Origin of the sequence: Povalibacter uvarum (genome assembly GCF_014202975.1) — a bacterium.
Classification (GTDB): domain Bacteria; phylum Pseudomonadota; class Gammaproteobacteria; order Steroidobacterales; family Steroidobacteraceae; genus Steroidobacter; species Steroidobacter uvarum.
On sequence record NZ_JACHHZ010000002.1, the window covers coordinates 1 to 115,343 of the forward strand.

Consider the following 115,343-nt stretch of genomic DNA (forward strand, 5'->3'; position numbering starts at 1 on the left):
CCGTCGCCTCAATGAAAGGCCACGACAAACCTTAGGCTTCGAGACTCCAGCAGATACACTGGCTCGCAGTGTTGCATCGACCGTTTGACTCCGGTGAAGCCGGACCCACAACAAGAGACGCCCAAGCAAGGCCACGCTGTCACTGCCCGCTCGCCGAAACCTCAACCGCACTGCTGCGGCGTGTGCTCGGAGGCTGCGTTTCCCAGCGCCGCCAGACCCGCCGCAGGTGATGGGCAGAGCTGAAGCCCGCACGCTCGGCAACTCGCTCGATGTCGAGGCGGCTGTTCGCGAGCAGATCGCGCGCCAGCGCCACTCGCATGCGCTGCACGAAATCCAAAGGCGAGCATGCGGCATGCTCGGCGAAAAGCCTCGCGAGATTGCGCTCACTCATGCACGCAATCGACGCAAGGCGCTGCGACGACCAGTCGGCCGAGGGATCTTTCATCACGGCGTCCTGAACGCGATGAACGCCCGGATGAATGTGATTCCGGTGCATGAGCCAGGGCGACAGCTGCGGATCGTTGCCCGATCTGCGCATGTAGACCACGAGTTTGCGAGCGACCGTTGCCGCGGCCTGGTGCCCCAGGTGCTCGCCGATGACATGGAGCGCGAGATCCGTGCCGGCAGTGACACCAGCACTCGTCATCACGCGTCCGTCCTGGACGAAGATCCGGTTCGAATGGACGATAGCCGTCGGCTCGATGGCCGAGAGCTCCTCGATGTGCTCGTGATGGCTCGTGCACTCCCGACCCTGCAGCAATCCCGCCTTCGCGGCGATGACGCTGCCGGCGCAAACGCACATCAGTGTGACGGTCTCATTCTTCGCAACGAGCTTGAGCCAACGCATGAGCCGCTGGATCGGAAGACTGTCGAACCTCACTTCATTGCCGACGATGCCGGTGACCACGACGATGGAATCATCCGCAACCGCGTCGGGCAGCGACGGCAGCTTGTGGAGCTCGAGGCCCACGCCCGTCTTCAGATGCTCCACCGGCGCCACGAATTTCAGATCGTAGGTGTCGGGTACCAGACGGTTCGCCGATCGAAACGCTTCCGCTGCCCCTGCGACGTCCAGCAGGACCAGATCCGGAAGCATTGCGAAGTAGACCGTCCTCATGGGCGAACCGCGTCGGCCTTTACCACTTTGGCGAAGCGCCCGGCGAGGACCAACTGCGTCCGTTCGGCGATTTCCTCCGCCGAGAATATGCGGCCTGATTCCGCCACCATCGGAAACGTCAGCGTGGCATCGATCGCATAGGTCACGGAGTAACCCAGGTCCGATGCGTGGCGGGTGGTCGTCTCACAGCACTGCTCCGTGCGGATGCCCGTGATCACGAGTTGTTCGATGCCCTGCTCGCGCAGCCAATCATCCAGGGTCTGCCCGGCGCCATTGACGCCGAACATCGCTGAGTGGACAGCCTTCTGGAATGTGTCGGTCGGCTCGACATTCACGCCGGGCAGCGTGGAAATGTGGCCGGACGCCAGGGAGAAAGGATCGCTCGCATCCGTGCTGTCGACATGGAACACCTGCAGGACCGGCTGCCCGGCCGCGTGGAACCGGTCGATCAGTGACTGCACGCGCTGGCGGAAGGCAGGGACGCCGGCTTCGGTCCAGTACGGCCGATGCATGAAGGACTGCTGGACATCGATGACAATCAGGGCGGACTTCATGGCGCACCTCGGGGTTCGGATGCGCCATCTTCGCCCTGGGACCTAAGGCGTCACAAGGGGCCGGATCGTCACTGAGCGGTCAAAAACGGACAGGCCTTGCTTGCGGCTGTCAGGGCTTCGGCTGGGCTGCGAACTCCGTGTGCGCTCCCCCTTCCCATGCCGGCCAGTCGTCGAAGAAATCGACCACACCGGTCTGAAGCGAATACTCGGCACCGACCACGACGAGCCCGTCCCGCTTGATCAGGTCCTCGATCATTTCCGAGCCGTGGCGCAGGTGAGCAGCCGAGGCGCGGATATTTGCGCGCACTGCGTGATGCAGCAGCGCGTGCGGGTCGTTGCGCAGCGGAGTGTCGAGCAACTCTTCGACAGAGGGACGCACGCGGTCGACGATGGAACGCAGATGCGGCGATCGACCGCCCGAAGGCCGCTCGAGCTCCTCCAACGTGGCCTGGATCGCACCGCATTTCGAGTGACCGAGAACGACGACGAGCCGCGTGCCGAAGCGCTCAGCTGCGAATTCGACGCTGCCGATCTGCGACGGAGCCACGATGTTGCCGGCGACCCGGATGACGAACAGATCGCCAAGCCCCTGATCGAAGACGATCTCGGCGGGCACGCGGGAATCGGAACAGCCGAGAATGATCGCGAACGGTTCCTGCCCCGTCGCAAGCTCGTGGCGACGCGTCGTACTGGGCAAGGTCTGCGTGCTCCAGTCCTCGGAGACGAAACGGCGATTTCCTTCGCGCAGACGTTCAAGGGCTTCCCGGGCAGGGATCATCGGGGGTATGGCCTCCAGCAATTCGATGCGCCGCGATGATACTAGGAGGAAGCGGATGGCGGATAGCGGATGGCGGAGGGGCTGGACAAGAAGGAAACACGACTACAATCCGCCCCCCAGGATCAGGAAGGACGTTCCCATGACGATTCGACGTATCGAGTGTGGCCGGCGCATGAGCCAGGCGGTTGTGTTCAATGGCCTCGTGTATCTGGCCGGACAGGTCGCGTCGGAGGAAGCCAACGAGACCACGGTGGCGGGACAGACGCGCCTTGCGCTGGCGGAGATCGATCGCTTGCTCGCGGCCGCGGGCAGCAGCAAAGCCCACATCCTGTCAGCGTCCATCTGGCTCGCCAACATCGACACATTCAGCGAAATGAATTCGGTATGGGACGCGTGGGTAGCGCCGGGCGCGGCGCCGGCAAGAGCGACGGTGGAAGCGCGACTCGCCGGCCCGGAGTATCTCGTCGAAATCGCTGTGGTCGCGGCCGTGAGCGCCTGAGCGCGCTCACCACTCGAATCGGAAGCCGAGGTTGCCCTGCAGCGAGCGACTGTCGGTGTCGCCCAGGCCATCGCTCGAGGTGACACTCAGGTGCAGGCTGGAGCGCTCGCTCAGCTTGAGCGCAGCTCCCGCGGACACGTCGAGCCATTCACCCTCGAACAGCGTATCGAAGGTCGTTGAAGCGGAGTTCCCGGAGACCAGCGTCGTGCTTGCGTCGCCGACGAGTTCGCTCCAGTAGTTCGTCCTCAGCCACAGGTTGAGCGTCGAGGGGAGAATCTCCGCTTCCAGAGTAAGCCCTGCGCGCCCCGCAACGATGTCGCTCTCGTCGAAGCGGATTTCTGCGCCGACCGCCTGGGTGTCCGATTGCCGGATGTGCTGGGCGACGATCTGCAGCTGCGGCTGCAGCGACAGGCGCGATCCCATTGCGATTCGCCCTCCGCCCTCGATCGACGCGGCGAGAGACCACGCGTTCGTCACGGCGCCGTTGTCCTCGCTGGGCTGCAGTTCGAAGCCGGTCATGTATGTCCCCGCGAGCGCGGAGTCGACGTACCAGCGATCGTCCCGGTGCGTCCAGTAGGCGGCGAGGCTGTAAGCCCGCGCTTCGACCTGGCCTGCGCTGACGAAGTCGTCGCGCTGCGCGTCGGCACTCACCCGTCCGGCATTGAAAAAGACACCTGCGCGATCGTCGCTGTCCCGACTGTCCGAAAGGTGAATGTCCGTGCCCACCTGCAGACCCGTGTAGTCATAGTCGAAATTGGCGCCGTTCATCGCCGTCCCGCCGCCGTTGCGTTCGCCAGAGCGGTACCAGACGCGACCCCACTGACAACCAGACGCTGCGGTCCCGTCGCACGACTCGCGCAGATCTGCCCCATCGCGTTCCTGCAGCGAACTCATGAGCGACAGGCCATAGCCGTAAGTCATCGGTACGAGTGTCGTCGACAGTGACGCCATGTCACGGACCGGCGCGAGCGAACGCAGATACCAGCCCTGCGGATCGGTGTCATCCGCATCGCCGTGGAAGAGATCGTATCGATATGCACCGGCCATCACCGGCGCATCGAGCGTGAATGCATCGTCAGTCGTCGTCGCACCGTTGACCGTCTCGATCAACTGAATGCCGCTGCCCGTCGTTCTTGCGCCGAGGCCGCCCTCGTTGATGACTCGGATACGGGTCGTACCGGTCGCGCTGCCTCCGTCGATTTCGACGACGTCACTCTGTGAACTGTCGTCGCCCAGCGCGACGCGCATGTCGATGCGGCCGTTGTTGCCGACATAGTCGCCGCGAATTGCCAGGCGACCGAACGATGCTGCATTCACGCCCATGACACCGGCATTGCTGACATTGCCGATGACCTCATTGCCGTAGAACGCAGCGGCTGGCGCGATGGCGAGCACCTGTGTCGTGAGACGGTTCGCGAGCAACGTGCCGCTGTCGACATTGACGCCCATGGCAAACGCAGCATCCCCGCTCAGGGTTGCCGTGCCGCTGCCAAGCTTCATCAGAGTTTCGAAATCGACGACGCGAGTCGTGTCGAAGACCATGGCGTCCGCATTGTCGAGCACGATCGTGTCGCCGAGCGCGAGCTCATCGCCGCCATCGATCACCGCATCCAGCACCGCGCCGTCGCGCAGCCTGAGAAGATCGCTGCCGGCGCCCAGGCTGATACTGCCGTTCCCCGCGACAGTGCCGCTGATCGTCATCGAATCCGGACTGTCGCTGCCGAAGAAACTTCCGTCGACGTTGAGAATGGCGCCGCGATCCACCGACGTCGTTCTTGTATTCGCGGCACTGCCTGTCGAAGCGATACTCAACGTACCGGCGCTGACCGCCACCGTCGTAAAGCTCGAGACATCCGCGCCAAGGATGTTCAGCGTGCCGGCGCCTGTCTTGCTGAGCGTCTGGAATCCGGTGACGGCGCCCAGATCGGCGCTCGTCGCAATATTCGTATTGAACGTGTTGGTGCCGGCACCGCCTGCAACCGTGCCCACAATGCGCGTGTCGTCGTGAATCGTCAGTGTGTCGTCGCCGTCGCCGAGGTCGAACACACCAGTGCCGAGATCCAGCGTGCCGACTACGTCGAGCACGTCCGCGCCCTGCCCCAGATCGATCAGGCCAGTGCTGAGCGCGGTGCCCACCACGGTGAACAGATCGCCGGTCGCGCTGCCCCTGAACTCGCCCTCGATGCGCAGCGTTGCATCGGCCGCGACCGTCGTCGTCTGAACACCGCCGATCGAACCGCCCGCGCCGATACGCAATGCTCCCGCGTCGACAGCAACGCTGGAGAAGCTCGAAGGATCTATGCCCAGGATATCGAGCGTTCCGGCTCCGCTCTTGACGAGTGTCTGGAATCCCGTGATCGCGCCGAGCGTTGCCGTCCCCGCGATGTTCGTATTGAAAGCGTTGTTGCCTCCACCGCCGGCAACCGTGCCCTGAATGCTGGTGCCGTCGTGGATCATCAGTGTGTCGTCGCCGTCACCCAGGTCGAGCAGGGTCGTCTCGAGTGTGCCCGCGACATCGAGCAGATCGGCGCCATCGCCGAGGCTGCCCCCGGCTCGAAGCGTCGCGCCCGAGCCGACGACGATCGTGTTCGCACCGGCGCTGCCGGACACGATCGCCTGTGATCCCGAGGTGCCCTGCAGAAGTCCTCGAACGTCGAGCGTCGTCGCGTTCGACAGCGTGGCACGCGCAGTCTCGGTGATACCGCCAATCGAAAGTTCGCCCGCGGCAACACCGATGTCGACATAGTTGTGCGCGCCGCTGAGCGTCAGGGTTCCGGTGCTGCGCTTGTCGAGCGCTTCGAAGCCCGAGAGCGACGATCCATCGACCGCTCCGCCAGTCAAGTTCACGATCAGCGTGTCAGCGACGGCCTGCGCGCCACCATCGATGCGACCGACGATGCTGCTGCCATCTTCGAGCGTCACACTGTCATCGCCGCCACCGAGGCTCAGGACGCCTGCGCCCGTTCGCAACGTGCCGGCGATCGACACTGCGTCAGCGCCGTCCGCGAGATCGCCCGTTGCGCTCAGCATTGCACCATTCGCAATCGACATGGCATTCGCGCCCGCGCTGCCGGTGATCGTAGTTGTCGTCGAACCTGAAAGACCTTCGAGCGTCCCGGTGATCCGCAGGATGCCGCCATCGAGAATCGTGTTCGCTGCACCGACTTGCCCCCCAACAGCCAGCACGCCGGACACGAGCGAAAGGCTGTCGTAGGACTGCGCCCCCGTCAGCGCTGCGGACCCTGCGCCCTGCTTGATGAGGCGTTCGAAACCCGACAGCGTGGCACCGTCGAAACTCAGCGACGCGGCACTGTCGAGCACGACCGCATCTCCGGCGCTCTGTGCTCCGCCATCGATGGCTGCGGTAATCGCGGCTCCCTCACGAATCGTCAGCACATCGTCGCCCGCACCGAGATCGACGAGTCCGGCGCCGGAAACCGTGCCTTCGATCACCATCGAGTCATCGCCCGCGGTGCCGAGATAGCTTCCGTCGACATGCAGCGTACCGGCACTCTCGATGAGGGTCGTCGAAGGGTCGATCGTTGCCGCCACGGCGACATTCACGCGCCCCGTGCTCACCGTCACCGTGTTGAACACCGATGTACCCGGCCCGTTGATGTTCAGCGTTCCCGTTCCCGTCTTGATCAACGACTGAAATCCAGTCAGTGCATCCAGGTCGGCGATCCCGTTGATCGTTGTGTTCAATGTATTCGTGCCACTGCCGCCGGAGACCGTCCCGACGATCCGCGTGCCGTCCCGGGTCGTCAGCGTGTCGTCGCCGTCGCCGAGATCGAACGTGCCGCTGCCGAGATCGATCGACCCCACGACATCGAGCAGGTCATCACCCGCGCCCAGATCCAGCATGCCTGAGCCCGTCAGCGCGCCGGAGACCACGAATCGATCGTCGCCGCCGCTGCCGAAGAAGCTGCCGTCGACATTCAGCACTGCGAGCGAGTCGATCGTCGTGTCGGACACTCCGCTCAGGACTCCCGCAGCGGCGATGTTCACGGTGCCCTCGAGGCCCGTGAGCGTCGTGAAGACCGACGTTCCCGGCCCATTGATGTTGAGAGTGCCTGTACCGGTCTTCAGCAACGTCTGAAAGCCGGTGACTGTGGAGAGATCGGCCACCGTGTTGATGTTCGTATTGAAGGTATTGGTACCCGACCCGCCCACGACCGAACCCATGATGCTGCCGCCGTCGTCCAGGATCAGCGTGTCATCGCCATCACCCAGCGTGAGCGTCGCGGCACCTGTATCGAGTGTGCCCGCGAGCCGCAGAGTGTCCGTGCCATCGCCCGTGTCGCCGCCGGCCCGCAGCAATCCGCCGCCCGCCACTGTGATGAGATTCGCGCCAGCGCTTCCCGCGATCGACGTCGCGCTTCCGCCAGCCCGTACCGTGCCGAGCACTTCAAGCGTTGCGCCATCACTCAACGCGATGTTGGAAGAATCCAGCGATCCAGCGACCGACAATGTTCCCGCGTCGACTCTCGTAGTGCCGTAAGCGTGTACGCCGGCAAGTGTTGCCGTTCCGGCATTGATCTTGTCGAGCGCCTCGAAGCCGGTCAGTCGTGAGCCCGAGAGCGTCAAAGCGGCTGAGTTGTTCAGGACGACCCGGTCGACCGTTCCCTGCGAGCCGCCATCGATGCTCGAGGAAAGCACTGCGCCATCGTTCAACGTCAGTACGTCATCGCCCGCCGCGAGACCGATCGTACCGGACCCCGAGACCGTGCCGCCGATGCTCCACGAGTCGGCACCGCCGCTTCCCGAATAGGCGCCCGACACGTTGAGCGTCGCCCCGTTGCCGATCGATGCGTTGACCACGCCAGTGATGTTGCCTGTCGCGGCAACATTCAGCGTTCCTGTCTGGACATCCACAGCGGTGAACGCTGAAGTCGCCAGCCCATTGATATTGAGCACGCCACCACCGGTCTTGAGCAGCGTCTGGAATCCGGTGACCGCACCGAGATCCGCGGTCGTCGTGATGTCGGTGTTGAAAGTGTTGACACCTGTACCGCCCGTGACGGTGCCGAGGATGTTTGCGCTGTCGCGAACGGTAAGCGTGTCGTCACCATCGCCGAGATCGAACACGGCGGCGCCAAGATTCAGCGTACCCGCGACGTCGAGCAGATCGCTGCCGGCACCCAGCCCTCCGGTTGCGCGAAGCGTTCCGCCCGCTTCGATGACGACGGAGTTCGTTCCCGCGCTGCCTGTGATTGCGATTCCCGTCGTCGGTGACGCCTGTGTCGATCCCGAAACGCGTACCGTCGTATCGTTGGCCATCGTGAGCGTCGGCGCGGTGAGTGAGCCGCCGACGCTCAGCGTGCCTGCATTGAGGGTCGCGCCGGACGTAAACGTGTGCGCCCCGGTCAGGGTCGCGTTGCCGGTGTTCTGTTTGATGAGGCGCTCGAACGCCGTGATCGACGCCGCGTCGAGAGAAAGTGCCGCTGCGTTGTTCAGCGTCACGAGGTCGCCTGTGGAAGTATGAGCGCCGCCACTGATCCGGCCTGTGATGCCAGCTCCATCACTGAGCGTCAGCGTGTCGATGCCGCTGCCCAGATCGATCGTGCCCGCTCCAGACACCGTTCCCGCAACGGCGAACGTGTCGTTGCCGGTCGTGCCGGAGTATGTACCTGCGACATTCAGCGTCGCCCCGCTGCCGACCGTGCTGGTGACGACGCCCGTGATACTCGCCCCTGCGTTCACATTGAGCGTGCCGACGCTGGTGTTGACGCTGGTGAATCCGGTCGTCGCGCCAGTGACATTCAGCGCTCCCGCGCCGGTCTTGAGCAGCGTCTGGAACCCCGTAGCACTGCCCAGCGTCGCGGACGTCAGGATGTCGGTGTTGAACGTGTTGGTGCCGGTGCCGCCATTCACGGTGCCGACGATCGTTGCGCCCTCTCGCAGGGTGAACGTGTCATTGCCCGCGCCCAGCGTCAGCGTGCCTGCTCCAGTGTTCAGTGTGCCCGCAACATCGAGCACGTCATCACCGGAGTTCAGGTCGCCGGTCGCACGCAGCGTGGCGCCGCTCGCGATGCGCACAGTGTTTACGCCGGTCGTGGCACTGATCGTGCTGGTCGCTCCGGCAGCCGCGCCGGCAGTGCCCAGCACATCCAGTGTCGTGCCGTTGCTGAGCGCAATGGTCGGCGTCGTCAGAGTACCGCTCGCACGCAACGTTCCCGCAGTGATCGTCGTCGCGTTCGCGCTGACGGTGCCGTCGAGTTGCGTGGTCCCCGATCCGGCCTGGTTGATCGTGCCTGTCCCGTTGATGTTGCTGGTGACCGCAAGCGCATCCGAGCGCATGAAGCTCAGCGTGCCATTGTTCGTAACTGCGCCCGTGCCGAGGGTGCCCGATGTCCCGCCGTTGCCGATCTGCAGAGTCCCCGCGCTGATCGTCGTTGTGCCTGAGTAGGCATTGTTGCCAGCGAGAATCCAGCGGCCTGCGCCGCTCTTCGTCAGGCTGAGCGCACCGGTTCCGTTGTCGACCAATGCGCCGGCGAAGATGTTGCCGCTGAATGTACCCGTGAGCGTCAGCGCCCGAGCCTGATCCGCAAGATCGTAGGAAGCAGTTCCGTTCCAGGTCAGTGCGGCCGTTCCGCTGCCTTCGAGGATCGCGCCGCCGTCTTCGATGATGAAATTCCTGTCGGTACTGCGCGCAGCGCCTGTATAGCGCAACGTGCCGCCATCGAAGTTCAGGTTCCCGGCCGCATTGCTGGATGCGCCGATGTTGCTGGTGATACCACCGTTCTGAAGATTGCTCACGGCGAACACGCCGGCATTGAGCTCGAGCGCGCCAGTGAACGAGTTCGTGCCGCTCGCCGTCGTAACGCCCGCCCCGTCATGGCTCACGACGCCGGTTCCCGCGATCACGTTCGCCAGTGTCACTGCGTTGCTGCGATTGAGACTGAGCGCCGCGTTGTTCGTGATCGTCCCGGTGCCGGCGCTGCCGGTCGTTCCGCCGTTGCCGACTCGCAGCGTTCCGGCATTGACGATCGTGCCGCCGGTGTACGTGTTGTTGGCCGTCAGCGTCGTTGCACCCGCGCCGTTCTGGCGGACGCTGCCGGTGCCGCTGATCAGCTGGCCGAGCGAAAGCGCATCACTGCGATCGATCGCGAGCGTGCCGTTGTTCGTCACAGCACCGGTACCGAGCGTGCCGCTCGTACCGCCGCTGCCGACCTGCAGCGTGCCTGCGGCGATGGCAGTAGCGCCGTATGCGTTGGTCGCGGTCAGGATGGTCGTGCCGGTACCGGCTTGACGAAGCGTGCCGGTGCCGCTGACGACCTGGTTGAGCGCGTACGCGTCGCTGCGATTGATGGCGAACGTTGCGTTGTTCGTAATGTTGCCCGTGCCCGCATCACCCGTCGTACCGCCGTTGCCGATCTGCAGCGTGCCTGCCGTGACTACAGTACCGCCGGTGTAGGTGTTGCTAGCCGCGAGAGCGGTCGTTCCCGTACCGACTTGCCGCACGACACCGTTGCCGCTGATGGCGTTCGACACGATCGTCGTGTTCGTGCGATTCACCGCGAGCGTTGCGTTATTGATGACCGCACCGGTGCCCAGCGTTCCTGTCGTTCCGGCGGCGCCGATCTGCAGCGTGCCCGCATTGATCAGGGTGTCGCCGGCGTAGGTGTTCGCGCCGGTGAGCGACGTCGTGCCCGCTCCGTCCTGGCGGAGCGAACCGGTGCCGACGATGACGTTTGCCAGCGTCACCGCGTTGCTGCGATTCACTGCGAGCGTCGAATTGTTCGTGACGGCGCCTGTCCCGATCGCGCCAGTCGTGCCGCCGTTGCCGATCTGCAGTGTGCCGCTATTGACCTGCGTGCCGCCGCTGTACGTGTTGGCCGCTGTCAGTACGGTCGTACCCGAACCGTTCAGACGCACACTTCCGGTACCGCTGATCAACTGCCCGAGCGTGAGTGAGTCACTTCGATTGATCGCGAGTGCTGCGTTGTTCGTTACGGCACCGGTGCCCAGTGTGCCTGTCGCGCCGCCGTTGCCGACTTGCAGGACGCCTGCGCTGATCGTCGTAGCACCCGTGTAAGTGTTGTTGTTGGTCAATGCGAGCGTTCCGGTACCGGCCTTCGTGAGACCGCCTCCGGTGCCAGAGAGAACACCGCTCAACATTGCATCGATTGCCGCGGTGCCATCGTTGACAGTCACCGTGCGACTCGCTGCTCCCAGCGCAATGCCGTTGCGGAAGTCGACCATGCTGTCAGAGGCCGCGTGGCCGAAGATCAGCGATTGCGCGTTAGGCACGAAGCCCGCCGCTGTCCACGTCAGCGCTGCACCCGCGCCGCCGATATCGACGACCCGGTCGCCGCCGAATGCCGCGAATCCGCCGCCGGTCTGCCAGCGCACCCCATTGAGGAACTGCGTCGTGCCGATCGAGCGGGTGAAATCGCCGCTTGCACTCGTCAGTCCGAGCACGCCGCCGTTGAACACGAGCAGACTGCCCGGGCTCGCTGCACCCGACCCGAGTCCGCCGTAGAGCGCATTCGCGTCGTTGATCGCCAGGACGCCCGCGTCGATGCGCGTATCACCGCTGTAGAGATTGAGGCCGGACAGCGCCCAGACCCCGGTACCCGCCTTGATCACGCTGGTCCGTGCGCTCGCGGGATTGAAATCGGTCAGCGCGCCGGCGAACACATTGGCACCTGTGTTCGTACCGCCGAGAGTCAGCGTCGCTGCTCCGGTTGGCGTCATGGTGCCGGCCCAGGTGAGTGCGCCGGTGCCGCTCGATTCGATGCGCGGTGCCGTCGTGCCGGTGAAGTTTCGATCCGTACTCGCGGGATCGGCGCCGACGTAACGCAGTCCGCTATTGTTGAGGATCAGGTTCGACGCGGCGTTCGTGCTGGCACCGATGCCGCTAGCCAGTCCGCCATTCGCCAGCGACGTGACTTCGAGGGTGCCACCGGTAACGGAAGTCACTCCCGTATACGTATTCGCTGCCGTGAGCCGCCACAGGCCCGCATCAGCTTTCGTCAGAGCGAGCGTGCCGCCGTCGTTCTCGAGAAGACCATTGAAGATGTTTGCCGCGGTGTTCGTACCGCGCAGGACCAGCGTTCTAGCTCCACTGGCGATGTCAGCTGTGCCGTTCCAAACGAGCGCGCCCGTGCCGCTCGAAGCAATGTGAGCCTGGGTGGCCGCGCCGAAAGAGAAATTCCGCTCCGTGCTCTCGCCCGTTCCTGCGTAAGTGAGGATCGAGCTGTTCGCGTTGAATACAAGGTTCGATGCATCGCTCGATGCGGCGCCGAGACCGCCAGCAACACCGCCGTTGCCGATGGTATTCACGCGCACCACCGGCCCGTTGAGCGTCGTCACCCCCGCGTACGTATTGATGCCGCTCGCGAGAACGGTGCCAGCACCCGAGTAGGTCAGCGAGCCGTTGCTGATGGGTCCGCCCAGAATCACATCCGTGGCCGCGGATCCATTGTTGATCTGCAGTGTCCGCACATCGCCGTTCAGGTCGATCGGATTGCGCCAGTCGAGCGTCGCCGTGGAACCGGCCGAAGAAAGGATGAGTGTCTGGCCGTTGCCGAGAAATCCCGGCGTACCGCTCCAGATGAGCGTGTCGCCCACGCCGCCAAGGTTGACGATGCGTGTCGCACCAAGGGCTCCGAAGCCCGCGCTGCCTGTCCACTGCACCTCGTTCACACCCGTGCCCACGGCCCGGGTGAAATCGCCGGCATTCAACTCGACGATCGCACTGCCCGAGATCGCAAGATTGCTGTTCACGGACAGCGCATCGATGTTGCTCAGTCGCAGGGTCCCGGCGGTGATCGCCGTCAGACCGCTGTAGGTGTTGACGCCAGCGAGGATGAGCAGGCCCGTGCCGGTCTTGCGAAGTCCAGCGCTGCCATCGATGACCGCATTGATCGTCGCAGTCGTCGTGTTGACTGCGATCGTCGGGGTCACGCCCGCGAGAGTGAGAGCGCTTCCGGTGAGTGCGTAGTTGTTCGCACTGAAGGTGACGTTGTGAACGGTGATCGGCGTACCGATCGTCACGGTGCCGGCTGTGCCGCCGAACACGGCATCGCTCAGGGCGCCGTTGTTCCAGATGACGTGCGTCGTGCCGTTGAACCAGCGCGCGTCCGTCGTGTTCCAGACGTTGTTCGCGGGCGTCGCGCTATTGCCGGTGCCCGCGGTGGCGCCGTTGACGTCCCACGTCAGCGACTGCGCGTGCGCATAGGATCCGAGCGCAACTGCGCTCAGCGTCAGTGTCCATACCAGCGTGCGATGCGTCCGGGGCCCCCGCGTTGGGGTTGGGCAGTCCACCGACTCTGACAACAAAATGAACCCGCTCTCGCGCTGCTATGGATTGACATAGTCTGGCCCGTACGGGAAACCCGCATGCGAAGAGCGGTCACGTTTTCGACGTGGAAATATCAACAGATCCGGTGATTTGCGCCCGCCAAATGCGGCAATGGGTCACATCTGTAGGGAGTTTGCGGCCCGTGTCACGGTTTAGGGGGAATGATGCAGTGCGGCTAGGGCCAAGGGGCCATGAGCCGCGAGCTGTGAGCGACGAGCCAGAAGCAGATGTGTGTTCCGGCTCTGGCTCGCAGCTCATCGCTCACCGCTCGTAGCCTTCTTTAGAACAGCTCCCCGCCCCGCCCCTTCAACATCTGCGTCCGCACGAGCGGCACCGGCGGCCCGCCGTACGACAGGAACTGGTCGTGAAACTGCTTGATCGACTTGCCAGGATTCTCCGCCTGCCAGTCGCTGCGCAGTTTGCGGATCATGAGTTTGCCCATCGTGTAGTTGAGATAGGCCGGATCGTAGGTACCGCGAGCAGCCTGCTGTCTTGCGTTGCCCGCATCCTTGTACGCCTTCTCGACGAACATCTTTTCGCAGTCGGCAACGGTCATGCCCTGCGTGTGCAAGCCGATGGCGCAGACGTAGCGGACGTTACGCAGCAACGCGTTGAGCAGTTGGCCGATGTGTCGCTCCGGATCGTCCTTGGCAAGTCCTTCTTCGATCATCATCTCTTCGGTGTAGTGCGCCCAGCCTTCTGCGAAGGCATAACCCACCATCAGCTGGCCGAATCGCCATGAAGAGCGGTTCGAGTGCAGGAACTGCAGGAAGTGACCCGGCCACACCTCGTGAACCGAAGTGAAGAGCAGGTTTGCGTTGCCCGGGATGTACGCTTCCTGCTCGGCTTTCGTCCATTTCGGATCTGCCGGAGCGATGTAGTACACCGACGGCATGTTCTTTTCGTACGGCCCCGGAATGTTGATGTACGCGGCGTTCTGGGCGTTGTACGCAGGCGCCTCCTCGACCTTAGCTTCCTCGGTGCCGGGAATCGAGACGATGTCGTGATCGACGAGGAATTGCCGCAGCATCGGCAGCTGCGTGCGCGCTCCCGCGACGGCGCCACCTTCGGGCTTGTTGGCTTCCTGCTTTTGCACGCACGCCTTGATCGACGCATTCGGCAGATATTGCTTGCACGCATCCGCGAGCGCCGCGAGATTGCGTTCGAGATCGGCACGGCCGATCGCCTCGAGTCGATCGACAGGTGTCGTGACCCCTTCCGTCATACGCAGCATCGCCGCGAAGCGCTCGGGACCGAGAACGAAATCCTCTGTCGCCTGCGCGCGTTGGGATTCGAGCCAGCTCGCCATGTCGGCCATGGCCTTCGCGGCCGGCTCGAGAACCTGCTTCAACTCCGCCTGAAGCGATTCATCCTTCACGTCGGCGAAAACGGTCGGGATGTCCTTGCGATAGAAGTCGGCGAAGCCATTGAACCCGGCGACGCCGTAACCGATGAAGGTTCGCGGCATCGGTGTTTTCAGGTTCGCGCGAATCTGCGCGAGCGCACCGGGAATCGCCTTCGCGTAAGCATTGAACGCGCGCAGTCGTTGATCGAGCGGCGCATAGGGCACGGTCACGTACGTCGAAGGATCGAGACCATGATCGAAGTAATACGTGACATTGGTAAACGGGGATCGCGCGTCGCGGGTCCAGAACAGCTCCTTGTCGATGTACGCGATGACGTAATCGCGCTGGAACCGCTGATCGTGCGACAGCGACTCGTCGCTGAATCCGTCGGCCTCGGTGCGTGCCTTCTCGAGCCAGGCGACCGTCTTCTGGATGCCTTCAGCGCTCCAGTCCGGCAGCTGGCCATCGAACTCGTGCCTGCCCGACACGACGGCAAATGGCGGACTGCGCGTAAACGATTCTTCGATGAACTGATCGACGAAGCTCGGCCAGCTCGCCTGCTTCGATGCTTCCGCCGCCGGCGGTTGCGTTGCGGGCGCGGTCGGGCGATCGCAAGCGGACAGGCCGCCGAGCGCGAGCATGGAGAGACCGAACGGGAGCAGCGTTCGGCGGAATGCGTGAGTCATTGCGAAGCCTCTGATCCGATGACGAGAGGCGCATGATACTCACGACTCTGCAGCAGCAGAATCCTTGAATGCGGTGAGCCGAGATCGAAGAGCGATCGGCCACTCGCAGTAGCGAGTGGCCGATCGTGTCGTACAGGCTTCTAGAAGCCCAGGTGGAAGGACAGACCGTACGTGCGCGGCATGTTGGTCAGGTAACCGACACGCGCGCTGCGGCCGCGTTCGCGATCGAGCGCCAGGTACGCCTGCTCATCCCAGAGGTTGTTGACGAAGGCCGCCAGCTCCCACTGATCCTTGCGGACGCCGAAACGCAGATTGCCCAGGTCGTACGCGGGCAATTCGGCCCCGAACCGGATGAGCGAGGTGTTCGGCGCACCGTACGGAATCAGCCGCGCCGATCCTGGGAAGCCCGTCTGGCTGGTGATCACACCGAAGTTGTCGGTGTTGTCACCGAACTGCGAGAACGACGAGCCGACGTACTGCAGCGTCAGGTTGGCGAAGCCTTCCATGTCGCTGCTGAAGTCCACCGAGTAGCCGACGCTCGCAACCGCCTGCAGCTCCGGTGCAGTCGGCAACTGCTTGCCTTCCGCCAGGCCGCTGACGACGACAGTCTGCCCGCCGCTCGTCGAGGTCACGCTGGACTTGAGCTCCGCGTTCACCCATGTCGCTGCCAGACCGAAGTCCCAGTTGTCGTTCGGACGGGCGAACAGCTCCGCCTCGACACCGACGCTGCGGGCCTTCGGCACGTTGAACACGATGCGCGATGAGCACGTACCCGCATCCGTCGTCGCCTGCAGGTCTTCGATGTCGCTGTAGAACGCAGCCACGTTGAACGTCACGCGACGATCCGCGAACTGCATCTTCGCGCCCAGTTCGTAGTTCCAGACGGTCTCGTCCCCGAACGTCTGCTGGTTGCCGAAGATCAGCACGTCTTCCGGCGAGCACAGCGGCAGGTTGATCGGATCGTTGATGCCGCCGAGACGGAAGCCGCGCGAGACCTGAGCAGTGAGCTGCACGTCGTCGCTCGGATTGAAGGCCAGGATGGCACGCGGCGAGAATCCGTCGGAGCTCGTCGAACCGGGCAGATCCACGGTCGGATCGGCGAATGCACCGCCGAAGTTCAGGATGCGGTCTTCGTCGAAGTCGTAGTAGCGCACACCGGCGGTCAACGCCCACATGTCGCTGAAGTGCCACGTCGCTTCACCGAACAGCGCGAACTGCTTGAACTGGTAATCGAGACCCGAGAAGAACGGCGAGTCGGTCACGGCGTTCAGCGTCGAGTTGTCGATGCCCGTCGCGTCATCCCAGCCCGGCGTCGGCAGATACTGCGAGTAGTCGCGGTCGACGTCCTGGTAGAACGCACCGATCAGCCACTCGATCGGACCATCCGACGACGACGTCAGCCGGAATTCCTGGCTGAACGCCTTGAGCTTGGTTGTGTCGACGAGCGCCGAATCGAGCCGGACGATGTCGGGGAATCCGATATCGAAGCTCACGCTTCCGGTCAGCGACGTCGCATCGCGAGTGACGATCACTTCGCGATCGGTGTACGAACTGACAGAGGTCAGCGCCACGCGGCCGAAGTCGAACTCCATCTTGAGGTCGGCCAGCATGAAGTCGTCCTCGAGCCCTTCCTCGAGCTGCACGTACTGCTGACGATCGCCGATCGTGACGGCCGGCTGCGTCGTCGTGTACGGATTCGCGAGGATGTTGAACTCGTCGATGCGCGGGAAGCCATCAGTGTCGAGCTTCTGATACACGATGCGCGGCGTGATCGTGATGCTGTCGTTCGGCTGGATCGTGAGCGCGATGCGCCCGCCGGTCTTACTGCCGGTATCGACATCTTCGTCCACGACCTCGTTGTTGAGGCCCTTCACGTCCATGAAACCCTGCAGTTCGTTGTAGTAGCCAACGATGCGCAGTGCCGCGATCTCGCCCATCGGCAGATTGATTGCGCCTTTGACGGCGCCGCCAAAGCTCGTGTCGGAGCCATCCGCCGCCGACAACTCCACCGAGCCACCGAACTCACCGAGCTTCGGCTGTGCAGTGATGTAACGCAGCGTGCCCGAAAGCGATCCGGCGCCGAACAGCGTGCCCTGCGGGCCGCGCAGCACTTCGAATCGCTCGAGATCGAAGAAATCAAGATCCGGCGTGAACAGCGCGATCGAGATCGGCGATTCGTCCAGGTAGATGCCCACCTGCTCTTTCACGCCCGGCTGGTCGCGGATGACCTGTCCGGCGCTGATGCCGCGAATGGCGACCTGGCTCTGACCGGGGCCGAGATCCGCAATCGTGAGGCTCGCGAAGTTGCGCGCGAGATCGACGACGTTGGTGGCTCCGGAATCGCGAATCTGTTGTTCGCTCGCTGCCGCAACCGAGAACGGCACATCCTGCAACGCCGTTTCGCGCTTCTGCGCGGTGACGATGATCTCGTCGATGATGCTGCCTTCCTGGGCAAGAACGAGTGTCGGCGCCAGCAGCCCTGCAATCAGAATGCTCTTCTTGTGCATATCCATCCCCCTGCGCTTTTTGTGAGAGTCCAATCGATCTAAGGAAAATACCTCGCAATGAAAACGTAGACGGAGGATGGCATGCCGCCATCCTCCGTCAGGGAAGAACGACCTACCTCAGAAGCGGTAGATGGCCTTCGCATTCCAGAACTGACCGCGCGGATTGTGCTGGCTCTGCACATAGCCGTACAAGTCGTCATCACCGTTGCCCACTGCGAACGGCGGCCGCTCGTCGAAGGCGTTATCGAGGCCGAGCAGCAACTGCAGGTTATCGATACCCGTGTAACGGAACTGAAGATTCACTGTCGTGAACGAGCCTACGCTGCGCGTGGTTTCCGTGTCGTAGTCCAGCGTACCGTCGAAGTCCGCGTCCGGCATGTCCTGGAACGATCCGATGTAGTTCACGCTGGCATAGATGCCCCACGTGTCGTTGCCGAAATCGCCCCACAGCATGGCGCGATCTTCCGGATATTCGTATTCGCCCGCGAGCGAGCGGGTGACGAAATCCGTGCCGGCGGCGTTCAGCTCCACGCGATCGAAGTCCAGCAGATGCGTGTAGTTGAGGCCGAGACTCATCGTGCCGGGACCGACGTCGGTCGCGAAGCTCGCGCCGAGATCGAGGCCGCTGGTCGACTGCTCGTTGATGTTGACGAACGTGGTGTGGATTCTCTGCAGCGGGCCCAGCGTATCGCCGGCCAGCGGCGCACCGCGTTCGCAAACCTCGCTGACCTGGACGCCGCAGAACTCGGTGTACAGGAAGCCGAACGGCACCTGGTCGATCTTCTTTTCCTGCTTGATGTCCCAGTAGTCGAGCGAGAGGTTGATGTCCGCGGTCGGCTGCCATGCGACACCGACATTGAACGTCTCCGACTCTTCGGCCTCGAGGTTCGGGTTGCCCGCGAACACGAGGTTGTAGTCGGTCGATGCGCAATAGACGGGGTTATCGGCGCAACCGTAGGTATCGATGAAGAACTGCGACGACTCGGAGGGTCCGAGGCCGATCTGTGCGAGCGACGGCGCGCGGAAGCCGGTGCCCCACGAGGCGCGGAACGCGAGCTGGTCGATCGGTGCCCAACGGACAGCGAGCTTCGGGTTGGTCGTATTGCCGAAGTCACTGTAGTCGTCGTAACGCGCAGCCAGCGACAGCTCGAGGCTCTCCAGCACGGGCACGGAGAACTCGACGAACATCGCCCAGCTGTCGCGCGCCGCAGCGGCAGAAACCGCTTCGGTACCGAAGATCAGGCCGCGCTGGAACTGATCATCGGGAATGTCCGACACGCTCTCTTCGCGATACTCGGCGCCGGCAGCCATCTTCACGGGGCCGGCGGGAAGATCGAAGAGATCGCCTGTGATGCTGGCGTCGGCCATCGTGAGATCGGACTTGCCGCGACGAACGAGGTTGGTCGTGATCGCATCAATCACATCCTGCGGGTTCTGCACGCCGCCGAACGGGTTGTAGCGACCCGCGTTGATCTCGGTCTGGAGGAAGTCCGTGCGGACCCAGCCCATCGAACGATCGCCGCTCTGTTCCGACTTGCCGCGAGCGCGCTGGCCAGCGACTTCCCAGTCCCAGTCGCCGAAGCTGCCGCGCAGACCGAGGACGGCGCGCAGGTTGTCGCTTTCGATGTCCCACTGACGCGCACCGGCGTCGACCGTGCGATAGCGACCGATCTGAATCGTCGTTGCCGTCGGGAACGGGTTGTCCGGATGCGTGATCGGCACGGTGAGACCGGCGGTTTCATCCAGCGGCGTGGGAGCGCCCTGCGCGATGGAGTTGTTGTGCTGCACACCGACTTCCGTGAAGAGCTCGACGCCGCCGAAGTCCTGGTGCGCCAGCAGCAGCAGGCCGGTGCGCTCTGCTTCCGGAATCAGCAGGTTCCATGGACCGAAGTCGTAAAGGCAGGTCTGGCCTGCAACGCTGCCGGCGGGACACGCCGGATCGATCGTGGTTGTGCCGTTCACGATGAAGCGGCCCGGATAGCCGCGCGAAGAACGGAAGTCCTGGCCGCCCCGAGGTGTCTGATTCGCGGTACCGAAGTAGCCGCGTTCCGAGTTCGAGAGCGTGGTGTTCTTGAAGTAGTCGAAGATCAGGGTGACGTTGGAATCGTCATCGCCCATGCCCCACACGGCGGACATCGTCTTCTCGTCGTAGCTGCCTTCGGTGACCGCACCGTAGCCGCCGGAGATTTCGAGACCTTCGAAATCCTTGCGCAGGATGACGTTGACCACACCAGCGACCGCGTCGGAGCCATACACAGCGGACGAACCGTCCTTCAGCACTTCGACGCGCTCGATCGCCGCGACGGGGATCGAGTTGATGTCGACGAAATTCGTCGTCACGTTCTCCGCGAACGAGGAGATGGCAACGCGCCGGCCATTGACCAGCACGAGCGTCGCATCCGCACCGAGGCCACGAAGGCTGATCGATGACGTGCCGTTGGCGCTCGAGTCCTGGTTGTTGCCGCGGGTCGAGAAGGCGCCGTTGCCGTTGGCGGGCAGCTTCTCCATCAACTGCTGCAGGTTGCTGTAGCCGGATTTTTCGATGCTTGCGCGATCAACGGTGATCACCGGCGAAGGGTTCTCGAAATCCGATCCGCGTGCGATGCGCGAACCTGTCACGACGACTTCCTCGACGTCGGAAGAGTCGGCTGCATGTATACATGTTGCTGGAATCAGACAGAGCGAAGCCACGATCGCGCGATGGTTGGCGATGGCGCTGCGAATCGAGTTCGATGATTTCATTGTTGCGTGCTCCCCAAAGAAGTCGCGGACGCTAGCACTTATGTCGAGCGGCGCCAACTACGGATTTTTCATGGACGCACGAGCGCAAGCCGGACCTTGCGCGACCGACTGTGGCAGATATGCGACGAGCTGCGAGCTGCTTCGATCTAGAACAGGGAATGCAGCAGCTGGCGATAGGAGCCGGGAGAGATCAGAGCGACAAACAACAATCCCGTGATCGCGCCGCCGAGATGCGCATCGTGATTGATGCGGCCGTGCGGATGCTTCGACGAGTAGATCGTGTAGGCGAGATAACCGACCGCGAAGAGCGGCGCGGGGATCGGGACGGGAATCGGAATGATGTAGAGCGATTGATCGGGAAAGAAGACGATCGCGGCGAACAGCACGGCGGAAATTGCGCCCGACGCACCGAGAGATGCGTACTCGGGATGGTTGCGATGCTTGTACCAGGTCCCGGCATGACTCACGAGCAGGCCCGCGCTGTAGAGGATGACGAACCAGAAAGTGCCGATATAACGCTCCAGCGGAAACGCGAAGAAGTAGAACGTCATCATGTTGAAGATGAGATGCATCAGGTCGGCGTGCGTGAAGCCGCTGGCGACGACCGTCGCATATTGCTTACGCCGCAGCAGCCAGTACGGGCGGAAGAGACTCCAGTCGAGCAATCGCGGCGACTGATAGAGCGCGATGAGGCTGATGGCGATCGTGGCAAAGAAAATGGTGGTTGCTGCGGGACTGCCGGTGAAATTCACGGTGCTTGCCTTTGATCCTTGCTGAAACTTCGCGCTGACAGCGCAAGAATAGCGGAACTGGCGGCAGCACCTGCCAGCCAATAGCCGGCCAGCTGGCTATCGGCTGGCCTCCATCGCGTAGACCTTCCCATTGAGATCCACCGCATACACCACCCCATCCGCGATCAGCGGCGAAGCGCCGAAGCCCCACCCCTTGTTCCCGTCGATGATCTCTTTCGTCGGTGGCTCGAGATGGAGCCAGCGTGTCTCGCCGGTCTTGCGATCGATTGCCACGAGCGCGCCGCTGCGCGATCCGGGATATGCGCCGACACCTGCCGTGCCTGCGATCACGAGTTCGTCGCTCACAGCGGTCCGTGACCATGCCCATCCCGGCACGGGAGTTTTCCAGCGCAAGCTGCCATCCCTGATGTCGATCGCATAGACATTCGTTGCGTCGGAGGACCCGGTGTAAACGATGCCGTCGCGAACGACCGGTGGTGATTCGATCCATGAGAACCAGTAGTAGTGCTTCCATTGCTCCTTGCCGGTTGCGGCATCGAGCGCGATGAGCTCGTACGTGCGGCTGCCGACGAGGACGCGATCCCTGTCGACCACCACGTCGCCTCCGACAGGCAGCTTCGCGTCGTACATCCAGCGTTCCTTGCCATCACCGGCGGATACCGCACGAACTTTGCCGGCGAAGTCCGCGAATACGATCAGGTCGCGATACAGCGCGGGCGTAGCCGTCATCATGTCATCGGCGGTGAACTTCCATATCTGTCGGCCGCCCTCGACATCGAGCGCATACAGATTCTTGTCGCGGCTCGCGACATACACCCGTTTGCCGTCGGCGACGACGCTGGAACCGTAGCGATCCCAGCGCGAATTCTCTTCGGAAGCGGGAATGCGCGGAGGACTTCCGTCATCGATCCGTGCGCGCCACAGCTCGCGACCGCTGCGCTTGTCGAGTTTGTAGAGATAGCCTGAATCGGAAGTCACGTAGAGACCGTCGCCGATCACAGCGGGGCGCCCTTTGATGGGCTTGCCTGTCTCGAGTTTCCAGCGAATCTGTCCGGTCGCATCGATAGCGTGGAGCACGCCCGCATCGTTACCGGTGTAGATGAAGCCGGTCGACGCGTCTCGCTCCAATCCTGCCCATGCCGGGCTACCGGTTTCGACAGACCAGCGGACGCTTGGCGTGTCGATCTTCCATTGCGGTGGAGCGGGTTTCTCGTATGGAGAACTGCGGCGAAACTCGACCGGGATCTTATGGACCGGCACCGCATCCTTCGGCAGAACACCGCGAAGCGTGTCCTGCGAAACGTTGTAAGCGAGAGGAAACGAGAACGGCGCGGTGTCGAGCGAATCGCCGTTCATCGTCACGGTGCCCAACGGAAATTCGTAGCCACCGATGGCGACAATGGAAAGGCGCGCCGTCGGCTTTCCTTCGTGCTCGAGCAAGTGAAGCACGACCCGCGACGATTCACCCGCAAAGACGGGCTCAGCCGACCACCAGCCGGCGAGATCGGAAAACTTCGTTTCAGCGTTCGCGGTTGCAGCGAACACCCCGAGGAGAAACGCGACTCCCACCGTGACTCTGCGCACTGCTCAGCCCTCCTGCCGTTGCGCAGACAGTAAGAGCTACACAGTGACCGCGTCTGCGCCCAGACGCTCAGCGGATGGATGGATGAGACGAGACGTTGAGCCCGTCACTCCCGCGAAAGCGGGAGTGACGGCGCGCGCCCTCTGGCCGGCTGGCTTCTTCAATCTCCCAGCAGCTGCACCGCATCGATCTCATTCCATCCCGACACTGCGTTGGTAGCCAGCGTGATTCGCGCTCCCTTCGCCTTGTACGAAGTCTTTTCGAACGCGCGATCGAACCAGACGATGGTGCTCGGCGCGTACTGCTGATCGTCGACGCCCTGCCAGATCGTGTGCTTCGAGCCGTCTTCGGCGATCAGCTCGACCTTGATGATCGCGCCGGGGCTGTAGTTCTGGCGGATGCGGATCTGCGTTGCATTCACCGGCTTCGCGAAGCCGACTTCGAGCCATTCGATGCCTTTGTCCGGCGTCTCCGTCGCCCAGGAGTTGCCGTTATCGCCGTAGCGCTCGACGTTCGGCGCGCCTGTCGCCGACAGCGGCGCGTAGCCCTCCTTCGCATCCGGCTCCTTGTTGCCCGCGTATGTGGAGCTCGCGGTTGCCGACACGGCCCACTGGCCGCGACTGTCGGACGCGATGGCTTCTTCCGCGAGGGCGGCCTGGATCGCGGCCGCCTTTTCGTCAGTTGCAGCGGACTGTGCAGGTGCCGGCGCGGTCGCAGCCGGTGCGGGTGCATTCGACGCCGCTGTATCGGTTGCCGTCTGCGCGGGTTCTGCCGTCGCGGGGGCCTCTTCTTTCTTGCCGCATCCAGACGCGACCAATGCCAGGGACAGGGCGCATGCCCACTTCCAGTTCAGACTCATGGAAAGCTCCGCTACTTCGGTTGGAGTGATCTTCTGCGCGTCTTGCCGCGCGGTGAGGTAAAGGTCGCATCCGAAAGCACTTCGCGCAATGGCTCCCGGGGCCGATGGACGATGGCTCCTCAGGGTGATTCGACTCCAGTGCGTCGCGACGACACTGCCAGCCCTTCGAAACGGCCACACCGTTCCATCTCAAGGGCAATTCGTGAAAGGCAGATCTTCCGGGCGCCGACTGTCGGCGCCTTTGACATTGGGTATTGCCACCATCCTGGCGGCCGCGACGGCTCAGGCCGTGGGCATCGAACCGTTGCACGTCGAGCTCTCCGTCGAGGGCAAGCCCTTCCTCGCCGAAGGGTGCGAAGGCGGCGACTGGTCGATGACCTGGCGCGGCGAGTTGCCCGGCGAGTCCAACAACATCTCCGACCAGCTGATGAGCTACAGCAGCTTCGACTCAACGCACGAACAGCAATTCAACGGTCCGCCGGCAACCGTGACGGTGAAGCCCCTCATTTGCCGCGACAACAATGGGGCCATCGTTCTGCAGACATCGTGGAGCGGCGGCACCCGCTCGATTCGCGGCGTCGTCGCGCTCAAGAACGATCCGGGCATTCCGTCGCCATTCTTCGACTTCAGCGTCGAGGACGCGGGCACTTGCCACGTGAAGTCTTCCATGGGCACGCAGGTCCTGGATAACTCGCTGATCCAGGTGCGCGCACCGCTCATGTCCGCACTCGTGCCGGAGCTCAGCATCACGCGGGAAGAGATGGAACGCGGCTTCAGCAAGCAGTACCGCATCGAAGGCCAGGCGCTCGCGAGCGCGATGATGTGCATGGGCTCGGAGCTGAAGCGGGGCGAACTGCGCATCAGCTACAAGAGCAACGACAAGCAGCCGACGATCGGCTTGTCGGGATGCGCGAATCTGCCGCGTGGCGGAAGCACGAAAGTCGTGGCCAAAGTCGATCCGCCCGGCGGCAGCGTGAAGTTCTCAGTCGATCCCTCGTCGACAATCGGCCTGCAGCCATCCGGCACGACAGCGACTGCGACCGGTGCCACTCCGGGTCGCGCAACAATCAAAGGCGAGTACACCTACAACGGTCGAACGGCCACGGCAACGCTGCCCGCAAGCAGCGTTGAATTGCTGTCGGTCAACAGCGGCCAGTCGATCCCGAAGCTTGGGCTGCTCGGCGTGAACGGCAAACCGTCGTCGAAGGTGTACAGCTTCCCGTTCCAGTCGAATCCCGGCGACGCGGGCGATCTCCTCGTCTTCAAGGCGGAGAACCAGGCGATCGTCAGCCTCCTCACGCAACGCAGTTCGATCGGCATTCAGCCTGTTCGAGAAGGCCGCACACGCGTCCAGGCGATGACGACCTGCGGCGCTCCGGTAGGCGAACCATTCGAGATCGAGATCGCCACCTGCGATGACGACGTTCGCAGCGAACTGCAGCGTCGACAGGAAGAACTGATCCGCCGCGAGAAGGAGATCGTCAAGCGCATTACCCAGTTGACGGCGGATCCGGAATTCCAGCGCGCAGCCACCGAGATCAAGGAGAACACGATCAAGATGGCGGTGAAGACCGCCGAGCTGATCGCGGCAACGTTGACCGGCTCGCAAGCGACCGCTGTGAGCAAGGGCACAGCAAGCGGCCTTTCGCTGACTCAGATCGAGACGGCGCAGAACATCTGGAGTGTCGCCGACATCATCAATGACGGCGCCTCTGGCAACGCAAACTCGGCCATCGTCAGCACGTATGCGCTCTATCTGAACAGCTGGGCGGCATCAGCACTCAAGGGTGCGATCGACTCCGGCCTCGCCGCGCAGCAACTCGGCCAGGATCTCGGTTCCATCGCCGGCGTAGTTGAACAGCTCGAAGATCTCGAGCCGCGCCACGATGCGATCCGTCGCGATCTGTACGACGTGACCCGTCGCGTTCATCAATGCGACAAGCTGCCACCACCCGCGCCCCTGCCGCCACGACCTGACGGCAAGCGGCCGCCAGTGCCGCAGCCACAGCCGGTACCGCCTCCGGTAGAAATTCCGCCCGGCACGGAGATTCCGTCGGAGCCGGCACCTGTTCCGACGCCGCAACCGCCGGTCGAGCAGCCCCCGCCGCCAATCGTCGATCCGTCCCCGGGCACTGGCGGGGCGCGCTTGTGCGTACGCGAGAAGGAAGAATCGATGACTACGCAGGATCTGCGCGCCGTGCTCGAAGCGGTTTCGACTTTCCGCACGACGGCGCAACGTGCCCGCGAAGTGTTCGAGACCTTCCAGGCATCGCTGCGTGACCTGGAAGCGTCGATCTCGAAGGACGATGCGACCCGCTCCACTGCGTTCGATGCGTTCGTGCCGAGCTACAACGCGGCGGTCCAGGCGTACTTTGATATGGGCGAAGCAAGTCGCAAACAGGAGCAGCGTTTCGAGCCCTGCACGGCGGAGCTCGAGAAGCAGCCGCCGGCCATCGAGCGCCGCGCAGGCTGGAGTCAGGAAAACTGACACAGGCCGTGCGGACACGTCGGCGCCGCAGGAACTGGCGCCGACGATGGATCGTTGGGTTCAGCAACCCGACGCATCCACGAGGCCGCACGTGCGCAGAACGCCGAAAATCCGCAAGGGGCAAGCGTCCTGGCCGCTGTCACGCAGCGACTTCGAACAGCGGGCCCGACGTCGCTTCGCTGATCCCCGCTTCGACGCTGCTGGCGACACAGTCGACGAGATCATCGGGATCGCGTGGAAGAACTACCTCGATTCCCGCAAGGCGCCGGTGACGCGCAAGGCGGGCAAGCAGTACGCAGACCCGGACTACGACCTGTCGGTCGACTGGATCCAGAGTCGCCTAGGCATTGTCAAAGCTGCGCAGCAACATCGTCGCAAGAACGTTCGCTCGCGAATTCTGGTGATCTGCGCCGCTTCGCGCAACGACAAGACGTGTCCCGGCGAGATCTCCAAGACGTGGCGCCTCACTCAACTCGCCCGGCGCACGCTCGAGACCGCGAAGTGCGAAGTCGACCTGCTCGATCTGAGTCTGCTGTCGTCGGAATACGGGCGCGTGATCTATCCCTGCAAGGCCTGCGTATCCACTGCGATGCCGCTGTGTCACTGGCCGTGCTCGTGTTATCCGAATCATTCGCTGGGCCAGGTCAATGACTGGATGGCCGAGATCTACCCGCGCTGGGTCGCGGCGCATGGCGTCCTCATCATTACTCCCGTGTACTGGTATCAGGCGCCCTCGGGATTGAAGCTGATGATGGATCGGCTCGTGTGCGCGGACGGCGGCAATCCCGATCCGACGAGCACGCAGGGCAAGGACCCGAAGCTCGCGAAGGAAATCGAACTCAAAGGCTGGCACTACCCACGGCACCTCGCGGGCCGTGCGTTCGCTGTTGTAGTTCATGGCGACGCTGAGGGCGCTGACACGCTGCGGCGCTCACTCGCCGACTGGTTGACCGACATGGATCTCGTGCAGGCGGGTAGCGCGGCGCTGCTGGATCGCTACATCGGCTACTACGAGCCGTATGCGACAAGTCATGAAGCGCTCGACCGCGACACAGACATACAAGAAGAGGTCCGCAACGTTGCGCGCAGCCTGGCGAAGACCGTGCGGCAGATTCGCGGCGGTCGACGCGAACCGGATGAAGGGCTGAGAGATCCCAGACCGAAGTAGCGATCGTTATGCCATTACGGCGCAGTCTCTGACTGCGGCGCCGGACAGTACTGCCTCAGGAAGTCCTTATGACGCGGCATGCTGGTCACGCCCTGCGCGATGCTGCCCTTGAGCGAGTCGAGCGCGCGGCGCAGGCGCTGATCGCCGAGCATCGCTCCCATGTGGTGATGCTGCTTCGGCATGAGCCGCTGCCCGATCATCACGAACACCCACGATGAGACGGTGAAGAGATCTTCCGGTCCCTGATACGCATAGCCGCTCTCGCGAAACAGGGCGATCCGCTCAACCAGCGAATCGGGAATCTCCATGTCGCGGCAGGCACGCCAGAACGACGTATCGTCGCGTTCCGTCAGTTTGTAGTGGAGGATGATGAAATCGCGGATGCGCTCGAACTCCACGCGCGCGTGCTCGTTGTATCGCGCGCTGAGCGCCTCGAAGTCACCGGCGAACGGAAACATCTTGATGAGGCGCGTCACGCCGATCTGGATCAGATGAATGCTCGTGCTCTCCAGCGGTTCGACGAAGCCGCTCGAAAGACCGAGGGCAATGACGTTCTTGCCCCAGCTCTTGCGGCGTCGCCCTGTCACATAGCGGATGAGGCGTGGGTCGAAGAGCGGCGCGCCTTCCAGATTCGCGAGCAACTCCGTGCGTGCCTGCTCTTCGGATTGATGCGCGCTGCAGAAGACAAGCCCGTTGCCGACGCGGCTCTGCAACGGGATGCGCCATTGCCAGCCGGCAGTGCGCGCGATCGCACGGGTGTAGGGAAGAATGCGTTCAGTGGACCCGGTCTGCACGGCCAGCGCGCTGTCGGTCGGCAGCCAGTGCCGCCAGTCCTCGTAACCTGCCTTGAGCGTCTGTTCGATGAGCAGGCCACGGAATCCGGTGCAGTCGATGAACAGATCGCCTTCGACACGCTGTCCGCTTTCCAGCATGAGCGCGGTAACGTGTCCGCTCTCGGGGTCCTGCTCGACACGCGCGATCTTGCCCTCGATGCGCTTCACACCCTTCGGCTCGGACTTGGCGCGAAGGAACCGCGCATACAGGCTCGCATCGAGATGAAATGAAAAATTGATCGGTACCGTCTCCGAGAGAGCGAATTTCCCCGCCTCGGCTGCCTGATGCTCGAAACAGTATTCGCCGATGTCTCCGCCGAATCCCGCGGCCTTCGCCATGAGCCACATGTTGTGGAAGCCGCCCATCCAGGTCGATCTGCCGATCTCGCCGAAGGCATGGAAATAGCGATCGCCGAGGCGCGCCCAGTTCTCGAAGGCGATGCCGAGCTTGAAGCTCGCCTGCGTCTCGCGCATGAACTCGCGCTCATCGAGACCCAGCAGCGCGTTGAAGGTACGAATCGTGGGGATCGTCGACTCACCAACGCCGACGGTGCCGATCTCCTCCGACTCGACCAGCGTGATGTCGAGGAGCGGGCCCAACTGCTGCGCGAGTGCGGCGGCCGCCGTCCAGCCAGCAGTACCGCCTCCGGCGATGACGACGCGCTTTACTGGTCGAGTCTGCACGGGAATCCTTCAGCGATTGAGTCGTTGCAACAGATAGGCACGCAAGCGGCGCGCCCTCATTTCATCCATCGGCCCGAGATTGCCGCGTGCGGCCTCGGGAAGGTGCGCAGCTGCGCGGTCGGCCGGACCGAACACGTAGTAGTCGAACATCGCTCGCCACGCTCGCTTCTCCGGCTCGGAGCGGTCTCGCAGACTGAGCAGCGCATGCAGCAGCGTGTTCTGCGGCGTGTCCATGTATGAAGGTGACGTGTTCCACCAGTAGTTCACCATGACGTTGAAGGACTCGAGCGCGTCGACCTGATGCCACCACATCGCCGGGTAGAAGACGACGTCGCCGGGCTCGATATCGGCGACTTGCGCGGCCGCGAGTGCGTCACGCAGCTTCGGGAAACGCTCGAAGTCCGGCTCGCGGATGTTCGTCATCGTCACGACCTGGCCGCCAGGTGTCGGTTCCAGCGGGCCCGGGTAGAGGTTCTCGATCTGCTCCGGCGGAAACAGAGTGAACCGGCGCCGGCCGACCAGGCAGCAGGCGATGTTGTGCGACATGTCGTGATGCGCGAGCGCCGTCGTGCGATTGCCGATCCACGCCGACACGATCGGCGGACTGTCGGCGAACATCGGATGGTTGAGGACGAGATCGTTTTCGCCCCGGAATCCTGGGAGATAGGCGTCGACGTCAGTCGAGCCGATATAGAAAGAAGGCGCGTTGGCGTCATCGAGATGCGCAAGGACCCGGTCGAGATACTCATCGAGCAGCCCCCGGTCCGATTGGAAGTCGAGCCCCGTCACGTCCTGCGTGTAGCCGAACCGGCCTTTGAGTTCGGGGCGCGCAGTGAACGCGACGATGCGTCGACCCTTGTAGAACGATTTGAGATAGGCCGCGGCCGACTGAGGCGAATCGCACCGTGCCAGCGGCCACTCGCGCACCAAGCCCTTCAGGATCACGGGCCGACCGGCAGCCATGATTTCGTCGAACGGAACTGCGTCGGGCGCGACGCCTTCGAGCACCGGGGTCTTGCGAGTGATCTGCGTCACGAGTTCATCACACCGCCGCGCGCTTGCGGTTCTTGAGTTCGATGAGCCAGTTCACGTTACCAAGCGACGTGAGCGCGAGCATGGCGAGATGCAGGTAGCCCGGCTTGTGCAGCCGTTCGAGCTGCCCGCCATCGAGCTTGGCCAGACGATCCTGGCTGATCGTGAGGAAGCCCGGTACTTTGTAGCGCACGCCTTCGCTGATCTGGATCTCGAGCTCCATGGGCTCGATCAGTTGCGCCTCTTCCAGGGCCGCGAACATCGGCCCCGCAACCGCTGTCCCCTTATATATGAGCTGCAGTACCCGATTGGCGCGCTCCAGGTACGGTGAATTGCCGCCGTGACGCAGGAACACCGGCTCACCTTCGGTCTCGCTGACTCTCGAATGATCGAGATCGATGTGGATCACCGGCTCGCGAACCACTTCGCCATCCGCATCATTGTTACGGAACCCGATCATGAACGGTCCGCGCTGGAGAACGGCCGGCACATAGCGTCCGTTCCAGCCATTGTCAGTCAGGAACAGATTCTCATCCTTGTCGAGGCCCAGCAGCGCGACTGCCTGCAGATGACCTGCCGCGTCGCGGCGAAACAGAATCGGGTATTCGCGATGGGCGTAGATGAACTCGGTCGGAAAGATCGGAACGTTGTTGATGTTGTCGCCGAACTCGGCCGAGTGGCCCACCCGGACCCGAAGGTCCTTGTGCGCGATGTTGTCGAGCGGTACGGCCCTGGTCATCGTCTGATCTTCCCACGCGCCCTCTGGCAATCTGGTCGTCAGTTTGAGAGAGCGCGCCGCAGTTTTCCAGCGCGGCGCTGCGAATAGCGGCGCCAAATAAAATCAGGCCCATCGAGATGGGCCTGATCTTTCGGACGATCCTTCGCCCGAGGGAGAGAGGTGCTGGTTAGGGGGTGCCAACACCTCAATCCTGAGCGTCAGAACTTGTACCGCGCACCGATCGCGTAGCGCGGTGAAAGTTCGTACGCCCAAACCGTCATCCCCTCCTTGCGGCGATACTCGCGATGGTCCTCGCCGGTGAGGTTGATGCCTTCCGCAATCACCTGGAAGTGTTCGCCGAAGTCGTAGGAGACACTCGCATCGATCTGGCCGTAGTCGTCCGTGAACTGCGGACTGCGGCTGCCGCCCTGGTTCGTTGCGTTCAGGAACTTGTCGCGCCAGTTGTAGGCGAGACGTGCCGACCAGCCATAGTTTTCGAACATCAGCGTCAGATTCGCCGTGTCGGACAAGCCCACCAGAGCGAACTGGTTGGCGTCGGGATCCGAGCCGGCGTCCGCTTCGACGTCGCCGTTCACGATCGTGTAGCTGCCGGCAACGCCGAAGCCCGAGGCGCCGAAGAAGTGCTGGAACGCAAGCTCCCAGCCGAAGATGTTGCCTTCTTTGTCGTTGATCGGCTGCGACACACGGAACTGCATCTCCGGATCGGACGAATTCCCGGTGACGTCGTACAACGCCAGAATCTCGTCCACGTAGTCCTGTGGCAGCGCGCCATCTTCGAGATTCGCTTCGAACTCGGCCTGCGCGGCCGCAACGTTGCCGTTGTTGGCGTCGATGAGTGCGACCATCGTGAACAGGTTGGCGGGCGAGCGGTCGACGGCCAAGGTGTCGATCACGCCAAGCGCGGCGGCTGAGCGCGAACCAGGGACGCCTGCCGTCGGATCCAGCAAGCCGAACAGCGGCCGGGTGAACACGCCGTCACCCTGGAAGTTCTTCACCGTCTTGTCGAAGAAGCCCACGGACACGTAGCTGTCCTGCCCGTAGTACCACTCCAGCGAAATGTCGAAGTTCTCCGATTCGAGCGGCAGCAGGTTCGGGTTCTGCGACTCGCCACCGGTCTGACCACCGAGGACGGTGGGATTGTTCGGGGCGCGGGCCAGAGTGGACGCGAACAGATTGCCGTACGGCGCACGCGCGATCGTCTGGCTGTACGACATGCGGCCGACGACGGTGTCGGTGATGTCCAGCCTGAAGTCGATGTTGGGCAGCAGATGCTTGTAGTTGCCGTCGCCCGAGACGTTCTGCAGCTCCGACCCGTAGTCGATGATGAAGTCGTTGTCCGCGGTCCAACGGATGCCGGTGGGTACCGATTGCAGCGCGCTCGCTTTGACATCGGTCTCTTCATAGCGCAAGCCGCCGTTCACGGTGACCGGGCGATTCAGGAACTCGCTCCGCACCTGGAACTGCGCGTAGAAGGACATGATGTCCTCCTCCACCGTATTGTCCGTCGTGGCTACAGATACAGCGTTTCCGGCATCCTCGTAGACCGGGGTCAGCAATGAGTACAGACGCGTTGCGTCGGCGCGGAACGCTGTCTGCGCCTGACCGACCTGGTAGTCGTCAAAGCGGCAGGACAAGCAGAAGGTCTCGACCACACCAGGCGCATACAGCTCGATGTCACGCGGGTTCGACACACCCCATGTACCGAGGTCCTGCTGGGTAGTGCGGCTCTTCACGTGAACTTCGGTGCCGCGGTAGTTCGCGCCGAAGTCGAGGCGGCTGGTGTCGAAATCGAGCGAGTAACGCAGGTCGAATTCTTCGACGTCCATCTTCTGGCTGTTGGTGGCGCTGCGCGACACCTGCGAGCCGAGATCGCCGACGTCGATCACGCCGTTGTTGTTGCCCTTGACCGCATCGTTGAACGTATAGCTCTGCACCGGGAAACCGTCGCTGTTGTCCCAGCTGAGAGAGTGCTGCTGGATGATCGGTGCGGCAAAGGTGACGAAGGTCGCCGAATGACCCAGCGGATTGTTCGGCGTGGACTCGGCGGTGTCGAAGTGCGTATCGAACCGCAACGTGCCGTGGTCGTTGATCTCCCACTCGGCATTGAAGCCCACCGAATCCATCTCGTCTTTCTGCGCGCGGTAGGTCTGCTCGAAGCCCATGTCCTTCTGGCCGTTGTTGTTCTCCTGCATGAACAACGCCTGCGATACCGGGCCTTCGCCGTCGAACACGAGCTGATCGAACGGCGTCGCAAACCAGTTGGTCTGTTCGTAGCGCAGTTCTTCGGATTCGCTGTCGACGAACAGGTAGTCCAGGGTCAGCGTCATGGAATCGATGGGACGGAACTGCGCAACGAACTGGCCGTTGAGCCGCTCCTTGCTGAGATCCGAGAAGTCGTAGCGGCTGTCCTGAGGGATCGCGAACAGTTCACCGTCCGCGGGCGCATTGGTGTAGTTGTTTGGATTGCCGCCCGCGCGGACGATCGACGTGTTGGAGAAGAAGTCGTCGGCCCGGGCGACGACCCAGTCGTTGGTCTGGCCGATCGCAGCGCCCGAGTCACGCTTCTGGTAGGAACCGAACACAGCGAAGCCCAGGGACTCGTTGTCGTTCGTCCAGCTGAACAAGCCGCTCAGTTCGGGAGTGACGCTGTCACCCGAGTAGACGCTGCTGTCGTAGATGCCCTTCGCCGCGAAGGTCGCCTGGGTATCCGGGTTGTCGAACGGACGACGTGTCTGGATGTTGATCGTGGCGCCGATGCCGCCCGATGGCAGGATTGCCTGGCCGGTCTTGTAGACCTCGAGACCGGCAACCGACTCGGCGGCGATGTTCGAGAAGTCGAAGCTGCGGCCTTGTCCGCCGGAGTAGTTGTCGCGGTTGCCGTAGAGGTTCACCTCTGCCGTCGGCACCGTGCGGCCGTTCAATGTGATCAGGTTGTAGCCGGGGCCGAAGCCGCGGACAGTCACCTGCGAACCTTCACCGTTCGTGCGATCGATCGACACGCCGGGAATGCGCTGCAGCGATTCCGCGAGGTTCGTGTCCGGGAACTTGCCGATGTCTTCCGCGCTGATGGCATCCACGACACCGAAGGCGTCGCGTTTGATTTCCATCGAGTTGCGCAGACTTTCGCGCATGCCCGTGACCACGACTTCTTCGAGCTCCGAGCTCTTCGTGTCCTGGGCCAATGCAGGGTTGATCAGTACCGCGCCACCTACGATGGTGAACAGGGCCTTCGACTTGAACGAGCGACTCTTCGGATAGGTTTTCATTGAAATCTCCTCGACGCCGAAACTTTGCACTCAGGCTGAAACTTCAAAAGAGCCGTAAGCCAGCGGATTCGCGATCCCGGACGGGATCAGCCTCGATCGCGGAGTCCGCATGTCATGCGCTGTCATCTCTCGACGAACAGGCACGGCTACGGAGCAATCGCGATACGGGCCCGTGAGGGCTGGGTTCTGCCGTGGCGAAGCCCGCACCGAGCCATCGTCGGGGTGTGGGTTGACTGGTCAATGGCGCGGCCTGCGATCCTCGGGAAAGGATGGGCGCCCTTCTTGCCGTATGTCGGCATATTCATTCCCCCTGCAGTTAGTTCGTTCTTGCATTGCGCCGCCTTCGGCGCGCTGCTGCGGTATCCGTTTTTGGTACCGCTACCATCAGTCTTGCACTAACTGCCGGCGAATGTCCAGTACCCACTTATGCCGATGGGGAACGCCGCGCGATTCCTCGTGCGCGATGCGCTCACCGTCATACAAGTAATATAAATACCGCGCAACGGTGCGCTCATCGTTGCTAAGGCAACCAGGGTATCCGCGACGGAAAATCAGTCCGTGCTGCGCCGGCCTCGCACGCCGCGTCGTTCCTTGAGGGCGTAGAGACGAGTTGCAGCACTGAAGCCGTCGAGCCTGCGCGAATCGGTCCGGCGATCCTTGAACTTCAGATACCGGCATTCGCAGCGCTCGGGCATCGTGCAACCGTTCAGAGGCAAGGCGGGAGCTTCACGCGCGAGGAATCGATGCTCGCTGAATCTGCGAGCGATGCTGCAGCAGACGGCGCCGCGAAAGATGGCGATCGCCTGGTAGCGCGAGGACGCTGTCCGGGCAGGCTCCTGCGAATCCTTCTTGCGCAGATTCGACATCAGGGTCGAAAGAATCGAGAACCGCCGCGTAGCCATGAATCCCCCGCGAAACCGAGGGGATCAGATATAGCGAAGCGAATGCCCGCGGACTGCCAACTTCGTCACTATCCTGCTCCGCGGGCGCGGCTGCGTCAGGTTGCCGACCGTCTCATCCAGCCCGGTGCGGGCGCCGATTGCCTCGGCTTGTCGGGGAAGAAGCTGTCGTGCGTCGGGGCGGCATCGACCTGGGATGCGATGTTCCGCCGCATGGCAGCCATCACCTTCTTCACTTCCTCCCAGTTGCTGCCGTCGACCAAGGGATCGTAGGACTGCGGCGCGAGCCCCATTCCGTGCATGACGAAGAACCAGCTCAGCTCCACGAACACTTCGTGACGACGCTGGAAGATCCGACCGGTGCGCTTGTAGAGATCGATACGCTCGCGCAGATCCTCCGGGAGCTCGATCTGACGGCAGCGTCGCCAGTACTCGGTGTCGTCACGCTCCGTCGTGCAGTAGTGCAGGATGATGAAATCCCTGACCTTCTCGTACTCATCGATCACGGTCCGGTTGTAGTGCTCGATGTTCGCCGGGTCGAACTGCTTGTCGGGGAAGTGATCGAGCAGCGCGTACATGCCGCTGCAGACCAGATGGATGCTGGTCGACTCGAGCGGCTCGATGAATCCCGAAGCGAGCCCGAGCGCAACTACGTTCTTGTGCCAGAAGAGACGCCGGCGACCCGTGACGTACTTGATGAAGCGCGGGTCGGTGATCGGCTTCGCATCGCCGAGTTGGCCGAGCAGATCCTGCACGGCTTCTTCGTCTGTCGCGTGCTCGCTCGAGTAGACATAGCCCGTACCGATTCGATGCTGCAGGGGAATGCGCCACTGCCAGCCCGCGGGACGCGCCGTCGCCGTCGTGAAGGGGCGACGCGGAAGCTGACCTTCCACCTGGATGGCGACCGCACGATTATTCGGGATGAGCGGCGTCCAGTCGACATAGCCCGTCTTCAGCGTGCCCTCGATGAGCAGACCCCTGAAGCCCGTGCAGTCGATGAACAGATCGGCCTGCAGACGATCGCCTTCCTTGAACACCACCTCATCGATCATGCCGTCCGCGCGCTGCGTTACGCCGCTGACGTTGCGCTCGAGGCGCACGACTCCGAGGTGTTCAGAGTAGGCACGCAGGTACTTCGCGACGAGTCCCGCATCGAAATGCAGGGCGTAGCGCAGCGTCTGCGCGATGCCGAGCTTGTTGTCGGGATAGATGAACTTGTTCTGCTCGGCCATCGCAATTTCGAGATTGAAATGACTGAGATCGACGTCGAGACCCTGGGCACGGGCCTTGTGCCAGACGTGATAGAACGGCGCGCGATCGATGAAGACGCCGAAGGGGCCGAACGGATGCCAGTAGCGATGGCCGATGTGATGCCAGTCGTTGAACCGGATGCCGAGCTTGATCGTGCCCTGCACGTGCTCGATGAAATCGCTCTGATCGACGCCGAGGAATTTCAGGAAGTCGATGATGCCCGGAATCGTCGCCTCACCTACTCCGATGGTCGGGATGTCGGGCGATTCGACGAGGTGGATCGAGCAGGTGCGCCCCACCTTGCGTGCCAGCGCACTCGCAGCAATCCAGCCTGCGGTGCCGCCGCCGATGACGGCGATGCGTTGGATGCGATGGTCGGATTGCACGTGGTGCGCCCTTCTGTTGTGACTTCAGCTTCGCACAGGGATGCCGAAACAAGAAGGGCGGCCATCGCTGGCCGCCCTTTGCACCAGGTGCCTGTCTGACTCGCGTCAGAATCTCCCGCGAACACCCACGAGAATGCGCCGCGACCCCGAGTCGAAGGCGAACGGCAGATTCTCGAACTGCAGGTATTGGCTCGCGTCTTCCTCCGTCAGGTTGATCGCTTCGAGCGTTACACCGAGATAGTCGGTGAACTGGTAAGCGACCTGCGCATCCAGCTGACCGTAGTCCCGGTTCCACACACCCAGCGTGCGGGTGAGGCTCGTCGCATTGCCTGCTCCGTCGAACGTGGCATCCGGGAAGCCGAAGTTCGAGTCGAAGGACTTGTCGCGCCAGCCGTACGAGACACGGGCTTCGAATCCATGGTTCTGGTAGTAGACCTGCGTGTTGATCGCATGCTCTGCCACACCTGGAATCGGCAGCTCTGAATCGTAGTCGTTGGAGAACGGGGATTCCGAGTCGGAGTACGTGTAGTTCACGTTGAAGCCGAAGCCCATGTCGAACGCGTACTGGGCCGACAGTTCGATACCCTTGATCGAGCCGCCCTCGCCGTTGACCGGTACCTGCACGGGGCCTTCGCGGCCGCCTGCCTGGTCCATCACGAAGATCGACTGCGTCTCGACCGTGATGAACGAGTCGACTTCCTTCCAGAACGGCGTGACGGCGATGAGGCCCTGCGTCCCGAAGTAGTACTCGTAGCTCAGGTCGAACTGCGTGGCGCGATACGGATCGAGGCCCGGATTGCCGGTGCTGCCGTTCGTGAACCGGAAGAGGTTGAACGTCGGGCTGCCCGAGTCAGAGTCGCGGGTGAAGTTGGTCTCGAAGCCGCGGCCGAGCTGGAACAGATCCTGGCGAGCAACGACCTTGGCGGTCGAGAAGCGGACCTTGCTGTCTTCCGTCACGTCGAGAACGATGTTCGCGCTCGGCAGGATGTCGGTGTAGCTGCGCTCGATGGTGCGCGTCTCGAAGTCCTTCAGCACGCCGTTCCAGCTGTCCGTGCCCCAATAGGTCGGGTTCGGATTGGAGGCGGCGTTCTGATCCACCGTCAGTTCCGTACGCAGCACGCGCGCGCCGACGTTGATGTGGTAGCGATCCGTCGACTCGCCCACGTCGGCCATCAGGTACGCCGAGGTCGTTTTCTCTTCGACGCGGAACGTTTCGAGCGGCGAAGGGAAGAACGAGAACGGAGTATCGGGATAAAGATTCTGAATCCACGCAACCGCGTTGCCCATCTGAGCGCGATTCTGGACGAGCACGCTGCTCGTGCCCGCGTTGCCCGAGCTCCAGAATCCGTTGATCGTCTGCACGCGATCCGGATTGCTGTTGAACGTCTGATACGGCGTGATCAGAGCCGGCGAATTGCCGAACCGCTCGCAAGGGGCGTACTGGAAGTTCGCGCCAGCGGAGGCCGGGATTTCGCAGGACTTGTAGCCGATGGCGCCGTCCTGGAAGTAGCCGTACGGCGTCCAGTTCTGGCCGAACTGCGAACCGTCGAGCTCACCCTTGCCCGAGTAGTCGGCGAGATAGCGGCCGAACTCGTAGTCGATCTCACGTGATGTGAGACGCACGCCACCGGAGAAGGTTACGTTGCCTGCCTGGATGAACTCCGGATCGAACTCGATATCACCGCGGACGGCCCAGTTCTCAGCGTCGGTGGTGTCACCAAACACCCAGTGCGACTTGAAGAAGCCGTTCGCCGGATTCGTGTAGAGATCCTGGTTGCCCACGAGGGTGAACGACGGAATCGTGCCGTCATTGGCGTCGTACGTGAAGCGGTAGTTCGCAGGCGCCGCAGCGTTCGGAGCGAAGCCGACGCCGTTCGTGCCACGCACGGTGTACTGCGTGTAGCGAACGTCGTTGTTCGCGCTCGTGCTCTCCTGCTCGCCCTTCGAGTACGCAGCTCCCGCACTCGCACGCCAGCTGCCGCCGCCGTCGTACTTGAACGACAACTGGAAGTTGTCGGAGCTGATCTCCGTGTTCTTCACGAACGAGATCGCCTCTGCCGAGTTCGCGATCACCGTGCCGTGGATGAGCACGCCGTTGTCGTCGATCTCGTACGGCATCGTCGTGTCGAGACCGGGGCTCTCGGTGCCGAACGGGAATTTGACCGACGCTTCCTGAGTCAGGATGTCGAGATCGGAGTGGAACCACTGTGCGGTGAGTTCCGTGGACTCCGATGGGCGGAAGGACGCTGCGATCGAGTAGCCGAGACGTTCACGCTCTTCTTCGCGGTCGGTCGCGTAGCGATACTCCGGAGCGAAGTAGTTCGGAACGGTCAGACGGTCGGGGCGATCAGAGAAATCCCAGTCGCCGCGGTTCTGGCCGCCGAGCACGTCGGTCTGGAAGAGCTGCTTGTCGTAGGAGACCGAAGCGATCACCGCGAAGCGATCGCTGAATTCGTGGCCGACGACCAGTGCACCGAGCGGCTCCCAGCCTTCGCCGCTGTCGGCGTAACGCAGGTTGCCCGCTACGGTCGTGCCCTGCAGGTCGAAGGGACCGCGCGTCTTCAGGTCAATGATGCCGCCGAGACCCGTTTCAGCCTGCTTCGCGCTCGGCGACTTGTAGACGTCGATGCCGCCGAGCAGTTCGGATGGGACGCCTTCGAGCGAGTCGGTCTCGCGGAAGTTGCCTTCACCTTGTGTGTAGAGCTCGAGGCCGCTCAGGAAGATGTCGCCGTTCAACAGCGTGACGTTCTGATCGAGGCCGCGAATGCGGGCCTTCGTACCCTGACCGTTCGAGCGGTCGATCGAGACGCCGGGCAGACGCTGCAAGGACTCAGCGACGTTCTGATCCGGGAACTTGCCGATGTCCTCGGCCGACACGGATTCGATGATCTGGTTCGATTCGCGTTTGTTTTCCAGTGCATCGGCGAGCGATGCCCTGAATCCCGTGACGACCACTTCCTCGACGGCCTCGCCGGTGGCCGGCGTCGAAGTCGTCTGGGCGTGGGCAGCAGCGATCGTGGTCAGCGAGACCGCCGCTGTCATCCACGAGCTGCGCAGGTAACTCTTTCGGATCCGCATATCTTTGTCCCCCTGGTTGCAGTCTGAGTAGGTCCGTTGGAAATGCTGTCGGCAAACGTCTGCAACCGCAGGACCGCCGGCCGAACGCCTTACGCTCTCGAGCGGCCGAGGCCGCGCAGCACACGAGGGAAATGCTTGGAAAACGCTGCGATCGCGCGTTTCATCGGATCTTCCCCCATACCTGTTGCGAGCTTTCTTCGCGCGCAGCGATACCCGCACTCCGCTAACGGGAGTGTCGAACTTCGCTGCAGCGCCTGATCTTTCTTTCATGTCGGTGATCGACGCAGTGCTCCCTAGCGTCCTCAGCCGACCATGAATGCGATCTTGCGACCAAATGTCCATCGCTGTCAATTGCTTTTTGGCGATTGTGTCACGCAGCAGTTATTGCGACCTAGGGACCGGAAACAGCGACCGAGGCGGTTGCCAGGTTCCAGCCACGCAATGCGACGGTTGACCCCGCAACGGTCTGTGCCGGATAAGCAATGACAATCTCGCGGGACTCGCCGGGAAGCAGGGAAACGTAGTTGTCCGCGTAGTACGCCGGCAGGATGCGCTCGCCCTCCGCATCCAGAAGCGTCAACTTTATGGCCAGCGCGGGCGCCGTCCCTTTGTGCTCGATCCTTACGCGGATGCGCGTTTCGCCGCCTGCTTCCTCGGACGCCGCCTGTGCGGAAAGGCTTTGCGAAGGCATTGCCGCGAGCTTCCGATGCGCGCTCGCGTCACGCGCCTGCCAGTAGAAGTTCTCGGACACCAACCGGCCATCCTCGTCCGTGAGCTCGAGCTTCACCAGCACGACATCCTCGCGTTCCAAGTGGCTCGACAGCGCCAGCGGCTTCAGCGCAGTCGCAGCATTCGCCGCCGCATCGACCTTCTCCCGCCGCTCCTCGAGCAGTCGGTTGTCGAGACTGAGTACGCGTACGCGCAGCGACAGCCGGCGTGCGGCATTCCTGGTCGAATTCACGACCGAGAGCGAATAGTCAGGCAGATTCATCTGCGCGTGGATCGGCTCGCACGCCTTGCGCACGCCGTAGTAGGAAGCATGCGTGTCGTAGTCGGAGCTGTAGATCTGCCACGCATGGCTGGGCCATGCCGGGTGAGTCATCCAGAGCAGCCGGCCGCTGTTCTTCGTCCACAAGTGAGCATGGAAGCCTTCGAACATGGCGCGATGCGTTTCGTAGTTCATCATCTGCGCCTTGCGTTCGAAGTCCTCGAGGCTCGTCGGCGCACCGAATCTTTCCTCCAGGGTCTTCATGAACGTGGCTACGTCGCCGTTTCCGCCGTGATGCCAGTCGTGATACGCGAACGCGTCGCTGATCGGCCATTGATCTTCGGGCGGCGCCCAGGCACGGATCGATTCGAGCGTGGATAGCGATGGCGTGCCCACTTCAACCGAGAAGCCTTCTGCCAGCTCGGTGAAGTACTGCGCGGGAGGACGATAGTTGTACGGTCCGCTGCCCTGCAGGTTCACTCGATTGGAACTGCCGGTGAAATGCCGCGTACCATCGACCTCGGCCACGAGGTCCGCGAGGCCTTCGTTGAGAATGGGCTGCGGAACGCCTTCGTTGCGCCCGAACCAGAGCGCGATCGACGGGTGGTTTCGGTATCGCAGGATCGTATCGCGAGCGTTCTTGAGGAAGAGTGCCGGATCCTGCGGCTCGACCTGGAAGTCCTGAGTCGAGGCCCAGAAGTCGCTGAGCACGAGCAGGCCGTACTCGTCGGCGAGATCGAAGAAGGCGTCTTCGTAGTTGAGGCCGACCCAGTTGCGGATCGTGTTGAGATTCGCCTCGCGGTGCAGCCGGAAGTAGGGCTCGAGCCGGTCGCGCGAGATGCGCTTGCGGGAGTCGTCCATTCCCCAGTTCCCTCCCCGCGCGGCGATGCGCACTCCGTTGACCTTGAGCGCGAGATGCGGCGTCAGTGCGTCATCATCGATCTCCTTCACGGCGGGTGACTCCAGCGCACGGGGATAGAGCGATGCGGCCCACCCCTTCGGGCTCTTCTTCAGCGCCTCATGACGAACATCGATAAGGCGTTCGCCGCGGGAACTGCCGAGCGCGGTATCGACATCGACCCGCCTCAAACGACCTTTCTCATCGAACAGCGAGAGCTCATAGGTGATTTGCCGAACGCCAAAACGCAGCGCGCGACTGTCGGATCGCGTCGTCCCCTCATCGAATGCGAGTTGCAGGCGGTACAACTCCTGCTTGCCATAGCCGTTCGGCCACCACAGGCGCGGCTGCGACAGATTCAGCTCGGTGAACTCCTGTGGTGAGAGCGTGATCGAGTTTTCGCCCGGCGTGAGACTCACTGGCTTGCTGATGCGAACGTGATCGAACGAAGCCGTGAGCGTTCCCGACACCGGGGCCGAGGACAGATTCTGCAGCGGCACCCGAATGACGACGGAAGCTCGCGATGTGTCCGGGAGCGGCAACTGCGTTACGACCTGCGGATCCTTGATTCGCACGGATCCCGTGACGCTCAGCACTACGTCCTGCCACAACCCCGTGTTGCGGTCCCTGATGCCGGGAATCCAGTCCCAACCTTCGGTGGCGATGAACGTCGGACCGTCGAGCGCCATTGCGCCGCCGTTCTCGCCGGGTCCGGCCTTGATCGACTGCTCATGCGGAATGCCGGGATGCGGGGGCGGCGACACGCGCACGGCGAGCACGTTCACGGCGTCGCTGCGAACTTTCTCAGTGACGTCGAAAACACCGCGAACGAATGCGCCAGTGATTGCTCCGAGCGGCGCGCCGTTCAACCAGACTTCGGCCCGATAGTTGATGCCGTTGAAGGTCAGCGTGAAGCGTCTTCCGTCGACTGGAGCGGCGAACTCAGTCCGGTACCAGTAGTCCTGGCGCGCGAGCGTTTCCGGGATGGCCATATTGTTGAGGCCATAGTCCGGATCGGGGTAGACACCGCGGTTGACCAGCGTTGTCAGCACGGTCCCAGGGACAGTCGCCGGATGCCATGCGGAAACGTCCAGGCCGGCGCTCGAGATGACGCCGGGTTGCGCTTGAACACGCGGCGCTTCGACGAGGCGCCAGTCGCCGACTGACCATGTGTTTTCCGTCAGCTGCTTGAGCGCTGGCGTCGGCGAGTCGACCGCCGCGAGCGTTTTCGGGAATGCGGCTTTGCTGATCGGCAGCGTCCACGCCAATTGCGGCGACGAAAGCCCCGTCAGTTGTTTCACCTGCCATGGCCAGCCCACGGAGATGTCGGCGAAGTTGATTCGCTCGAACGCAGGCCTGGCTTTGAACAAGGCCTGGATCTCCACGGCAGCCAAGGCGCGCGATTGAACTGTGTACGCCGCGATCTCTCCGCCGAAATGGCGGCTGCGCGGCCAAGGTGAGTTCGTCGGAGCGACCTCCACGAACGGGCCAGCTGCGGGAATCGCCTTCTGTGTTGAAGACGCGGCAGAGCCGTCGACGAAGAGCTGGGCCCGGCTACCGTCGAACGTCGCTGCAATGAGATGCCATTCGCCCGCGGATATCGCCGCAGCTCCGGCAATTTCTTGCCCGGCGAGTCGCAGGAAAGGCTTGCCGTCCCGCAATCCGAGATAGCGGCCGCTATCCTGTGTTGGTTCACCAAGGCCACCGATGAGAACGGGCCCGTCCTGATGATCACTGCGCACCCACGCGTGGATCGTCCACGAGGCCTGCGACGTCAGAACGGGATTTCGGGCGTCCACGGCATCACGGATGCCCTCGCCGCCCTCCAGGAAACGAGCGTGGTATGGACCGATCTGGGCATGAACCGGCAAAGCGAGCCACAGGCTGCAAGCGAGCACGATCTGGCCCAGCACCCGGTTGTGAGTCCCGATCATCCGCCATCCCCCGCAATCGATCCGCGGCTCATGGCCACGGGTTGTTCGTTCTACCCGGATTCGCGCTACATTAATAAAACGATTTTCTTTATTCGTCAAACGGCGGGGATATGAACAGAGGATTGTTCCTGGCGAGCATCTCAAGCGCGGCCCTGGCCGGCTTGCTGTTCGGCTTTGATACGGCAGTGATTTCCGGAGTGACTGCGGATCTGCGCAACGTCTATTCGCTGTCACCCGCCGCGCTCGGCGCGACAGTGTCGAGTGCGCTGATCGGCACGTTGATCGGAGCGCTCTGCGCAGGCGTCGTCGGCGATCGTTACGGCAGCCGCGACGCGTTGCGATGGATGGCTGTGCTGTATCTGGTCTCGGGGCTGGGTTGCGCCGTCGCCTGGAACTGGCCTGCGCTGCTGATTTTCCGATTCATCGGCGGACTCGCCATCGGGGGCTCATCAGTACTGGCTCCGGTCTACATCGCGGAGATCGCGCCTCCCCAGCGGCGAGGCATGCTGGTCGGCTTGTTCCAGATCAACATCGTGGCCGGCATCCTCATTGCGTATCTCAGCAACTTTCTCGTCGGCCAGGTCATGCCGGACGAAGCCGAATGGCGCTGGAAGTTCGCTGTGACGATCGTTCCTGCAATGCTGCTGCTGGGGATGTTGCTGTACATCCCTCACAGTCCGCGCTGGCTGATTGCGAAGGGCCGTGCAGCGGAGGCGCTCGAAGCACTGCGACGAATCGGGATGCCCGATGCACGAGGCACTCTGGAAGAGATCCGCCAGTCGACGCATGCAACGTCGTCGAATCGATTGAGCTGGCACCAGCATCGCAAGCCGATCCTGCTCGCCGTGGCGATCGCCATGTTCAACCAGCTCGCTGGAATCAACGCGATCCTCTACTACCTCAACGACATCTTCGCCGCGGCCGGGTTCGGGAGGGTGTCGAGCGATCTGCAGGCTGTTGCTATCGGTGCAACGAACCTCGTCTTCACGCTGATCGCCATGCTCTTCATAGACAGAGTCGGTCGCCGCAGGCTCTTGCTGGTGGGCGCCGTCGGCATGTTCATCTGTCTGACGTTCGTAGCGGGAATCATGGGCATGGACCGCGGCCACGAATGGCTGATCGTCACGCTGATCGGCTTCATTGCGTTCTTCGCGTTCTCGCAAGGAGCCGTGATCTGGGTCTACATCAGCGAGATTTTCCCGACGCCGGTGCGGGCGCGAGGGCAGTCGATCGGCAGTTCGACACACTGGATCATGAATGCGCTGATCACGTTCCTGTTTCCGCTCGTCGCGGCACAGTCGAAAGCCGCGCCGTTCGCATTCTTCGCGGCGATGATGGTGCTGCAATTCCTTGTCGTACTGCGCTACTTCCCCGAAACCAAGGGCGCGAAACTCGAGGACATGGAAGCGCTCATGAATCGATGACTAGCCCGCTCGCTTCAGCGTGTGCTCGAACTCCGCGATTGCACAGGCGATGTGATAGAACGAGCTCGCCGGCGCCGGTTCTTCGACGAAGCTGCCATCCGGGTTCATCTTGTCGCGCCACAATCCGCGCAGCGGCGTGTCGAGATACTTCTGCAGCCCGCGCGCGGCCGCGACCGCCATGCTCCAGTATTCCTCCTGGCGCGTGACCTCGGCAGCAATGCACGCCGCTTTGAGACGTTCCGTCTGCGGCCAGAGGCGCGCAAGTGGATCGCGAACCGTTCCGTCCGAGAGCAGCGATGTGATCGCGACACCCCGACTCTGATCCACGCCCAGGCTTTCGCCGAACTGGATGATCTGCAGCGCCGGCTCGCGCGCCCGCGATTCGCCGGTGCGCTCGACCCATCGCAACAGCAGCCAGCCCCATTCGAACTGATGCCCTGGCTCGACGACGCGGCCTTCGTCGCCATCGACCGGCTGCCAGTCCGCGTCGAAGAACTCCCGGAGCAAACCCGAGTACGGATCGATGAATCGCGAGAGTGCGAGCTCGACGATATCGCTGGCGAGACGCTGCCATCTCGCATCGTGATCGAGGTCCATCCATGCAAGCGCGGATTCGAGCAAGTGCATGTGCGAATTGGACAGCAACGGCAGGATGCGCGGATTGGATTCTTCGAATCCGCCATTGGCGTTCTCCAGCTGCGCCTGAACCCGCTCGAGAAGATTGCGAGCGGCATCCCGCAGCCCATCATCATCGAGCGTGTCGTACGCAGCGGCGAGGCCCATCAGCGCGAACGCCTGATCGTAGAGAACGGCGCGATCGTCGGCGACCGAACCGTCGGCCGCCACGACCGTTCGCACCAGTCCATCGGGGCGAAAATACTTCTCGCGAAAGTAATCGAGCCCATGCCGCACTGCCTGTTCGTGCGGTCCGGCCCAGCCGAGCTCATCGGCAATGCTGTATGCGTAGATCTGACGCGGATGCAATCGTGCGCGACGACGCTCGCCGGTGGCGCTGCCGTCGATGCGCAGGCGTTCGTGAAATCCGCCTTGTTCGTGATCGGCGCCGCGGGACCACCACAGCGGATACGCGTCCTCGAGCAGCCAATGCTTCAACGCTTCGCAGATTTCGGTAGCTTCGGTGATCACGGACGACATCGACAGAACTCCCCAGGCATTGGACGCGCCAGTTTACTGGAGCCGTTGCGCGGCACGGCGCCGACGGACGTAATGAACCGTCGAGCCTTCAAGTTCGGGAACCAGTCGATATTTTTCGCGGCTCGTCGGCACTCCGCGACGGGCACAGCGGCCGCTCCGGCCCGATCGTCAGCGCCCGTTCTCTAGCGCCACAAACGCGCTGCACCACGCACGCCGGAGGAATCTCCCCAGCGGGCGGGTGCGATCTTCGCAGCCCAGGCATCCGAGAAGACATAGGGTCTCACCGCATCGGGAAGCCGCTCGTAGAGCTCGGCCACGTTCGACATCCCGCCGCCCAGCACGAAAGTGTCGGGATCGAGCACGTTGACGATCACCGCCATCGCGCGGCCGAGTCGGCCGATGTAGTGCTCGAATGCCACTCGGGCGCGTTCGTCGCCTTCACGCGCCGCGCGAACGATGGACTGCGCATCGGTTGCTGACCCACCTGATTGCGCGTAGTCGCGCTGCAGCCCGCTGCCCGACACCCAGGTTTCGAGACAGCCCCGCAGTCCACACCAGCATTTTGTTGCATCGAACTCTTCGCGCGTCGGCCATGGCAGCGGCATATGCCCCCACTCACCGCCGATTCCGTTGGCTCCTTCGACCAGCTGCCCATCGACCACGAAGCCGCCGCCGCAACCGGTTCCCAGAATGATTGCGAAGGTCACACGCGATCCTGCCGCCGCACCATCGACTGCTTCGGAAAGCGCAAGGCAGTTCGCGTCGTTCGCGAGGCGAATCTCGCGGCCCAGCGCTGCGGACAGATCTTCGTGAAACCGGCGTCCGTTCAAATACGTGGAATTGGCGTTGCGCATCACACCCGTACGCGGAGAGATGGAACCCGGTGTGCCGATGCCAATCGTGCCGCGCTTCCCGGCTTGCGACTCCGCGCTCGCGATCAGATCGCGCACGGTGCGGATCGACGCGTCATAAGTCCCCGGATTCGCGGCTCGCACCCGCGCAAGGAAATTTCCATCGGCGTCGAGGGCAGCGGCCTCGATTTTCGTCCCGCCGAAATCCACGCCGATTTCGATCGGGCGCGATTGCCCGTCAGCGGACTGCGCTTCACGAGTTACGGGAGTGGCGGCGGACGACATGGCGCGCAAGGCTACGTGGGCGTTTAATGAAAGTAAATTTGTTTATTGACACTAATCCAGGGCAGCCTTCATGAGGGCTGCCCGGGACGGCAGCAACAATTCGTTGAACGGCAGGATCGCCGCACCGATGGCCGGCGCATCCGCTGCCATCGCTGCACGCAACACAGGTGCAATCGCGGGAACATCGCCTGCACGCTTCCTGAGCCGCTGGTTGAGATGATCCGCCAGCCGGTCCACCAGGTCCGAGGGCAACCGGCCGCCAATGAAGACCGCCTTGGGATTCACCAGGCAGCTCACCGCAATCAGCGGATCGGTCAGGTAGTCGGCGGCATCATCCAGCCACGCGGTCACAGCGCCCTTGCCGGCTGTACTGAGGGCGCCGAGTTGCTCGGGTCGCGTGACCTTGTGGCCAGCCTGCGCGAGTTGCTCATATAGCGCAGACAGCGATACGACTTGCTGCAGCGAGTGCACTTGATTGCCTCGCCGCGTGCGCAGCGGCAGGAAACCAATCTCGCCGCTGCGTCCATCGGCGCCGCGGAAATAGTTCCCGTCGATCACAAGCCCGCCCCCGAGCGCCGCACTGATCAGGATGTAGAAAAAGCTGGGGCTGCGCAGGCCGTGACCGAACTGGAGTTCGCCGATCGCGGCCGCGGCAGCGTCATTCTCGACGAATACCGGCTGGGGAAGCACGTCGGCGAACAGCCGGTTCACATCCACGGTCTGCCAGACGCTGTACGTCGAGGGGCGATGCGGCAGATCGATGCGACCGAGATCATCCGGCAGAGCAATGCCCGTTCCGATGATCCGATCGCGCGGCAGCGTGCGCGACTTGAAAATGCCGTCGATCGATTTGCGGGCAAAAGCAACGACGTCGTTCGGCAGCGCGAAATCGATTTCCTCCGCGGCGCGTGCCCGCACATTCCCCAGAAAATCCAGGACGACGAGTGTCACATGATCGCGGTCGATGTTGACCCCGACGGAAAAGCAGCCATCGGGATTGATCGCGAGTCGCATCGCAGGCTGACCGCGACGGCCCTGCAGCTTGCCGACTTCGAGAATGAGATTCTCGTTCAGCAGCCGGTTCGTGATGTTGGCGATCGCCGGCGTCGTGAGTCCCGTCAGGTGCGCCAGGTCGACGCGTGTAATCGGTCCATTGACACGGATCGCCTGCAGCGTGACTCGCTGGTTGTAGTCACCAGCGCGCTCGAGATTGGTGCCCGCGAGACTTCCCCCGTGAGCACGGCGAACGCGACGTTGACGATCCGAACCCTGCATCCGACAGCTCCAGGAAACAGCGCAAGCGGATGTTCTCGATTGCATCACCCGCGCGAAGCACGTACTTTGCCTGACGATGACTTTCCCGGCTATTCCCCACGTTACCGCGGACGCTTCGCTCGCCCTCTTTCTCGATGTCGACGGAACGTTGCTCGAGATCGCGCCGACGCCGAACGCCGTGGTCGTTCCCGACTCTCTCAAGGAGCTGCTGGCAAGCCTGTCCGTGCGCCTCGATGGCGCACTGGCCCTCGTCAGCGGTCGGAGCATCGTCACGCTCGACAAGTTGTTTGCACCGCTGCGACTCGCTGCCGCGGGCATTCACGGGAGCGAACGTCGTGAAGCGAGCGGCTGCGTAGTCCGCCCCAGAGTCGATCTGGTGCGGTTCGCGGCAGCGCGAGATGCGCTCGCGGCGTGGACGAGCCGTCATCCGGGGACCTTGCTCGAGGACAAGGGCTCTGCGCTCGCGCTGCACTATCGGCTCGCTCCAAACCTCGAAGATGAAGCACATCGGGAAGCCCAGCTGGCGCTCGAACGTCTCGGGGGCACTCACGAACTGCAGCGGGGCAAATCGGTTGTCGAGCTGCGCCCCGCAGGTCACTCGAAAGGCAGCGCGATATCGGCGTTTCTCAGGGACGCGCCGTTCCTTGGCCGGTTTCCCATCTTCATCGGCGACGACGTCACCGACGAGGCAGGCTTTGCGATCGTGAACAAGCTCGGCGGCATGTCGATCCGCGTGGGCGCTTCGGCAGCGACTGCAGCGGCTCATCGACTCGACGGTGTCGATGACGTCATCGCGTGGCTGCAGGATTTCAATTCACGCTGACACCGGGAACGTCGGCCAGCGCTCAACGATGCTGCCTCCTTCGTAGACCGCGATATCCCCGAACTGCAGGAACACCGCTTCGCTCTGCGTCGGCCGGAAGAAGACATGGTCGTCCGGCTGCAGCGGGACCGATGCCGATCCGGTCAGCAGCTCCTGGTTGCTGGAACGCCCGTACAGATCGCTGAACTGCAATCCCGGCGGCGACACGGGCTTCGCAAGCCAATGTCCTCCGTAGATGAAGAATGCCCGTGCGGTGTTGGGATCCATGAAACGCCGCAGCCCCGTGAGCGACTCCAGCGCCGGAATCTGGGCCCGCGGCAACGACTTGATGACCGGTGTCGCGATGAAGCTCGCCGGCACGTGATGCGCCAGCGTATCGAGATCGAAATCGGTCGGCTTCACGAACGCGGATCCAACCGCGACCTCGTTGGCAGCCGTTCCCTTCGCGTGCATCGAGTAGGTCGGACTGCCCGCCGAATTCAGCACGAGCTGTTCGAAGCGGTCGCCGAGCGCCCCACGCATCGCATCAGCCATTGCCGCATAGTGCGACTGGCTCGATTTCCAGGCGCTTTCGACACCAGGCACCCGCGGAACATGGGCGTCATAACCCATCAGCCCGCTGATCTCGATCCTGGGTTCAGTTTGAGCCGCGTTCACCATCGCGAGCAACTCTTCCGGTGTCGTTGCTCCGCCTCGATGAATGCCGACATCGATCTCGAAGCTCACGCGCATCGGTCGGCTGCGTTCGCGAGCGAGTTGCATGTACTGCTCGAGCCTCGCGGGCGAATCGATCAGCCACTGCGGCTCAGCGAAATCCACGTCACCTGCCTGCATCGCGTCGTAGAACTCGCGTGCCGCCTGAACAGGCAGCGGTTTGCCGAGCAACATGTCGGCCTCCGCACCGCGCAGCGCCGTCTCTTGCAGCATGGCACCGTTGAAGACCATGAAGCGATCGACGGAGAGCGCGGTTGAGATCTCGTCGATCAACTTCGTACAGGGCAGCGATTTGACGACGACACGCAACGCGAGCTTCGTCCCCTCCAGCGTCTTCGCTACCGCCGCGACGTTCTCCTTCAACCGGGCCTTGTCGACAACAAGAACCGGCTGCGCGATACCGGCGTCACGCAACGCCTTCGACAGGTCCTGGAAGTACTGATCGTGCCCGCCGCCATGATCGGCTTTCCGTCCGAGCACCACGCCCGCCGCGGCAATCGCTCCAGCACCGATCAACACATTGCGACGGGTCAGAACGCGTGAGGTCATGACAGCACCGTCTTCAGGTAATCGTTGAGGAATCTGCCTTCCGGATCCAGTTCGCGGCGAACGTCCATTGCATCCCGCCACCGCGGATAGAGCGCTGCAAAATCCATCGCCTTCAACGTGTTCAGCTTGCCCCAATGCGGGCGGCCGCCGTGACGACGAAGGATCGGTTCGATGAGCTCGTGGAGGAACTGGTATTCGTCCTTGTACCAGGTATGTACCGCGATCGAGCCGCTCAGCCGCCCGAAGAACGGCGACAGCCAGGCATCGTCGGCCTCGATGACTCGCACTTCGATCGGGAAGAACACATCGGGACGATGCGTTTCGATCGCCTGCATGACTTCGCGCAACGCCTGCATCTGCGTTTCGAGCGGCAGGTGAAACTCCATTTCGTTGAAGCGGATCGGGCGATCGTTGGACAGCAGCTTCCAGCCCTCGTCGACCGCTTCCTCCGGCGGCAGATTCGCCATCGCCGACTGCGCCATCTGCCGGCGCGCTCGATTGGAGAATCCGAACAGATCGCGCAGCTGCTTGAGGCTCATGAGCCCTTCCGCATCCGTATCGGGACCGCGCGGCTGAACAGGTCGATCCGTCTCGTCGCATGCGATCACCGCCGCCAGTCCGGTGAACGGCACAGCGTAGAACTCGACATTGCGATGCTTGGCGATCAGCTCAGGCCATTGCGCGATCGCATCCTCGAGTTGCGCAACGTACGTTCGCTTCAGGATGCGAGTGAGAGGACGATTCTGCAGCTCGACGCGAGTGACCACGCCAAAGGCACCCAGCCCGACGCGTGCCGAATGGAATACTTCGGGACGGACTTGCGCCGAGCAATCGATGATCTCGCCGCTCGCTGTAATGAGACGCAGGCCCGTGACCTCGCCATGAATCGCCTTGAAGTTCCGGCCCGTGCCGTGCGTACCGGTGGCGATTGCGCCTCCGATTGATTGTTTGTTGATGTCCGGCAGGTTGGGCATCTCCTGTCCGATCGCGGCGAGCGCGGGGCCCACATCGCCCAGCCGAGTTCCCGCGAAGAACGTCGCGCGATGAGTAGCTGTGTCGTGCGCGATGAGGCCGGTTATGCCATCGAGTGTCATCAACGTGCCAACGGTTGGAACGAGCGGCATGAAGGAATGTCCCGAACCCACGACGCGAACGGGCAGAGGCCGTCGTGCAATCGCAGCTGCAAGCTCTTCTTCAGTCGCTGGCGCCCAGCGCTCCGCGGGGTACGAGGATTGAATGCCGGACCAGTTCCGCCACAGCAGCCGACCCTGGGCATCGACTTCGGGTGGACTCGGAGGCTCCGGCGTTTCGCGTGCGCGCCAACCAACGTAGCCCGCGCCGGCGCCGCCAGTGACAGCCACTGCGCCAAGCGTCATGAACATCGCCCGCCTCGAGATCATTCTGGACTCCCCGCCATGAACCGGATCAGCGCGTCATAGTCTTCGGGTGTGCATGCGAAACACTGTCCGCCGGGCGGCATCCCGTTCAAACCGCGGATAGTGCTGGAACGCAGCGTCTCGGCTCCCTTCGCCCACCGCACATCCCACGCGGCGCGGTCACCAACGATCGGCGCACCGCCGGCCCCGGTCGAATGGCAGGTGCGACAGGACTGCTGATAGAGCACTGCAAGACGCTGATCGGCCGGCAGCGCCGAGGACGCTTGCGGCGGTGCAGCGTTCGCTGTGGGCACAGCCTCCTCTTTAGCGCATCCGCTGCAGAGCAGGACAACACTCGCGGCAGCGGCCATGAAGTGTCGCGCGATCGAAGGGAATGAGAGTCTCATGTTGCGGCCTCGCCGGCGGCTTTGCGGTCCAGACGGTAGTGAATGCTATCGTTTGTCCCGGACCGGAGTCCAATTCCGGTGAGGGATTCCCGCCATGCACGAGCACGTCGAGTTGTAGGGGGCTGATCCCTTACAATCAGCATCTCGCTGGCCAGATGGTTCGCATGGCTACCCGTAAAGTCCGCTCCCGATCGCGGCGCGCTCCGCTGCGCGCCGCCCCGCAACAGGCCCGGTCGCTGCAGACCAGGGAACGGCTGCTCGACGTCGCCGGCGAATTGCTCGGCGAGGTCGGTATCGAGTCGATCACCACCAATCTGATCTGCGCGCGCGCCGGCATGACGCCGCCTGCGCTCTATCGCTACTTCAAGGACAAGTACGCCATTCTCGAAGCGCTGGGTCGCAGGCTCATGGAACGGCAGAATGCCGCGCTGTTCGAATGGCTCGAATCCAATCTCGACAATATGTCGGCTCCCTCGGGCGACCAGGTCGAGAAGATCCTGCAGGCGACGGCGGATGTCACCGCTTCCGAGCCGGGTGCCGTCTGGACGCTCCGCGCGCTGCGGGCGGTGCCGCAGCTTGCCCATATCCGCATCGAATCTCATCGCCTCGTCACCGACCGGCTGACCGAAGCGTTCGCACCGATGTTCCCGCAACTGTCGCGGCCGGTTCTCTGGCGCCGCGTGCGCATCTCCATCGAGCTGGGATTCGCAATCGACGAGATGCTCACGGAAGAGGATCGCATCAAGCGCAATGACCTTCTCCGCGAAGCCGCACGCGTCATGCGCTGGTCCCTGATCGACCCCGAGGACGCGAAGGCGACACCGAAGCGCCGCTCACGGTAAGCGCCACGGCGTTCAGGCTCCCGCGGCGAGCTGCCCCGTCGCATTCGACGTCTTTCTGAAGGGGATATCTGTTCGCATGAAAGTGGCGGATCGCCACACCCATTCGAGCGGACCGTAGTGGTGATGGCGGAACCACAGGTGCGCGAGCCAGATCTGCACGCCCCACAGGACGACACCCAACGCAGCGCTCATCGGTTGCCCGAGCCACGCGTACGCGCCGGCTCCGAACCCGTAGAAGAACGGAACCAGCAGCAGCGACTGGAGAACATAGATCGACAATGTCATGCGACCGCACGGCGCCAGTAGTCGCAGCACTCGCGCGACCGACTCCGATCGATAGAGAAGCACCAGCGCCATGACCGTCAGCAGCATCAGTGAAATGTTGGTGCAGGAATCCAGCAGCTGAGGAACGATCGGGTCCTTGAAAGCGCTGACGAGCGGCTTCCTGAGCATCAGCAGCACGCTCGCAAGCACCAGCAGCACGGCGAACGCGATTCGATGCGTCGATTTGTATCGCTCGAGCTCGGTGAAGAACGCTGCCCGGCCCAGCACGAAGCCGAGCACCGACAGGCCGACGATGTTCCAGAGGCGACCGCTGCCGATCATGAAACCCCATTTGCCGAGCTGTCCTTTCCAGGTATTCACGCGCAGCACGTCGAGGAATGAACCGGTGGCGTAGGTGTCCATGAGGGTGCCGTGAACACCTGGATCCCAGCTGAATTCGGCGGCGCGCAGGACCATCGTCGGACCCTGCAGGACGAAGAACGCGGCGATGAGAAGCAGAATCGCATTCCCACAGCGGTACAGCGGAACGAGCACCAGTCCAGTCACGGCGAGCACAGTCAGAATGTCGCCGCCGTAGACCAGGCTATGGAGATAACCGATGGCGAGCAGCACCATCAATCGCCACACGAAGCGCGCACGGAAGTCGACGCCGCGTCGCGCCTGTCCCTCCATCAGAATGTAGAAGCTGACACCGAACAGCAGGCCGAACATTGCGTACGCCTTGCCGCCGAACAGAAAGAACATCGTCGAATTGACGCTGCTGGAAACGGGATTCGCCCAGTAGAGCTCGTAGTACTCCACCATGTGGATGAGGAAGAGACCCATCAGCGCGTAGCCGCGCAGGGCATCGATCAGCTCGATGCGCTGTTGAGGACGGATGGCTCGCATGTCCAACCCTTTTTCTATGGTTATCGGGCGCGCCATCAGCATGCATGCCGTGCGCGATTGCCCTGTGCTCGATCGCCACTTGCCGTCCCCAGCGGCCGGGACATTGTGCACGCGCGGCGATTACAAATCACGTTCCCCGGCCGAGGGTGGTGCAACCCGCGGTCCACCGAACACTGACACACGTCCGGTCAATGGACCGATTCATTGCGGTGCGATACCGTCGGCTACATAGCCTTCGCACCGGACTGTTATGCCCGACCAGGTTTCACTGCCTCGCGCGCCGCGCATCGCGAAGGCGCTGCTGATTGCTGGCACGCTGATTCCCGCCGCGGTCTTCGCGGCGGATCGAAATCCGCCGAACCTGGAGGGAATCTGGACCGGCGGCACGCTTACGCCGATGGAGCGTCCGGCCCCGTTGCGCGACAAGGCGTTCATCACCCCCGAGGAAGTGGCGGCACAGCAGGCAAAGGCATCCGAGCGTTTCTGGGCTGCCGGCCATCAACCCCATGACGTCGGCCGCGACAACGACGCGTTCATCGACGATGACCTGGTGTTGCTCAGATCAGGACAGACGTCCCTGATCGTTCGCCCGGCGACCGGCATCGCCCCGTTGCGCCCCGAGGCGGAGCAGCGTCGACAGATCCATCTCAACGGCGTCGACTCTTATGAAACGATGAGCCAGTGGGATCGCTGCATCACGCGCGCGCCGACCGAGATTTTCCCCGTCGTCTACAACAACGCATACCAGATCGTGCAGACACCGACGCACATCGTGCTCTCGGCGGAGATGATTCACGACACGCGCATCATTCCGTTGGACGGACGCCCGCATGCCGATTCGCGGATCAAGACGTGGGCGGGCGACTCACGCGGCCGCTGGGAAGGCTCGACGCTCGTCGTCGAGACGCGCAACTTCAACGGACTTGGCTGGATCGCTACTGGCCAGACGGCGGGCCGCGTGCGCGGCGCGCCGTACAGCGAAGACATGCGAATCACGGAACGCTTCACGCTGACCGACCCCAAGACACTGCAATACGAGATCACGATCGACGATCCGAAGTACTACACCGAGCCGTGGACGATCTCGTTCCCCCTGCATCGCGACGATTCGTACGTGATGTACGAGTACGCCTGCCACGAAGGTAATCACGCCATCGAGCTCATTCTGCGCGGCGCTCGCGTGCAGGAGCAGAAGAAATAGAACCCGGCGTTGTCGTCATCCCCGCGCACGCGGGGATCCATGCTTTGTGCTCCTATCCCTCCTACCGCTGACCCTCCAACCTGAACGTAATCGGGATCTGCCTCCACAGCACCACGGGCACGCCGTCGCGAGTGCCGGGAATCAGCTTCCAGCGCTTGGCTTCGCGCATCGCGGATTCATCGAGCTTCGCGTGACCGCTCGATCGTTCGAGCCGTACTTCACCCACGCGTCCGTTCTCGAGCACTTGAACGGAAAGAATCACGGTGCCTTCGAAACCCGAACGGATGACTGCCGGCGGGTAGAGCGGTTCGCTCAACCCGCGACGCGGATCGATCTGCGGCCCGACTTCCACCGGGGCGGGGCGCACCGGTTCCGATGGCATGCCGATCGGCGGCTGCTCGCGCGCGACTGTCGAGACGATTCGAGGCGCGGTGTCCTGCTGATCGCTCACCGTTGGCGGCAGCGGGACATCGGGGACGTACACGGACTGCACGATCGGGTCGTCGATCCGCTGGGGAGGCGGTGGCGTCTGCTTCGGCGGGGACTCGACGACAAACGCGGCGGTCACATGATGCAGGTCACTGATGACGGACCGCGCCAATCCTGAAGTCAGCGCCCAGAAGAACCCGAGGTGGATGAGGGCAATGATCGCCAGCACCCAGCTGCGCGATGAATTGAAGGCATGAACGGGCGGAAATGCATTGATCGTTGTAGCCATGGGCGGCTCTCCTCCCCGTAGGGTTTGAGGTGCCCAGATACAAACGACAGCGGCAGCGCGGCCGGGTTAAGCCGCGGCATCGATTCGACGGGGTGTCAGGCGCTCAGTGCGGAGGGACGCGAAACCTGTTCCATCTCGTAGCCGAGCATTTCGCGGGTCACCGGATCGTGGATCGGGTTGCCGCGCCGGAATGCACCGGTCTGGACCGACTGATGACCGAAGGTGCTGCGCAGATCCGCCCGCTGCGACGACAGCGCGCCGTCCGCTTCGCGAATGAACACCTCGGGCCGCTCACCATCGACCAGCAACCAGCCAACCACTTCACAGTTCGTTTTCATGTCACAGCCCCTTTTGCTTGACGCACCCTGAGTAATGCAACGGGTGTGCCAGTCAGACAATTGACGCTGGATCAATCAGTTGAACACGCAGGCGGCGGCAGGCAGGCGTGACATTCTTTGTCACATGGCGACGCAGGCATCCATATTGTCAAATGGCGACGCCGAATGGAGACAGGAAGAAGGGGATAGCGGATAGCGGCTGGTGACTATCCATCCGGAACCAGTCACGGCCTATTCACCCTCCGCTATCCGCCATCCCCTTCTTCTGAACGCGACTTCGCCCTCCCGCTCGCTATCGAATTCCTGCGCGTAGCGATGGCCGGAGTAGACGGCGTGCGCGATCAGACCGGGAGCCAGGCTGTCGCCGATTGCGGTGACGGTCTCGATGCCAGCATCGCGCCACTGCGCTTCTGATGCGAGTAAGGATTGCTGCAGTTCGTCGTTCGGCAATCGCGCAGTGATCGTGAGCACCGAAGCGCAGGGCACCTGCTGGGTTCCGTCTGTGTAGACGCAGCTGAGCAGCGCGCCTTCGGGGCCGAACGATTTGAGATTGTGCGAGGTGACGAGTCGGACCCCGAGCTTGCGTAGACGTTTCTGGATGTGGCGGAACTCATGTGTGTAGGCCGTCCACGAAGCGACTGCATCGTCCGGTGTCACGTAGATCACTTCACGGCCGGCGGCGCGAAGCACTTCGGCGAGCACGCTTCCCATATAGAAGTAGTCGTCGTCGAACAGCAGCACCGGTCCCTCGGGAACGACGCCGCGCATGATGTCGTCCGGCGTGAATACATTCGGCCCTTCGAGGCCCGCGATGCCTGATCCGTTCGTCCTTCCGTAGCCATCGCGCCGCCAATGACAGCCCGTCGCCAGCACGACGCGCGGTGCTTCGAATCCCAGGATATCGTCCGCGGTCAACCGATTCTCGCGATAGATCGCGACGTTCGACATCTTGTTGATCTGCGACACGCGCCAGTCGCGGACGCGAGCCCATTCGGCGAGTCCCGGCAATCGCGCTTCGCGTGTCACCCGACCGCCGAGCTCGCGATCAGCCTCGGCAAGATGCACTTCATAGCCGCGCTGCCCGAGCGCCCTCGCCGCTTCAAGTCCCGACGGTCCCGCACCGACGATCAGCACTTTGCGATCACTGCGTTTTGTTTCGATGCGTTCCGGATGCCAGCCTTTGCGCCACTCCTCGCCCATCGTCGGGTTCTGAGTGCAACGGATCGGCGTGATCGTCATGTCCCCGGTGACGCAGATGTTGCAGCCGATGCATTCGCGAATATCGTCGCCGCGGCCTTCCTCGATCTTCTTCGGCAGGAACGGGTCGGCGATCGATGGACGCGCCGCACCGATGAAGTCGAGCACGCCGCGACGGATCTGGCTCACCATCGTGTCCGGCGACGTGAATCGACCGACGCCGACGACAGGCTTGCGCGTGATCTGCTTCACCCAATGCGTAAATGGCTCCTGGTAACCCTCGCGAGCGAATCGCGATGTCTGCGAGTCCATGTACCAGGCCGCGATGTTCACATCCCAGAGATCCGGCAGATCGGCGAGCAGATGCACGATCTCTTTCGCCTCTGACTCGGTCACGCCGTCCGCCCCCTGGAATTCTTCTGTCGCGAACCGGACTGCGACAGCGCACTTGTCGCCGACAGCATCCTTCGTGTCTTCGATCAGCTCGCGCAGAAGACGAACGCGATTCTCGAGCGTCCCGCCGTACTCGTCGGTGCGCTTGTTGCGCCGGCTCTGCAGGAAGTGCATCGCGAGCGACAGATCGTGCGCCGCATAGATGTAGATGATGTCGAAACCCGCGCGCTTCGCACGAAGAGCCGCATCGCGATGCCATCGTCGATACTCTCGGATGTCGTGCAGCGTCATCGCGCGCGCCTGATGCGGATAGCCGTACTTGAGCGGCTGGTGCGACGGGGCGATCGCGACTTCACGCGAATAGAGATTCGATGATGTCGGGCCGTTGTGCGTCAGTTCGATCGCGGCAAGCGCGCCGTGCGCGTGAACGCGCTCGCACATCAGGCTCAGCGCGGGAATGTCCTGGTCGTCCCACAGTCGGGCTTCGACGTAAGGCGACACATCCCCCGAGGGATGGATCTCGCATTCTTCCGTACTGACGACGGCCCAGCCTCCCTCGGCCTTCATCTCGCGCATCGCGGCATGCGCTTCGGGCATCGCATGCCCCATGCCGTTGCAATGCGGGACTTGATAGAAGCGGTTCCTGGCAGTGACCGGACCAATACGAACGGGTTCGAAAAGGATGTTGTAACGCGGATCGCGCATAGATCGAGTTTCAACCGGCAACGATGCCGGTTCAGGCAGGAGGATCGGAAAGGGTGCTGGGTGCAGCGAGGGGGCTGCGACGCCATTTCATCCAGAAATAGACCGGGAGTCCACCGGCAAGAAGAGCCATGCACCACCCGACGGCTTCGGCACCGGCGCCGTAGAGCGTCCAGAGAGAGTACGCCGCAGCGAGAGTGGCAACGACCAGCAGCACAACGAATTTCGTTCCTTGCACACCGAGTTCCCCGCGCCAGGCCAGCTTGAGCGCCGCGAGGGAGCACAGCAGATACATCACGAGGAAAGCCGCGGTCGCGATGAGGATGATGAACGTGAAGATCTTCACCATCGAATCGCTGTAGTTCATGAGAACGACGGGAGTGGCGAGCGCGCTCGTGATGCAGAGCGCCGCACCGGGCGTCCCATGCTTCGAGGTCCTGGCAAAGATGACCGGGAAAACGCCTTCGCGCGCGAGGACTCGCGGTATTTCGCCCTGCACCAGGATCCAGCCATTCAGCGCACCGACGCCGCTGATGAATGCGAACAGCGCGAGCGTGCTTGCTGCCCGATCGCCCCAGAAGATCCGGACCACGTCGGCGAACGGTGCATTGGATTCGGCAAGCTCGGTGCCGGGAATCAGCAGGATCACCGTGGTCGACGCGGCAACATAGACGACCGCGGCGATCAGCGTGCCAATGATCGTCGCGCGAGGAATCGTGCGTTGCGGATCGATCACGTCGTCGCTCGGCACGGTCGCCGATTCGAGCCCCAGTAACGCCCAGAGCGTCAGCGCGGCTGCAGCCGCGATCGCCGGGAAACTGAAAGGCTGAGGTTCGACACGAATAACCGCCGCGTCCTGATCGATGAAAAGGCTGCAGCCCAGGATGATCACAGCCGTCAGCGGCAGCAGCTTCAGAACGGTGGTGACGATCTGAAACGCACCGGCGTACTGCACGCCGCGCCAGTTGAGAAACGTGAGGATCCAGATGAGGGCGCAGGCCGTGAATGCCGGCGCACCGACGGTTGTCTTCAGTGCGGGAATCAGCTCAGCGAGGCTCGCGACCGAACCGATTGCGATCGCCGTGTTGCCGACCCAGGTCGACACCCAATAGCCCCAGGCCATGAGGAACCCTGCGAGCTCGCCGAAGGCAGCTCGCGGATAGACGTAGGGTCCGCCCGCTTGCGGATACGCCCGGGCCAGTCGCGCAAACACGTAGGCAAGCAGCAGCGCACCAGCCGCCGTCACCATCCAGCCGAAAACACTGTTCAATCCGTAAGGCGCCAGGGACGCTGGCAACAGGAAAACACCCGAACCGATGATGTTGCCCACGACCAGCGCGAGGCACATCCAGAAACCCATTTTCCCCGCACGGGCTGACTTGTCGTTGGAGTTGTTCATGTTCACCGCGCGCCGCGCTCATGCTTCAATGAAGCCAAGGAGACCGTCATGAACAAACTAACCCTTGTGGCGCTCGGTGTCGCCTCTTTTCTGCTGGCTGCGACGACGACGGCGGATCCCATCCGCGCACGCGGACTCGGCATCCCATTCGACGGAACGCCAGGCGTATACAACGCGATAACCGATGTACCTGGTGTCATCGTGGGCTACTCCACGCTCATCGACGGCTCAGGCGAACACGCAGTGCGCACTGGCGTAACAGCGATCCTGCCCCGCGGACGCGCCAGCAGCGAAAAGCCCGTATTCGCAGGCGTTTTCAGCCTGAACGGCAACGGCGAGATGACCGGTACGCACTGGATCGAGGAATCGGGAATGCTCGAAGGTCCGGTGATGCTGACGAATACGCACAGCGTCGGTGTCGTGCGCGATGCGGTCATCTCGTGGCGCATTCGTCAGGGCGGCGCCGATCCTTCCGGATACTGGTGGTCGCTGCCCGTCGTCGCCGAAACCTGGGACGGCGAGCTCAACGACATCAACGGATTCCATTTAAAGCCCGATCACGTGTTTGCGGCGCTGGATGCTGCGAAAGGCGGGGCGATCGCTGAAGGCAACGTCGGCGGCGGCACCGGCATGATCTGTCACGAGTTCAAGTGCGGCAGCGGCACGAGCTCACGCGTCGTCAAGATCGAAGACGCTTCGTATACCGTCGCCGCGTTCGTGCAGGCCAACTACGGAATCCGCAGCGAACTGCGCATCGCGGGTGTACCGGTCGGCAAGCATCTGCAGAACGACCTGGTCTGGTCGAAGCCGAAAGACCAGGGCTCGATCATCATCGTCGTCGCCACTGATGCACCCTTGCTGCCGCATCAGTTGAAGCGGCTCGCACGACGCGCCGCGATGGGGCTGGCTCGCAACGGCAGCTACGCAGGCAATGGTTCGGGCGACATCTTCGTCGCGTTCTCCACTGCGAATGAAAGCGCCAGCCCGGTGGCCATGAGCAATCTGCGCTCGCTCGGCAACGACCAGATGGATGGACTCTTCCTCGCCACGGTTCAGTCCGTCGAGGAAAGCATCATCAATGCGATGGTCGCCGCGCAAACGATGGTGGGCCGGGACGGCAACAGGGCGGTGGCCATCGATCACAAGGAACTGCAGAAGGTGATGAAGAGGTACGGGCGGTAAGCCCGCCGGCAGTCCGTCATCCCCGCGAAAGCGGGGATCCGTTCCGGGAGCAAGATGGATTCCCGCTTTCGCGGGAATGACGCGATCTCATCCTTCAGAGCTTCCCGCGAAACACTTCCCGCGCGGCCCCCAGATACTTCAGGGTCTCTTCCTTCTCTTCGTTGTCGTTGTAGTCGTCGCGAGCTTCGGCGGCGTCGATGACGCGATCCATCCATTGCACGAAGTACTGCGCGTCCGCGCCCGACTTCGGCGACTGGCCTGCAACGTCGATGTAGATCGGGCTCGTCGTCGCGTAGGGATACAGGTCAAGGATCAGCGGATTGGCGCCTTCATTCCAGGCGCGCAGCAGCACCCACCCGCTCGCTTCGAGGTCGATCTCTCCTACCATGTCCGCGCGCGTCCGGTCTTTGTCGAAGTGATGCGACGCAACGACGCGACCGTTCTGCACGATCTCGAGATGATCGATCGGTGCGATCGAACGCATCGAGGCCCTGTAGCGGAGTCGATGCTTGCCGGCCGGCAACGAGATCACGTCACCGATGTTGCGCTGGTCGATCTGTAACGCCAGCTGCGGCCCATTGCTCGCCACTGTGCGACCCGACTTCACCGCGGCCTTGAGCGCAGCAGGTGTCGTGGCTCCCTCGGTGTGCAGGTATGCACGGTTCATCCCGACCGGGCCGCGCAGGCTCGCATAGTTCGTCATCGCGTCGGTGCCAGACCCTGTGGGCACGCGGAATCCGAGATTCAGCAGGCGATACCACACTTCCGCCGTCGACTTGTGATCGGCGAACCCGACGACTTCGACGTAGTCCGCCTTGCCGAGCGCCGCGTCGGCAGGGAACGTGTGAGTGAGCGCCTTCTCTTTCTCCGGCACGATCGACCAGTCATAGGGATGCACGTAGCCGACGATGGCGTTCTGCGCATGAGCGAGATCGGCGATCACTCCATTGTGCGGATAAGGAGAAGTCAGCGCGCTGTGCTGGTAAGCGCTGAAGCCCGGTGTCAGATAGTGGTCGTCGAGATGCAGCAGTGCCATATGCCCCCAGAAGCTGGTGTGATACTCCTGCGACTGGTAGACGATGGTCCTGCCGTCGACGAACGGCTTGGTCGAGAACAAGCTGACGTCGGGAACGCGCTGCTCCTTGTTGACGATCGTGTTGTAGACGACATCGAGATTCTCCGCCTGCGCCTGCCGCGCGAGCGTCTGCAGCTCACTGCGATAGTGACCGCCGTAGTTCATGTGAACGTGCATGTCGGCTGTGATGCTGCGCGGTGCCCAAGCTGGCAGACGCAGCTCTTCAAGTCGCAGCGTCAGTTCGTTTGCGCCGGAGCTGCCTACCTTGATCGTCCGGTGAGCTGGTGTGTACTGCTGTCCACGCCACGCGGTCACAGCAACATCACCGAGCGGCACTTCGACTTCACAGACGTCCAGGCAGTGAAAGTATCTGGTCTCCTCTCGCTGCTGCTGAGGATCGAAGCCGTCGTCCGCATGAATCCATGCGTTGACCGGCGCATAGGCGCGTGCATCCGATCCGACCACACTGAGTCGGCCGGGAACATTCTTCCCAGACGCATCCGTGAGGCGAACCTTCAGCAGCGCGACGGGGCTGCGATGCTCGCGACGGACAGCGCGAATCTTCGTGCGCTTGCCACCCACCACTTCCTGCACCCACAACGACAGGTTGCCGTCCTCGTTGCTGACGTACGCGATCCGCCGGCCATCCGGCGACCAGCGTGCCTGCGTGACATCGAACTCGCCGAAAGTCAGCGGCAACGTCGCATCGCCGGAAAGCGTCGTCAGCCAGAGCTGATGCCACTGTCGCCCCTGGTAGCTGCTGTACAGCACTCGATCGCCATCGGGACCGACCTCCGGCTGTGCCCGCCAGCTCGTCTCTTCATTGTTGAAGCAGGTCGGTGCTGTAGTGCTGTCGGGCTCCGCGACACAGACACTGCCGCTTCCGTACGCGATTTCGCGATTCGACACGAAGACGAGGCGCTCTCCATCGGGCGTCCAAGAAGGATTGATCGTGTGATCGTGCGTCGAGTAGTAGTAGCGTGAGATCGCACTCTCCCGCGGCGGCAATGCGAACTTCGAGGCCGACAGCCCTTGATCGGCGATCTCCGCCACGAAGAGATTGAAGTGCCCCGTGTCCTTCGTCGATACATAGGCCAGCCGCTTTCCGTCCGGCGAGTATCGCGGCTGCAGATTCACATCGCTGCCGCTCGTGAGTTGAAGTTCTTTGCCAGTCGCAACATCCAGTCGCACGATCTGGATCGCATTCGCATGGTGACGCGTGAAGACGATGTGCCGGCCATCCGGCGACCAATCCGGCTGATAGTCATAGCCCGGACCCCGAGTGAGCTCCTGCGCGACATCGGCACCGATCGCCTGGCGCCAGAGCGATCCGGCCATGCTGTAGACGAGCGACTGTCCATCCGGCGAGAACGTCACACTCGAAGGCCCGCTCGTGAGCTGCGGCAACAGCATCTCGCGGAAGTAGTAGTTGTGCGGTAGCTGGATCTGCTTGAGCACCGCTTCCCTGGCGGCAAACGCAGGCGGCAGGGCCAGAAATCCCATCACCACAATCGAAACTACCGACCTCACGCCCACGCTTCTTCTCCTTCTTGTAGGGAGCCTCCGCCCGATTCCGTCACTCCCGCGTGCGCGGGAGTCCATCCGGATGGATCCCCGCTTTCGCGGGGATGACGAGCCTTCTTCCTCTGGCTGGCTAGCCGGCTGGCTCGCTACCGGCTAATGGCTTCATCCATCGACGACGCCAGAATAGCGACCGCCTCATCGACGTTCGCCTTCGTGATCATCAGCGGCGGCATGAACCGGATCGTGCTTTGCCCGCACGACAGCAGCAACAGTCCGTTGTGATACGCACGCGTGATGATTGCGTCAGTGAGCTTCGACGCCGGTACCTTCGTGTTGCGGTCTTCGACCAGTTCCATCCCGAGCATGAGCCCCTTGCCTCGCACGTGCCCGATGCAGGAGAAACGGCCCTGCAGGTCGCGCAGCTGGTTCATGAAGTAGGTACCGACCTCGGCGGCATTCGCCATGAACTCCTTCTCGACGAGATCGATCGTCGCGAGCGCCGCTGCACAACATAATGGATTGCCGCCGTATGTATTGCCGTGCGCGCCGCGCTGCCATTTCTCCATGATCTTCTTCTTCGCGACGACCATGCCGATCGGCAGTCCCGAGCCGAGGCCTTTCGCGAGCGACATGATGTCGGGCGCCACGCCGAAGTGTTCGCTCGCGAACATCTTGCCCGTGCGGCCGATGCCCGATTGCACTTCGTCGAAGATGAGCAGGATGCCGTGACGATCGCAGAGGTCGCGCAGGCCCTGCAGGAACCCTTCCGGTGGCACCAGGTAGCCGCCCTCACCCTGAATCGGCTCGATCAGGATCGCCGCGACTTCCGAAGGCGGCACATTCGACTTGAACAGCACGTTCTCAATGTAGTTCAGCACTGCCCCGCCCTGATCCTCGCCGGCGAACAGCGGGCGATACATGTTGGGGTACGGCACGTGCGTCACGCCCGGCATCGTCGGGAAGAAGCCCTTCTGCTGCGTGTACTTGCTCGATGTGAACGAAAGCGATCCCATCGTTCGGCCATGGAAGCCGCCGATGAATCCAATGAAGCGCGGCCGACCAGTCACGTAGCGCGCGAGCTTCAACGAGCCTTCGACCGCTTCCGTGCCGCTCTGGCAGAAGAAGCTCATCGTCGGTTCGCGCATCGGGCTCAGCGCATTCATCTTCTCCGCGAGTGCGGTCTGGCGTTCATGCCAGTAGTCGCTCGAGATATGAATGAACTCATCCGCGGCGTCCTTGATCGCCTTCACGACGGAGGGATGACTGTGCCCCGTCGAGCACACCGCGATACCGGCGGCGAAATCGAGAAAGCGATTGCCATCCACATCCCAGACTTCGGTGCCTTTGCCGTGCGACATCGCGAACGGATAGTCGCGAGGATAGGACGGCGACGTGACCAGCGCATCACGCTTCAGCAGTGCTTGCGCCTTCGGGCCGGGGAGCGGGGTCTTGATGTGAGGAGATTGCATGATGGTTCATTCAACGATGGTTTGCGATTGCTCGCGCATGTACTGCGCCAGGTAGTAGAACGATGCGATTGCCTTGCCCGTGTTGCCGGAGCCTTTCCAGCCGCCGAACGGCTGGTAGCCCGGCCATGCGCCGGTCGTCGCGCCCTGAGGGCGATTCGCGTAGGTAACACCGGCTTCGATGCGATCGAGGAAGGATTTCACTTCCTCATCGGAGCCGTAGACGCCTGCCGTGAGACCGAGATCCGAATCGTTCGCGAGATCGACGCCTTCATCGAGACTGCGAATGCGACGCCACATCAGGATGGGCAGGAACATCTCCTCGCGCCACAGCGCGTGATCCGCTGGCGCCTCGGCCAGCGTCGGAGTCACGAAGTAACCATTCGCGAAGGCGCCCTGCGTGAGAACTTCTCCTCCCGCCACGATCGTCGCGCCGCCGGTGCGGAGCTGCTCGACGTATCGCGCGTAGTCGCGCTGCGCCTTCTCGCTGACGACAGGGCCGAACCAGTTCTCTACACGCGTCGGATCACCGATGCCCAGCGCTGCGATCTTCGATCTCAGTTTCGCCACCAGCTCATCGGCAACCGCATCTTCCACGTACAGTCGCGAGAGCGCGGAGCATTTCTGTCCACCCATCCCGTAGGCGCTGCGAACGATGCCGGCAGCGGCCCGCTCGAGGTCTGCTTTCGCAGTCACGACACACGCGTTCTTGCCGCCCATCTCCGCGATGCACGGTCGCGGATAGCGGCCCTGGATCATCTGTCGCGCGATCTTCATGCCGACATCGTAAGAACCGGTGAACGTGACGCCCGCAGTGTGGGGATGCTGAATCAAGGCATCGCCGATCGCCGCGCTCGGACCGCTCAGATAGTTGAACACACCAGGCGGAAGACCTGCGTCGCGCAGACAGTCCGCGAGCAGGCGACCGGCCCACGGCGTCTCGCTCGCGCCTTTCAACACTACGGTATTGCCGGTAACGAGCGCTGCCGCGACCGGGCCACCGGCCAGCGCGAACGGGAAATTGAACGGTGTGATGACGACCCACACGCCGTACGGCTTCATAACGCTGCGATTGCGCGAAACCGCGTTGGGCAGAGGATCGTTCGGCAGGACGTGATCGAAGGACTGCTGCTTCTCGAAATCGTCGCAGTACACGGTGAAGAAATCCGCTGTCTCCTGCGTCTCACCGAGAGCTTCCATCCGGTTCTTGCCTACCTCGAGCGCGAGCGCCGCACTGATCTGGTAGACACGCTCTTCGATGAGCTGCGCCACCTTGCGAAGCAGCCGGGTTCGCTCGGCAACCGGCGTCGCTCGCCATTTCGGCAGCGCCGCCTTCGCGGCCTGCATGGCCCGATCCGCATCCGCGGCTGTCGCCTGTGAGAACGCGCCCAGCACGACATCGCGGTCGATCGGGCTTCGCTTGTCGCGATGCTGCTGCGCGTGAACGTCTTCGCCGTCGATATGCAGCGCGTGCTTTGCGCCGAGTTGCGAGCGCACTTCTTTCAGTGCCGCATCGAAACGCGAATGCATTTCGGGCGGCGGATCGAACATGGTGGAGTAGGTTAGTTTGTACATGGGCGAAGAGACGAGTGACGGGTGATGAGGGTTGTGATGCGCTGGAAAGTTGCGAGTGGCTGCAGCCCGTCACTCGCCGCCGGTCACCCGTCACCTCAGTTTCATTGCTCCAATCAGCGCATCCAGCAATGACACCGCATCCTGCAGTTCCTCTTCCTGAATGACGAGCGGCGGCGCGAGCAGGATCAGGTTGCCGCGGAAAGCGAGAGAAACATTTCGATCCAGGGCGGACTTCACGAGCTGTTTGAGCGCCGGATGCGCGTCGGGCCACGAGCTCAAAGGCTCCCGGGTGTTCCGGTCGCTCACCAACTCGATGACAGCGAACAGGCCGTCGCCGCCGCGAACATCGCCAATGATTGCATGCCGCGCCTGCAGCCCGCGCAGCGCCTCGAGCAACTGTGCGCCGAGGGCACGCGATCGCGCAATCAGGTTTTCATTCTCGTATGTTTCGAGCGCCGCGATGCCCGCGGCGCAAGAGAGCGGGTGTCCGCAGTAGGTCAGCCCGGTATACAACATCTCGTGTTCGAGCCGCTGAGCAACGCCTGCGGAAAGCACGACTGCACCGAGCGGCAGATGTGCGCCAGTGAGACCTTTCGCGAGCGTCATCAGATCGGGGCGCCCTGCTTCACCGTACCGCTGCCATGCGAACCACTCGCCGCAGCGACCGAAGCCGCTCATGACTTCATCCGCAATCAGGTACACGCCCTGCTCGCGAGTTCGCTTCCTGAGCAACGGCCAATAGTCCGGCGGTGCGACGATTCCATTCGTACCGGCATTCGGTTCCATCAAGACGGCGGAGACATCGCCATGAGTGTCGATTGCATCGGTCACTGCGCCCACGGCTCGCTCCGCACACTCCTCCGCGCTCGTGCTGCCAAAGGGACAGCGATATGCGTACGGGGGAGGCACATGCGTAATGCCGAAAGCTTCCGGATTCACCTGGTGCCGCGTGCGCGTGTCGCCGGACAATGCCATCGCCGCATAACTTGCGCCGTGATACGAACGATCGCGCGTGATGATCCGACCACGGGGTTTTCCCGACGCCTGGCGTGCGAACTTCACTGCATTCTCGTTCGCATCGGCGCCCGCGAGCGTGAAGAAAACGCGCCCGCCTTCGAATCCCGATTTCTCGAGCAGCATTTCGGCCAGCCGCGCCCGGGGCTTTGCGCCCCATGCGCTCGTCACGAAGCACAACTGCTGCGCCTGTGCACGAATCGCGGCAATGACGTGAGGATGCTGATGGCCGAGATTGCTGCACTCGGCGAGACTGCTCATGTCGAGAATGCGCCGGCCATCCTCGGTATGCAGCCAGGCGCCGGCGCCGCCGACGATCGTCGGTGCCGACCATTCGGATTGCTTGCACCAGCTGTGCAGAACAGTCTGCTGTTCTGGATACATGAAGGCCCCGGCCGCGCGGCAATGATGTGTTGCGGCGCGACTTCGGAGATGATTGCGCTCGCGATCGGCATCATAGGGCCTGTGGCCCGATTTTTCCTCTTGGGCGATGGAATCTGGCGGCGGAACAAGAATGAAAGTTCTCATACTCGGCAGCGGCGTGATCGGCGTGACCTCGGCCTGGTACCTGGCAGAGGCCGGCCATCAGGTCGAAGTCATCGATCGGCAGCCCGGCTCCGCGCTCGAAACCAGTTTTGCGAATGCGGGCGAAATCTCCCCCGGCTACGCGTCTCCGTGGGCCGGCCCCGGCATGCCGGTGAAAGCGCTGAAGTGGCTGTTCATGAAGCATTCGCCGCTGGTCGTGCGACCGAGCTTCGATCCGGCGCAGTGGCGCTGGATCCTGCAGATGCTCCGCAACTGCACGCTCGCGCGCTACCAGGTGAACAAGAGCCGCATGGTGCCGATCGCTGAGTACAGCCGCGACGTGCTTCGCCAGCTGCGTGCGGACACTCGCATCGCTTATGACGAGCGGTCGATGGGAACGCTGCAACTGTTCAGGACACAGAAGCAGCTCGATGGGTCCGCTGATGATGTCGCCGTTCTGAAGGAGCTCGGTGTTCCGTACGAAGTGCTCGATCCAGCCGGCTGCATCGCGGCCGAGCCCGGCCTCGCCGACGTCAGTAACCTCATCGTCGGCGGCCTGCGCCTGCCCGAGGATGAAACCGGCGATTGCCATCTGTTCACACAACGCCTCGCTGCAATGGCGGCGCAGCGCGGAGTCAGCTTCCAGTACGAAACGACCATCGAAGCCATCGAAACAGAAGGCGAACGCATCGGCGCCGTTCGCACATCGAAGGGCCGACTCCAGGCCGACGTCTATGTGATGGCCATGGGCAGCTTCTCGACACCGATGGCGCAGACGCTCGGGATTCGCTTGCCGGTCTATCCCGTGAAGGGCTACTCGATCACCGTGCCGATCACCAATGCGGCGAAGGCGCCCGTCTCGACCATCATGGACGAGAGCTACAAGGTCGCGATCACACGACTGGGTGATCGCATTCGTGTCGGCGGCACCGCGGAGCTCTCCGGCTTCAACCGTCGCTTGCATCCCGCACGACGCGAGACGCTCGAGCTTTCACTGCGCGGACTCTTTCCCTCCGCCGGCAACGTCGGCGAAGCCTCGTTCTGGACCGGCATGCGCCCGATGACACCGGACGGCACACCGATCGTCGGCCCGAGCCGCTATCGGAATCTCTTCTTCAACACGGGGCACGGCACGCTCGGCTGGACGATGGCGTGCGGATCGGGTCGCGTGATGGCGGACATGATCTCGGGACGCAAGCCCGATATCGATGCGACGGAGTTGAGCCTGCAGCGCTACGCGTGATCGCTTAGATCTGCGCGTAGCTCCCCATCACCGCCTTCAGCTCCAGGAACTCCTTGAATCCCTCGGCGCCCCACTCGCGACCATTGCCCGACTGCTTGTAGCCGCCGAAGGGCGCGTAGAGATCACGCGCCGCTCCGTTCAGGTGAACCATGCCGGTCCGCATTCTCGAAGCGACTCGACGCGCGCGCTCGAGATTGCGTGAGTGAACGTGACCGGAGAGTCCATAGACCGTGTCGTTGGCGACGCGCACTGCTTCCTCTTCCGTACGATAAGGAATCATCACGAGCACCGGCCCGAAGATCTCCTCGCGCGCGATCGTCATCTCATTGGTGACATCCGCGAAGATCGTGGGTCGCACCAGGTAGCCGCGATCGAAGCCTTCCGGCCGGCCCGTTCCGCCGATCACGACGCGCGCACCTTCGTCGATGCCACGTTGAATGAGCGCCTGGATCTTTTCGAACTGCACTTTGTTCGCGACGGGGCCCATCGTCACACCAGCGGCCTTCGGATCGCCCACTACGAGTTTCTGCGCCGTTGCTCTGGCGATCTCGACCGCCTGCTCGTATAGCTTCTCCGGCACGAGCATGCGCGAGGGCGCGTTACACGACTGGCCGCTGTTCGCCATCATCCATGTGACACCGCCACCGACCGCAGCCGTGAGATCCGCATCTTCGAGGATGATGTTGGCGGATTTTCCGCCCAGCTCCTGCGACACGCGTTTCACGGTGTCCGCGGCCGCTTTCGCGACTTGCACGCCTGCGCGCGTCGAGCCTGTGAACGAAACCATGTCGATGTCCGGATGCCGCGAAATAGCCTCGCCCACGGATGGACCATCGCCGTCGACGAGATTGAACACGCCGCGCGGCACACCTGCTTCAGCAAGGATCTCGGCAAAGATGTGCGCCGTGACTGGCGCGGTCTCGCTGGGCTTCAGCACGACCGTGCAGCCCGTCGCAAGCGCCGGCGCGACCTTGCAGCTGATCTGATTCAAGGGCCAGTTCCAGGGTGTGATCAGGCCGCAAACACCGATCGGCTCCCGCAGAAGCTGGGTGGTGCCCATACGCTCCTCGAACGGAAACTCCCTCAGGATCGCGAGTGCGGTCGAAAGATGCCGGAAGCCGCTGCCCGCCTGGGCTTGCACGGCAAGGTCCATCGGTGCGCCCATCTCGTCGGACACCGCCTCGGCGAGGCTCGGGATGGAAGCCTCGTACGCTCTGACGATTCTCTCGAGCAACGCGATGCGTTCCTCGCGCGACGTTCTCGAATATGTCTCGAATGCAGCGCGCGCCGCCTTGACCGCGTCATCGACATCATCTGCGTTGCCGCAAAGGATCTGTCCCGTGACCTCTTCCGTCATCGGGTTGACCACCTGCAACTCGCGGCGGCCGGCTGGCGACACCCACGATCCGTCGATGAAGAATTTCCTGCAGTCGTACATGAGAATCTCCGGAGAACCCGACGGACGCACGCATCCGCTCGCTCGTTTATACCCGTCGCGGAGAGCGGCTCGGTTGCCAACGGAGGTGACAGCGGTGTGCTGAAGACACCGCGCGATGGGAGCGGCGGCTAACGTGCCGTCCGTGAGAGCCGCTCGCGCAGTTGGCGCACCGACTCCTTCATCCTGGCATCGTTCTCGAATCGCCGGATGTGTCGCAATCCAAAGCGATAGCCGCGGCCAAAGAAGCGGCGTTTCACAGAGAGCTTGAAGAAGAGCGTCTCATGATAGTGGAGCACCAGCGCGTCATCCGCGACAGGCCAGTGGGCGTTCAGCAAGAACGTCTCGTACCAGACGAGCAACTGCCGATGGGCGATCCGCCGGAACTGACGGTCCAGCAGCACGAAGTCGTTCGACTCCTCGAACGGACAGTCCTGCGACGTGATGATCAGATAACCAGGACCCAGTTCGTACTGCGCCTCGATAATGAATCCTGGGATCGACGTTCCGGTGAACTCGCCGTCGAAGAACAAACGAGTCTCGCGCGGCCACTTCTCGTACGGCCCCGAATGCTTCTCCAGCGAGAATGACTGTGTACTGCGCATGGGTGACGGCAGTGGACAGAGTTGGCGGCCGTTTGTCTACTACACCTGCAGCGCCGCCGACGTCGGAACTTGCGGGCTGCGAACGTCTTTATCGATATCTCTTCGCTGGCGAGGACTCACCATGGTTGTGCGCATTTCGACTTCGCTCGTGAGCTTGTTCGTCTCCACACTGGCGCTTGCGCAGACCCCCGTCAAACCTACGAACCGCGCCGAAGCCGTTGCGATCATCGCGGACGCGCGCCGGATCGTCACGCCCGACGGCGTCGAGCGGGTCGAGAAGCTGCGCATCGGCGGCATCGATCAGTGGGTCTCCATCCGTGGCACCGATCGGCGCAATCCCGTGTTGCTCCACATTCATGGCGGACCAGGCTACGTCTCGATCCCGATGAGTTGGTGGTTCGGCCGGGGCTGGGAAGAGTACTTCACTGTCGTGCAGTGGGATCAACGCGCAGCCGGCAAGACGCACCTGCTGTCGGATCCGAAGGCCATCGAATCCACCGTGAATCGCGATCGCATGATCGCCGACGCCGAGGAAATGCTTGCCTGGGTCCGCAAGGAGTTCGGCAAGGAGAAAGTCTTCGTCATGGGCCATTCGTGGGGCAGCTACCTCGGCCTCGACCTGGCCCGGCGTCATCCGCGGCAACTGCACGCATATATAGGAGTGACCCAGATGGCGGACGCTCCCGAGAGCGAACGCCGCGGCTGGCAATTCGCTATCGACGCCGCGCGGCGCGAGGGGAACGCGGAGGCCATTCGAGAACTCGAGGCCATCGCGCCCTACTCGCCGCCCGGCACTGTCGTTCCGCTGAAGGATCTCTACACGCAGCGCAAATGGGTCGGCGCCTACGGCGGCGTGATGGCATATCGAAAAGACAACGCCGCTGATAGCGCGCTCGCGCGACTCTCGCCCGACTACACGGATGCCGAGATCACCAGAATCTGGGAGGGCAACAATTTCGCTGCTCCTTATCTGCTCCCGGAAGTCGTGAGCCTCGACATGAGCGGCATCAAACGACTCGACTGCCCGCTGATCCTCTTTCTCGGGCGCAAGGACATCAACGTGAACTCCGAGGTCGCGGCTGAATGGTTCGCGAAAGTCAAAGCGCCCCGGAAGCAGCTCGTCTGGTTCGAGCATTCCGCGCATATGCCGATGACGGAGGAGCCAGGGAAGTTCCTGGTGTCACTGGTGAGCCATGCGAGGCCGATCGCGGAACGAGCCGGAGACGTTGCGCGATAGCCGGATTGTTGTCCCGCTGTGGGTCTTACTGTGGGTCCGGCTTCAGCCGGACGTGATGCCGAAGGCATGCTTCGCATGACGTCCGGCTGAAGCCGGACCCACAAGAAGAAGCGCAGCCGGCGGTAACGGCTCCTGACCGCTACCGCCGGTTACCACCATTGGTTACGCCTGTCCCGCTGAAGGCACCGGCAACGTCGTTGCGGGATGTGATGCTGACTTCACCAACCCCGCCAGTCCGTCACCCGACAAGCCCACTTCCTTGATGAGCTGATCGACGACCGGTGCGTACGCCCGATACTTCAGCGCCGCACCGACTGCCTGCTCGGCGAGATTGCCGCTGCCTGCTGCCGGTGCTCCGTCGCCAGCCTGTGCGCCAGCGGCGCCGGTGTTGAGACCGTCGACCTGCATGATGCGGATCGAGTCGATACTCTGCATCGGCTTCACGGCCTGCTCGATGATCCGCGGCAGGCCCTGGATCAGCGCCAGCTTCTCCTGCAGCGAGATCTGCGCGTTCGAGAGCGTGTTGATGGCTTCGTTCAGCAAGCGCTTGCCGGCCGCTTCCGCTTCGTAGTTCTCGCGATTTGCCTTTGCGAGCGTACGGATTGCGTCGGCCTTCGCTTCCGAAGCTTCCTTCTCAGCCATCGCGGAGACCTTCACGCTGATCGCCTGGCGTTCGGCTTCCTGGGTCGCGATGACGAGCGTGACTTTCTTCTCGCGCTCTGCCTTGGCGACATCTTCGGCGGTCTTCACAGCCTGTTCCGACTTGACCGCTTCGGCGAGCGCCATGTTGGCGCTCGCCTGAGCCTTCGACTGCTCTTCGGACTTCTGTGCCACGGAGATCGCCTTGTTCTGCTCGGCGATCTGGGTCGCGCGCTGCTGCTCGATCGACGCGATCTGGACCTCACGCTCGGCTTCCACTTCGCGCTGACGCACCGCCTGCTGCTTGGCCACCTCGGCCTCGCGAATCTGCCGCTGCGCGACGATCTTCGCTTCCTCGGCTTCGCGCGTCTTCTCGGCTTGCACCTTGGCGACCGTCGCTGACTGCTCAGCCTCGCGGTTGGCAACTTCCTGTCCCTGCGCGAGCTCGGCGAACCGCTTCTGACGATCGATCTCGAGCTGCAACTGCTTCGCTTCGAAGTTCTTCTTCGAGATCGCGACCGTCGTGTCCTGCTCGATTTCGTTGCGCTCGCGGCTGCGGCGCTGTGTCTGCTCGGTGAGCCGCGTCAGGCCCTCGGCGTCGAATGCGTTGTTCGGATCGAAGAACTGCATGGCCGTCTGGTCGATGCGGGTGAGCGACACGCTCTCGAGCTCGAGACCGTTCTTGAGCAGGTCCTCGCTCACTGCGTTCTGCACGCCCTGGATGAAATCCTGGCGCTTGTCGAGCAGCTCCTGCATCGTCATCGACACAGCCGCTGCGCGCAGCGCATCGACGAACTTGTCCTCGACGAGTTGCGAGAGCTGATCCGGATCCATCGTGCGCTGACCGAGAGTCTGCGCCGCGTTGGCGATTCCTTCCTTCGTCGGGACGACTCGCACGAAGAACGCCACGACCACGTCGACACGCATGCGGTCTTTCGTGAAGAGCGAGTCCTTGCCGAACCGCGTGACCTCGAGCTTCAATGTATTCATGTTCACGAGAATGGTCTCGTGAAACACCGGCAGCACGAGCGCGCCGCCATCCATCACGATCTTCTGCCCGCCGAGACCGGTACGCACGAACGATCTCTCCTTCGAGGACCGGCGATACAGGCGGGAAAAGATGGTCACGATCACCAGGAAACCGAGAAAGCCGATGCCCGTGAGAATCAGCCATTCAGTCATCTGCGCCGTCAACATCCGTTTTACTCCCAGTAGTTAGAAATCCCAGAAACGAAATCCCAGAAACCCAGGCAACTCGCACGGCTCGTGCCGCTCTTGCGTCAAACCAGATCGGGCCACGGATTGACGACTCCGGCGAAGCGGCTTCCCGAGATCTGCTTCTTCAGCAGGATCTGCTCGCCGCTGCCGAACGTGACGCCCTCCGTTTCCGGCTCGACCATGATGTAGAGATTCTGGCCGTGCTCGTTCGCGACTCTCGCCTGCGCCGGGTAACCCGGACGCGCCGTGCCGCCAACCATCGTGGCGACGCGGCCGATCAGCGTTTCGAAAGACACCGCGAAGGTCTGATCCTGCGGAATGATCCGCGCAAGGCCGGCGCCGAGGATGCGAACGAAGGGAAGCGTTGCGAAGAAGGCCAGCGGCACCGAGATCAGCGTCGGCACCCACAGCCCGAAAATGCGGTTCGCGACCATGTTCAGCGCGAAGCCGGCCAGCGCGAACCCCATGAGGAAGAGCACGACGAGGACCAGGAACGGCACCCGCCCGACGTGCAGCCAGCCGAGGACGTTGTCGAAGGGTCCGTGAACGCTGTCCCAGGGATCAGGCAGCGCGCTCTGAAGCCATTCCGAAATATTCGCTCCGGCAACCATCGCGAGTCCTTCGACGACTGCAATGAGAAGCATGAGGAAAGTGGCGATGGTGAACGGCCATGTCTCTGCGGCGAATAGCACGGTTCTTATCCTTCCTTTGAGCGTTTACGACCCGCTGCGCACCGGCATATTGAACTGGGCCGCGGGCGGTTCGGCAAGGCGTTGCCGGTGAATGGCCACGGGTCACCGGTCAAAAAATGCGGCTGCTTTCCCGCGCCGAACCGATATTCTGTAAGCATCATGTCTGTCGCCATTCGTCCCTGTATCGCGCGGGATTTCGACTCGATTCTCGGGATCAATGCTGCGGCTGCGCCCAATGTCGCCCTGCTCGATCGGGCCGAGCTGCTGCGTCTGACGTCGATGAGCGGCGTATTCGTTGTCGCGGAAACGCGGGCGGGGATCGTTGGTTACGTCCTGGCGATGAACAGCAGCGCAAACTACGACGGCGAGGAGTTCCAGCATTTCCGCGCCTCATTGGCGCGGCCCTTTCTTTACATCGACCAGGTAGCCATATCGCTGGACGCGCGGCGATCCAGCGTGGCATCCGACTTGTACGCGCACGTCGAGGACCTGTGCGGATCGCGCGACGTAAGAATGCTGTGCTGCGAGGTCAACGTGGATCCGCCCAATCCGGTGTCGATGCGATTTCACGAGAAGCGTGGCTTCTCACGATTCGGCGAACTTGATACGAGCGATGGGCGGTGCGTAGCGTTGCTGGTAAAGGCCCTCAGCGAATCCTGAACGGCGGTCTGCGAAGCGCACCGCACGACGCCCCATCGATCCCACGCGCCTGGCCGCCGCGGACGAACTGCTCGTACAGCTTTCCGACACAGTCACTCCACTCTGTGTGCCCCCGATTGCGCAAGACCACTTCCGCGCGCTCGGTGAATCCCGGCGCAACGCGCTCGGTGAACCACAGAGGTGTCGCAGGATCGGTGTCACCCGAAACGAAGAGCGTCGGCACGGACGTGCGGACTGGATCGCGATAGTTCGCTGGAAGACGAACCGTCGGCCATTCCTTGCACGCCACCTCCTGCTGGCGGACGCGGTAGTCCCCGAGGAACGTGCCCTGCGATTGCGGCGCGACACTGGCCTCCTCCAGGAACGCGATGTCACCGCTGCAGGCGATCGCAAAGAAAAGCCCAAAGCTCACAGGGGATTCCGCCGAATCGCGACGGCTGGTGTCGGACAGGATCGTCTCGACGATCGGATTCCAGTTGCCGACGTACGCCTGATGGATGAACCACGGTACCTGCGCTGCAGTCTCCGCGCGATATAGCCTCGCGCGAAGCCATTCGACGAATCGGCCGCGTGGCAGCTGCGTTTCGACGGCTCCGCCGGGGACCGAGACCTTCACGCCCTTGTCGAGCCGCGTAAGCACCTCATTGAACTCGGCCCGCAGATTCGGAAACGCGGCGTGACACTCCGAATCGGCGGCGCAGGCGCCGAAGGTCTTCTCGAAGACGTCCTGCAGAGCCTTCGCCATCGGCAGCGGAATGACGACATCGAGAGGCACGACGCTGCCGAGATAGGCAGTTCGTGCGCTTTGCGGATGAGTCTTGAGAAAAATCTGGGCGGCGCGCGTTCCATAAGAACCAGCGAACAGATTCATGGGCCCATAACCGAGCTTCCTCCGGACGTACTCGAGATCATCCGCGAATCGCAGATAGGAGTACGCGCTCAGGTCCGCCGATGCGTGCTGCCGGGCGCAACGCCTCACTGCGGAGGGCGGAAAGAAATTCTGAAGATTCTCGGCCGCTTCCTCGTCGCGATACATATCGCAGTTCAACGCACTGGATCGTCCTGTTCCGCGCTGGTCGATCAGCACCAGGTCGCGCTTGTCGAGCAGCGATGCGAACTGCTCCGAGTAGTAGGCGGCGGCGCTGATCGCCTCCTCGCCAGGCCCGCCCATGAGTGGAACGATCGGGTCGGGAAGCGCCTGGCCGCTCCTGGCTGACACCACGACGACACTTATCTGGATTCGACGACCGCCCGGGCGCCCCGGATCCTCAAGGACCTCTATCGTCCCGCACCGCGCAGCTCGCTCGACATCAGGGACCCTGCAAGGTGAGAGCACGTCCGCTGCAAGGCTGTTCGCGCTGGCGAACATGCAAAGGACCAGCACGATACCGGCGGACGCACGCGATAAGCAGTTCATGTGGCAACTCCCGACGCTTGAAATCCTCAACGCCTGCAAAGGCCCCAAGATCCCGTTCTCTCGCCCGCCCGTGCTAGATTCCCCTCACCGACAAAGAGAACAGCACAGCCATGCGATCGAGCATTCTGCTTGCCTGCGTATGCGCCTTCCTCCTGGGTCCGCCGGCGATTCGCCCGGCTTTCGCGGCGGAAGCCTACTGGCGCTGCGCAGTGGGCCGGGTCGTCGTAGTGACGAACAGCAGCGGCGCACGCTGCGAACGGCTGCTGCGCGCAACGCTGCGGTACGAACAGGTGCTGATGGATTTCACCGGACTTGAAGCAGACACCGCGCTACCGCCGCTCACTCTTTACTCGCTGACTCGCGACGACGCAAAGCGTCTCATCTTCAAACCGGGGGAGCTGGAAGAACAGAAGCGTTCGCGCTCATATACGCACAGCAAGTACATGCCCTCCGCCGACGACGTCGTCGCGGTGATCGTGGACCAGCCCGGCGATGAGCCGCTGCAGTCGGCCCTCTTCATGTACGGGCAAGGCATGCTGTCCTCTCAGGCTGCACGGTCCTATCCCGCCTGGTACCAGCTCGGCATCGCCAATCTGCTGAATGGCCTCATCATGAAACCCGACGGCACGGTGCTGCTGAACCGAAATCCGATGTTCATGGCAGCCGTCGAGAACGGCAAGCGTCCCACGGAACGACTCGATCTGCCAAAGCTGCTCGAGGCAGTCCCGCAGAACCTCGCGCCCGCGGATTTCAATGAACTCGCCAGTCGCGCACATGCGTGGGCGCTGTTCGGCGTTCTGACCACTCCGGAGCGTCGCGAACGCTATCGCGAGCTGGCGATGCTCATGCGCCAGCGCACGCCAGCCGCAGAAGCAGTGCAGGAAGCTTTCGGTAAGCCTCTGCCAGAACTGCAGGCGGAGTTCGAGGCCAACCGCTGGCGCACTGAAGTTTCCTACCGACTGGAACCGCCCGCTTCGGCGCCTCCGGCGATCGACGGGCCGACGGCGATTCCTGCAGCCGATCTCACCGTTCTCATGGACCAACTCAAGCAACGCGCGACGAGCTGAGCATGAGTTCGTCGCACGGGCTCACTCGCCCGGCGGCTGAAGCGTGAACTCGATTCGCCTGTTCCGATCGACGATGAGTCCGCCATCCCGCAGTTCGAGCTCCGCCACCTGGATGAGCGTGCGTTGCTTCCAGTAGGGATCGGATGCCGCTTCGGGTTCGTTACCCTGATGCACGAAGTAGAAGATGAACGCGCGTTCCTGGTCGCCCGAACCGCTGACCACGACTTCCGGATGCTGACCCTTGTCGCGGTCGGTGGGCTCCGATCCGGGCCGCTCGAGAATGCGTGACGGCTGCTGCGTCCATGATGTTGCATCATATGAACTCAGTACGACCAATCCTTTCCACGCATCTGCGATCAGCCAATACTTCCCTTTGAAGCGGAAAACTTTCGGTCCTTCGGCCGCAGCCGGCATCACGGGCGATTTCCCGGTGCGCGTCCATCCCGACGGCGCATCGCTCTCCGCAACGAAGATGCCACTGTGGGCACGCTCGTCTTTGAACCAGAGACGGTAGCGGCTCCCAATCTTGACGACACTGGCATCGATGACACGCGATGAGCCCAGGTCGAGTACGTCCGCGCAGGCCCAGCGCTGCAGATCAGTGCTCGTGAGATGCACGATCCTGCTCGTGGCTTCCGGAATGCCCCAGCGATGAAAGACACCAGGGACGACAGTCAGCCACAGATGATAGGTGCCGGCTTCGTAGTAGGTCTCCGGTGCCCAAAGCGTCTCGCCCGTGCATTCCTTTGGAAATTCCGCCGTGCCTTGATAGCGCCAGTGCAGACCATCGTCAGAGCGCGCAATGCCGATGGGTGTCGCATGCACCCAGGCGACGTCTTTCGGGTCCTCCAGCCGCAGCGTGGCACGCCGGTTCGTGTAGAACATCTTCCATTCGCGTGCGCCGCGGTCGTAAATGATGGAAGCGTCGGCTGCGCCATCCATGATCGGATCGCGATAGAGCGGCTTGGGTGCGGGCGCAGCCACGGCATGCAAAGCCGCACTAGCCAGAAAGCACGCAAGTACTACTGCGGAGCTGAAGAATCGCTGCGACATGGACGCCTGTCGATCCAAAGCGGAAAGTCTCGAGTGTAGCTCTCCCATTCGGGGAGGTCGCGAGCGTGACGGATCCACTATGATCGGCGCGGCGCATATCGCGTCGCGACCTCGAGAGGGACGGCAGTCATGAACGAAAGCACCGGCAAACTGATCCTGAGGCTGGCGCTCGGCATCCTGATCCTGTTGCACGGCATCGCCAAGATGACCGGCGGCATTGGCTTCATCTCCGGTACGGTGCAGTCGGCGGGACTGCCGGCGTTCCTGGCATACGGCGTCTACGTGGGTGAAGTCATCGCGCCGATCATGGTGCTGATCGGCTGGCACTCCCGCATCGGGGCCGCGATCATTGCCGTCAACATGCTGTTCGCGATCGGGCTGGTGCATCGGGCGGAGTTCGGCAGCCTGAGCCAGACCGGCGGCTGGGCACTCGAGCTGCAGGGCATGTTCCTCTTCGTCGCCATAGCGCTCGTCCTGCTCGGACCTGGACGATTCAGCATCAACCAGAAGTGACCTGCCCCACGAGGGAGCTGGCTAGCCGTTAGCCAGAGAGAAGTACACGCCGTCATTCCCGCGAAAGCGGGAATCCATCTGGAAACAAGGCATCTGGATCCAGGCACGGACTCCCGCGTGCGCGGGAGTGACGGACAACCTGTGTCCGGTTCCTCGAATCTCCTGCGTCCGACCTGGCAAGAGCGGCGCATTCCGCACCGTCTTTTCCGGGCACAGTTGCCGCATCGCGGCGTCATGACTGCGCTCATACAGCATGGTCCTGAGGAGATTCTTCGATGAGCAGTCCAACCCCTTCCATCAGTCCGCCACGCCCGCGCCTGGCGCTCGTTCTCGGCAGCGGCGGTGTCCGCAGCATCGCTGCGCTGGGCATCGCCGACGTCCTTGCCCGCGAAGGGTTGCGACCCGATCTCGTCGTGGGCTGCAGCTCCGGGGCGATCTTCGGCGCGACGATCTCGATGGGGCTCGACAGCACGGATTCACTCGCTCTGGCAACGCGCCTCTGGTCCGCCGATCTCACCCAGAAGAAGCGCTGGAAGTCCTACGCGCAGCTCGTCGCGCCGCGGCTCATGGGCTTCGATGCGAACTTCTCCCTGCGCGACGCCTGCCTCATTGCGCATCGGATCGAGCAGGCATTCGGCGAACGCTGCCTGGAGAACTTGCCGACGCCTCTTCGGGTCGTCACCACCGACTCGATGACCGGTGAAGGCGTCGTGCTGCGCTCAGGCCTCGTGAGAGACGCATTGCGAGCGAGCATCGCACTGCCCTTCATTTTCCCGAGCGTGGAGATCGGCGGCCGTCGCCTGTCCGATGGCGTCGTCTCGAATCCGTTGCCGGTGTCTGTCGCGCAGGATGCGGAAGCAGTGATCGCTCTCGGGTTCCGCGGCTCGATGCCTCGTCGCATCGACAGGCCGTCACGCCTGATGGCGCAAGTCTCGACTGCGATGATCAACAACCTGCAGCAGTCACAGATGCGTGCCGCCATTGCGTCCGGTCAGCGCGTTCTCAACTTCGAACTGGACATCGATCGCCGCATCGGACTCTGGCAGACCTCCGCAATGCCGCGAATCTTCGAGGCGGGCCGGACCGCGGCGCAGCGTCGCCTCGGTGACATCCATGCATTGCTGGATGCCGCTGACCGACGAGCTGCGTAGCTCGGCGATCGCTCACGCGGCCCACGCGAGGGCTCGGGGATCAGTCCCCGAGCCCCTTTTGTTTCAGGCGCCTTCGAGCTGCGCCATGTAGGCAGAGACAGAGTGTGACTTCGTCTGCGGATGAATGAGCTCGCCGATCGCGTACGCCAGCAGCTCGTTCGTCCAGTTCTTGAACAGGTGGAACACTTCGGCCACCAGCTTGATGCACCGTTCGCGCTGCCCGGCATCGAGCGCAATCTCGGCCAGCTCACGATGATCGTCATGCCCCATCGAATGGCCCGTCTCCAGGTTGAAGTGGAAATCGCCGAGGTAGCGCAGCGACACGGACTCCTCCTGCTCGATCGCGCGCGCCAGGCGCGCAGTGAGAGCGAACAGGACGTTTCCGGTCTCCTCGATGGCTTCGATGATCACGAGGCGCTCGACCGGCGTCGCGTCGTACAGCAGGTGCGCAAGCTGTGCGCTCAGCATCCGGTTCACCTTGGTGCGATCGCTGTACAGCGAATGCAGCACGGCAGTAGTGGGCTTCGCCTGATCGAAACCGAGCGTCGTGTAATCCTCGAGGTACCACGGCCAGTGGTGGTCATCTTCGTACGTATGCGCATTCACCATCAGCTGGTGACGGTCGGTCGACTTCTCGTCGCGCATCACGTATTTGTTCAGATCGCCGAAGGCGAGAATGAACGGCGCCATGCAGGGATAGAACGACAGGCGCTCGCGGGGCGTCATCGAATCGTCGCGCATGAACTCGAACAGGGGCAGGTTGGCATAGGTTCTCTTCGCTTCGAAGATCGCCCTCATCACAGCACGCATCGTCGTCTCCGGTATTGATGGACACGAAGTCAGACGCGGGTAGTGCGGTGATCCGGACATGTCTGAAGGGCTATGAGCCGCGAGCGACGAGCTATGAGTCAGAAGTGTCTCCTCTGGCTCATAGCTCATAGCTCATAGCTTCCAAAAAAAAAATGCCGCGGCGAACACCGCCGCGGCCCAAGAGGTTCCAACGTTACGGGAGAGAGTTGGAACGGTCAGAAGCGGATGTTCGCCCTGGCGAAGTAGCGGCGACCGAGAACGTCATATGTCGATGGATCCGTGCCCATCTCGATGAAGGACGTGTACTGCGGCGGCTGCGTGTCTGCGAGATTCTCGACACCGACCATCAGGTTGATGCCTTCGGCGAACTGCCACGACACATTCGCGTCGAGGTAGGTTGTCGCCTTGGCACCGACCGTCGTGAACGGATCGTAGGACGCGTATTTGTTCTCCATCTCGGGCAAGTGACGCACGCGCAGGCCGACGCCCAGTGGACCGCGATTCCAGTCGGCATTGAGGAAGAGCTTGTAGTCCGGGAATGCACTGCCCACCGAGTCGCCGATCGTGCCGGTGAAGTCGATCTTCGGAATGGCCGGCACGTACTGCACCTCCCACTTCCGCAACCAGCTCGCCAGCATGTTCAGATTCACGCGGCCCGCATTGCCGAGATCGAGACCCCAGTCGATCTGAACGTCGATACCCGACGTGTTGAGCTCGGACACGTTCTCGGTTCCCTGGCTCGGCACCCAGGCACTACCGTTCGATGGTGCCCCGTTGGACAGAGTGCGTCGGTTGAGCGCCAGGCACGAGGGATCATTGGGGTCGAGGCCCGGATTGTTGCCCTGGAATCCGTAGCACAACAGCGCGATCTCGCCGGCAGGAACCGAGAAGATCGCATCCTTCAGCCGGATGTCGTAGTAGTCGACCGATGCGCGCAGATCGCTCAGCGCTCCGCTCCATGGGGAATCGAACACTACGCCGAAGGTGATCGTGTTCGCGCTCTCCTCCTGCAGATCCGGATTGCCGCCGCCGAATGTTTCGATCTGGCCGCCGTTGAACGAGAACGAATCGATGTTGGCCTCCGGAATTCCCTGGGCGACGCACAGTGCGCGAATGCCTCCGTTGCCGCCGTTCGCCACGTCCGCATTCGGTCCATTCATCCGCACCGCCGAGCTCACGGAGCACGGGTCTTCCAGCAGCGGCGGGTTGTTCTGGTCCGACGGGCTGAAGAGTTCGAAGATGCTGGGCGCACGTACTGCCTGCTGCCATGAAGCGCGGAATCGCACCGCGTCCACGGGCTGCCAGTTGCCTTCCACCTTGAAGGCTTCCGCCGATCCAATCGTTGAGTAGTCGGAGAGGCGGGCGCCAAGCGTCACGCTCAGTGATTTCGCAAAGCTCACATCGGTGAGCAGCGGCAGGTAGAGCTCGCCGAAGAATTCACTCACGTTGTAGTACCCGTCGAGTGCCGACTGCTGGTTGAATCCGACCAGGTCACCGCGAGACACGGCAAGGTCGGGCTTGAACGAGTACTTTTCTTCGCGCCAGGCTGCACCGACTGAGAACTGCGCTTCGCCAGCCGGCATGTCGAACGCCCGTCCACCGAAAGTCGCCTCCGCCATGGTGTGGTCGAGCGTCGTCCGGTTGGTGAAGTACGAACGCACGTAGTCGGCGCATGCAGCGGAAAGACCCGCGGGTCCCGTGAAGGGGTTGTAGCCGCCTGCGCACAGGCTCGCACCGCCATCCGTCGCGTTCAGCAACGCCTGCAATCGCGTGCGTGAGAGATCGTTGTTCAGCAGTGTCGCCTGACTCATCTGCGACGTCGCCGCGTAGGCATCCCAGTGCCACGCGCTGCCGACGTTGCCCTTGAAGCCGGCCAGGAACTGATAGACGTCGTACTCATCGAACGTCTGTCGCGGTCCGACGCCTTCCATGCGCTGGCGATAGCTGAACTCCGCGTTCGGGTTCGGCCGCGATGCGAGGAGCGTACGCAGATCTTCAGGGATGAATGGATTCGTGACGGGGATCGTGATCCGGCTCGCCGGAACAGCCGCGATCTGGCCGAGCGACTCGTAGGTCGTATAGAAGACCTGCGTGTAGGCATTGACGCTCTCCGACACGTCCAGGTCGCCGAACATCGCCAGATTCCAGCGCTCCATCGGCCGCGACAGCAGGTTCGGAGGACCGAAGTTGTAGCTGTACGCATCGGGATTGAATCCCGGCAGCGCGGTGTCGCCGCGAAAGTTCGCCACGGAGTTCGAGCCTGGGACGCCCGTACCCATGGTGAACAGCGTTCCGTCGGCGTTGAAGGCGATCTCCTGCCCGCGCGACACAGTGCCGGGTGCGAACCCGTAGCGGGCAAACACCTGATCCATCGCAGCCTGCGTATGTGAGTTGTTGCTCGCAAGCGAGTAGAGGCCTTCGGTGATCGTCGGCGATCCCTGCGGCACACTGCCGCCACGGCGCACGTCCATGACGACTTCGGAGAACTTCCTGTCGCCCTGGAGAATCTGGTCGCGTTCGCTGTACTGGATGCTGATCACCGCGTTGCCGCGGTCGTCCGCGAAGTTGCTGCCCAATGTGAATGCGGCATTCCATTCGCGGCCGTCGTTCAATGCGGTCTCACCGAAGCCCGTCTGGAACTCGACGCCTTCGAAGTTCTTCTTCATCGTGAAGTTGGTGACACCAGCGATTGCATCGGAGCCGTACACAGCAGAAGCACCGCCCGTAACGACCTCGACCCGCTCGATCAGAGCGGCCGGCACGATGTTGACATCGACGGTTCCGTTCGAGTTCGCCGGAGGCAGGCGTCGGCCGTTCAGCAGCACGAGGTTGCGATTGGTGCCGAGCCCGCGCAGATCGAGGTTCGCCTGACCGCCGTTCGCCGGATTGTTGGAGCTCGTGCTGATCGACGGCACGAACTGTGGCAACTGGTTGAGCACGCGCTCGATCGAGATCGCGCCCGTCTCGCTGAGCACATCGGCGTTGACGGAGGCGACCGGGCTGTCGGATGCGAAATCCGGCCGCTGAATGCGGGTTCCGGTGACTACGATCTCCTGGATGTTCTGATCCTGCGCGTTCGCAGGCGTTGCAAGTGCTGCCACCGCTGCGGCCAGCAGCGTCGTGCGCACTGCGTACTGAACAGCGCCTTGTCTGTCTGTCGTCTTCATTCCCCACTCCCACGTTTGAGCACCGCGTTGCGGTGCGTGATTCGAGTCGATACGTCGACACCGAATCAGACGCAGGATGGATGAAGATCCGGACAACGGTCAGCGCGAGCGCGACCAGCTCCACTGAAAGTCGATGCCGGCGCGCGATGCATCACGAAACTCACCGAAGAGCCCATCAGGGTCACCGTAGAATTTCTCCAGCGAGATGCCGACGGAAATGTTTGCCGATGCCTGCCAGGAGAGCCGCGCCTGCACTCCTCCATCACCGCGAGTCAGGCTGGAAAGCCACAGGGCCCGCAGCTTCCAGCTCTCGTTTCTGAAGGAGCGCTGGACGACGAGCGTCGCTTGTCGCTCGACCGGTTCGCGCGTCATGAACGGATCGACGGTCTGCAATCTCGATTCGAAGTACTGGACGGAGAGCAGCGTATTCGTCAACGCCGTATTGTCGACGCCGACGACGAACGCGAACTCGTCTGAAGCAAAGGCACGGTCGACATCGAGTGGGCTCTCGGTAATGAACCAGCGATCTGTCGAGTAACCAACCTCACCGCGCAATGTCGTGCTGCCGAAGGCATTCGAGAACGTCGCACCGAACAGGCGGCTGCGTTCATAGCGAGGCGCCAGCACAGGCCCTGCCTGCGTCGGCGCGATGAACGGCACCGGATCGTCGTAGTAGTGATAGAGATAGTTGAGCGTGACATCCCACCCGCCGACGAATGCGGACAGACGTGCGCCCGCGTCGCTGCCGTCTTCGACACCCTTCGGCCGCAGCGGCGGTCGCACTTCGATTGGACGTGTCGGACGCGGCACGAGCAACGGCGTGGTGATCGCGAACGCCGCGTTGCCCAGCGGGATCTCGTCGTAAGTCGGATCCGGCAGCCACAGCAACTGCAGTGTCGCAGGACCCACGGGCACTTCCGCTTTCAGCGTCCAGAGAGGAATTCGCCGATCCTGGGGGTCGGGCCAGATGAACTCGCGGAACGAGAAGGGATTGACGACATCGAGCACGCGCAGCCCATCCGCCTGGCCCCAGACGACCTGCTGCTTCCCCAATCGCAAGAAGGCCGGGCCGATGTGACCGTCGATGTAGAACTCGCGCAGTTCAGCGTCAGCTGTGTCGCTGAGTATCCAGCGGCGGTTGTAGCTGCTGCGTTCGTGCTGATCGGGCCGGCCCGGCTCAAGGCGATCCTGTGTGTCGGCCCGCACGCGTGCGACTGCGGTCAGTGACCAGCCGGAGTCAGATGAAATTCCGGCGTTGAGATCCACGGTCGCTTCCGCGGTCTGCAACTGGCGCGAATACTCTTCGGCTGCGGTATCGAGCCGGACGATCGCGGAAGACTGACCGTCGAGAGCAGGTGCTGATGTGGCGGCCAAGACAGCGACGAGCGCCGCCACCGAGCGCGTCACAGCCCCCGCTCCATCTGCTGCTGAGTGAACAGCGTGTCGGCGAGCTTCTGGTTGAATCGCACGTCGCGGAAGTCGATGCGGGTCCGATGGCCGGTTTTGTGATTGGCCACCTCGATCCGCATCGCCGACCAGATGCCGTTGACCTGCCTCACGTCACGATTCTCGACGGTCTTCAGCAACTGACCGGCGCGATCCCAGTACTCGATCCGCAGCGCCATGCCGGATTTCTCGTCGATCCACCAGTTCGCGCGTGAGTAGCCGAGTTGCGTGGCAACCGCTTCGCTCGAAGCCGTTCCTTCGATCACCGCACAGGCAGTGCCGTCGGCCTCGGAGCGGTCGATCAGCCGGAAGCGCCAGTCCTCGAGCGTTACGCGGCTGTCGTTGCGGATCTCGTCGTAGGTAAGATCGGTGCCGAGAAAATAGTCACCGCGATCCGCGGCGGGCACGCGACGCACCTTTCGTAGCGCTGGCAGGTACAGCCATTGGTCGCTGTCGTGTGCCGTATCCTGATAGTCGAACACCAGGAAAGCAGTGCCGCGCACATTCGCCGGCGACTGGTAGAAAATCGCCATTCGCCGCCCGTCCGCGACGTTCTTCCTGACAGCGCGTGCGACCTGCTCTCTCACCACACCGTGGCGATCGATGAGCTGGATATGGGCAACACGATCGACGCTTTCGCCTTCTTCGCGGGCTGCCACCACCGCCATGATCTTGTCCGCGTCGCCATCCTCGGCATTCGCTGTCTGCCCGCTGGCCATCCATATGCCGACCGCAATGACGAGCAAGGGCGCGAGGCGCTGGCTCAAAGCCGATGCATGAGGCAGATCGCGCCGCGATCGTTCGCTCACGAGCTTGAGGAGCGCCGGCAGAACTGTCAGCGCAGCAACGAATGCACCCACGATGGCAATGGACACCAGCACGCCGAACATGCGGATCGGCGGCGCGGCGGACAGTGTGACGATGCTGAATCCGATGCCAACGGCGACCGCGTTGAACAGGACGGCGCGGCCGGTGGACTGATAGACGTACATGACCTGGGCGTCGACGTCCGCGAATCGCGCTTTTGCCTTGCGGGCCCGCGAGATCATGTGAATGGCGAAGTCGATACCGAGACCGATCGCCACCGATGCGAACATCGAAGTCGCTACGCCGAGCCAGATGTCGCCGATCCCCATGGCGGCATAGACGAACAGCACCGAAACCACGAGCGGCGCGAGACACAGCAGACCGTCGCGAATCGAACGGAAGATGGCTACGCACATCAGCAGCACCGCCAGCGTCGAAGCAATCACGCTCCAGGCATGACCGGAGGCCACGGACTGGACCCACTCGTAGTCGAGCATCACTCTGCCGGTCAGCGTTGCTTTCGCCGTACCGTCCGCGAACTCGCGATCGATGAACTTCTGGGCGGCGTGAACGATGGCCTGCTGCTCGCTCCAGCGATCGGCTCGCAGGTACGTCCGGACCAGAGCCGTCGAACGACTCGAATCCACCAGCGACTGAAGCTCAGTGGGCGGCACCGAAGCCTGATAGACGAACAGAAGCTGCGCGATGAGCGCCGGGTCTTCGGGAATCTTCCAGGACAACGCCGCCCCACCGTCGACGGCTCGATTCAGCTGCTTGACGTAGTCGACGATCGAGATCGAACCTCCGACCTCGGGCAGCGATCGCAGATGCTTCTCGAGAGCTTCGATGCGCCGCAGAACTTCGGGCGCGAGCACGCCGTCCTCGTGATCCGTCTCGATGACGATGTCCAGCTGATTCGTTCCGGCCAGCGTCCGGTTGATCTCGCGATCGGCGATGTGGATCGCCTCGCTTTCGTTGAAGTTCTCGATGCGCGCGTGATCGACCTTCACGTTCGCCGCCTCGAACAACGCGGCGATGCAGAGGATCGCGCTGAGCAGCAGCACCATTCGCGGCGCCCGAATGACTCGGGCACCCAGCGCCATCATGGCGCGACTCATCGGGTCGGAGGCGGCGCCGGCGCTGCGCTCGATGAGGCGACTCGGTCGCTTCGGCAGCACCGCCATGAACGCCGGCAGGAACGACACCGTCAGCAGCCACGCAACCAGCACCCCGAAGGCGCCGAACAGTCCGAAGTAGCGGATCGGCGGCATCGTGCTGGTGACCCAGAGTGAGAAGAAGCCGGCGACCGTCGTGACCGCGGTGAGTGCGATCGGGCGCCAGACATTCCGGAGCGCATCGACGATGACATCATGATTCTCGGCGAACGGTCGTTCACGCTGCAGCGTGTAGTACTCGCCGAACACATGCATCGGCTCGGCAACGCTGATGCCGATGAGCACGACGATCATGCCGTTGGTAATCGCGTAGAACGGCACGTGACTCGCCGCCATCACCCCCAGCGTCGAGACGATCGTTGCCACGGCAATGACCATCGGCAACGCGGAACTGCGGATCGTCAGAAAGGCGCAGAACAGGATGAGAGTGACCGCAATTGCAGTGAACGGAACGAGCCGCCCGGCATCGCGATCGATGTAAGTGGAGAAGTAGCCCGTGATCGCACCGGCTCCGGCTACGAAGACCTCTTCGCCGCGAGGCCGGGCCATTGACTGCGTCAGGTCGAGCACCGCCCGGTACGTTTCGGCGGCGCGCGTTTCATCCAGCAACTCGGCCACGATGATCGTGGCCGTGCGGTCATGCGACACGAGAGTGCCGTCGTAGAGCGGCGAATCATTGATCGCCGCACGCAGCTTCTCGACGGTCGCGACATTGATCTCTCCCGCGGGCAGCAGCCGCTCGATCTCGATCCCCTCCTCGCCGCCCGCGATGGAGCTCTGGCTCACGAGACTCGTGATGCGATCCACATCGACGTTCGGAACGGACTCGAGGCGTTCGACCAGGTCGCGCACGAGCCGCAGACTGTCCGCGTTGAGGACACCGCCCGCATCGATTGGCGTCCTGACCGCGATGACGAGCGGCTCTTTGAGTCCGAAAGCATCAATGACGCGTTCCCGATACAGCAACGCGGGATTGTCGGGTTCGATGTACGCGTTGGCGGTCGTGTCTTTCTTCAGGCCGCCAGCGAGATACGCCGCAGTGCCGATCGACAGTGCGACGACAGCGAGCACGAGGTACCGCTGCGAAACGACGAATCGCAGCCAGCGTTCGATGGCACGATCGACGAACGCAGGCGCCTGCGAGGGAGTGTTGTGAGAAGGCATGGGAGGACTCCTATGCCTGTACAGACGCGGAAACGGGGCGAATCAGGACGGAGGGTGTACGAAAGCCGGCCAGACGGTAGACGCAGGAAAGATTCCGCAGGTCCTCTTGCTGTGGCCAGCAGCCAGGTGGCTAACGGCTTGCTACCAGCATTTCTCTTGCCTTCCTCGTTTCCGGATGCTCCTCCCCCACCGTCCCGGACAAATTTTCGACGGCTACCTTCAGCGCTGCTGCAGCCGCGGCTTCATCCCCTCGGGCCTTGTGCGCTTTTCCCTGCGCCAATGAAGCGAGGCCGAGCACATTCGATGGCTTGCTGCCAGCTCGAGTCTGCTCCGCAATTTCCACCGCACGAGCTGCATCCCGAAGGGCCTCGTCGAGATGGCCATCCACCAGTCCGAGGTTTGCTCGTTCTGCGTAAGCGCGGGCGAGTCCACCGACTACCGTTCCTCCGCGGACGAAGCCGTCGATCACCTGGGTGAAGAAGGCGCGCGCCTGGTCGTACTCCCCTCGCGCCATTCGCAATTTCGCAGTGACCAGAAGAACACGCAGACCGGCAGGCGTCGTGTCGGTCACGTAACCGTTGTCCGGGTCGTAGGGTTCGAGCACTTCCTCCGCGCGACGCAGATCGCCTTCGGCGATGGCCACTTCCGCCGCCACTGCGTCTGCGTAGGTAACCTGCCGCGCGTTGCCATCGGCGGATGCACGCTCCCGCATGAGCGCAAGATCGCGCTTCGCTTCCTCGTACCTGGCGAGCGAGAACAACGTCGTGCCTCGATTCCCGAGGAGAAATGGCGCAGGAACCCCGTCCGGTGAAAACAGCCGTGAAATATCGACGGCCTCTTTGAAGTGCCGGAGCGCCTCTTCCGGTTGCCCGGTACTGATGGAGAGAACACCCCAGTTGTTGAAAACGGTGAACGCGATGTTGCTCTTGTCGCGACCGGTGCGGCGGAGGATCGCGACAGCCTCCTCGTACTGGCGCTCCGCCTCGATCGATCTGCCGTTCAGTGCGTACGCATAGCCGAGGTCGCCGACGATGTTCGCCTTCAGCGTTCCGTCCTGGGTGGGCGTTATCGCGTGGACGCGATAGGTTTCCTGGATGTACTTGAGCGCACCAGGTGCGTCGTTGTTGTCGCGAGCAATGGTGGCGCGCTTGTGCAGACAGTACACGTGCAGGTCCGGCTCATCGGCCGCATTGGCGATGACTTCTTCGAGAATCTTCGTTGCTTCCGGCACACGACCGAGCGCCCCTATCGCGGCCGCGTACTTGCACTGCAGGGATTGAACCCGATGCGTACCGATGTCGAGATTTCCAGTGCGCTCCAGGGCGCGCGCGAGGACCGCCTCCGACTTTCCGTAGAGACCGTGAGAGTTGTACGTCGCCGCCACCGCATCTACCGCGAGCGAGTATTGCAACGGCGAAGTCTCCCAAAGGCTTTCGGCCATGGCCTCGCCTCGGGCCAGCAACTGGGTGAATGTCACGGCCTCGTCGTTGCCGACGCCTTCCGTGAACAGTCGTGTCCAGAATGCGTTCGACGCTTCGGCCTGCTCGAACGCGCGCAATGCGCGATCTCGTTCGCGAACCGCGACGCCTGCCTGCCATAGCGATACAACAGCACCTGCTGTCACCGCGATCAGCAACGCACTTCCGAGTCCGACCACTACCCGATAGCGCCGGACGAACTTTCGTGCCCGATAGCCGAAGGTGTCAGGCCGCGCGCTTACCGGAAGGTCGCGCCGATAGCGCCGAAGATCGTCGATGAATTCGGCAGTCGTCTCATATCGCGCGCGCGGATCCGTCTGCAGTGCTTTCGCCAGAATCGCATCGAGATCGCCCTTGAGGGCGCGCGCGCCATTCTGATCGACGACATCGAGAACTGACATGGGGGCAAGGCAGATGATCTCAGGCCGGCCCGTCACGTAGTCGCTGCGCTGATAAGGACTGCGACCGGACAGCAGCTCGAACAGGATCACACCCAGCGAGTACACATCCGTCGTAATGGTGGGCGACTCGCCGGCGAACTGTTCCGGCGCGGCATAACGTGGAGTGAAAGCTCGTGCACTCGACTGGCTTGCGGTCGCGCCGTCGGCTTCGAGCAGCCGGGCGATACCGAAGTCGAGCAGGTGGACATCGCCGCTTCGATCGACGAGCACGTTGGTCGGCTTCAGGTCCCGATGCACGATCAATCGTGCATGCGCATAAGCCACGGCGCGTGCAACCTGCTCGAACAGGGCCAGCCGTTGCCGCAAGGAGAGCGAATGCGTTCGTGCGTATTCGTCGAGCGTGACGCCGTCGACATACTCGATGGCGAGATAGGGCTGGCGATCGTCCGCGACACCGGCGTCATAGAGGCGAGCGATGCCCGGGTGTTCGAGCGCGGCCAGGATGTCCCGCTCGCGAATGAGCCGATCGCCGAGATCGGAATCCAGCAGCGAAACGCGCGGCAGTTTCAGCGCGACCTGCCGCTGCAGGGATCCGTCCGCGCGCTCGGCCAGCCAGACGGTGGACATGCCGCCTTCGCCGATCCTGCGGATGAGTCGATAGGGGCCGACCAGGTCGCCGGCGGAACGCTCGAAGGGCGAAGCAGCGACCAGGGGCGCGCGGCGCAGAATGTCCACGGTCTCGACCCCGGACTGACGGAACAGCATGTTTCGCAGCGTTTCCCGCACCGACTCGTACTCCGGCGGCAGCGATTCCATCCAGTCGCAGCGCTTCTCGGGTTCGAGGTCGAGCACCTCGTCCAGGAGTCGATTCAGCTTGATCCAGTCGGCGCCTGTCAGGCTCATGGGGAAAGCAGTCCGCGATCTTTCGGAGTCAGACGCGCTCGATGCGGGAAAGCGGACATCGATCGGCGTCTTTTTCTTGTCAGCGCAGGGTCGCGGTCAGCAGGAGCTTGGCTTTTTCCCAGTCCCGGCGGACGGTGCGATCCGCCACGCCGAGGGCTTCAGCGACCTCCGCCTCGGTCATGCCGGCGAAGAAACGCATCTCGACCACTTTGACCAGGCGATCGTCGACGGTCTGCAGCGCTTCGAGTGCATCGTTGATCCGGATCAATTCCTCGTCGGTCGCACGCACGTCTTCCGCGAATTGCGTGTCGAGCGGCACATGCTCCGCATCGCCGCCACGCCGTTCGGCCTGACGTTTCCGCGCGAAATCGACGATCACGGAACGCATGACGCGGCCGGCGTAGGAAAAGAAATGACCGCGATCGCTGCCCTGAAGCTGGCCGGCCTGGACGAATCGCAGGAAGCTTTCGTGAACGAGGACCGTCGTATCGAGCAGTGTGTTGCGGCCGCCGCTGTTGCGCAGCTGGGCTCGTGCCTGGCCGCGCAATTCGTCGTACGCGACAGCGAACAAACGTTCACGTGCGGCGGCATCGCCTTGTTGGGCACGCTGCAATAAATCGGCAAGTGGATCCACGACTGACACGCTCTCCCCTGACCCCGCGCGTGAGACCTCGTCCGCGCCCTCCGGGTTCCCCGCAAGTGAGACCGGAGCCTGCGTCGGGGCCAGCGGGGCTGACAACTAACTATAGTCAGATATCTCGGGCGTCGGTACCGATGTTCCTGCGGCGCAAGAGATCGGCAACGGTCAACCGGAGCAGATCGCGCGCGACTGGCGGATTTCGGACATGAGCGGCGAGCTGCAAGCGACGAGCGATGAGCCAGAAGGGAAAGCGCTTCTGGCTCACAGCTCGCAGCTCACCGCCGCACACATGCACGCCGTAAATGACCGCGCATTCCCATGCAGAATGAACGTTCAGCGTCGCGCACAAATTACGTTCTGTTAGCGATCATCGAGCGCGACGCGTAGTACATTGCCTCCTCAACAGCCGCGACGAAAGCTATGCTTGCGCGCGCAAGACGGGGGTCTGGTTGATGAACAGAAAACAGAAGGCGGCAGAACGACCGCTCAATGAGTATCCGATGCGCACGCTCGAGCGACCGGCGCCGAGCATCGAAGTGCGACAAGGCGATGACGGCATCGTCTATCTCTCCTGCGGCATTCCTTACGAGCCGGGATTGCCTTCGCTGATCGACTACTTCTCACGCTCCGTCGAACTGCGGCCCGATTCGACGTTTCTCGCGGAGCGCAAAGGCACTGACTGGCGTCGAGTGAGTTATCGCGAGGCCTGGCGCGATACCGGTGCAATTGCGACGTGGCTGATGCGCCAGGGTTTCGGACCCGATAGCGCACCCGTGATGATTCTTTCCGAGAACAGCATCGAGCACGCATTGCTCACGCTGGGTGCGCTGCGCGCTGGCGCGGCCGTCGTTCCCGTGTCGCCAACCTATTCCTTCGGCGCCGAACTCACGCGGCTCGGATATGCACTCGAGCTGATCGAGCCCGGCGTCGTATTCGCGCTCGACGGCGAACGTTATGGTCCGGCACTCGAGACGGCGCGCGCTCCCGGGCGCCGTCTCGTGACGGGCGCTGATCTCCGCGAGATGCTGAATGAGTACGATGAAGCCGCGGTGACGGAGCGACGCAAGGCGATCACCGAAGACACGATCGCAAAGATCCTGCTGACTTCAGGTTCGACAGGCCGCCCCAAAGGCGTCGTGAACACGCACGGCAATCTCGCTGCATCCGTGCAGATGATTCGTCTCGTGAGCGAACCGTTCACGCTCGAACGTCATCACGTCATCGTCGACTGGCTTCCCTGGCATCACACGTTCGGCGGCAACGCGCAGTTCAACGGCGTGCTTGCGAATGCGGGCACGCTCTATATCGATGATGGACGACCGATGCCGGGTCTGTTCGAGAAGACGATCGAGAATCTGCGCGACGTCTCGCCGAGTGGCTTCGGTTGCGTACCGGCCGTCTATGGGCTGCTCGCCGATGCGCTCGAGCGCGACGACGATTTCCGCCACAAGTTCTTCAAGAATCTGCGCTGGCTCTCCTACGGCGGAGCGTTGCTGCCGCAACCTCTGTGGGAACGCATTCAGCGATTGGCAGTGAAGGAGCTGGGCGAGCGCCTGCCCTTCGGCACCGGCTGGGGCATGACGGAAACATCCGCCACCGGAATCGCTGTGTATTGGAACACGGAGCGCACAGGCCTCGTGGGCCTGCCCCAGCCAGGGGTGACTCTCAAACTGCTCCCGGTCGGCGACCGGATCGAAGTCCGCATCAAGGGGCCTCACATCATGCCGCGCTATTACCGCAACGACGTACTCAACGCTGCCGCATTCGATGAAGAAGGATATTTCAAGACCGGCGATGCGGCGCGTTGGGTGGACGCGCGACGTCCGCTCGAGGGACTCGAGTTCGCAGGCCGTATCGCCGAAGACTTCAAGCTCCAGTCAGGCACATGGGTTCAAGGCAGCATTGTGCGACGCGACCTCGTCGCTGCGCTGCAGCCCTACGTCACCGACGCGGTCATCTGCGCACCCGACCAGCCTTGGCTGGGCGCGCTCGTGTGGCTCAATGTCGCGGACCAGGAGCCCATTCGCGCGGCGCTTGCGGCCAAGCTCGCGAACTTCAATCGTGCACGGCAAGGCGGAGCCAGCACAGTCTCGCGCCTGCTCGTGCTCACAGATCCGCCTTCGGCAGAAGCCGGTGAAGTGACGGATAAGCGTTCGATCAATCAGCGCCGCGTACTCGAACGGCGTGCCGACGACGTCAACGCGCTTTACGCACCGACACTGGACCCTCGCGTGGTCCTGCCGATCCAGGGAATTCAGCACGGTTGACCCCCTTGGGGAACGAGGGCTCACGGCTCGGCCCTCCGCTGCCTCCGTTCGTCGCAACGACTTTCGGGTCACTGCAACCTTTTTCGCGGAGGCTGCATCTCAAGGACATACGCTGCAATGAGCAGCAATTGTCCACCGAAGGGAGCACGCCATGTACACCATCATCGAGTTGAGCAACCGCACCGAGCGAGCAGTCTGTGCCGTTCTTTCCGTCACGATCGTCGCCGTCGTTCTGGCCCTGGGCGCCGCCGGCATCGAATCGACCGCACATCTGGACTACTCGGTCACGGTCACGCAGCTGTCGTAAGAGATCGCAAATTGCCGGCGCCATTGCTGATGTGCGCCGGCGGAAGTGCACACGTCATTCCCGCGAACGCGGAATCCATCAGATCGCGGCGCAGAGACGAGAACGGTCAGTGCCTGCACGACCCAGTGCCTGCAACACAGGGGCGTGAGAAGATCGCGGCAGTCATCCTGTCGTGATCCGTTCGATGAATCAGGCCGCACTCCGTTTCGACCTTCCCGATCCTCATCTGCTGGCGCTCCAGGTCGTCGAAGACGACATCGACGCGTATCAACACGTCAACAACGCCGTCTACGTGACCTGGTGCGATCGGGTCGCGTGGGATCATTCGGCTGCGCTCGGTCTTCCCATCGAGCGATGTCTCGAACTCGATCGAGGCATGGCGGTTGTGCGCACGGTGATCAACTATCTGCGGCCGGCGCTGCGCGGCGATGCGCTGCTGATCGCCACGTGGATTCTTCCCGCCGAAAGTCGCGTCTGTATCAGACGCCGCTTCCAGCTGCTTCGCACAAGTGACGGCACCACGTTGTCACGAGCAGAGGTCGAATATGCCTGTCTCGAACTATCGAGCGGTCGACCGACGCGCTGGCCTGCCGAGTTTCGACAACGCTATGTCGTTCGGCCTGCGGTCTTGGATGGACTCACGGAACTTGGCCCTGTCTGACGGTTAGCCACCCGCCTCCTTGGAGCATTGCCGCCGCAGTGCGCAAGCGAACTGCGTCATCGCATCCTGCCTGTCCTGTACGCTACCGAACATACCCGGAGCATTTGCCCTAGACTCAGTCGGGTGCGAGGAGAATCCACCATGACCGCGTCGACCCATGATCCTCTGCAGAATCACTTGCTGGCGGCACTGCCAGAGGCGGATTTCGATCGATTCCGATCCCACCTGAAACTGGTCCCGATGCCACTCGGTGAGGCGCTCTACGAGCCCGGCACGAGACTGCGATACGTCTATTTCCCTACGAACTCGATCGTTTCGTTGCTGTACGTCATGGCCGACGGAGCCTCAGCGGAGATCGCCGTCGTGGGCAACGAAGGCGTGATCGGTGTTTCGCTGTTCATGGGCGGCGAGACCACTCCGAGCCGCGCAGTCGTGCAAAGCGCCGGACATGCTTATCGGCTGCCGGGACAAGTTCTCAAGGAAGAGTTCACCCGGGCTGGGGCGATGCAGCATCTGCTGCTGCGCTACACCCAGGCTCTGCTGACTCAGATGGCCCAGACCGCCGTATGTAATCGACACCATTCGCTCGACCAGCAGCTGTGCCGATGGCTTCTGCTGAGCCTGGATCGCCTGTCTGCGAACGAACTGGTCATGACGCAGGAATTGATCGCCAACATGCTCGGCGTTCGGCGCGAAGGCGTTACGGAAGCTGCGGGGAATTTGCAGAAGGCCGGATTGATTCAATACAGCCGCGGGCGCATCACGGTGCTCGACCGACCCGGACTGGAGGCGCGCACCTGCGAGTGCTACGGCGTGGTCAAACGGGAATGCGACCGCCTGTTGCCGGGGTCCACTGCGCCCTGAGTCGCACTCAACCGAGCGCAGCAACTACGCTCCGAGAGTGCTTCACCGACCTACCGAATCAGGCGGGCGTAGTTCGCTGCGTCGACGAGACGGTCGTAGCGAAAGCCATTGAATACGAAGCTGCCGTTTTCGAAGGTGATCGCGAGTTCGAACATGAGCAGGTGATCGGTCACGCTCAACCCATCCACTGCATTGGGTACATCCACCGAGGTCAGTTGTTCTGCAACCGGTTCGACTGGACGGGCTTGCCGCGCTCGGACTACCGCAGCGTAGGCGACAGCATCCGCCAGGCGCTCATAGCAATACCCCTCGTACCTGTAGTAACGGCCATCGCGCACGATCGACAACTCGGTCATCAGATGCGCGTTCTCAGCCGTCGTGTTCTCAGCCGTCGTGTTCTCAGCCGTCATGAAGTCTCCGGGAGTGGCTCCGGTGCACGGCGATAGAGTCCCGCACTGCGCCGAGCATGCGACGACGCTAAACGAGCGTTGAGCATCAGTCTGTTCGCTGGCGCACTGTGAGCGCCCGCCGTCCAGTGTTCGTCAGCGTACCGACTCACGCTCGGCCCAACCGCAGAATCCGGGAGTGCTGCCACGGGAGAGTGAGATGAACTGTAAGGGCCTCCTGGAAACCTATCTGGACTGGACGCGGACCGGCCATGACGGCGTCGGTGACGCAGACGTTACTGACGTGGCCGATTCAGATCCCTCGTTCAGGCAGGGAGGCGCGCTGCTGAAGAAAAACAAGGAGAAGATCCGCGCATGGCGTCGTCGTGTCCTGCTGAGACGCGGGGCGCTCATGCGTGCCGAACTGGGCGCTGACGCGCAGAACTGCTCGCTTGCCATGCTGGATGAGAGAGGCGTCGTCGTTTCCTGGTACGGTCGTGCGTGTGAGTCGAATCTCGGTGACGACGCTGTGGTGGATCGTCCGCTATCACAGTTCTATGTAGCGACGGACATTGCGCTCAAGGAGCCTCGCAGGGACTTGCGTGCGGCCAGCATGGATGGTCGGATCAGGCGACAGGGGTGGCGACTCGGGGCGACTGGTGTCGCGTACTGGTGCACGACGGTGCTCGAATCCGTTCTGCTCCGCGACGGGCGATTGCAAGGTTTTTCCTGCGTGATGCGCGAGTCCAAGTATCCGTCGCAACTACCGCCCCGCGCTTCCCTTCTGCATGGACTCATCGTCAGAGACGAGGCGTCCGGTCGCGACGCTCCAATAAGCAGCCTCGCGCCCCTGCGCACCTGGGACCGAATGGCGAAAGCTCGTGACGCCGCGCGCCAGCGGCGGCTGTTCAGACTCTCGTGCCGAATGCGCACGTCGGAATTCGATCGATCGCTGCTGCGCGGTATGTTGATCGAGCTGCCCGTCGCGAGGAATAACCCGTGAGCAGAAGACTATCAACGGGGCTGCTGCTGGCGATCCTGTCTGGGGCCGTGCCCATTTCCCTCGCGGTTGCGGCCGAACCGGCTGCATTGCCGGAACACGCAAGAGCGAGTCGCTACGGAAGCGGTTGGGAATGCATGAGCGGATTCCGTCAGACCAGCGATGCCTGCGTGCAGATCGCAGTACCAGCCAATGCCTACATGGACTCTCTCGGACGTGGATGGCGATGCGATCGCGGTCATCTCAATACCGGCACCGCTTGCGTCGCCGTGAAGGTTCCGGAGAACGCGTATCTGGACGATTCCTTCGGCACCGGGTGGAGGTGCAACCGGGGCTATCGCGAGAAGGCTGGCGCCTGCGTGGCCGTAGAGATTCCTGACAACGCGTACCCCGTCGATTCATTCTATGGGTCGGGCTGGCGATGCAACCGCGGATTCAGAGCGGCGGGCTCCACTTGTCTACCCATCATCGTACCGGCGCAAGGATTTCTATCCCGCTCCGGGGACGATTGGGAATGCGACCGGGGCTATCGGAGAGAGGACTCCGCTTGCACCGCGGTGAGCCTTCCCGCGAACGCCCATCTCGACCCCTCGGGTGAGCGGTGGGAGTGCGACGAGGGATTTCACTCCCACGGACCTCAGTGCGTACGCGACTGGACGAGCGCATCTCCCTGAGCAGAGCCGCGCCGATCGACTGAGACAATCATTCTCAAGCCGGTGGTGGGGATCCGCGCTAAAGGGCGACCGCGGCCGATGAGTCAATGAGCATGGCCGAGCACGGGAACTCCACCTTCGACCTCGTCAGACTGCCGCAGGAGTTCGTCGATCGATTCACGAATCCGCTCGCGCGTTTCCTGAGTATCGAAACGCTCGGCGGCGCCGTGCTGCTCGTGGCCACGGTCGCTGCCCTTGCTCTCGCCAACTCCCCGTGGGCACAGGTCTTCGCGAATCTGTGGGAAACGTCCATCGGGTTGCGGTTCGGCCCGGTCGAATTCGCACGCTCGCTGAGGGACTGGATCAACGACGCGCTGATGACTCTCTTCTTCTTCCTCGTGGCGGTCGAACTCAAGCGCGAACTGGTCCTGGGAGAGTTGAGCAGCATGCGCGTCGCAGCACTGTCGATCTCTGCGGCAGTCGGCGGCATGCTGGTACCAGCGACGATCTATCTGTTCCTGCTGCCCGGGGCAGCGGGGTGGGGAGCCGTGATGGCGACCGACACCGCGTTCGTCATCGGCGCATTGGCGCTACTGGGTACGCGCATCCCGCAGACGCTGAGAGTGTTCATGCTTTCACTGGCGATAGTCGACGACATTGGCGCGATTCTCGTCGTCGCCGTCGCCTACAGCAATGACATCGTCTGGCCAGCCCTCCTCGGCGCTGGTGTTGCTATCGCTGCAATACCGGTAATGGCGCGGGCCGGCGTTCGCCGCGTGGGCGTCTACTTCATGGCCGGCTGCGTGGTCTGGCTCGCCTTCGATGCATCGGGCGTGCACGCCACTATTGCGGGCGTGATCGTGGGCCTCCTCACTCCGGCGCGCAGGTGGGTGAGTGACAAGCGGCTCTACGCCATACTCAATCAGGTCATAGCGCACCCGGACCCCGACGACAGTGGCCGTACGAAGGATCGTGAGACGCTGCAGGCTGCAGCGATTGCGGCCCGGGAGTCCCTCGCTCCTGTCGAGCGCGTTCAGATGACGCTTCACCCTTGGGTCGATTTCTTCGTCATGCCGCTGTTCGCCCTCGCCAATGCCGGACTACCACTGGCGGTGAGCCACCTGGACATCGCCGTGACCGCGGCAGTGACGGTGGCGCTGGTGGTCGGCAAACCCGTGGGCGTCCTGTCATTCTGCTGGCTCGCGGTGCGCACCGGTATCGCAATTCGCCCGGCGGAACTCACTTGGGGCGTCCTGGCCGGTGGCGGGGCCATCGCGGGCATCAGCTTCACGATGGCGCTGTTCATTGCCGACCTCGCGTTCCCGGACGACCTGCTCGACAGCGCGAAGATGGGCATTCTGCTCGCATCGGTTCTTGCCGCAGCGATCGGTCTCTCGCTGCTCGCTTGGTTCACGAAGCGCAAGCGCGCAGACACTGTGTGACGGGCGGTCGACCTCAGCCGGACGCCGAAGCCGCACGGAGGTGCAGAGGCGTCGTCGGACGGAGCCTCAGGGCGATCGTCGTGCCCAACCCATCCGTCGTTGGGGAGATCGTGAGGGCACCTCTCAGTTGCGTCGCGAAACTTCTGATGATCTTGAGCCCCATACCGGAACTCGCAGGGTCTTCAGGAATGCCGACGCCATCATCAGCGATCTGCAGTGTCAACGTGCTCTCGGCCGAACCGCAGAGGGTGACTGCGATCCTGCCGCCCGATCCCTTCGGGAACGCATGCTTGTACGCGTTCGTGACCGCCTCGTTGGCAAGCAATGCCAATGCGATTGCCTCATCTGCAGGAAGCCGCACCGGGTCTGTCGCAACAAGCAGCGTCACGCGCCCGGACGCGTCTGGAAAGGATTGTCGTATCGAGTCTCCCACCGCATCGAGCAACTGCGGCATCAGTATCGATTCCGCGCTGTCGACATCGGAGCAGAGCAGTTCATGAACCTTGGCCAGCAGCTGCAGCCTCTCATGACTCTCGTTCAGCGCAGCGCGTACTTCCTCGGAAGCAGTAGCACGTGCGTGTAGCGACAATACGCTCGCCGCGATCTGCAGGGTGTTCTTGACGCGATGATGCGCTTCCTGGACCACCGCTTGCTTCAGTTCGAGCGTCTGCAGCATTTCGCGCTCGGATTCCTCGGCGCGCTCCCGCAGGCTGCGCTCGAGATGAAGCTCATGAAGGAGCAGCTCACGCTGAGCTTTCTGGTGCGATTCGAACAGGACCAGCGCGTACCGGCGTTCCTTCGATTGCGCGAGGAGTCGCAGCGCAAGAACCGACTGAACGCCCAGCTGCTCCAGGATGCGCGCATCGCCAGCATCGAATCGTGATGAACGATCGTGATGGGTGACCCACAATGTGCCTAGCGGCATTCGCAGACTCTCGTGCAAGGGAACCACCAGAGTTTCGACAATGGCGGGCTGGATCCTGCGCATTTGCGCATGGACCTGCTCCGGGTTCGACACAAGGATGGTCTTCCCGGTACTGAGACAGAGATCGCACGGAGTCGAAACCTGAGGTGTGCCGCTTCCTTCATAGGGGGCCAGCATCCCGCTCAGCACCTCCCAGCACGCGATCTCCCGGCCCACCGCATTGTGTCGAAGCAGGCTTACGCCCGCGCTGCCGGCGTGGCACAAACGCCTGGCCCCTTCCAACAGCCGTCGAAGCGCGCCCAACGGGTCGTCGGCGAGGATCTGTGACAACGCGCGGAACTCCGCTGCCTCGGCAAGGAAATCGGGTGCGCGTTGCGCCGGGTGCATCTCCTCCTCTGTCACGAAGAGATCGATCCCTTGTCGCGCTAGATCAGCCGTCGCTGCAGTGCTCACGGATGTGACTCCTTGAGGCATCGGGTACCGAGTCGCCTTGTTGGGCCCCTGTCAGCTTCAGTGCCGCCGTTAGGTCAAAGTCGAACGCGCAAGTTAAGTCATCCTTTTCCCTCCCTCTGTACGGCAACGAACACATGAAGATGTGCATTTGCCGTGTTCGGCATCGCACATCGCCAGGAACGCCGAGGGCGGATAGTCGGGACTGCAACGATCCCATGCAGCGTTGCTGTGGGTCCGACGCATGCATTTGTACAGCACCACCAAGAGGCTCCATGACGTCATCACGGCATCCGCTGCCGGCCAATCGTTTGCTGGCTGCGCTATCCCTCCGAAGCCGTGAACGCTTCGTGGTGGATTGCGACCCGGTGAAGCTGACCTTCGCCGAGGTTCTTTGCGAGAGCGGTGAGCGGATCAACCAGGTCTATTTTCCGACGGAGGGCTTCGTCTCGCTGCTGACTCCACTCGACGACGGAGCGCGACTGGAGGTTGGAATCGTCGGCGACGAAGGTATGGTGGGTACGCCGTTGCTGCTCGGGGTGAACACATCGCCCCTGCAGGCCGTCGTGCAGGGCGCGGGAATCGCGCTGCGCATGAACGCCGCAGCATTTCGGAAACACTGCCGCCAGGATGACGAAATCCAGAAGCGTCTCAATCTCTACCTGCACGTCTCGATAAGGCAGCTAGCGCAGACAGCGGCATGTACTCGCTATCACTCGATAGAGCCGCGCCTGGCGCGGTGGCTGCTCATGAGCCGCGACCGCGCCCACGCTGACCAGTTTCATCTCACACACGAGTTCCTGGCCTACATGCTTGGTGTGCGGCGTGTCGGCGTCACGCAAGCTGCGCGTGGACTGCATGCGCGGGGATTCATCAGCTATATCCGCGGCAGTATCACGATCCTCGACAACACCGGACTGGAGAAGGTCTCCTGCTCATGCTACCGGCGTGGGAACGAGATGTATGAGCAGACGTTGGGCAAGCCTCGTGGTGGCAGAGCCCGCGCGGCAGGCGAACTCGCATCGTGAGATCGTTCAGGCGCTCCAAGCGCCACCGTGCAGCCAGGCTGCCACAGCCGATGAGTGAAGCCTTGGCCGCACTGCGCAAGGAACTTACTCGCTCGGGAAGCGACACAAGCGGTATGCTCTGAACTTCAGGAGCGCATCCATGCGAACCGCTGCTCTGATCATCGCGACGTTCACGCTATCAGCACTGGACGCTGACGCTGCTGATCCGGCGAAGCAGACCCCCATTCCTGATCATTGTCCGGTCACTCTTCCCACCGAGCCGCTATACGTGGCACCCGGTGAGGAGAAGGCCGTGGACCCGGCGCGTGGAATATTCCTGTATGGGACGGACGCCCTCTTTACGCAACTGGCCTCCGACGGGCGATGGACTGGGATCAAATCGGCGACCGGCACTCGCAACAAGTCTGCGTGGTTCCGCAAGGATGCGCAGTGGGGCGACGAGCGTCCTTATCAACTCGTTGTGACTGCGAAACGCATCGACGCCAATCGACCGATGATCACGGTTCCGCGAGTGACGAACATGCTCGTCGGCAAGGAACAGCAGGAAGTGGCAATGCTGCTTATGCTCGAACTCCCGGAGCGGGGCTGTTGGGAAGTGACGGGGAACTACAAGAGCGACTACCTGTCGTTCATCGTCTGGCTTGATTGAGCGGCACTAAGCGGAGACCGGATACAGTCTCGGAAACCAGCGCTCGATGACGTCGATCGGAAATCCGAGCCGAAGCGGTGCTTTGTGAGATTCCGAAACGAGCAGCTTCTTGTCCACGAGAGCGGAGATCACACGACGGGCAGTCCGCTCGCTGACGTCGATGAGCCTTGGAACCCGACCTCGCTCCAGCTCTCCCGACAACAACGCCTCTCGCAACAACGCAAAGCTGCGCTTTGGCAGGCGCTCGGCATCTTCTTCGTCGCGCACATACAGCTCAATACGACGTTGCAGTTCGGAAGGCTCCAGCAGCTCACGCATGTATCGAACCTGGTCGAGACAGCATTCCAGGAAGAACGCGCAGAAATCGATCAATGCGCTCTGCGACAAGGCACCGCGTCCATCGAGATCCCCTTTGCGGGCTTCATCCGCTGCCATCAGCAGGCGCTTGTAGTCCGCTGAACGACGCGCAAGGCCTCTGGAGATCGACCACAGAGCCGAACCGACGCCCAGGTCGAGCAACATCGCATGCGACATCAATCGCGTGACGCGGCCATTGCCATCGAGAAACGGATGGATCCACAGCAGTCGGTGGTGAGCAGCGGCGGCGGCGATGGCTTGCCGCGGTTTCGTGAGTCGTTCTGACGCATAGGCCTGCTCGAAGCGAGCCATGAACGCTGGCAAATCGTCCGCCGGCGGCGGGACGTGGCGACCTACGGCAACCGCACACTTACGCAGTTCTCCCGGAACAATCGCAAGGCGCTCGTGCGTATCGGGGTTCTCGATCGTGAGCAAGCTTTCTGGCAACCGCGAGCAGAATTCGCGGTGCGCCCATTCAATGAACGCGCGCGACGCCGGCGGCTTCGGAAAGTCCGTTCGTGCATCGATCATCCGCTGCACTTCGATGTGTGCGCGCGCCTCGAATTGCAGATCTCTCTTGTGCGGGTCCGCGGAGTAATCCTCGGCCAAAGCGCGATCGATATCGCGAGGGTGCGTGTTGTGGCCCTCGATCAGATTCGAGTAGTGGCAGTTCATTGACCGAACCAGCTCGGCCACCGACAGGCGAACAACTGGATGAAGTTGCCCGGAAAGTTCGCTGGCTTCCCGAGCCAGATCGAAGGCGAGGTTCTCCAGCGCTTCCGCGCCTTCTGCGGGCATCAATGGCTCCGCGGCCGCCGGCCTCAAAATGACCTCCGATCCGGGCCTTCGGATGGCCGGATTAGTGGCCGGAATAGTATCTTTGAAATCAACAAATTGGAATATTTTCAGATCCGGCGATGGCCGGATCTATGGCCGGATCCGGTGATCGCAGATCGGACGATCGCCGGGCCACGAGCTGACGCTGAAATACGTCAACCCGCGACGCTCATTGCTCCAGTGCCACGCGCTAGATCTACGAAGGACACCGGCGGGCAGTCTTCGAACTCAACCGACAAACGCAGCCGGCGACCTCACTGATCCGTCCGTCCACACGCCTCGCTCAATAGCGTACGAACGAAGACGCGACATGACCTGAGCTGTCGTCCCGTCAACCACACTGGAAGCCCGGACAAATCATGCCGTCCGCGGGCAATGCTGACGCGTCGTGTCGTGTTTGACTGCGACGATCAACGCGATCGGCAAACAGAGGGAATGGTGGCCAGGGTCGGAATCGAACCAACGACACGCGGATTTTCAGTCCGCTGCTCTACCAACTGAGCTACCTGGCCACGGTATGGGCAAGCGGGGCATGAGCCCCGGACTCGGGCCGGAAGGCCGGAGGGGCGCGTATTAAAACGGCGGGCCGCCGGGCCGTCAAGGAAAAGCCGGGAAAGGCTCGCCTTTGGGCGATTCGCTAACGACTAAGAGCAGGATTGTCCCAGACGGGCCGGACTTGGGTTGCTAGCCTCCAAGCGATGTATGGGTGACGTAAGTGGCTGTTTCGAAAGGGCGAGGATGGGCATTCTGGCGTGGTTCGCGCGGTTGCAACTTTGCAGTGGTACCAGACGTTCCAACGGACTGCCTGCGCCGCAGCGCGAACCCATATCCCGGCCCATACATATATAAGGAGCCACTTATGGCCAGCATCGGGAATACGACCGCGGCGTACCGCGCGCCGGCAGAATCCCTAGCCGACCGCTATTCGCGAATCCGCTCCACGTCGCTCGCCATCTGCGAACCGCTCGAGATCGAAGACTACGTCGTGCAGAGCATGCCCGATGCGAGTCCGGTGAAATGGCATCTCGCGCACACGAGCTGGTTCTTCGAACAGTTCGTGCTCAAGCCGCATGCGCGTGGTTACACGCCGTTCGATGAGCGCTTCGACTATCTCTTCAACTCGTACTACCAGGCGCTCGGTCCGATGCATCAGCGTCCTCGTCGCGGGCTGCTCACGCGGCCGACGGTGAATGAGGTCGTGAGCTACCGAAAGCACATCGACGATCACCTGCAGCAGTTGCTGGCGAGCGAAGACACCGCCGATCGCGTCGGCGAACTGGTGACGCTCGGTCTCAATCACGAGCAACAGCATCAGGAACTGATGCTCACCGATCTCAAGCACCTGCTCTCTTCGAATCCATTGCTGCCCGCCTATCGCCCGACGACCGCGAATCAGGTGTGGCAGCCTGTCGAACCGACTCGATTCGTCAGCTTCGACGGCGGCATCGGCGAGATCGGCGCAAGCGGCAAGCATTTCTGTTTCGACAACGAGATGCCGCGTCATCGCACGCTCGTTGAAGGTTACGCACTCGCCGATCGACTCGTGACGAATGCCGAATACCTGGAGTTCGTTCGCGACGGCGGCTATCGGCGGGCGGATTTCTGGCTCTCCGATGGCTGGTCGACGGTGACCAGCGAACAATGGACGCGGCCGCTGTACTGGTCCGAATCGCTGGATGCCGAGTTCACTTTGGCAGGACTGCAGCCGATCGACCCGGCGGCCGCGGTGTGTCACTTGAGTTATTTCGAAGCGGACGCATATGCCAGATGGATAGGCGCTCGCCTGCCTACGGAAGCGGAGTGGGAACTCGCCGCTGCGCGCAGCCACATCGACGGCAATCTGTTGCGCGATGTGGCGACGTCTTCCCTGCACCCGCGACCTGCCAGCGGCGGCGAGAAGCTCCGGCAGTTGTTTGGCGACGTGTGGGAGTGGACTGCTTCTCCCTACGTCGCATATCCCGGGTATCGCCCGGCGCCTGGCGCGCTGGGCGAGTACAACGGCAAGTTCATGTGCAGCCAGCTCGTGTTGCGTGGTGGCTCCTGCGTAACGCCCGCGGATCACGTACGCGAGACGTACCGGAACTTCTTCTACCCTCAAGCGCGTTGGCAGTTCATGGGGTTGCGTCTCGCACGCGACCTGTAGAACGCACAGTTTTCACGTCAGTTCGTCGAGGAATCACCGATGTCGAAGCGTCCCAATGCCCTTCCCGCCCCCAATGCCGACGCTCTGACGAGCAACGTTCTCGATGGTTTGCGCAAGACGCCGAAAGAGCTCTCGGCCGTCTGGTTCTACGACGAGTACGGTTCAACGCTCTTCGACAGTATCTGCGAACTGCCTGAGTACTACCTCACGCGGACGGAGCTCGGAATCATGCAGATGCACGCCGCAGAGATGGCCCAGATCATCGGGCCGCAGGCAGCACTGATCGAGTTCGGCAGCGGGACGAGCCAGAAGACACGATTGCTGCTCGACCATCTCGTGGCGCCGGTAGCGTACGTGCCGGTCGACATCGCGCGCGAACATCTGATCGAAGCTGCAGGCACGCTGGCACGCGACTATCCGACGCTGCAGATCGCGCCCGTGTGCGCTGACTTCACGCAGCCGTTTGACCTGCCGAAGCAGGTAGCGTCGGCGCAGAGGCGCGTCGTGTATTTCCCCGGCTCAACGCTCGGCAATTTCAGCCCGGAACAGGCGGCACAGTTGCTCGATCGGATGCACAAGATCGTGGGCAATGAAGGCGCGGTGCTCATCGGCATCGACCTGAAGAAGGATCTCAACGTGCTGCGCCGTGCTTACAACGATGCGGCCGGCGTCACGGCGGAGTTCAATCTCAACGCGCTGCGCCATATCAATCGCGAGATCGGTGCGAATTTTGACCTTCGCAATTTTCAGCACGAAGCCCTGTGGGTCGAGGATGCGAGCCGCATCGAGATGCACCTGATCAGCAAGCGCGATCAGACGGTCACCGTTGCAGGAACGCCGGTTCAGTTCCGCCGCGGTGAGCACATGCGGACGGAGTACTGTCACAAGTACACGCTGGAAGGGTTCGCGAATCTCGCAGCGACTGCCCAGCTCTCGGCAGTGCGGACCTGGACGGATGTGGAGAAGAAGTTCGCGGTGCAGTTGCTCGAGCCGAGAAAGCTGCAATGAAGGAAGCCAGCTAGCCGTTAGCCAGCTAGCTGCCAGCCAGAGTAAGCAACTGTGGCTCTCCGAATCTGGCTAGCCGGATAGCTGGCTAACGGCTAGCCGGCTCTCCTCGTGGCTTGTAAATCCGTTGCGTCGACGCCGGATACTTCGCCAGCGCCGCTGCCGGCCGCCGCGGCCGCTGCAGCAACTCGCCGCCACAATTCGGGCAACGCCCCTGCAGCGCGCCTTCCGTGCACTCACGACAGAACGTGCATTCGAATGTGCAGATCATGGCGTGTGTCGAATCCGGCGGCAGGTCCGTATTGCAGCACTCGCAGTTGGGTCGCAGTTGAAGCATCGGCCAGTCCCTCTGATTCGAGCCTGAAGCATACGCCGGCGGCGTGCCGCGAATCGGTCGATCCGCGTACACTTTCGGCCAGGGGGACTGCTGCATGGCCACACCGACCGGCGCTTCGCTTCGATTCTTTCCGGGGTTCAAGCCGCTGCATATCGACACGGGTGAGGTTCACATCAACGGCGTCGTGGGCGGCAGCGGGCCACCGTTGCTCTTGCTGCATGGATGGCCGCAAACGCTGCTGATCTGGCATCGCCTGGCACCACTGCTCGCAGAGCACTTCACTGTCGTTGCTACCGATCTGCGTGGCTACGGCGACAGCGGCAATCCTGCGGACGGCGTCAATCACGAAGGTCATTCGAAACGCGCGATGGCTCGCGACCAGGTGGCCGTCATGAAGGCGCTGGGTTACGAGCGATTCGCCATCGTGGGCCACGATCGTGGCGGGCGCGTGAGCCATCGACTCGCGCTCGATCATCCGGAGGCGGTCAATCGTGTCGCCGTGCTCGACATCGTTCCGACGCACACGGTTTATTCGACGGTCACGCGCGCCCTCGGCCTTGCCTACTTTCACTGGTTCCTGTTGCCGCAGCCCGCGCCCATGCCGGAGACCCTGCTCGGCAACAACCTCGAATTCTTTCTTCGATCCGGGCCGTTTCGCGGACTGATCCCTGGGGTCATTCCGGAAGAAGTGTTCGCGGAGTACCTGCGTTGCGGCAACGACCCCGCGACGCTTCACGCGATGTGCGAGGACTATCGTGCCGCTGCGACGATCGATCTCGAGCACGATCAGGCCGACCTCAATCGAAGAATCGAATGTCCGCTGCTCGTGCTGTGGGGCGCCCAGGGCGCGATGCACGCGCTTTACGACGTGCTGGCGACATGGCAGCCGCGAGCGACGCAAGTCAGCGGCAAGGCGCTGCCTTGCGGTCACTGGATGCCGGAGCAGTGCCCGCAAGTGTTGTATGAGGAGCTGATGGGCTTCTTGAGATAGCAAGAAGTCTGAGTTTCGCGTGTGGGACTTCTGCTGTGGGTCCGGCTTTAGCCGGACGTCTCCTCTCTCTAACCGCCAACCGCCAACCGCTAACCGCTCCTCCTAACCGAATACGGCCGCGCCGACGCCTTCGTCGCCCACTGCTTGTTCGGCCTCGCCTGCATGACGAAGCGCAACTCGCCTCCCTGCATGATTTCTTCATGCCGCAGGAACACGCGCGGCAGCGGCTCGCCGTTGAGACTGACCGAACCGATGTAGCGATTCGCGTCGCTGAGCCCTTCGGTCACGATGGTGAAGCGCCGACCGTTCGGCAGGTTCAGCGCCATCCTGTCCACGAACGGCCGGCCGATCACGTACTCGCCTGAACCGGGTGTCACGGGATAGAAGCCCATCGCCGTAAAGAAGAGCCACGCAGACATCTGACCGAGATCATCGTTGCCCGAGAGCCCTTCCGGACTCGCGTGGTACTGCGTTTCGACGATCTGCTTCAGTCGCTCCTGCGTCCGCCAGGGTTCGCCGGCGTAGGCATAGAGATAAGCGACGTGATGGCTCGGTTCATTGCCATGTGCGTAGTAACCGATCAGTCCGCTGATGTCCTCGACGTGCTCGAAGCTCTTGGCGTCCACCTTTGCGTCGAACAGCTCATCGAGCTTTGCGATGAAGCGCCGATTGCCGCCCATGAGTTCGATCAGACCCGCAGTGTCGTGCGGCACGTACCACGTGTACTGCCATGCGTTGCCTTCGGTGTAGTCGCCACCATAGCCTGCGACCGCGGGATCGAACGGTTCGCGGAAGCCTCCGTCACTCTTTCGTGCCCGCACGAATCCTGTCTTGCGATCGAAGACATTGCGCCAGTAGCCCGCCCGTCGATCGAACTGCTGCGCAATGTCCTTGCGGCCGAGCGACTCCGCCATGCGAGCGATCGTCCAGTCATCGTACGCGTACTCGAGCGTCTTCGATGCGCCCTCGCGCTCCTTGTCCGATGGCACCCAGCCTGTTCTGATGTAGTCGCCGAGCCCGGCGTAGCGTTCCTTCGATGCGCTGGCCACCATGGCTTCGAGAGCCTCGTCGGCGGGAAAGCCTCTTATGCCTTTCAAATAGGCATCGGCGATGACCGGTACCGCGTGATAACCGATCATCGTCCACGTTTCCTGCCCGTGGTATTGCCACACGGGCAGCAAACCATCGGGACTCGTGCGATAGGACGCCAGCAGCGAGCGCACGAACTCGTCGTTGTCTGCCTGCGGCCTGACCAGCGTCAGCAGCGGATGCAATGCGCGATACGTGTCCCACAGCGAAAACGTCGAGCGAAACGTGAACCCGTCCGCGCGATGCACACCGAGATCAGGACCGCGATAGGAGCCGTCCACATCCATGAAGACGCTGGGAGCCATCAGGCTGTGATACAGCGCGGTGTAAAGCATCTTTCGCATCGGCTCCGGCGCTTCGATGTCAGCGACACCGAGCGCTCCGCGCCACGCATCGGCAGCGGCTGCACGCTTCGCGTCGAAATCCCAGTTGGGTACTTCGGCATCGAGGTTGCGCAGCGCGTTCTCTTCGCTGACCGGTGAGAGGGCGACCTTCACAAGGAGCTGCGACGACTCGAGCCCCGCGAAATCGAAGACGGCAACGAGACCGCGGCCTTCGCGATAGTCGATGTCCGTTCGTGAGAACCAGGGCACGAAGTTCGGATCGTACTCGGGCTTGGTCTCCCGGTTGTGGAACGCATGCGCGCTGGATGGCGCCGAGAAACGCATCGCGAAATACAGCTGGCGACCACGCGCCCATCCACGGGTTTCCCGAAACCCCGTCACGGTACCGTCGGGCCGGACGCGAATGCGCGACCACAGAACCTTGCCCGGGTAGTCGTAGATGCTCGATCGCAAATCGACCAGCACGTGCGCAGGCTGGCCAGCGGGGAATGTGTAACGATGCAGGCCAACGCGAGTCGTCGCCGTCAGCTCCGCACGCACGTCGTAGTCGGAGAGCGTCACCGCGTAGTAGCCCGGCTCGGCGCGCTCAGTGTCGTGACTGAATCGCGAGCGATAACCCGATCGCGGCTGCTGCATGTCACCGGGCTCGAGTCGAACGTCGCCGCTGATCGGCGTGACGAGGACGTCGCCGAGATCGGAGTGACCCGAGCCGGAGAAATGGGTGTGCGAGAAGCCGAGGATCGTCGGATCGTTGTACTGGTAGCCGGCGGCCCAGGGATAGCTTTCCTTGAAGTACCGGGTCTGCGTGTCCGGACTGAGCTGCACCATGCCGAACGGCACGACGGCACCGGGGAAGGTGTGGCCGTTGCCCTGCGTGCCGATGAACGGATCCACCGAGCGATATGGTACGTCCGACTGCGCGATGACGAATGCGGGCAGCAGCGTTGCGGCGAGCGCGGTTGCACGCATCAGACGGCGAAGAAGCTGGGGCATCGCGAGGATTCCTGTTTTTTGCATGACACTGCGTCATTCCCGCGAAAGCGGAAATCCATCGTCCCCGGTCCCCGCGAAGATGGATCCCCGCCTGCGCGGGGATGACGGATTTCCAAGCCTACCGGACAGTCCGGACCACGGACACCGGACACATTGTGCGTGACAGTCGGACACTCGCGGACACCTCCGAGTAGCCGGCCCGACCGCTCACAGCGAAGCGCTGCTGCGCAAACGCTGGGTTTTTCGGCCTCTTTTGCGTCGTTCGTCGTGAATCCAAAGTTGGCACGACCCCTGCAATACGTAGCACGGGGCGTCCACACGGACGCATCGACACAAACTCAAGAGGTAATCGCCATGTTCGCCATCCAGGTCAATCCTTCGCTCGTCCGCACCGTCGTCTGCCTCGCACTCGCAGTGCTCATCGTCAGCGCCTCACTCGCCGTCGGCGCAATGGGCGTCGAGTCGATGGCTTCCGCTGCACGCGGCGTCGTCACGATCACGCAGATCGCGTGATGCGGCTCGCCAGATCGACATCCGGTTTTCCGTCTCGCAGGGAGCCGGATGTCGACTTCAGCCTGCCGCTGGCGTGGGCTCGTCGCTACAGGGGTTCCGACTTGCCGGAAATATCGGCGCGCAGGAAACGCTGGCCTTCGATTCTGAGCGCCTCCATCACTGCCGCACCGCTCGACTCATCGCGATGCGGATACACCTGGACGGCGACGACCCGTCGACCGTAGAGAGCGGTCACAGTCTCGACACGCGTGTGACCGACCAGGATGTTCGTTGCGCCGAAGGCGGCCAGCATCCGATTCACGTCTTCTGACGTCGCGACCTGTTCCGCGACGTCCGCGAAATAGCCGCGATACCACAGCGGCCCCGACCGACCCATCACAAAGCTCGCCTGCGACTGTCGCTCACCCTCGAGAGACACGCCGTTCAGAACATCTCGCAGGAGCGAGTTGATCTGGGCAAGCCCCAGCTTCCGTTCGACCAGCTCCGGCGAGATACCGCCGTGGAGACACAGGAAGTTGCCGATCTTCAGCACTGCCGGCCTCGTTCGCAGCCATTGCCCCAGCAACGTATCCGGACCGACGAGCTGCGCGTACGAGCTCGCACCGAGTGCATCGACAACGCGACCGTACTTCGGATTCAGGTAGCGCAGATCGCCGCCCATCACCATGGCTTCATGATTGCCGATCAGCAAATGCAAGCCGCCGCCGGCTTTCGCGGCCTGCGCCTGCAGTTCATAGAACAGCCAGAGAATCTCGATCTGGTTCGGTCCACGATCGAACACATCGCCCAGCACGACGACGTGGCCTTTGCCGAAAGACCATCGCATCGAGGCATCGACGATCTTCTGCTTCTGCAGCAGCTCGCCCAGGATCTGATACTCGCCATGCGTGTCAGCGATCACGAACAGCGCAGTCGTGCGCCCGAGCTTCACGGTGTCCGCTGCGATTTTCTCGGGGCCGCGGACACGAACCTGGAAAGCGGGAAGCGCTCCGACGGCGGCAACGGTGAATACTTCTCCGCCAGTGACCTTCCGGTCGATCACCTCCGGCGCCGCGGAATCACCAGCCACCGTGCGCGCGAGCCAGCTGCCATCTGGTTGAGCGATCAAATAGGGACCGTCCTGGAGCGGTGCGGCTCCGCAAGCCCACGCCGCCGCGAGCAGGAGCGAAGGAAGCCATCGGAGGCGGCGGACTGTCAGCATGATCGACACTCTTCGGGCCGTAAGGACGCCATTCTGCCGAATCCGACGGCTCCTGCGCGATACGGCCGCCCAGATGGCCCGTACGCGGCCGTTGCGGTGGCTCTTTCGGCGGATTTGCGCTTGCCAGCCGGCCCTTAGAGTGCAGGTCCTCGACGCGCGTACGCGCGCTCACCCCTCAAGGACTTTCATGAAGCTCTATTACCACCCGGTCTCGACGACGAGCCGCCCCATCATGCTGTTCGCCGCAGACAATCGCGTCGAGCTCGAGTATCAGCTCGTCGACATCGTGGCGGGCGAGCATGTGCAGCCCGCATTCGCCTCAATCAATCCCAATCAGGCAGTACCGGTCCTCGACGACGACGGCTTCCGACTCACCGAAAGCTCGGCGATTCTCAAGTACCTTGCGGATCGCGTCGGCTCTCGCGCCTATCCCATCGATCCGCGCCAGCGTGCCCGCGTCAACGAACGCATGGACTGGTTCAACACAGGTCTTTCGCGCGAGCTGTGCTACGGCTTCATCTATCCGCAACTGTTCCCGAATCATCAGCGTCCCGATGGACATGCGCAGCAGCAGACACTCGCCTGGGGCCGTACGAACGCGCTTCGCTGGCTGCAGGTTCTCGATGAACGATGGATCGGCCCGTACAACGACTATGTGTGCGGCAATCAGATCACGATCGCCGACTACTTCGGCATTGCATCGGTGACGCTCGGCGAGGCGGCGCACATCGACTTCAGTGCATGGCCGAACATTTCCCGCTGGATCGCGCGCATGAAGGATCGTCCGGCATGGTCCGTAGCGAACGACGCTTTCTACACCTACCTCGTGAAGCCGTACGTCAATGCTTCGTTCGAATCCCTCTCGCTGCAGGCGCGCGCTGCATGATCAGGGGACTTCATCACAACGCGTATCGGTGCCGGGACTCGGAACAGACGCGCCGGTTCTACGAAGACTTCCTCGGCTTGCCGCTCGCGAGTGCCCTGGAGATTCTCGAAACGTGCACCGGCCGGTCGGTCGAGGCGTTGCATACGTTCTACGAGCTCGATGACGGTTCGTACCTCGCATTCTTCGAAGTACCGGGCATGCCTTTCGAGTTCAAGACGCAACATGACTTCGACCTGCACATTGCGCTCGAGGTCGATGCGGAAGTGTTGCAGCCGATGTTCGACAAGGCGCGCATGGCAGGCCACGAAGTCCGGGGCATCAGCGATCACGGCTTCATCCGATCGATCTATCTGCGCGATCCGAACGGCTATGTCGTCGAGCTCACTGCTCGCGTCAACGGCCACGAGGGCGCCATGGATCCCAATCGCAACGGCGCCCGACAGGTTCTCTCCCGCTGGGCCACTCGCCATCCGGGACGGCCTGTAGGAAACGTGACCCGCCCGCAGTAAGCCGCATGCTGTGATCGGCATCACAAT

Annotated in this window: 79 protein-coding genes and 1 tRNA gene; 28 read left to right on the forward strand and 52 right to left on the reverse strand. The window is 62.7% G+C overall.

All coding sequences use genetic code 11. The features are described 5' to 3' along the window. Positions 1 to 139: 139 nt before the first annotated feature. The 3 genes from HNQ60_RS06400 to HNQ60_RS06410 form a co-directional block, all read right to left on the reverse strand. On the reverse strand, positions 140 to 1,117 hold the full coding sequence (locus tag HNQ60_RS06400; protein ID WP_184330217.1) for a GlxA family transcriptional regulator: 978 nt from the start codon (positions 1,115 to 1,117) through the stop codon (positions 140 to 142). Continuing rightward, a complete protein-coding gene (locus HNQ60_RS06405; RefSeq protein ID WP_184330218.1) occupies positions 1,114 to 1,671 on the reverse strand; it encodes an isochorismatase family protein in 558 nt (185 codons plus the stop codon). The genes HNQ60_RS06400 and HNQ60_RS06405 overlap by 4 nt, the downstream gene beginning before the upstream one ends. Before the next feature lie 109 nt (positions 1,672 to 1,780). Beyond that, positions 1,781 to 2,449, reverse strand: a complete 669-nt coding sequence (locus HNQ60_RS06410; protein WP_184330219.1) for a carbonic anhydrase — start codon at positions 2,447 to 2,449, stop codon at positions 1,781 to 1,783. A 139-nt stretch (positions 2,450 to 2,588) separates the two neighbouring features. Here HNQ60_RS06410 and HNQ60_RS06415 point away from each other — a divergent pair, with 139 nt between their 5' ends. Then, entirely contained in the window at positions 2,589 to 2,948 is a 360-nt protein-coding gene (locus tag HNQ60_RS06415; protein WP_184330220.1) for a RidA family protein, read from the forward strand. A gap of 6 nt (positions 2,949 to 2,954) precedes the next feature. Here the strand turns inward: HNQ60_RS06415 and HNQ60_RS06420 are convergent, their stop codons facing one another. The 7 genes from HNQ60_RS06420 to HNQ60_RS06450 all read right to left on the reverse strand — a co-directional run bounded on the left by HNQ60_RS06420 (position 2,955) and on the right by HNQ60_RS06450 (position 23,731). After that, a complete protein-coding gene (locus tag HNQ60_RS06420) occupies positions 2,955 to 13,220 on the reverse strand; it encodes an autotransporter-associated beta strand repeat-containing protein (RefSeq protein WP_184330221.1) in 10,266 nt (3,421 codons plus the stop codon). 317 nt (positions 13,221 to 13,537) lie between these two features. Then, positions 13,538 to 15,289, reverse strand: a complete 1,752-nt coding sequence (locus HNQ60_RS06425; RefSeq protein WP_184330222.1) for a DUF885 domain-containing protein — start codon at positions 15,287 to 15,289, stop codon at positions 13,538 to 13,540. A gap of 140 nt (positions 15,290 to 15,429) precedes the next feature. Next, positions 15,430 to 17,796 carry a TonB-dependent receptor gene (locus tag HNQ60_RS06430; RefSeq protein ID WP_184330223.1) on the reverse strand — a complete coding sequence of 789 codons (2,367 nt, stop codon included), beginning with the start codon at positions 17,794 to 17,796 and terminating at the stop codon, positions 15,430 to 15,432. A 117-nt stretch (positions 17,797 to 17,913) separates the two neighbouring features. Next, positions 17,914 to 20,538, reverse strand: a complete 2,625-nt coding sequence (locus HNQ60_RS06435) for a TonB-dependent receptor (protein WP_184330224.1) — start codon at positions 20,536 to 20,538, stop codon at positions 17,914 to 17,916. Between the two features lie 146 nt (positions 20,539 to 20,684). Then, positions 20,685 to 21,290, reverse strand: a complete 606-nt coding sequence (locus tag HNQ60_RS06440; protein ID WP_184330225.1) for a rhomboid family intramembrane serine protease — start codon at positions 21,288 to 21,290, stop codon at positions 20,685 to 20,687. Between the two features lie 96 nt (positions 21,291 to 21,386). Continuing rightward, positions 21,387 to 22,874 carry an outer membrane protein assembly factor BamB family protein gene (locus HNQ60_RS06445; protein WP_184330226.1) on the reverse strand — a complete coding sequence of 496 codons (1,488 nt, stop codon included), beginning with the start codon at positions 22,872 to 22,874 and terminating at the stop codon, positions 21,387 to 21,389. Positions 22,875 to 23,032: 158 nt separating this feature from the next. Continuing rightward, on the reverse strand, positions 23,033 to 23,731 hold the full coding sequence (locus HNQ60_RS06450) for a hypothetical protein (RefSeq protein WP_184330227.1): 699 nt from the start codon (positions 23,729 to 23,731) through the stop codon (positions 23,033 to 23,035). 247 nt (positions 23,732 to 23,978) lie between these two features. Here HNQ60_RS06450 and HNQ60_RS06455 point away from each other — a divergent pair, with 247 nt between their 5' ends. Next, a complete protein-coding gene (locus tag HNQ60_RS06455) occupies positions 23,979 to 26,219 on the forward strand; it encodes a hypothetical protein (protein WP_221304071.1) in 2,241 nt (746 codons plus the stop codon). 46 nt (positions 26,220 to 26,265) lie between these two features. After that, on the forward strand, positions 26,266 to 27,387 hold the full coding sequence (locus HNQ60_RS06460) for a flavodoxin family protein (protein ID WP_184330229.1): 1,122 nt from the start codon (positions 26,266 to 26,268) through the stop codon (positions 27,385 to 27,387). Positions 27,388 to 27,401: 14 nt separating this feature from the next. Here the strand turns inward: HNQ60_RS06460 and HNQ60_RS06465 are convergent, their stop codons facing one another. The 8 genes from HNQ60_RS06465 to HNQ60_RS06500 form a co-directional block, all read right to left on the reverse strand. Beyond that, on the reverse strand, positions 27,402 to 28,904 hold the full coding sequence (locus HNQ60_RS06465) for a tryptophan halogenase family protein (protein ID WP_184330230.1): 1,503 nt from the start codon (positions 28,902 to 28,904) through the stop codon (positions 27,402 to 27,404). 9 nt (positions 28,905 to 28,913) lie between these two features. Then, positions 28,914 to 29,939: a cupin-like domain-containing protein gene (locus tag HNQ60_RS06470; RefSeq protein WP_184330231.1), complete on the reverse strand. Its 1,026-nt coding sequence runs from the start codon at positions 29,937 to 29,939 to the stop codon at positions 28,914 to 28,916. Positions 29,940 to 29,946: 7 nt separating this feature from the next. After that, positions 29,947 to 30,675, reverse strand: coding sequence for a SapC family protein (locus HNQ60_RS06475; RefSeq protein WP_184330232.1), 729 nt, complete (start codon positions 30,673 to 30,675; stop codon positions 29,947 to 29,949). Between the two features lie 197 nt (positions 30,676 to 30,872). Continuing rightward, positions 30,873 to 33,941, reverse strand: a complete 3,069-nt coding sequence (locus tag HNQ60_RS06480; protein WP_184330233.1) for a TonB-dependent receptor — start codon at positions 33,939 to 33,941, stop codon at positions 30,873 to 30,875. Positions 33,942 to 34,492: 551 nt separating this feature from the next. After that, positions 34,493 to 34,843 carry a hypothetical protein gene (locus tag HNQ60_RS06485; RefSeq protein WP_184330234.1) on the reverse strand — a complete coding sequence of 117 codons (351 nt, stop codon included), beginning with the start codon at positions 34,841 to 34,843 and terminating at the stop codon, positions 34,493 to 34,495. Between the two features lie 95 nt (positions 34,844 to 34,938). Further along, positions 34,939 to 36,477 (reverse strand): tryptophan halogenase family protein, encoded by a 1,539-nt coding sequence (locus HNQ60_RS06490; RefSeq protein WP_184330235.1) that lies wholly within the window; start codon positions 36,475 to 36,477, stop codon positions 34,939 to 34,941. 105 nt (positions 36,478 to 36,582) lie between these two features. After that, entirely contained in the window at positions 36,583 to 39,555 is a 2,973-nt protein-coding gene (locus HNQ60_RS06495) for a TonB-dependent receptor (RefSeq protein ID WP_184330236.1), read from the reverse strand. Positions 39,556 to 39,946: 391 nt separating this feature from the next. Beyond that, positions 39,947 to 43,375, reverse strand: a complete 3,429-nt coding sequence (locus HNQ60_RS06500; protein WP_184330237.1) for a glycosyl hydrolase 2 galactose-binding domain-containing protein — start codon at positions 43,373 to 43,375, stop codon at positions 39,947 to 39,949. Between the two features lie 110 nt (positions 43,376 to 43,485). Here HNQ60_RS06500 and HNQ60_RS06505 point away from each other — a divergent pair, with 110 nt between their 5' ends. Beyond that, entirely contained in the window at positions 43,486 to 44,799 is a 1,314-nt protein-coding gene (locus tag HNQ60_RS06505; protein WP_184330238.1) for a sugar porter family MFS transporter, read from the forward strand. Here the strand turns inward: HNQ60_RS06505 and HNQ60_RS06510 are convergent, their stop codons facing one another. The 3 genes from HNQ60_RS06510 to HNQ60_RS06520 form a co-directional block, all read right to left on the reverse strand. Further along, on the reverse strand, positions 44,800 to 45,954 hold the full coding sequence (locus HNQ60_RS06510; protein ID WP_184330239.1) for an AGE family epimerase/isomerase: 1,155 nt from the start codon (positions 45,952 to 45,954) through the stop codon (positions 44,800 to 44,802). It abuts the gene before it with no gap. Positions 45,955 to 46,136: 182 nt separating this feature from the next. Then, a complete protein-coding gene (locus HNQ60_RS06515; protein ID WP_184330240.1) occupies positions 46,137 to 47,090 on the reverse strand; it encodes an ROK family protein in 954 nt (317 codons plus the stop codon). 51 nt (positions 47,091 to 47,141) lie between these two features. Beyond that, positions 47,142 to 48,365 carry an ROK family transcriptional regulator gene (locus HNQ60_RS06520; RefSeq protein ID WP_184330241.1) on the reverse strand — a complete coding sequence of 408 codons (1,224 nt, stop codon included), beginning with the start codon at positions 48,363 to 48,365 and terminating at the stop codon, positions 47,142 to 47,144. Positions 48,366 to 48,441: 76 nt separating this feature from the next. Between HNQ60_RS06520 and otsB the strand changes: the two genes are divergently transcribed. Beyond that, positions 48,442 to 49,188 (forward strand): trehalose-phosphatase, encoded by a 747-nt coding sequence (gene otsB / locus HNQ60_RS06525; RefSeq protein ID WP_184330242.1) that lies wholly within the window; start codon positions 48,442 to 48,444, stop codon positions 49,186 to 49,188. Here the strand turns inward: otsB and HNQ60_RS06530 are convergent. Genes HNQ60_RS06530 through HNQ60_RS06540 form a run of 3 tightly spaced genes read right to left on the reverse strand, consistent with a single transcriptional unit; the run spans position 49,180 to position 52,234 of the window. Continuing rightward, on the reverse strand, positions 49,180 to 50,451 hold the full coding sequence (locus tag HNQ60_RS06530) for an alanine racemase (RefSeq protein ID WP_184330243.1): 1,272 nt from the start codon (positions 50,449 to 50,451) through the stop codon (positions 49,180 to 49,182). The two genes, otsB and HNQ60_RS06530, sit on opposite strands and share 9 nt — an antisense overlap. Continuing rightward, the gene (locus HNQ60_RS06535; RefSeq protein ID WP_184330244.1) at positions 50,448 to 51,851 is read right to left on the reverse strand and encodes a D-arabinono-1,4-lactone oxidase; all 1,404 of its coding nucleotides are present in this window, start codon (positions 51,849 to 51,851) and stop codon (positions 50,448 to 50,450) included. Before HNQ60_RS06535 ends, HNQ60_RS06530 begins: the two co-directional genes overlap by 4 nt. Beyond that, the gene (locus HNQ60_RS06540; RefSeq protein WP_184330245.1) at positions 51,848 to 52,234 is read right to left on the reverse strand and encodes a c-type cytochrome; all 387 of its coding nucleotides are present in this window, start codon (positions 52,232 to 52,234) and stop codon (positions 51,848 to 51,850) included. The genes HNQ60_RS06535 and HNQ60_RS06540 overlap by 4 nt, the downstream gene beginning before the upstream one ends. Positions 52,235 to 52,398: 164 nt before the next feature. Between HNQ60_RS06540 and HNQ60_RS06545 the strand changes: the two genes are divergently transcribed. Then, on the forward strand, positions 52,399 to 53,076 hold the full coding sequence (locus tag HNQ60_RS06545; protein WP_184330246.1) for a TetR/AcrR family transcriptional regulator: 678 nt from the start codon (positions 52,399 to 52,401) through the stop codon (positions 53,074 to 53,076). 12 nt (positions 53,077 to 53,088) lie between these two features. Here HNQ60_RS06545 and HNQ60_RS06550 read toward each other — a convergent pair whose 3' ends face one another. Then, complete coding sequence (locus HNQ60_RS06550) at positions 53,089 to 54,249, reverse strand: DUF418 domain-containing protein (RefSeq protein WP_184330247.1); 1,161 nt, start codon at positions 54,247 to 54,249, stop codon at positions 53,089 to 53,091. Positions 54,250 to 54,499: 250 nt separating this feature from the next. On the opposite strand from HNQ60_RS06550, the gene HNQ60_RS06555 reads away from it, so the two are divergent. Next, positions 54,500 to 55,450 carry a hypothetical protein gene (locus tag HNQ60_RS06555; RefSeq protein ID WP_184330248.1) on the forward strand — a complete coding sequence of 317 codons (951 nt, stop codon included), beginning with the start codon at positions 54,500 to 54,502 and terminating at the stop codon, positions 55,448 to 55,450. Positions 55,451 to 55,511: 61 nt separating this feature from the next. Here HNQ60_RS06555 and HNQ60_RS06560 read toward each other — a convergent pair whose 3' ends face one another. From HNQ60_RS06560 to HNQ60_RS06575, 4 genes are all read right to left on the reverse strand, one after another. Further along, entirely contained in the window at positions 55,512 to 56,168 is a 657-nt protein-coding gene (locus HNQ60_RS06560) for an energy transducer TonB (RefSeq protein WP_184330249.1), read from the reverse strand. 95 nt (positions 56,169 to 56,263) lie between these two features. After that, positions 56,264 to 56,506, reverse strand: a complete 243-nt coding sequence (locus HNQ60_RS06565; protein WP_184330250.1) for a hypothetical protein — start codon at positions 56,504 to 56,506, stop codon at positions 56,264 to 56,266. Positions 56,507 to 56,737: 231 nt separating this feature from the next. Then, positions 56,738 to 58,801, reverse strand: a complete 2,064-nt coding sequence (locus tag HNQ60_RS06570) for an oxidoreductase (protein ID WP_184330251.1) — start codon at positions 58,799 to 58,801, stop codon at positions 56,738 to 56,740. Between the two features lie 31 nt (positions 58,802 to 58,832). Further along, positions 58,833 to 60,197, reverse strand: a complete 1,365-nt coding sequence (locus HNQ60_RS06575) for an amino acid permease (protein ID WP_184330252.1) — start codon at positions 60,195 to 60,197, stop codon at positions 58,833 to 58,835. Between the two features lie 48 nt (positions 60,198 to 60,245). On the opposite strand from HNQ60_RS06575, the gene HNQ60_RS06580 reads away from it, so the two are divergent. Then, positions 60,246 to 61,379, forward strand: a complete 1,134-nt coding sequence (locus HNQ60_RS06580) for a DmpA family aminopeptidase (protein ID WP_184330253.1) — start codon at positions 60,246 to 60,248, stop codon at positions 61,377 to 61,379. 94 nt (positions 61,380 to 61,473) lie between these two features. Here HNQ60_RS06580 and HNQ60_RS06585 read toward each other — a convergent pair whose 3' ends face one another. The 4 genes from HNQ60_RS06585 to HNQ60_RS06600 all read right to left on the reverse strand — a co-directional run bounded on the left by HNQ60_RS06585 (position 61,474) and on the right by HNQ60_RS06600 (position 68,417). Beyond that, positions 61,474 to 63,984, reverse strand: coding sequence for a CehA/McbA family metallohydrolase (locus tag HNQ60_RS06585; RefSeq protein WP_221304073.1), 2,511 nt, complete (start codon positions 63,982 to 63,984; stop codon positions 61,474 to 61,476). A gap of 140 nt (positions 63,985 to 64,124) precedes the next feature. Next, entirely contained in the window at positions 64,125 to 65,447 is a 1,323-nt protein-coding gene (locus HNQ60_RS06590) for an acetyl ornithine aminotransferase family protein (RefSeq protein ID WP_184330255.1), read from the reverse strand. A gap of 6 nt (positions 65,448 to 65,453) precedes the next feature. Next, positions 65,454 to 67,019, reverse strand: a complete 1,566-nt coding sequence (locus HNQ60_RS06595) for an aldehyde dehydrogenase family protein (protein ID WP_184330256.1) — start codon at positions 67,017 to 67,019, stop codon at positions 65,454 to 65,456. 90 nt (positions 67,020 to 67,109) lie between these two features. After that, positions 67,110 to 68,417 (reverse strand): aminotransferase family protein, encoded by a 1,308-nt coding sequence (locus HNQ60_RS06600; protein ID WP_184330257.1) that lies wholly within the window; start codon positions 68,415 to 68,417, stop codon positions 67,110 to 67,112. 130 nt (positions 68,418 to 68,547) lie between these two features. Between HNQ60_RS06600 and HNQ60_RS06605 the strand changes: the two genes are divergently transcribed. Beyond that, a complete protein-coding gene (locus tag HNQ60_RS06605; protein ID WP_184330258.1) occupies positions 68,548 to 69,801 on the forward strand; it encodes a D-amino acid dehydrogenase in 1,254 nt (417 codons plus the stop codon). Between the two features lie 4 nt (positions 69,802 to 69,805). On the opposite strand, the gene HNQ60_RS06610 is transcribed toward HNQ60_RS06605, so the two are convergent. Both HNQ60_RS06610 and HNQ60_RS06615 read right to left on the reverse strand, forming a co-directional pair. Continuing rightward, positions 69,806 to 71,239, reverse strand: a complete 1,434-nt coding sequence (locus HNQ60_RS06610; protein ID WP_184330259.1) for an aldehyde dehydrogenase family protein — start codon at positions 71,237 to 71,239, stop codon at positions 69,806 to 69,808. 128 nt (positions 71,240 to 71,367) lie between these two features. Then, positions 71,368 to 71,841 carry a hypothetical protein gene (locus HNQ60_RS06615; RefSeq protein WP_184330260.1) on the reverse strand — a complete coding sequence of 158 codons (474 nt, stop codon included), beginning with the start codon at positions 71,839 to 71,841 and terminating at the stop codon, positions 71,368 to 71,370. A 121-nt stretch (positions 71,842 to 71,962) separates the two neighbouring features. Between HNQ60_RS06615 and HNQ60_RS06620 the strand changes: the two genes are divergently transcribed. Continuing rightward, positions 71,963 to 73,078: an alpha/beta fold hydrolase gene (locus HNQ60_RS06620; protein WP_184330261.1), complete on the forward strand. Its 1,116-nt coding sequence runs from the start codon at positions 71,963 to 71,965 to the stop codon at positions 73,076 to 73,078. 162 nt (positions 73,079 to 73,240) lie between these two features. Here HNQ60_RS06620 and HNQ60_RS06625 read toward each other — a convergent pair whose 3' ends face one another. Together HNQ60_RS06625 and HNQ60_RS06630 are read right to left on the reverse strand one after the other, a co-directional pair. Beyond that, complete coding sequence (locus HNQ60_RS06625) at positions 73,241 to 74,899, reverse strand: flotillin family protein (protein WP_184331789.1); 1,659 nt, start codon at positions 74,897 to 74,899, stop codon at positions 73,241 to 73,243. 98 nt (positions 74,900 to 74,997) lie between these two features. After that, positions 74,998 to 75,627, reverse strand: a complete 630-nt coding sequence (locus HNQ60_RS06630) for a YqiJ family protein (protein WP_184330262.1) — start codon at positions 75,625 to 75,627, stop codon at positions 74,998 to 75,000. 159 nt (positions 75,628 to 75,786) lie between these two features. Between HNQ60_RS06630 and HNQ60_RS06635 the strand changes: the two genes are divergently transcribed. Beyond that, a complete protein-coding gene (locus tag HNQ60_RS06635) occupies positions 75,787 to 76,287 on the forward strand; it encodes a GNAT family N-acetyltransferase (protein WP_184330263.1) in 501 nt (166 codons plus the stop codon). Here HNQ60_RS06635 and HNQ60_RS06640 read toward each other — a convergent pair. After that, positions 76,274 to 77,509 (reverse strand): alpha/beta fold hydrolase, encoded by a 1,236-nt coding sequence (locus tag HNQ60_RS06640; protein WP_184330264.1) that lies wholly within the window; start codon positions 77,507 to 77,509, stop codon positions 76,274 to 76,276. The genes HNQ60_RS06635 and HNQ60_RS06640 overlap by 14 nt on opposite strands. A gap of 305 nt (positions 77,510 to 77,814) precedes the next feature. Here HNQ60_RS06640 and HNQ60_RS06645 point away from each other — a divergent pair, with 305 nt between their 5' ends. Then, entirely contained in the window at positions 77,815 to 78,771 is a 957-nt protein-coding gene (locus HNQ60_RS06645; RefSeq protein WP_184330265.1) for a hypothetical protein, read from the forward strand. A gap of 21 nt (positions 78,772 to 78,792) precedes the next feature. On the opposite strand, the gene HNQ60_RS06650 is transcribed toward HNQ60_RS06645, so the two are convergent. Further along, the gene (locus HNQ60_RS06650; RefSeq protein ID WP_221304074.1) at positions 78,793 to 79,755 is read right to left on the reverse strand and encodes a family 43 glycosylhydrolase; all 963 of its coding nucleotides are present in this window, start codon (positions 79,753 to 79,755) and stop codon (positions 78,793 to 78,795) included. A gap of 198 nt (positions 79,756 to 79,953) precedes the next feature. On the opposite strand from HNQ60_RS06650, the gene HNQ60_RS06655 reads away from it, so the two are divergent. Next, positions 79,954 to 80,337, forward strand: a complete 384-nt coding sequence (locus tag HNQ60_RS06655; protein WP_184330267.1) for a DoxX family protein — start codon at positions 79,954 to 79,956, stop codon at positions 80,335 to 80,337. Positions 80,338 to 80,612: 275 nt separating this feature from the next. Next, the gene (locus HNQ60_RS06660; RefSeq protein ID WP_184330268.1) at positions 80,613 to 81,488 is read left to right on the forward strand and encodes a patatin-like phospholipase family protein; all 876 of its coding nucleotides are present in this window, start codon (positions 80,613 to 80,615) and stop codon (positions 81,486 to 81,488) included. Between the two features lie 63 nt (positions 81,489 to 81,551). On the opposite strand, the gene HNQ60_RS06665 is transcribed toward HNQ60_RS06660, so the two are convergent. From HNQ60_RS06665 to HNQ60_RS06690, 6 genes are all read right to left on the reverse strand, one after another. Continuing rightward, positions 81,552 to 82,298 (reverse strand): hypothetical protein, encoded by a 747-nt coding sequence (locus tag HNQ60_RS06665; protein WP_184330269.1) that lies wholly within the window; start codon positions 82,296 to 82,298, stop codon positions 81,552 to 81,554. A gap of 215 nt (positions 82,299 to 82,513) precedes the next feature. Next, on the reverse strand, positions 82,514 to 85,465 hold the full coding sequence (locus tag HNQ60_RS06670) for a TonB-dependent receptor plug domain-containing protein (protein WP_184330270.1): 2,952 nt from the start codon (positions 85,463 to 85,465) through the stop codon (positions 82,514 to 82,516). A gap of 99 nt (positions 85,466 to 85,564) precedes the next feature. Further along, positions 85,565 to 86,872 (reverse strand): DUF1302 family protein, encoded by a 1,308-nt coding sequence (locus HNQ60_RS06675; RefSeq protein WP_184330271.1) that lies wholly within the window; start codon positions 86,870 to 86,872, stop codon positions 85,565 to 85,567. Next, positions 86,869 to 90,057 (reverse strand): outer membrane lipoprotein-sorting protein, encoded by a 3,189-nt coding sequence (locus HNQ60_RS06680; RefSeq protein WP_184330272.1) that lies wholly within the window; start codon positions 90,055 to 90,057, stop codon positions 86,869 to 86,871. The genes HNQ60_RS06675 and HNQ60_RS06680 overlap by 4 nt, the downstream gene beginning before the upstream one ends. Before the next feature lie 130 nt (positions 90,058 to 90,187). After that, complete coding sequence (locus tag HNQ60_RS06685) at positions 90,188 to 92,839, reverse strand: serine/threonine-protein kinase (RefSeq protein WP_184330273.1); 2,652 nt, start codon at positions 92,837 to 92,839, stop codon at positions 90,188 to 90,190. Positions 92,840 to 92,918: 79 nt separating this feature from the next. Beyond that, positions 92,919 to 93,473: an ECF-type sigma factor gene (locus HNQ60_RS06690; RefSeq protein WP_184330274.1), complete on the reverse strand. Its 555-nt coding sequence runs from the start codon at positions 93,471 to 93,473 to the stop codon at positions 92,919 to 92,921. 458 nt (positions 93,474 to 93,931) lie between these two features. Between HNQ60_RS06690 and HNQ60_RS06695 the strand changes: the two genes are divergently transcribed. The 4 genes from HNQ60_RS06695 (at position 93,932) to HNQ60_RS06710 (ending at position 97,578) form a co-directional block, all read left to right on the forward strand. Continuing rightward, entirely contained in the window at positions 93,932 to 95,746 is a 1,815-nt protein-coding gene (locus HNQ60_RS06695) for an AMP-binding protein (protein ID WP_184330275.1), read from the forward strand. A gap of 151 nt (positions 95,747 to 95,897) precedes the next feature. Beyond that, a complete protein-coding gene (locus tag HNQ60_RS06700; RefSeq protein WP_184330276.1) occupies positions 95,898 to 96,053 on the forward strand; it encodes a hypothetical protein in 156 nt (51 codons plus the stop codon). Between the two features lie 184 nt (positions 96,054 to 96,237). Next, positions 96,238 to 96,714 carry an acyl-CoA thioesterase gene (locus HNQ60_RS06705; RefSeq protein ID WP_184330277.1) on the forward strand — a complete coding sequence of 159 codons (477 nt, stop codon included), beginning with the start codon at positions 96,238 to 96,240 and terminating at the stop codon, positions 96,712 to 96,714. 141 nt (positions 96,715 to 96,855) lie between these two features. Further along, positions 96,856 to 97,578: a Crp/Fnr family transcriptional regulator gene (locus HNQ60_RS06710; RefSeq protein WP_184330278.1), complete on the forward strand. Its 723-nt coding sequence runs from the start codon at positions 96,856 to 96,858 to the stop codon at positions 97,576 to 97,578. A 50-nt stretch (positions 97,579 to 97,628) separates the two neighbouring features. On the opposite strand, the gene HNQ60_RS06715 is transcribed toward HNQ60_RS06710, so the two are convergent. Continuing rightward, positions 97,629 to 97,988 carry a hypothetical protein gene (locus HNQ60_RS06715; RefSeq protein ID WP_184330279.1) on the reverse strand — a complete coding sequence of 120 codons (360 nt, stop codon included), beginning with the start codon at positions 97,986 to 97,988 and terminating at the stop codon, positions 97,629 to 97,631. A gap of 196 nt (positions 97,989 to 98,184) precedes the next feature. Between HNQ60_RS06715 and HNQ60_RS06720 the strand changes: the two genes are divergently transcribed. After that, positions 98,185 to 98,967, forward strand: coding sequence for a hypothetical protein (locus HNQ60_RS06720; RefSeq protein WP_184330280.1), 783 nt, complete (start codon positions 98,185 to 98,187; stop codon positions 98,965 to 98,967). A gap of 763 nt (positions 98,968 to 99,730) precedes the next feature. Then, on the forward strand, positions 99,731 to 101,059 hold the full coding sequence (gene nhaA / locus HNQ60_RS06725; protein WP_221304075.1) for a Na+/H+ antiporter NhaA: 1,329 nt from the start codon (positions 99,731 to 99,733) through the stop codon (positions 101,057 to 101,059). A gap of 13 nt (positions 101,060 to 101,072) precedes the next feature. On the opposite strand, the gene HNQ60_RS06730 is transcribed toward nhaA, so the two are convergent. Continuing rightward, complete coding sequence (locus HNQ60_RS06730) at positions 101,073 to 102,437, reverse strand: histidine kinase dimerization/phosphoacceptor domain -containing protein (protein ID WP_184330282.1); 1,365 nt, start codon at positions 102,435 to 102,437, stop codon at positions 101,073 to 101,075. Between the two features lie 272 nt (positions 102,438 to 102,709). Between HNQ60_RS06730 and HNQ60_RS06735 the strand changes: the two genes are divergently transcribed. Both HNQ60_RS06735 and HNQ60_RS06740 read left to right on the forward strand, forming a co-directional pair. After that, positions 102,710 to 103,462: a Crp/Fnr family transcriptional regulator gene (locus HNQ60_RS06735; RefSeq protein WP_184330283.1), complete on the forward strand. Its 753-nt coding sequence runs from the start codon at positions 102,710 to 102,712 to the stop codon at positions 103,460 to 103,462. Between the two features lie 139 nt (positions 103,463 to 103,601). Then, entirely contained in the window at positions 103,602 to 104,111 is a 510-nt protein-coding gene (locus HNQ60_RS06740; protein ID WP_184330284.1) for a hypothetical protein, read from the forward strand. Between the two features lie 6 nt (positions 104,112 to 104,117). Here the strand turns inward: HNQ60_RS06740 and HNQ60_RS06745 are convergent, their stop codons facing one another. Both HNQ60_RS06745 and HNQ60_RS06750 read right to left on the reverse strand, forming a co-directional pair. Continuing rightward, positions 104,118 to 105,266: a Fic family protein gene (locus HNQ60_RS06745; protein ID WP_184330285.1), complete on the reverse strand. Its 1,149-nt coding sequence runs from the start codon at positions 105,264 to 105,266 to the stop codon at positions 104,118 to 104,120. A 475-nt stretch (positions 105,267 to 105,741) separates the two neighbouring features. Then, positions 105,742 to 105,817 (reverse strand) — tRNA-Phe (locus tag HNQ60_RS06750). A gap of 347 nt (positions 105,818 to 106,164) precedes the next feature. On the opposite strand from HNQ60_RS06750, the gene egtB reads away from it, so the two are divergent. Together egtB and egtD are read left to right on the forward strand one after the other, a co-directional pair. Then, positions 106,165 to 107,448 (forward strand): ergothioneine biosynthesis protein EgtB, encoded by a 1,284-nt coding sequence (egtB, locus tag HNQ60_RS06755; RefSeq protein ID WP_184330286.1) that lies wholly within the window; start codon positions 106,165 to 106,167, stop codon positions 107,446 to 107,448. 39 nt (positions 107,449 to 107,487) lie between these two features. After that, positions 107,488 to 108,456, forward strand: a complete 969-nt coding sequence (gene egtD, locus HNQ60_RS06760) for an L-histidine N(alpha)-methyltransferase (RefSeq protein ID WP_184330287.1) — start codon at positions 107,488 to 107,490, stop codon at positions 108,454 to 108,456. Between the two features lie 85 nt (positions 108,457 to 108,541). Here the strand turns inward: egtD and HNQ60_RS28275 are convergent, their stop codons facing one another. Continuing rightward, positions 108,542 to 108,790 (reverse strand): DUF1272 domain-containing protein, encoded by a 249-nt coding sequence (locus tag HNQ60_RS28275; RefSeq protein ID WP_184331791.1) that lies wholly within the window; start codon positions 108,788 to 108,790, stop codon positions 108,542 to 108,544. Between the two features lie 94 nt (positions 108,791 to 108,884). On the opposite strand from HNQ60_RS28275, the gene HNQ60_RS06770 reads away from it, so the two are divergent. Beyond that, positions 108,885 to 109,781 carry an alpha/beta fold hydrolase gene (locus HNQ60_RS06770; RefSeq protein ID WP_184330288.1) on the forward strand — a complete coding sequence of 299 codons (897 nt, stop codon included), beginning with the start codon at positions 108,885 to 108,887 and terminating at the stop codon, positions 109,779 to 109,781. 89 nt (positions 109,782 to 109,870) lie between these two features. Here HNQ60_RS06770 and HNQ60_RS06775 read toward each other — a convergent pair whose 3' ends face one another. After that, a complete protein-coding gene (locus HNQ60_RS06775) occupies positions 109,871 to 112,207 on the reverse strand; it encodes a GH92 family glycosyl hydrolase (RefSeq protein WP_184330289.1) in 2,337 nt (778 codons plus the stop codon). 354 nt (positions 112,208 to 112,561) lie between these two features. On the opposite strand from HNQ60_RS06775, the gene HNQ60_RS06780 reads away from it, so the two are divergent. Then, positions 112,562 to 112,720: a hypothetical protein gene (locus HNQ60_RS06780; RefSeq protein WP_184330290.1), complete on the forward strand. Its 159-nt coding sequence runs from the start codon at positions 112,562 to 112,564 to the stop codon at positions 112,718 to 112,720. Positions 112,721 to 112,805: 85 nt separating this feature from the next. Here HNQ60_RS06780 and HNQ60_RS06785 read toward each other — a convergent pair whose 3' ends face one another. Continuing rightward, complete coding sequence (locus HNQ60_RS06785; RefSeq protein WP_184330291.1) at positions 112,806 to 113,921, reverse strand: metallophosphoesterase; 1,116 nt, start codon at positions 113,919 to 113,921, stop codon at positions 112,806 to 112,808. A gap of 187 nt (positions 113,922 to 114,108) precedes the next feature. Here HNQ60_RS06785 and HNQ60_RS06790 point away from each other — a divergent pair, with 187 nt between their 5' ends. Further along, complete coding sequence (locus tag HNQ60_RS06790; protein WP_184330292.1) at positions 114,109 to 114,807, forward strand: glutathione S-transferase family protein; 699 nt, start codon at positions 114,109 to 114,111, stop codon at positions 114,805 to 114,807. Beyond that, on the forward strand, positions 114,804 to 115,316 hold the full coding sequence (locus HNQ60_RS06795; RefSeq protein ID WP_184330293.1) for a VOC family protein: 513 nt from the start codon (positions 114,804 to 114,806) through the stop codon (positions 115,314 to 115,316). Before HNQ60_RS06790 ends, HNQ60_RS06795 begins: the two co-directional genes overlap by 4 nt. Positions 115,317 to 115,343 lie beyond the last annotated feature (27 nt).

Coding starts and splice junctions, on each gene's coding strand:
- HNQ60_RS06400 (WP_184330217.1), bottom strand. CDS start 1,117: ATGAGGACGGTCTACTTCGCAATGCTTCCGGATCTGGTCCTGCTGGAC.
- HNQ60_RS06405 (WP_184330218.1), bottom strand. CDS start 1,671: ATGAAGTCCGCCCTGATTGTCATCGATGTCCAGCAGTCCTTCATGCAT.
- HNQ60_RS06410 (WP_184330219.1), bottom strand. CDS start 2,449: ATGATCCCTGCCCGGGAAGCCCTTGAACGTCTGCGCGAAGGAAATCGC.
- HNQ60_RS06415 (WP_184330220.1), top strand. CDS start 2,589: ATGACGATTCGACGTATCGAGTGTGGCCGGCGCATGAGCCAGGCGGTT.
- HNQ60_RS06425 (WP_184330222.1), bottom strand. CDS start 15,289: ATGACTCACGCATTCCGCCGAACGCTGCTCCCGTTCGGTCTCTCCATG.
- HNQ60_RS06430 (WP_184330223.1), bottom strand. CDS start 17,796: ATGCACAAGAAGAGCATTCTGATTGCAGGGCTGCTGGCGCCGACACTC.
- HNQ60_RS06435 (WP_184330224.1), bottom strand. CDS start 20,538: ATGAAATCATCGAACTCGATTCGCAGCGCCATCGCCAACCATCGCGCG.
- HNQ60_RS06450 (WP_184330227.1), bottom strand. CDS start 23,731: ATGAGTCTGAACTGGAAGTGGGCATGCGCCCTGTCCCTGGCATTGGTC.
- HNQ60_RS06460 (WP_184330229.1), top strand. CDS start 26,266: ATGGATCGTTGGGTTCAGCAACCCGACGCATCCACGAGGCCGCACGTG.
- HNQ60_RS06475 (WP_184330232.1), bottom strand. CDS start 30,675: ATGACCAGGGCCGTACCGCTCGACAACATCGCGCACAAGGACCTTCGG.
- HNQ60_RS06480 (WP_184330233.1), bottom strand. CDS start 33,941: ATGAAAACCTATCCGAAGAGTCGCTCGTTCAAGTCGAAGGCCCTGTTC.
- HNQ60_RS06485 (WP_184330234.1), bottom strand. CDS start 34,843: ATGGCTACGCGGCGGTTCTCGATTCTTTCGACCCTGATGTCGAATCTG.
- HNQ60_RS06495 (WP_184330236.1), bottom strand. CDS start 39,555: ATGCGGATCCGAAAGAGTTACCTGCGCAGCTCGTGGATGACAGCGGCG.
- HNQ60_RS06500 (WP_184330237.1), bottom strand. CDS start 43,375: ATGATCGGGACTCACAACCGGGTGCTGGGCCAGATCGTGCTCGCTTGC.
- HNQ60_RS06505 (WP_184330238.1), top strand. CDS start 43,486: ATGAACAGAGGATTGTTCCTGGCGAGCATCTCAAGCGCGGCCCTGGCC.
- HNQ60_RS06510 (WP_184330239.1), bottom strand. CDS start 45,954: ATGTCGTCCGTGATCACCGAAGCTACCGAAATCTGCGAAGCGTTGAAG.
- HNQ60_RS06515 (WP_184330240.1), bottom strand. CDS start 47,090: ATGTCGTCCGCCGCCACTCCCGTAACTCGTGAAGCGCAGTCCGCTGAC.
- HNQ60_RS06520 (WP_184330241.1), bottom strand. CDS start 48,365: ATGCAGGGTTCGGATCGTCAACGTCGCGTTCGCCGTGCTCACGGGGGA.
- otsB (WP_184330242.1), top strand. CDS start 48,442: ATGACTTTCCCGGCTATTCCCCACGTTACCGCGGACGCTTCGCTCGCC.
- HNQ60_RS06530 (WP_184330243.1), bottom strand. CDS start 50,451: ATGACCTCACGCGTTCTGACCCGTCGCAATGTGTTGATCGGTGCTGGA.
- HNQ60_RS06535 (WP_184330244.1), bottom strand. CDS start 51,851: ATGATCTCGAGGCGGGCGATGTTCATGACGCTTGGCGCAGTGGCTGTC.
- HNQ60_RS06540 (WP_184330245.1), bottom strand. CDS start 52,234: ATGAGACTCTCATTCCCTTCGATCGCGCGACACTTCATGGCCGCTGCC.
- HNQ60_RS06545 (WP_184330246.1), top strand. CDS start 52,399: ATGGCTACCCGTAAAGTCCGCTCCCGATCGCGGCGCGCTCCGCTGCGC.
- HNQ60_RS06550 (WP_184330247.1), bottom strand. CDS start 54,249: ATGCGAGCCATCCGTCCTCAACAGCGCATCGAGCTGATCGATGCCCTG.
- HNQ60_RS06555 (WP_184330248.1), top strand. CDS start 54,500: ATGCCCGACCAGGTTTCACTGCCTCGCGCGCCGCGCATCGCGAAGGCG.
- HNQ60_RS06560 (WP_184330249.1), bottom strand. CDS start 56,168: ATGGCTACAACGATCAATGCATTTCCGCCCGTTCATGCCTTCAATTCA.
- HNQ60_RS06565 (WP_184330250.1), bottom strand. CDS start 56,506: ATGAAAACGAACTGTGAAGTGGTTGGCTGGTTGCTGGTCGATGGTGAG.
- HNQ60_RS06570 (WP_184330251.1), bottom strand. CDS start 58,801: ATGCGCGATCCGCGTTACAACATCCTTTTCGAACCCGTTCGTATTGGT.
- HNQ60_RS06575 (WP_184330252.1), bottom strand. CDS start 60,197: ATGAACAACTCCAACGACAAGTCAGCCCGTGCGGGGAAAATGGGTTTC.
- HNQ60_RS06580 (WP_184330253.1), top strand. CDS start 60,246: ATGAACAAACTAACCCTTGTGGCGCTCGGTGTCGCCTCTTTTCTGCTG.
- HNQ60_RS06590 (WP_184330255.1), bottom strand. CDS start 65,447: ATGCAATCTCCTCACATCAAGACCCCGCTCCCCGGCCCGAAGGCGCAA.
- HNQ60_RS06595 (WP_184330256.1), bottom strand. CDS start 67,019: ATGTACAAACTAACCTACTCCACCATGTTCGATCCGCCGCCCGAAATG.
- HNQ60_RS06600 (WP_184330257.1), bottom strand. CDS start 68,417: ATGTATCCAGAACAGCAGACTGTTCTGCACAGCTGGTGCAAGCAATCC.
- HNQ60_RS06605 (WP_184330258.1), top strand. CDS start 68,548: ATGAAAGTTCTCATACTCGGCAGCGGCGTGATCGGCGTGACCTCGGCC.
- HNQ60_RS06610 (WP_184330259.1), bottom strand. CDS start 71,239: ATGTACGACTGCAGGAAATTCTTCATCGACGGATCGTGGGTGTCGCCA.
- HNQ60_RS06615 (WP_184330260.1), bottom strand. CDS start 71,841: ATGCGCAGTACACAGTCATTCTCGCTGGAGAAGCATTCGGGGCCGTAC.
- HNQ60_RS06620 (WP_184330261.1), top strand. CDS start 71,963: ATGGTTGTGCGCATTTCGACTTCGCTCGTGAGCTTGTTCGTCTCCACA.
- HNQ60_RS06625 (WP_184331789.1), bottom strand. CDS start 74,899: ATGACTGAATGGCTGATTCTCACGGGCATCGGCTTTCTCGGTTTCCTG.
- HNQ60_RS06635 (WP_184330263.1), top strand. CDS start 75,787: ATGTCTGTCGCCATTCGTCCCTGTATCGCGCGGGATTTCGACTCGATT.
- HNQ60_RS06645 (WP_184330265.1), top strand. CDS start 77,815: ATGCGATCGAGCATTCTGCTTGCCTGCGTATGCGCCTTCCTCCTGGGT.
- HNQ60_RS06655 (WP_184330267.1), top strand. CDS start 79,954: ATGAACGAAAGCACCGGCAAACTGATCCTGAGGCTGGCGCTCGGCATC.
- HNQ60_RS06660 (WP_184330268.1), top strand. CDS start 80,613: ATGAGCAGTCCAACCCCTTCCATCAGTCCGCCACGCCCGCGCCTGGCG.
- HNQ60_RS06665 (WP_184330269.1), bottom strand. CDS start 82,298: ATGCGTGCTGTGATGAGGGCGATCTTCGAAGCGAAGAGAACCTATGCC.
- HNQ60_RS06670 (WP_184330270.1), bottom strand. CDS start 85,465: ATGAAGACGACAGACAGACAAGGCGCTGTTCAGTACGCAGTGCGCACG.
- HNQ60_RS06680 (WP_184330272.1), bottom strand. CDS start 90,057: ATGCCTTCTCACAACACTCCCTCGCAGGCGCCTGCGTTCGTCGATCGT.
- HNQ60_RS06685 (WP_184330273.1), bottom strand. CDS start 92,839: ATGAGCCTGACAGGCGCCGACTGGATCAAGCTGAATCGACTCCTGGAC.
- HNQ60_RS06695 (WP_184330275.1), top strand. CDS start 93,932: ATGAACAGAAAACAGAAGGCGGCAGAACGACCGCTCAATGAGTATCCG.
- HNQ60_RS06700 (WP_184330276.1), top strand. CDS start 95,898: ATGTACACCATCATCGAGTTGAGCAACCGCACCGAGCGAGCAGTCTGT.
- HNQ60_RS06705 (WP_184330277.1), top strand. CDS start 96,238: ATGAATCAGGCCGCACTCCGTTTCGACCTTCCCGATCCTCATCTGCTG.
- HNQ60_RS06710 (WP_184330278.1), top strand. CDS start 96,856: ATGACCGCGTCGACCCATGATCCTCTGCAGAATCACTTGCTGGCGGCA.
- HNQ60_RS06715 (WP_184330279.1), bottom strand. CDS start 97,988: ATGACGGCTGAGAACACGACGGCTGAGAACACGACGGCTGAGAACGCG.
- HNQ60_RS06720 (WP_184330280.1), top strand. CDS start 98,185: ATGAACTGTAAGGGCCTCCTGGAAACCTATCTGGACTGGACGCGGACC.
- nhaA (WP_221304075.1), top strand. CDS start 99,731: ATGGCCGAGCACGGGAACTCCACCTTCGACCTCGTCAGACTGCCGCAG.
- HNQ60_RS06735 (WP_184330283.1), top strand. CDS start 102,710: ATGACGTCATCACGGCATCCGCTGCCGGCCAATCGTTTGCTGGCTGCG.
- HNQ60_RS06740 (WP_184330284.1), top strand. CDS start 103,602: ATGCGAACCGCTGCTCTGATCATCGCGACGTTCACGCTATCAGCACTG.
- HNQ60_RS06745 (WP_184330285.1), bottom strand. CDS start 105,266: ATGCCCGCAGAAGGCGCGGAAGCGCTGGAGAACCTCGCCTTCGATCTG.
- egtB (WP_184330286.1), top strand. CDS start 106,165: ATGGCCAGCATCGGGAATACGACCGCGGCGTACCGCGCGCCGGCAGAA.
- egtD (WP_184330287.1), top strand. CDS start 107,488: ATGTCGAAGCGTCCCAATGCCCTTCCCGCCCCCAATGCCGACGCTCTG.
- HNQ60_RS28275 (WP_184331791.1), bottom strand. CDS start 108,790: ATGCTTCAACTGCGACCCAACTGCGAGTGCTGCAATACGGACCTGCCG.
- HNQ60_RS06770 (WP_184330288.1), top strand. CDS start 108,885: ATGGCCACACCGACCGGCGCTTCGCTTCGATTCTTTCCGGGGTTCAAG.
- HNQ60_RS06775 (WP_184330289.1), bottom strand. CDS start 112,207: ATGCCCCAGCTTCTTCGCCGTCTGATGCGTGCAACCGCGCTCGCCGCA.
- HNQ60_RS06780 (WP_184330290.1), top strand. CDS start 112,562: ATGTTCGCCATCCAGGTCAATCCTTCGCTCGTCCGCACCGTCGTCTGC.
- HNQ60_RS06785 (WP_184330291.1), bottom strand. CDS start 113,921: ATGCTGACAGTCCGCCGCCTCCGATGGCTTCCTTCGCTCCTGCTCGCG.
- HNQ60_RS06790 (WP_184330292.1), top strand. CDS start 114,109: ATGAAGCTCTATTACCACCCGGTCTCGACGACGAGCCGCCCCATCATG.
- HNQ60_RS06795 (WP_184330293.1), top strand. CDS start 114,804: ATGATCAGGGGACTTCATCACAACGCGTATCGGTGCCGGGACTCGGAA.